The organism is Pantoea sp. NSTU24, assembly GCF_050157905.1.
Taxonomy (GTDB): Bacteria; Pseudomonadota; Gammaproteobacteria; order Enterobacterales; family Enterobacteriaceae; genus Pantoea.
Genome location: NZ_JBKIWZ010000001.1, coordinates 1 through 115,343, shown reverse-complemented (window position 1 = coordinate 115,343; position 115,343 = coordinate 1). Strand labels below are relative to the sequence as shown.

The 115,343-nt window shown below is 57.9% G+C and carries 91 protein-coding genes, 6 pseudogenes, 1 riboswitch and 1 other annotated feature (1 of these 99 running past the window's edge); of the genes and pseudogenes, 41 read left to right on the top strand and 56 right to left on the bottom strand.

Going from position 1 to position 115,343, the window contains the following annotated elements; translation table 11 throughout:
• The 3 genes from aroP to ACLHDD_RS00475 form a co-directional block, all read left to right on the top strand.
• Positions 1-620: the final stretch of an aromatic amino acid transporter AroP gene (aroP, locus tag ACLHDD_RS00485; RefSeq protein ID WP_427102497.1), read on the top strand. 736 nt of this gene lie to the left of the window's left edge; only the last 620 of its 1,356 coding nucleotides appear in the window; its start codon lies off the left edge, out of view; the stop codon is at positions 618-620.
• A 190-nt stretch (positions 621-810) separates the two neighbouring features.
• Entirely contained in the window at positions 811-2,223 is a 1,413-nt protein-coding gene (locus tag ACLHDD_RS00480; RefSeq protein WP_427102496.1) for a glycoside-pentoside-hexuronide (GPH):cation symporter, read from the top strand.
• Positions 2,220-3,179, top strand: coding sequence for a glycoside hydrolase family 43 protein (locus ACLHDD_RS00475; protein WP_427102495.1), 960 nt, complete (start codon positions 2,220-2,222; stop codon positions 3,177-3,179). Before ACLHDD_RS00480 ends, ACLHDD_RS00475 begins: the two co-directional genes overlap by 4 nt.
• Here the strand turns inward: ACLHDD_RS00475 and ampE are convergent.
• Both ampE and ampD read right to left on the bottom strand, forming a co-directional pair.
• Positions 3,161-4,015 (bottom strand): beta-lactamase regulator AmpE, encoded by an 855-nt coding sequence (gene ampE / locus ACLHDD_RS00470; protein ID WP_427102494.1) that lies wholly within the window; start codon positions 4,013-4,015, stop codon positions 3,161-3,163. The genes ACLHDD_RS00475 and ampE overlap by 19 nt on opposite strands.
• 16 nt (positions 4,016-4,031) lie before the next feature.
• Entirely contained in the window at positions 4,032-4,583 is a 552-nt protein-coding gene (gene ampD / locus ACLHDD_RS00465) for a 1,6-anhydro-N-acetylmuramyl-L-alanine amidase AmpD (protein WP_427102493.1), read from the bottom strand.
• 196 nt (positions 4,584-4,779) lie between these two features.
• On the opposite strand from ampD, the gene nadC reads away from it, so the two are divergent.
• From nadC to hofC, 4 genes are all read left to right on the top strand, one after another.
• Positions 4,780-5,676 carry a carboxylating nicotinate-nucleotide diphosphorylase gene (nadC, locus tag ACLHDD_RS00460; RefSeq protein ID WP_427102492.1) on the top strand — a complete coding sequence of 299 codons (897 nt, stop codon included), beginning with the start codon at positions 4,780-4,782 and terminating at the stop codon, positions 5,674-5,676.
• A gap of 174 nt (positions 5,677-5,850) precedes the next feature.
• Positions 5,851-6,306 carry a prepilin peptidase-dependent pilin gene (ppdD, locus tag ACLHDD_RS00455; protein ID WP_427102491.1) on the top strand — a complete coding sequence of 152 codons (456 nt, stop codon included), beginning with the start codon at positions 5,851-5,853 and terminating at the stop codon, positions 6,304-6,306.
• Entirely contained in the window at positions 6,293-7,678 is a 1,386-nt protein-coding gene (gene gspE, locus ACLHDD_RS00450; RefSeq protein ID WP_427102490.1) for a type II secretion system protein GspE, read from the top strand. Before ppdD ends, gspE begins: the two co-directional genes overlap by 14 nt.
• A complete protein-coding gene (gene hofC / locus ACLHDD_RS00445) occupies positions 7,671-8,870 on the top strand; it encodes a protein transport protein HofC (RefSeq protein WP_427102489.1) in 1,200 nt (399 codons plus the stop codon). The genes gspE and hofC overlap by 8 nt, the downstream gene beginning before the upstream one ends.
• 27 nt (positions 8,871-8,897) lie before the next feature.
• Here the strand turns inward: hofC and ACLHDD_RS00440 are convergent.
• Positions 8,898-9,937 (bottom strand): annotated as a pseudogene (locus ACLHDD_RS00440) (GMP reductase).
• A 234-nt stretch (positions 9,938-10,171) separates the two neighbouring features.
• Here ACLHDD_RS00440 and coaE point away from each other — a divergent pair.
• Genes coaE through yacG form a run of 3 tightly spaced genes read left to right on the top strand, consistent with a single transcriptional unit; the run spans position 10,172 to position 11,734 of the window.
• Positions 10,172-10,780, top strand: coding sequence for a dephospho-CoA kinase (gene coaE / locus ACLHDD_RS00435; RefSeq protein WP_427102488.1), 609 nt, complete (start codon positions 10,172-10,174; stop codon positions 10,778-10,780).
• Positions 10,781-10,784: 4 nt separating this feature from the next.
• Entirely contained in the window at positions 10,785-11,528 is a 744-nt protein-coding gene (gene zapD, locus ACLHDD_RS00430; protein ID WP_427102487.1) for a cell division protein ZapD, read from the top strand.
• Positions 11,529-11,536: 8 nt separating this feature from the next.
• On the top strand, positions 11,537-11,734 hold the full coding sequence (yacG, locus tag ACLHDD_RS00425) for a DNA gyrase inhibitor YacG (RefSeq protein ID WP_427102486.1): 198 nt from the start codon (positions 11,537-11,539) through the stop codon (positions 11,732-11,734).
• 30 nt (positions 11,735-11,764) lie between these two features.
• Here the strand turns inward: yacG and mutT are convergent, their stop codons facing one another.
• The 22 genes and pseudogenes from mutT to ilvI form a co-directional block, all read right to left on the bottom strand.
• Positions 11,765-12,160, bottom strand: coding sequence for an 8-oxo-dGTP diphosphatase MutT (gene mutT, locus ACLHDD_RS00420; protein ID WP_427102485.1), 396 nt, complete (start codon positions 12,158-12,160; stop codon positions 11,765-11,767).
• 169 nt (positions 12,161-12,329) lie between these two features.
• Positions 12,330-15,035 carry a preprotein translocase subunit SecA gene (gene secA, locus ACLHDD_RS00415; RefSeq protein ID WP_427102484.1) on the bottom strand — a complete coding sequence of 902 codons (2,706 nt, stop codon included), beginning with the start codon at positions 15,033-15,035 and terminating at the stop codon, positions 12,330-12,332.
• A 73-nt stretch (positions 15,036-15,108) separates the two neighbouring features.
• Entirely contained in the window at positions 15,109-15,615 is a 507-nt protein-coding gene (secM, locus tag ACLHDD_RS00410) for a secA translation cis-regulator SecM (RefSeq protein ID WP_242281335.1), read from the bottom strand.
• A 300-nt stretch (positions 15,616-15,915) separates the two neighbouring features.
• Complete coding sequence (gene lpxC / locus ACLHDD_RS00405) at positions 15,916-16,833, bottom strand: UDP-3-O-acyl-N-acetylglucosamine deacetylase (RefSeq protein WP_313653083.1); 918 nt, start codon at positions 16,831-16,833, stop codon at positions 15,916-15,918.
• A gap of 101 nt (positions 16,834-16,934) precedes the next feature.
• On the bottom strand, positions 16,935-18,089 hold the full coding sequence (gene ftsZ, locus ACLHDD_RS00400; protein ID WP_427102483.1) for a cell division protein FtsZ: 1,155 nt from the start codon (positions 18,087-18,089) through the stop codon (positions 16,935-16,937).
• A gap of 71 nt (positions 18,090-18,160) precedes the next feature.
• A complete protein-coding gene (ftsA, locus tag ACLHDD_RS00395; protein WP_313653081.1) occupies positions 18,161-19,417 on the bottom strand; it encodes a cell division protein FtsA in 1,257 nt (418 codons plus the stop codon).
• On the bottom strand, positions 19,414-20,253 hold the full coding sequence (gene ftsQ / locus ACLHDD_RS00390; protein ID WP_427102482.1) for a cell division protein FtsQ: 840 nt from the start codon (positions 20,251-20,253) through the stop codon (positions 19,414-19,416). The genes ftsA and ftsQ overlap by 4 nt, the downstream gene beginning before the upstream one ends.
• Before the next feature lies 1 nt (position 20,254).
• On the bottom strand, positions 20,255-21,175 hold the full coding sequence (locus ACLHDD_RS00385; RefSeq protein WP_427102481.1) for a D-alanine--D-alanine ligase: 921 nt from the start codon (positions 21,173-21,175) through the stop codon (positions 20,255-20,257).
• On the bottom strand, positions 21,168-22,643 hold the full coding sequence (gene murC / locus ACLHDD_RS00380) for a UDP-N-acetylmuramate--L-alanine ligase (RefSeq protein WP_427102480.1): 1,476 nt from the start codon (positions 22,641-22,643) through the stop codon (positions 21,168-21,170). The genes ACLHDD_RS00385 and murC overlap by 8 nt, the downstream gene beginning before the upstream one ends.
• A gap of 70 nt (positions 22,644-22,713) precedes the next feature.
• Positions 22,714-23,772: an undecaprenyldiphospho-muramoylpentapeptide beta-N-acetylglucosaminyltransferase gene (gene murG, locus ACLHDD_RS00375; protein WP_427102479.1), complete on the bottom strand. Its 1,059-nt coding sequence runs from the start codon at positions 23,770-23,772 to the stop codon at positions 22,714-22,716.
• Entirely contained in the window at positions 23,769-24,983 is a 1,215-nt protein-coding gene (gene ftsW / locus ACLHDD_RS00370) for a cell division protein FtsW (protein WP_313653075.1), read from the bottom strand. The genes murG and ftsW overlap by 4 nt, the downstream gene beginning before the upstream one ends.
• Positions 24,983-26,299: a UDP-N-acetylmuramoyl-L-alanine--D-glutamate ligase gene (gene murD, locus ACLHDD_RS00365; protein WP_427102478.1), complete on the bottom strand. Its 1,317-nt coding sequence runs from the start codon at positions 26,297-26,299 to the stop codon at positions 24,983-24,985. The genes ftsW and murD overlap by 1 nt, the downstream gene beginning before the upstream one ends.
• 2 nt (positions 26,300-26,301) lie before the next feature.
• Positions 26,302-27,382: pseudogene (gene mraY / locus ACLHDD_RS00360) on the bottom strand (phospho-N-acetylmuramoyl-pentapeptide-transferase).
• Positions 27,376-28,734, bottom strand: a complete 1,359-nt coding sequence (gene murF, locus ACLHDD_RS00355) for a UDP-N-acetylmuramoyl-tripeptide--D-alanyl-D-alanine ligase (RefSeq protein ID WP_427102477.1) — start codon at positions 28,732-28,734, stop codon at positions 27,376-27,378. Before murF ends, mraY begins: the two are co-directional and overlap by 7 nt.
• Complete coding sequence (gene murE, locus ACLHDD_RS00350; RefSeq protein ID WP_427102476.1) at positions 28,731-30,218, bottom strand: UDP-N-acetylmuramoyl-L-alanyl-D-glutamate--2,6-diaminopimelate ligase; 1,488 nt, start codon at positions 30,216-30,218, stop codon at positions 28,731-28,733. Before murE ends, murF begins: the two co-directional genes overlap by 4 nt.
• Positions 30,205-31,971 carry a peptidoglycan glycosyltransferase FtsI gene (locus ACLHDD_RS00345; RefSeq protein ID WP_427102475.1) on the bottom strand — a complete coding sequence of 589 codons (1,767 nt, stop codon included), beginning with the start codon at positions 31,969-31,971 and terminating at the stop codon, positions 30,205-30,207. Before ACLHDD_RS00345 ends, murE begins: the two co-directional genes overlap by 14 nt.
• Positions 31,972-31,987: 16 nt before the next feature.
• Positions 31,988-32,308 (bottom strand): cell division protein FtsL, encoded by a 321-nt coding sequence (gene ftsL, locus ACLHDD_RS00340; protein WP_003854764.1) that lies wholly within the window; start codon positions 32,306-32,308, stop codon positions 31,988-31,990.
• On the bottom strand, positions 32,305-33,246 hold the full coding sequence (gene rsmH / locus ACLHDD_RS00335) for a 16S rRNA (cytosine(1402)-N(4))-methyltransferase RsmH (RefSeq protein ID WP_427102474.1): 942 nt from the start codon (positions 33,244-33,246) through the stop codon (positions 32,305-32,307). The genes ftsL and rsmH overlap by 4 nt, the downstream gene beginning before the upstream one ends.
• A gap of 2 nt (positions 33,247-33,248) precedes the next feature.
• Positions 33,249-33,706, bottom strand: a pseudogene (gene mraZ, locus ACLHDD_RS00330) (division/cell wall cluster transcriptional repressor MraZ).
• Positions 33,707-34,194: 488 nt separating this feature from the next.
• Entirely contained in the window at positions 34,195-35,205 is a 1,011-nt protein-coding gene (gene cra / locus ACLHDD_RS00325; protein ID WP_427102473.1) for a catabolite repressor/activator, read from the bottom strand.
• 194 nt (positions 35,206-35,399) lie between these two features.
• Positions 35,400-35,891 carry an acetolactate synthase small subunit gene (ilvN, locus tag ACLHDD_RS00320; protein WP_427102472.1) on the bottom strand — a complete coding sequence of 164 codons (492 nt, stop codon included), beginning with the start codon at positions 35,889-35,891 and terminating at the stop codon, positions 35,400-35,402.
• A gap of 2 nt (positions 35,892-35,893) precedes the next feature.
• Complete coding sequence (ilvI, locus tag ACLHDD_RS00315) at positions 35,894-37,618, bottom strand: acetolactate synthase 3 large subunit (RefSeq protein ID WP_427102471.1); 1,725 nt, start codon at positions 37,616-37,618, stop codon at positions 35,894-35,896.
• A 728-nt stretch (positions 37,619-38,346) separates the two neighbouring features.
• Here ilvI and leuL point away from each other — a divergent pair.
• From leuL to leuD, 5 genes are all read left to right on the top strand, one after another.
• Positions 38,347-38,430, top strand: coding sequence for a leu operon leader peptide (gene leuL, locus ACLHDD_RS00310; protein ID WP_111139396.1), 84 nt, complete (start codon positions 38,347-38,349; stop codon positions 38,428-38,430).
• Between the two features lie 89 nt (positions 38,431-38,519).
• Positions 38,520-40,082, top strand: a complete 1,563-nt coding sequence (gene leuA / locus ACLHDD_RS00305) for a 2-isopropylmalate synthase (protein ID WP_427102470.1) — start codon at positions 38,520-38,522, stop codon at positions 40,080-40,082.
• Between the two features lie 2 nt (positions 40,083-40,084).
• Positions 40,085-41,176, top strand: coding sequence for a 3-isopropylmalate dehydrogenase (leuB, locus tag ACLHDD_RS00300; protein ID WP_427102469.1), 1,092 nt, complete (start codon positions 40,085-40,087; stop codon positions 41,174-41,176).
• A gap of 4 nt (positions 41,177-41,180) precedes the next feature.
• Positions 41,181-42,587, top strand: a complete 1,407-nt coding sequence (gene leuC / locus ACLHDD_RS00295) for a 3-isopropylmalate dehydratase large subunit (RefSeq protein WP_427102468.1) — start codon at positions 41,181-41,183, stop codon at positions 42,585-42,587.
• A 3-nt stretch (positions 42,588-42,590) separates the two neighbouring features.
• Positions 42,591-43,196 (top strand): 3-isopropylmalate dehydratase small subunit, encoded by a 606-nt coding sequence (gene leuD, locus ACLHDD_RS00290; protein WP_427102467.1) that lies wholly within the window; start codon positions 42,591-42,593, stop codon positions 43,194-43,196.
• A gap of 39 nt (positions 43,197-43,235) precedes the next feature.
• Here leuD and ACLHDD_RS00285 read toward each other — a convergent pair whose 3' ends face one another.
• Positions 43,236-44,414 carry an MFS transporter gene (locus ACLHDD_RS00285; RefSeq protein ID WP_427102466.1) on the bottom strand — a complete coding sequence of 393 codons (1,179 nt, stop codon included), beginning with the start codon at positions 44,412-44,414 and terminating at the stop codon, positions 43,236-43,238.
• 252 nt (positions 44,415-44,666) lie between these two features.
• Here ACLHDD_RS00285 and sgrR point away from each other — a divergent pair, with 252 nt between their 5' ends.
• The 4 genes from sgrR (at position 44,667) to thiQ (ending at position 49,776) form a co-directional block, all read left to right on the top strand.
• Entirely contained in the window at positions 44,667-46,334 is a 1,668-nt protein-coding gene (gene sgrR / locus ACLHDD_RS00280) for an HTH-type transcriptional regulator SgrR (protein ID WP_427102465.1), read from the top strand.
• A gap of 35 nt (positions 46,335-46,369) precedes the next feature.
• A riboswitch (TPP riboswitch) is annotated at positions 46,370-46,472 on the top strand.
• 46 nt (positions 46,473-46,518) lie between these two features.
• Complete coding sequence (gene thiB, locus ACLHDD_RS00275) at positions 46,519-47,505, top strand: thiamine ABC transporter substrate binding subunit (RefSeq protein ID WP_427102464.1); 987 nt, start codon at positions 46,519-46,521, stop codon at positions 47,503-47,505.
• A complete protein-coding gene (thiP, locus tag ACLHDD_RS00270; RefSeq protein WP_427102463.1) occupies positions 47,481-49,091 on the top strand; it encodes a thiamine/thiamine pyrophosphate ABC transporter permease ThiP in 1,611 nt (536 codons plus the stop codon). Before thiB ends, thiP begins: the two co-directional genes overlap by 25 nt.
• On the top strand, positions 49,075-49,776 hold the full coding sequence (thiQ, locus tag ACLHDD_RS00265) for a thiamine ABC transporter ATP-binding protein ThiQ (RefSeq protein WP_427102462.1): 702 nt from the start codon (positions 49,075-49,077) through the stop codon (positions 49,774-49,776). Before thiP ends, thiQ begins: the two co-directional genes overlap by 17 nt.
• Positions 49,777-49,781: 5 nt before the next feature.
• Here the strand turns inward: thiQ and ACLHDD_RS00260 are convergent, their stop codons facing one another.
• Positions 49,782-50,546, bottom strand: a complete 765-nt coding sequence (locus ACLHDD_RS00260) for a DedA family protein (protein ID WP_427102461.1) — start codon at positions 50,544-50,546, stop codon at positions 49,782-49,784.
• Between the two features lie 175 nt (positions 50,547-50,721).
• On the opposite strand from ACLHDD_RS00260, the gene polB reads away from it, so the two are divergent.
• From polB to rluA, 3 genes and pseudogenes are all read left to right on the top strand, one after another.
• Complete coding sequence (gene polB / locus ACLHDD_RS00255; protein WP_427105145.1) at positions 50,722-53,076, top strand: DNA polymerase II; 2,355 nt, start codon at positions 50,722-50,724, stop codon at positions 53,074-53,076.
• A gap of 153 nt (positions 53,077-53,229) precedes the next feature.
• A pseudogene (rapA, locus tag ACLHDD_RS00250) lies at positions 53,230-56,135 on the top strand (RNA polymerase-associated protein RapA).
• A gap of 40 nt (positions 56,136-56,175) precedes the next feature.
• Positions 56,176-56,829: a bifunctional tRNA pseudouridine(32) synthase/23S rRNA pseudouridine(746) synthase RluA gene (rluA, locus tag ACLHDD_RS00245; protein WP_427102460.1), complete on the top strand. Its 654-nt coding sequence runs from the start codon at positions 56,176-56,178 to the stop codon at positions 56,827-56,829.
• 63 nt (positions 56,830-56,892) lie between these two features.
• Here rluA and djlA read toward each other — a convergent pair whose 3' ends face one another.
• The gene (djlA, locus tag ACLHDD_RS00240; RefSeq protein ID WP_427102459.1) at positions 56,893-57,702 is read right to left on the bottom strand and encodes a co-chaperone DjlA; all 810 of its coding nucleotides are present in this window, start codon (positions 57,700-57,702) and stop codon (positions 56,893-56,895) included.
• A gap of 182 nt (positions 57,703-57,884) precedes the next feature.
• On the opposite strand from djlA, the gene lptD reads away from it, so the two are divergent.
• Genes lptD through apaH form a run of 6 tightly spaced genes read left to right on the top strand, consistent with a single transcriptional unit; the run spans position 57,885 to position 64,686 of the window.
• Positions 57,885-60,251, top strand: a complete 2,367-nt coding sequence (lptD, locus tag ACLHDD_RS00235; RefSeq protein WP_427102458.1) for an LPS assembly protein LptD — start codon at positions 57,885-57,887, stop codon at positions 60,249-60,251.
• A gap of 54 nt (positions 60,252-60,305) precedes the next feature.
• Positions 60,306-61,601, top strand: a complete 1,296-nt coding sequence (gene surA / locus ACLHDD_RS00230) for a peptidylprolyl isomerase SurA (RefSeq protein WP_427102457.1) — start codon at positions 60,306-60,308, stop codon at positions 61,599-61,601.
• A complete protein-coding gene (gene pdxA / locus ACLHDD_RS00225) occupies positions 61,591-62,580 on the top strand; it encodes a 4-hydroxythreonine-4-phosphate dehydrogenase PdxA (protein WP_427102456.1) in 990 nt (329 codons plus the stop codon). The genes surA and pdxA overlap by 11 nt, the downstream gene beginning before the upstream one ends.
• Positions 62,573-63,394, top strand: coding sequence for a 16S rRNA (adenine(1518)-N(6)/adenine(1519)-N(6))-dimethyltransferase RsmA (rsmA, locus tag ACLHDD_RS00220; RefSeq protein ID WP_111139379.1), 822 nt, complete (start codon positions 62,573-62,575; stop codon positions 63,392-63,394). The genes pdxA and rsmA overlap by 8 nt, the downstream gene beginning before the upstream one ends.
• Before the next feature lie 3 nt (positions 63,395-63,397).
• Positions 63,398-63,775, top strand: coding sequence for a Co2+/Mg2+ efflux protein ApaG (gene apaG / locus ACLHDD_RS00215; RefSeq protein WP_427102455.1), 378 nt, complete (start codon positions 63,398-63,400; stop codon positions 63,773-63,775).
• Between the two features lie 53 nt (positions 63,776-63,828).
• Entirely contained in the window at positions 63,829-64,686 is an 858-nt protein-coding gene (gene apaH / locus ACLHDD_RS00210) for a bis(5'-nucleosyl)-tetraphosphatase (symmetrical) ApaH (protein WP_427102454.1), read from the top strand.
• A 33-nt stretch (positions 64,687-64,719) separates the two neighbouring features.
• On the opposite strand, the gene ACLHDD_RS00205 is transcribed toward apaH, so the two are convergent.
• From ACLHDD_RS00205 to ribF, 11 genes are all read right to left on the bottom strand, one after another.
• Positions 64,720-66,603, bottom strand: coding sequence for a PhoX family protein (locus tag ACLHDD_RS00205; protein ID WP_427102453.1), 1,884 nt, complete (start codon positions 66,601-66,603; stop codon positions 64,720-64,722).
• Between the two features lie 90 nt (positions 66,604-66,693).
• Complete coding sequence (gene folA / locus ACLHDD_RS00200; protein ID WP_427102452.1) at positions 66,694-67,176, bottom strand: type 3 dihydrofolate reductase; 483 nt, start codon at positions 67,174-67,176, stop codon at positions 66,694-66,696.
• A gap of 235 nt (positions 67,177-67,411) precedes the next feature.
• On the bottom strand, positions 67,412-68,545 hold the full coding sequence (locus tag ACLHDD_RS00195; RefSeq protein WP_427102451.1) for a porin: 1,134 nt from the start codon (positions 68,543-68,545) through the stop codon (positions 67,412-67,414).
• A 248-nt stretch (positions 68,546-68,793) separates the two neighbouring features.
• A complete protein-coding gene (carB, locus tag ACLHDD_RS00190) occupies positions 68,794-72,021 on the bottom strand; it encodes a carbamoyl-phosphate synthase large subunit (RefSeq protein ID WP_427102450.1) in 3,228 nt (1,075 codons plus the stop codon).
• 14 nt (positions 72,022-72,035) lie between these two features.
• Positions 72,036-73,184 (bottom strand): glutamine-hydrolyzing carbamoyl-phosphate synthase small subunit, encoded by a 1,149-nt coding sequence (gene carA, locus ACLHDD_RS00185; RefSeq protein ID WP_427102449.1) that lies wholly within the window; start codon positions 73,182-73,184, stop codon positions 72,036-72,038.
• A gap of 475 nt (positions 73,185-73,659) precedes the next feature.
• Positions 73,660-74,466 carry a 4-hydroxy-tetrahydrodipicolinate reductase gene (gene dapB, locus ACLHDD_RS00180; protein WP_427102448.1) on the bottom strand — a complete coding sequence of 269 codons (807 nt, stop codon included), beginning with the start codon at positions 74,464-74,466 and terminating at the stop codon, positions 73,660-73,662.
• 223 nt (positions 74,467-74,689) lie between these two features.
• Positions 74,690-75,643, bottom strand: coding sequence for a 4-hydroxy-3-methylbut-2-enyl diphosphate reductase (ispH, locus tag ACLHDD_RS00175; protein WP_427102447.1), 954 nt, complete (start codon positions 75,641-75,643; stop codon positions 74,690-74,692).
• Entirely contained in the window at positions 75,624-76,094 is a 471-nt protein-coding gene (gene fkpB, locus ACLHDD_RS00170) for an FKBP-type peptidyl-prolyl cis-trans isomerase (protein ID WP_111139430.1), read from the bottom strand. The genes ispH and fkpB overlap by 20 nt, the downstream gene beginning before the upstream one ends.
• Positions 76,095-76,097: 3 nt before the next feature.
• A complete protein-coding gene (gene lspA, locus ACLHDD_RS00165) occupies positions 76,098-76,604 on the bottom strand; it encodes a signal peptidase II (protein ID WP_427102446.1) in 507 nt (168 codons plus the stop codon).
• The gene (gene ileS, locus ACLHDD_RS00160; protein WP_427102445.1) at positions 76,604-79,420 is read right to left on the bottom strand and encodes an isoleucine--tRNA ligase; all 2,817 of its coding nucleotides are present in this window, start codon (positions 79,418-79,420) and stop codon (positions 76,604-76,606) included. Before ileS ends, lspA begins: the two co-directional genes overlap by 1 nt.
• A 29-nt stretch (positions 79,421-79,449) precedes the next feature.
• Positions 79,450-80,379 carry a bifunctional riboflavin kinase/FAD synthetase gene (gene ribF, locus ACLHDD_RS00155; protein ID WP_427102444.1) on the bottom strand — a complete coding sequence of 310 codons (930 nt, stop codon included), beginning with the start codon at positions 80,377-80,379 and terminating at the stop codon, positions 79,450-79,452.
• 306 nt (positions 80,380-80,685) lie between these two features.
• Here ribF and rpsT point away from each other — a divergent pair, with 306 nt between their 5' ends.
• On the top strand, positions 80,686-80,949 hold the full coding sequence (gene rpsT, locus ACLHDD_RS00150; protein WP_006117633.1) for a 30S ribosomal protein S20: 264 nt from the start codon (positions 80,686-80,688) through the stop codon (positions 80,947-80,949).
• A 48-nt stretch (positions 80,950-80,997) separates the two neighbouring features.
• Here rpsT and nhaR read toward each other — a convergent pair.
• From nhaR to tal, 7 genes and pseudogenes are all read right to left on the bottom strand, one after another.
• A pseudogene (nhaR, locus tag ACLHDD_RS00145) lies at positions 80,998-81,894 on the bottom strand (transcriptional activator NhaR); the annotation flags it as partial.
• A 30-nt stretch (positions 81,895-81,924) separates the two neighbouring features.
• Complete coding sequence (gene nhaA / locus ACLHDD_RS00140; RefSeq protein WP_427102443.1) at positions 81,925-83,103, bottom strand: Na+/H+ antiporter NhaA; 1,179 nt, start codon at positions 83,101-83,103, stop codon at positions 81,925-81,927.
• A gap of 203 nt (positions 83,104-83,306) precedes the next feature.
• Complete coding sequence (dnaJ, locus tag ACLHDD_RS00135) at positions 83,307-84,449, bottom strand: molecular chaperone DnaJ (RefSeq protein WP_427102442.1); 1,143 nt, start codon at positions 84,447-84,449, stop codon at positions 83,307-83,309.
• Positions 84,450-84,553: 104 nt separating this feature from the next.
• The gene (dnaK, locus tag ACLHDD_RS00130; protein ID WP_140917031.1) at positions 84,554-86,464 is read right to left on the bottom strand and encodes a molecular chaperone DnaK; all 1,911 of its coding nucleotides are present in this window, start codon (positions 86,462-86,464) and stop codon (positions 84,554-84,556) included.
• A gap of 320 nt (positions 86,465-86,784) precedes the next feature.
• Positions 86,785-88,095 (bottom strand): MFS transporter, encoded by a 1,311-nt coding sequence (locus ACLHDD_RS00125; RefSeq protein WP_427102441.1) that lies wholly within the window; start codon positions 88,093-88,095, stop codon positions 86,785-86,787.
• A gap of 106 nt (positions 88,096-88,201) precedes the next feature.
• Positions 88,202-88,789, bottom strand: coding sequence for a molybdopterin adenylyltransferase (mog, locus tag ACLHDD_RS00120; protein WP_427102440.1), 588 nt, complete (start codon positions 88,787-88,789; stop codon positions 88,202-88,204).
• A 125-nt stretch (positions 88,790-88,914) separates the two neighbouring features.
• Positions 88,915-89,868: a transaldolase gene (gene tal / locus ACLHDD_RS00115; protein ID WP_111141363.1), complete on the bottom strand. Its 954-nt coding sequence runs from the start codon at positions 89,866-89,868 to the stop codon at positions 88,915-88,917.
• Between the two features lie 209 nt (positions 89,869-90,077).
• On the opposite strand from tal, the gene yaaA reads away from it, so the two are divergent.
• On the top strand, positions 90,078-90,851 hold the full coding sequence (gene yaaA / locus ACLHDD_RS00110; protein WP_427102439.1) for a peroxide stress protein YaaA: 774 nt from the start codon (positions 90,078-90,080) through the stop codon (positions 90,849-90,851).
• A 48-nt stretch (positions 90,852-90,899) separates the two neighbouring features.
• On the opposite strand, the gene thrC is transcribed toward yaaA, so the two are convergent.
• From thrC to ACLHDD_RS00085, 5 genes are all read right to left on the bottom strand, one after another.
• Positions 90,900-92,183, bottom strand: a complete 1,284-nt coding sequence (gene thrC / locus ACLHDD_RS00105; RefSeq protein ID WP_427102438.1) for a threonine synthase — start codon at positions 92,181-92,183, stop codon at positions 90,900-90,902.
• Positions 92,184-92,186: 3 nt separating this feature from the next.
• Entirely contained in the window at positions 92,187-93,116 is a 930-nt protein-coding gene (gene thrB, locus ACLHDD_RS00100; RefSeq protein WP_427102437.1) for a homoserine kinase, read from the bottom strand.
• Positions 93,117-93,118: 2 nt separating this feature from the next.
• On the bottom strand, positions 93,119-95,581 hold the full coding sequence (gene thrA, locus ACLHDD_RS00095) for a bifunctional aspartate kinase/homoserine dehydrogenase I (RefSeq protein WP_427102436.1): 2,463 nt from the start codon (positions 95,579-95,581) through the stop codon (positions 93,119-93,121).
• A gap of 26 nt (positions 95,582-95,607) precedes the next feature.
• Positions 95,608-95,726 (bottom strand) — a sequence feature (Thr leader region).
• On the bottom strand, positions 95,665-95,733 hold the full coding sequence (thrL, locus tag ACLHDD_RS00090) for a thr operon leader peptide (RefSeq protein ID WP_071591720.1): 69 nt from the start codon (positions 95,731-95,733) through the stop codon (positions 95,665-95,667). (Overlaps the previous feature by 62 nt.)
• 187 nt (positions 95,734-95,920) lie before the next feature.
• Entirely contained in the window at positions 95,921-96,625 is a 705-nt protein-coding gene (locus ACLHDD_RS00085; RefSeq protein ID WP_427102435.1) for a tRNA/rRNA methyltransferase, read from the bottom strand.
• A 610-nt stretch (positions 96,626-97,235) separates the two neighbouring features.
• Here ACLHDD_RS00085 and arcA point away from each other — a divergent pair.
• A complete protein-coding gene (gene arcA / locus ACLHDD_RS00080; protein WP_111141369.1) occupies positions 97,236-97,952 on the top strand; it encodes a two-component system response regulator ArcA in 717 nt (238 codons plus the stop codon).
• A 68-nt stretch (positions 97,953-98,020) separates the two neighbouring features.
• Here the strand turns inward: arcA and creA are convergent, their stop codons facing one another.
• Positions 98,021-98,494, bottom strand: coding sequence for a protein CreA (gene creA, locus ACLHDD_RS00075; RefSeq protein ID WP_427102434.1), 474 nt, complete (start codon positions 98,492-98,494; stop codon positions 98,021-98,023).
• A 190-nt stretch (positions 98,495-98,684) separates the two neighbouring features.
• Between creA and robA the strand changes: the two genes are divergently transcribed.
• Entirely contained in the window at positions 98,685-99,566 is an 882-nt protein-coding gene (gene robA / locus ACLHDD_RS00070; RefSeq protein WP_427102433.1) for an MDR efflux pump AcrAB transcriptional activator RobA, read from the top strand.
• A gap of 38 nt (positions 99,567-99,604) precedes the next feature.
• Here robA and gpmB read toward each other — a convergent pair whose 3' ends face one another.
• Positions 99,605-100,252 (bottom strand): 2,3-diphosphoglycerate-dependent phosphoglycerate mutase GpmB, encoded by a 648-nt coding sequence (gene gpmB / locus ACLHDD_RS00065; RefSeq protein WP_427102432.1) that lies wholly within the window; start codon positions 100,250-100,252, stop codon positions 99,605-99,607.
• 203 nt (positions 100,253-100,455) lie between these two features.
• Here gpmB and yjjX point away from each other — a divergent pair, with 203 nt between their 5' ends.
• Complete coding sequence (gene yjjX, locus ACLHDD_RS00060) at positions 100,456-100,974, top strand: inosine/xanthosine triphosphatase (RefSeq protein WP_427102431.1); 519 nt, start codon at positions 100,456-100,458, stop codon at positions 100,972-100,974.
• On the opposite strand, the gene trpR is transcribed toward yjjX, so the two are convergent.
• Positions 100,975-101,295: a trp operon repressor gene (trpR, locus tag ACLHDD_RS00055; protein WP_111141374.1), complete on the bottom strand. Its 321-nt coding sequence runs from the start codon at positions 101,293-101,295 to the stop codon at positions 100,975-100,977.
• Between the two features lie 45 nt (positions 101,296-101,340).
• A complete protein-coding gene (gene sltY / locus ACLHDD_RS00050) occupies positions 101,341-103,260 on the bottom strand; it encodes a murein transglycosylase (RefSeq protein WP_427102430.1) in 1,920 nt (639 codons plus the stop codon).
• Positions 103,261-103,529: 269 nt separating this feature from the next.
• On the opposite strand from sltY, the gene atzF reads away from it, so the two are divergent.
• From atzF to urtE, 8 genes are all read left to right on the top strand, one after another.
• On the top strand, positions 103,530-105,317 hold the full coding sequence (atzF, locus tag ACLHDD_RS00045) for an allophanate hydrolase (RefSeq protein ID WP_427102429.1): 1,788 nt from the start codon (positions 103,530-103,532) through the stop codon (positions 105,315-105,317).
• Between the two features lie 2 nt (positions 105,318-105,319).
• Positions 105,320-108,949 carry an urea carboxylase gene (uca, locus tag ACLHDD_RS00040; RefSeq protein ID WP_427102428.1) on the top strand — a complete coding sequence of 1,210 codons (3,630 nt, stop codon included), beginning with the start codon at positions 105,320-105,322 and terminating at the stop codon, positions 108,947-108,949.
• Complete coding sequence (locus ACLHDD_RS00035) at positions 108,946-109,641, top strand: GntR family transcriptional regulator (RefSeq protein ID WP_427102427.1); 696 nt, start codon at positions 108,946-108,948, stop codon at positions 109,639-109,641. Before uca ends, ACLHDD_RS00035 begins: the two co-directional genes overlap by 4 nt.
• Positions 109,642-109,668: 27 nt before the next feature.
• On the top strand, positions 109,669-110,937 hold the full coding sequence (gene urtA, locus ACLHDD_RS00030) for an urea ABC transporter substrate-binding protein (protein WP_427105144.1): 1,269 nt from the start codon (positions 109,669-109,671) through the stop codon (positions 110,935-110,937).
• A 91-nt stretch (positions 110,938-111,028) separates the two neighbouring features.
• Positions 111,029-112,594, top strand: coding sequence for an urea ABC transporter permease subunit UrtB (urtB, locus tag ACLHDD_RS00025; RefSeq protein ID WP_427102426.1), 1,566 nt, complete (start codon positions 111,029-111,031; stop codon positions 112,592-112,594).
• Positions 112,594-113,667: an urea ABC transporter permease subunit UrtC gene (urtC, locus tag ACLHDD_RS00020; protein WP_427102425.1), complete on the top strand. Its 1,074-nt coding sequence runs from the start codon at positions 112,594-112,596 to the stop codon at positions 113,665-113,667. The genes urtB and urtC overlap by 1 nt, the downstream gene beginning before the upstream one ends.
• The gene (gene urtD / locus ACLHDD_RS00015) at positions 113,664-114,455 is read left to right on the top strand and encodes an urea ABC transporter ATP-binding protein UrtD (RefSeq protein ID WP_427102424.1); all 792 of its coding nucleotides are present in this window, start codon (positions 113,664-113,666) and stop codon (positions 114,453-114,455) included. The genes urtC and urtD overlap by 4 nt, the downstream gene beginning before the upstream one ends.
• Position 114,456: 1 nt before the next feature.
• On the top strand, positions 114,457-115,155 hold the full coding sequence (gene urtE, locus ACLHDD_RS00010; protein ID WP_427102423.1) for an urea ABC transporter ATP-binding subunit UrtE: 699 nt from the start codon (positions 114,457-114,459) through the stop codon (positions 115,153-115,155).
• Positions 115,156-115,162: 7 nt separating this feature from the next.
• Here the strand turns inward: urtE and ACLHDD_RS00005 are convergent.
• Positions 115,163-115,343: pseudogene (locus ACLHDD_RS00005) on the bottom strand (DUF4432 domain-containing protein); the annotation flags it as partial.

Sequence of the window (115,343 nt, the reverse complement as noted above, 5' to 3'; positions counted from 1 at the left end):
TCTACATTGGTTCGCTGGCCGTGCTGCTCTCTCTGATGCCGTGGAATCGGGTCACCTCTGACGTCAGCCCGTTTGTCTTTATTTTCCATGAGCTGGGCGATGCGATGGTAGCGAATGCGCTGAACATCGTGATCCTGACGGCCGCCCTGTCGGTCTATAACAGCTGCGTCTACTGCAACAGCCGTATGCTGTTTGGTCTGGCTCAGCAGGGCAACGCGCCGAAATCGCTACTGAAGGTGGATCGTCGCGGCGTCCCGGTGTTAACGATTCTGGTTTCGGCCGTTGCCACTGCGCTCTGCGTGCTGATTAACTATCTGATGCCGGGTGAAGCCTTTGGCCTGCTGATGTCGCTGGTCGTTTCTGCGCTGGTGATTAACTGGGCGATGATCAGCCTGGCGCACCTGAAGTTCCGCCGTAAGAAAGATCAGCAGGGTGTGACCACCCGCTTTAAAGCCCTGCTCTATCCGGCAGGAAACTGGATTTGCCTGATCTTCATGGCAGCGATTCTGGTGCTGATGGCCACCACGCCAGGCATGGCGATCTCTGTCTGGCTGATTCCGGTCTGGCTGGTAATTCTGGCTGTGGGTTACTTCATTAAGAACAAAACACAGAAAGCCTGATGCGCTGTTCCGGGCGGTGATCTCCCTGAGAGGTTGCCGCCTGCCTCCCTGCCGTTCTTCTCTGGCCTGATCAGGTTCACATTTCTTTCTCCGCACCTGTTTAGTCCATCTTCATGACGAATTACTCCGGTTCGTTCTGCTGACTTAATGCCAATAATTCCTGTTCACACTGGATGCGCAGGAGAAAACCATGAAAGGTGCAGCCCTCTCGTTTCGGGAAAAGCTGGGATATGGCATGGGCGATGCCGGGTGCAACATGATTGGCGGCGCCATTATGCTGTTCCTGAACTACTTCTATACCGATGTGTTTGGCCTGGCCCCGGCGCTGGTGGGCACCCTGCTGCTGTCAGTCAGGGTACTGGATGCGGTGACCGACCCGATTATGGGCGCGATCGCCGACCGTACCCAGAGTCGCTGGGGACGTTTCCGCCCCTGGCTGCTGTGGGTTTCCGTGCCCTATGTGCTGTTCAGCATCCTGATGTTTACCACCCCCGACTGGACCTATCACAACAAGGTTATCTGGGCTTTCGTCACCTATTTCCTGATGTCACTGACCTATACCGCCATTAACATTCCCTACTGCTCTCTGGGGGGTGTGATTACCAACGATCCCGGCGAGCGCATCTCCTGTCAGTCGTACCGCTTTGTGATGGTCGGCATCGCCACGCTGATTCTCTCCATGTCACTGCTGCCGATGGCGGAGTGGTTTGGCGGCGCAGACAAAGCCCGCGGTTATCAGATGGCGATGACGGTCCTCGCCACTATCGGACTGGCGATGTTCCTGTTCTGCTTTGCGACTGTACGCGAACGTATCCATCCGGCCGTGCCGGGCAACGATGACCTGAAAAAAGATCTGCGCGACGTCTGGAAGAACGACCAGTGGGTTCGCATTCTGCTGCTGACCTTCTGCAACGTCTGCCCCGGCTTTATCCGTATGGCGGCCACCATGTATTACGTGACCTGGGTGATGGGCCAGTCAACGCACTTTGCCACGCTGTTTATCAGCCTGGGTGTGATTGGCATGATGATCGGCAGCACGCTAGCGAAGCTGCTCACCGACCGCTGGTGCAAACTTAAAGTCTTCTTCTGGACCAATATCGCGCTGGCACTCTTCTCCAGCGGTTTTTACTGGATCGATCCGCACGCCACGGTGATAGTGGTCGTCGCCTGGTTTGTACTGAATATCCTGCATCAGATCCCGTCACCACTGCACTGGTCACTGATGGCGGATGTGGACGACTACGGCGAATGGAAAACCGGCAAACGCATCACCGGCATCAGCTTCTCCGGCAACCTCTTCTTCCTCAAAGTCGGGCTGGCCGTGGCCGGTGCCATGGTCGGCTTTCTGCTGTCGTTCTATGGCTACAATGCCGGGGCTAAACAGCAATCGCCGGAGGCCATTAACGGTATCATGCTGCTGTTTACCGTCATTCCGGGAGTCGGCTATCTGATTACCGCTGGCGTGGTCAGACTGCTTAAGGTTGACCGCAAATTGATGCTCACCATTCAGCAGGATCTCGCCCTGCGTCGCCAGAACGTCCGTGAGTTACACCCTGTTCACCTGCGCGACGGGACGGCCACCCCAACCGGAGGGGTAAAATGATGACAGCCTGGCCAAATCCCTTTATTACGCAGCGGGCCGACCCCTTTATCCTGCAGCATGACCAGCATTACTATTTTGTCGCCTCAGTGCCGGAGTATGACCGGCTTGAGATCCGCCGCGCCACAACGCTGGCAGGCCTGCGCAGCGCCGCAGCGGTAGAGGTCTGGCACAAACCGGAGAGCGGCCCCTGCAGCGAATTAATCTGGGCGCCCGAGCTGCATTATATTGATGGTCAGTGGGTGATCTATTTCGCTGCAGCCCCGACACGCGATATTAAAGAGGGCCTGTTTCAGCACCGGATGTATGCGCTGGTCTGTGACGCGGACGATCCCCTGCTGGGGCCATGGCAGCCCTGCCGCCGGGTCTTCAGCCAGTTTGACAGCTTCTCGCTGGATGCCACGCACTTCGTTCATCAGGGCAAAAACTGGTATCTCTGGGCGCAGAAAGATCCGTCAATTCCCGGTAACTCAAACCTCTACCTGGCCGAATTACTCAACCCCTGGACGCTGAAAGGCACTCCGGTCATGCTGAGCCGGCCGGAATATGAGTGGGAGTGCGCAGGGTTTAGCGTCAACGAAGGACCGGCGGTCATTCGTCATGGGAATCGGCTATTTGTGACCTACTCCGCCAGCGCGACCGATGAGAATTACTGTCTGGGTATGCTGTCCATTGCCGCTGATGCAGACCTGCTGGATACGGCTGCCTGGCAGAAATCTGCCCGACCGGTCTTTGTCTCCAGCTGGGACAATCATCAGTATGGGCCGGGTCACAACAGCTTCACCCGCGATGAAGAAGGACGTGACGTGCTGGTTTACCACGCACGCAATTACACGGAAATTGAGGGCGATCCGCTCTGGGATCCGAACCGCCATACCCGTCTGAAATACTTCTGCTGGCGGGAGGATGGCACACCCGATTTTGGTGTACCACCCGCCGATTACACCAGCGTGCCGTAAATCGTCAGCAACGCGACGGCGACCACCAGCACCAGTGAGGTCCGCTTCGCTAACGCCACGGCAACCCGTGGCGTTTCAACTTTATCGGTATGCGGATCGCGAGACAGAGAGAATTGTGCCAGCGTCGTCAGCACCTGATACTGAGAGCGACGACGATCGGTCAGCGAAGCAAACCAGGCAGGCAGGGCTTTCTCGCCATGGCCCAGCAGCGCGTAGGCCACACCCGCCAGCCGCACCGGGATCCAGTCGAGCAGATGCAGAAGGGCATCCACGCCCGATTGCGCGCGTGCCATCGGCGTTTCCCGTTTTGCCAGCCAGCTTTGCCAGGCGCGCAGGAACGCGTAGCCCACCAGCAGCACCGGCCCCCAGGGGCCCCCCACCACCAGCCAGAACATCGGAGCCAGATAAAAGCGAAAGTTTATCCAGATCAGGGCGTTCTGTAGTTCGCGCAGAAATTCGCGCTCGCTGCACTCTACCGGTACACCGTGAATGAGCGTCAGCTCGGCCGCCATCGCCTGATGTGCCGCCTCGTCATCATGACTGGCCGCTTTCAGATAGTGATGATAGTGCTGACGCACTGAACCGGCACCGATGCAGAGCAGGCCGGTGACGATCCAGAACAGCAGCTGCAGCACGCCGAAAAGCAGCCCTTTCAGGCTCCAGATCACCAGCGCGGTCAGCGCCATCGCCAGCACGGTCATCAGTAACGTGCGCACCAGTGAGAAATGGCGGCGATGGCGAAAAACCGGCTCCAGCCGATGGTCGAGCTGCCAGTGCTCGCCCAGCTTAAACAGGCGCTCCCAGCCTAAAACCAATAACAAGGTAAACAACGTCATACTGACCCCGCAAAAATCAGGATGTGGGCTGCGTTAACAGCTGTCGGTAGTAGTCCCAGTCAAAAGCAGGCCCGGGATCGGTTTTGCGTACGGGTGCGATATCGCTATGCCCCGTGATACGCGAAGGTGTTAACGGATAGTGTTGCAGCAGCAACTGTGTCACCTGCTGCAAGGACCGATATTGCGCGCCGGTGTAAGGCTCGCTGTCTGTCCCTTCCAGCTCAATACCGATGGAGAAGTCGTTGCAGTTTTCCCGTCCTTCAAACTGTGAAACACCCGCATGCCAGGCGCGCCTGTCAAAAGAGACATACTGAACAATCTCCCCGTCGCGACGAATCAGGCAATGTGCCGCCACTTTCAGCGCGGCGATATCCGCAAAATAGGGATGAGCCTCAGGCGGCAGTGTGCCGGTAAAGAGTTTATCGATCCATGGCCCGCCAAATTCACCCGGTGGCAGGCTGATATTGTGGATCACCAGCAGCGAAGGCGCCTCATCGTCAGGGCGTTCGTTGCAATGTGTTGATGGCACGTGACGCACACCGGTCAGCCAGCCCTGTTCAATTTTCATACCGGACTCCTTGTTCTGCCAGGCTGAGAATAGCATGAATAATAAAGGATTCTTGCCTCTTAGTGTGTCCGGGGCGCAACGAAAAGTGTCAGCTGTTAAGGATACTAAACAAAATCATCATCAGCACTGGTACAGCGTAACGGTTCAGGCTATTGTGACCGCCTCTGTTGCGGCACTTTTATGAGGTAAAAAGAGTATGTCATCTCGAGGTTACGATCCGGACAGCCGCCGTCAGGCGCTGATTAAACGCGTTGAAAGTGACATCCCGGATGCCGTTGCGCTGGCATTGAAAGAGGATCTCGGCGGCGAGATCGACGCTGACCGTGACATTACCGCTCAGCTGTTGCCGGCCGACACGCAGGCCCATGCGCAGGTGATCACCCGTGAAGACGGTGTTTTCTGTGGTAAACGCTGGGTGGAAGAGGTCTTTATCCAGCTTGGGGGCCACGCGACCCTGAACTGGCATGCGGAAGATGGCGATAAGGTGAAAGCCGGTCAGCTGCTGTTTGAGATCGCCGGTCCGGCCCGGCTGCTGCTGACTGCCGAACGTACGGCGCTTAACTTCGTGCAGACGCTTTCAGGTGTGGCAACGGAAGTGAGCCGCTATGTGGCCCTGCTGGCAGGCAGCCAGACGCAGTTACTCGACACGCGTAAAACCCTGCCCGGCCTCCGTACTGCGCTGAAATATGCCGTACTGTGCGGCGGCGGGCAGAACCATCGGCTGGGCCTCTCCGATGCTTACCTCATCAAAGAAAATCATATTATTGCCAGTGGTTCGATCCAGCAGGCGGTAGAAAGAGCGCAATGGCTGCAGCCCGACGTGCCGGTCGAGGTCGAGGTGGAATCGCTGGAGGAGCTTGAGCAGGCGCTGGAGGCTGGCGCCGATATCGTTATGCTGGATAACTTCAGTCTGGACGACATGCGTGCCGCCGTTGCGCTCAATCAGGGGCGTACACTGCTGGAGGTTTCCGGCAACGTGACGGAAACGACCCTGCCGCAGATTGCCCTGACCGGCGTGGACTACGTGTCGGTTGGCGCACTGACCAAGCATGTGCGAGCGCTGGACCTCTCCATGCGTTTTAAACAGCAGTAACCCGCCCCGCCGTCACCCGTGACGGCAATTTTGCGACCCTGCTTCCGGCGCAGTTTCGGCTGCGCTGCAATGCTGAAATCTCTTTGCAGTCCGCTTTCCGGTTCGCTTCTCGCGGACTGTCTTTCATCACCCGTGATTTTTACCCTGTCGGCTTCTTAATCAGGAGACGATGCGATGGCGAATCAACGTGGATTTACACTGGTGGAACTGATGATTGTGGTGGGGATCGTGGCGATCTTAAGCGCCATCGGCCTGCCCGCTTATCAGAACTATCTGCAGCGCGCAGCCCTCACCGACATGCTTCAGACGATGGTGCCCTATAAAACAGCGGTAGAGCTCTGTGCAATGGAACGCGGCGGGCCTGCGCAGTGCCAGGCCGGGGAAGCGGGCATCCCTGCCGCCCGCGGCTCGCGCTATGTCTCCAGCCTCAGCGTCACTGCCGGCGTAATCACCCTGACCGGTCAGGAGAGTCTGAATGGCCTGCGTGTTGAAATGGTGCCCGTCTGGGACAGCAGCGAGGGTGGCATCAGCTGGCAACGCAGCTGCACCAGCAGCATCAGCAGCCTTCGTGACAATTGTCTGGCGCAGTTCCGCTTTGCGGATAAAGGAGGCAGTGATGGACAAGCCTGATGCAGCCATTGCGGCACTGTGTCAGCGTTATCGCGCCGTGATTCTGCACCATGATGCCACTCAGCTGCGCGTTGCCGTGGCGGAGAGCGCGCCGCCGGGCCTGGCTGAGGCGCTCCATTTTGCCAGCCAGTGCCAGATTGAGATCGAGTGCTGGCCGCAGGCCCGGCTTGATCAGCGTCAGCATGCTGATACCCCTCTGGTCGCGCGCGAAGCGTCCCCCGCTGAGTCAGCGGTTGAGGCGACGGAATTGATTCTGCGTCAGGCCCTGGAGCGTCGTGCCTCGGATGTCCACATCGAACCCGATCAGGGAGGCCTGCGGATACGACTGCGTATCGACGGCGTTCTGCATCCTCTCTCCGCCCTGCCCGCCACGCAGCCTGCGGCACTGCTGGCACGCCTGAAGATCCTCGGCGGCCTGGATATCGCCGAGCGCCGCCTGCCACAGGATGGTCAGTTCAGTCTGGAAATCGCCGGAAAACCCGCCTCTTTTCGCCTGGCCACTCTGCCTATCTATGGCGGCGAAAAAGCCGTGATAAGGCTGTTACATAGTGAAAGCGCAGCCCTGTCGCTGGATAAGCTTGGGCTCCCCGCGGCCCAGTTGCGGCTGCTCTGCGCCGCGCTGGCCCAGCCGCAGGGGCTGATACTGGTGACTGGCCCCACCGGCAGCGGCAAGACGTTTACGCTCTACAGCGGCCTCTGCGCCCTGAATACACCGGAAAGGAATCTGTGCAGCGTGGAGGACCCTATTGAGATTCCGTTAGCCGGGATTAACCAGACGCAGATTCATACCAAAAGCGGTCTCGATTTTAATCGCGTACTGCGGGCGCTGCTGAGACAGGACCCGGACGTGATCATGGTGGGCGAGATTCGGGATGCGGAAACGGCAGAGATTGCGGTCAAAGCCGCACAGACCGGCCATCTGGTGCTGTCGACGTTGCACACTAACTCCACTGCCGAAACCCTGACGCGACTGCGTCAGATGGGGATTCCCGGCTATCTTCTGGGCCCGGCACTGAAACTGATTGTGGCTCAGCGTCTGGTGCGGCGCCTCTGTCCGCACTGCCGCCAGCCTGCTCAGGCTGTGGCGCACTACCCTGCTGAACTCTGGCCTGGTACGCTGCAAACCTGGCGTGCCCCCGGCTGCGATCACTGTTTTTCCGGCTATTTTGGCCGGCTGGCGCTGTTTGAGCTGCTGCCCGTTAATGCCCGGCTGCAAAATGCAATTGCTGCCGACATGCCGCTGGACAGTCTGCTTACGCTGGCGAAACAGCAAGGCCTGCGTCCTCTGCTGGCTTCTGGCCTGGAAGCGGTGAGCCGGGGCGATACCTCGCTGGAAGAGATGCAGCGTGTAATAGGGCTGGACAATGGATAACACCTGTTTATTTCGCTGGCAGGCGGTCGATAGCCAGGGGCAGTTATGCAGTGGACAGCTGCTGGCAATCGACAGTGACAATCTGCTGCTGATGCTGGCACAGCGTGATCTTCTGCCGGTGAGCTGGAAGAGAGAGAAGATCTGGCCTCAGAAAGCGTGGAAATGGCAGCCCAGGATCGACCTGTTCAGGCAACTGGCCACTCTGCTTAAAGCCGGGCTGCCCCTGGCAGAAAGTCTCACGCTACTGGCCGAAGGCCATCCGCATCCTGGCTGGCGGGCGCTGATGCGCGCGCTGCATCATCGAGTGCTCAGCGGCGCGCCTTTTTCACAGGCGTTGCGCGAATGGCCGCAAATCTTCCCGGCGCTCTATCCGGCGCTGATGGAGATCGGCGAGCTGACCGGTCAGCTGGATGTCTGCTGCGGCGAACTGGCCCGGCAGCAGAGCCGGCAGCAACAGTTACGCCATCAGGTCAGGAAAGCGCTGCGCTATCCCCTGTTCATCCTGCTGGTGGCGCTGGCCGTCTCCTGTGGCATGCTGCTGTTTGTCCTGCCGGAGTTTGTTGCCGTCTATGACTCTTTCGATGCGCCGCTGCCTGCCTTTACGGCGGCTGTCATGCAGTTATCTGCGGGGCTTCAGGCGTGGGGTACGGTAGCAGCGTTCTTTATTCTGCTGTTGCTGACCGTCTGGCATCAGCTGAGACGACGCTCGGCGGGCTGGCAACGGCGTGAACAGGCTATCTTCCTGCGTATTCCGCTGCTGTCCGGTCTGTGGCGTGGCGCACAACTGACGCAAATCTACAGCCTCCTTAACCTGACGCAGCGCGCAGGCTTAACGCTGTTACAGGGCCTGACCGCCGTTGAAGTGACGCTCTCCTCACTGCTATGGCGGGAGGCGATCGCTCAATTGCAGCAGCATATTGCTCAGGGAAACCCGCTGCATCAGGCGCTGATTCAGCATCCCCTGTTTACGCCCCTGTGCAGTCAGCTGATACGGGTTGGCGAAGAGGCCGGTGCACTGGATCTGATGCTGGCCCGTCTGGCGGAGTGGCATGAGACGGAAACCCGTGAACGCGCGGATACACTGGCGGCTTCACTGGAACCAATGATGATGCTGATGATTGGCGGCATTGTCGGAACGCTGGTGATTGCGATGTACCTGCCGGTCTTTGGACTGGGCGATGTGATGCATTAAGGGGCGCCGCGTGCGCCCCCCTGCCTGCTATCGGTTAAAGACGCGGTTTTCCTGCTCGTTAACGCGGATAAAAGTAGTGCGCTTGGTCAGCTCTTTCAGACGTTCCGCACCGACATACGTGCAGGCGGAACGCAGCCCCCCAGAATGTCGCGGGCGGTGTCATCCACAGGCCCCCGCAACGGCAGCTTCACCGTTTTGCCTTCTGCTGCACGGTACTGTGCGACACCGCCAACGTGACGCTTCATTGCGGATTCAGAGCTCATGCCGTAAAAGAGCATAAAACGTTCGCCATTTTCTTCGACGATCTGCCCTTCACATTCATCATGCGCCGCCAGCATTCCACCCAGCATCACGAAGTCTGCTCCACCGCCAAACGCCTTGGCGATATCGCCAGGCACAGAACAGCCGCCATCGCTGACGATCTGTCCGCTTAAGCCATGCGCCGCATCAGCACACTCAATAACCGCCGAAAGCTGCGGATAACCGACGCCGGTTTTTACGCGGGTGGTGCAGACCGAGCCAGGTCCGATGCCAACCTTAACGATATCCGCGCCAGACAGAATCAGTTCCTCCACCATTTCGCCTGTGACTACGTTACCGGCACAGATCGTTTTAGTCGGGAACCGCTCACGCGCCCGCTGCAGAAAATCGACGAAATGTTGTGAATAGCCATTGGCAACATCAATGCAGATAAACTGCAAATCCTGCGACAGCGCCATAATCGCGACCAGCTTATTCAGGTCAGCGTCAGAGGTACCGGTTGACACCATGACCTGCTTCAGTACCGCTGCGGGCACGCGCTGAATAAAGGCGCGCCACGCATCGACGCTGTAATGTTTGTGAACTGCCGTGAGGAGATTGAAGCTGGCCAGTGCTTCGGCCATCGAAAAGGTGCCGACAGTATCCATGTTGGCGGCAATAACCGGCACGCCGCTCCAGCGCAGTCCCGAATGACGGAAGGTAAAGCTGCGTTCCAGTTCTACCTGCGAACGGCTTTTCAGCGTGGAGCGTTTGGGGCGAATTAACACATCTTTAAAGCCCAGTTTCAGATCTTCTTCGATACGCATAAACAGTGTCCTGGTAAGTGGCAATGAATCGTTCTTCACGAAATAAGCACAGCTCCAGTGACGTTATGATACGCGCCTCTGCCTTTGCGACAAGACTGCGAATTTCACTTTATTTACGCTACAATCCGTTAAATTTAGTTGTGTTTTATCGGTGTGATCTGACGCCCGTTTTTGCGTTTTTTTATCAGATCATTACCCTGAAACCCGGCCCGGATAAGAAATCAGGTGAAAAACATGCCCTATATCGTCGCGCTTACCGGGGGAATCGGCAGTGGGAAAAGTACGATTGCCCGGGCATTTGCCGCGTCTGGCGTGGACATTATTGATGCGGATTTGATTGCCCGTGAAGTGGTCGAGCCGGGCACGCCAGCTCTGCAGGCCATTCAGGCGCGCTATGGTTCATCGATCGTCACGCAACAGGGCGGGCTCGATCGCGCCCGGCTTCGCGACATTATTTTTCAGCAGCCTGACGAGAAAAACTGGTTAAACGCGCTACTCCACCCTCTCATCAACGCCCGGACGCGCGAGCTGATCGCGCAGGCCACCTCACCTTATGTGCTCTGGGTTGTTCCGCTACTGGTGGAAAACCAGTTGCAGCACCAGGCTGACAGAGTACTGGTGGTGGATATCGATGAGGCGACACAGTTAGCGCGCACGCAGCAGCGTGATGGTCTCTCCGCCGCCCAGGCACAACGAATTCTTGCCGCACAGGCCACGCGCCAGCAGCGCCTTGCCTGTGCCGACGACATTATTGATAACAGTGGCAAGCCCGATGACGCCTTGCCACAGGTTGCCGGACTTCATCAGCGCTACCTCAGGCTGGCGGCAGCGAAACAGGATTAATACCATGAGCACACCTGTTCTGTTCGAACACCCACTGAATGAAAAAATGCGTACCTGGTTACGGGTTGAGTTTCTGATTAATCAGTTAGATGAAACCACGCCGCTGGACAAGACCGTCAATGCGCTGACCTTTTTCCGTCTGATCGCCGAACTGCTCGACATCTTCGAGCGGGGGGACATGCGTACAGAGCTGCTGAAGGAACTGGAGCGCCAGCAGCAGAAGTTACGTGCCTGGGCGGATGTGCCCGGTGTCGATATGACGCTGGTTAACGCGCTCAGCGATAAACTCCGGATGCAGTCAACGCAGCTGATGAATGCGCCGAGGATGGGCCAGCAGCTGCGCGAGGATCGTCTTATTGCCCTTGTACGCCAGCGGCTCAGCATCCCCGGCGGCTGCTGCAGCTTTGATTTACCCGGCCTGCACATCTGGCTCCATCTGCCTCAGGAGACCCGCGATGCCCAGGTTGAAGCCTGGATGCAGACGCTGGTGCCATTGCATCATGCGCTGGCGATGGTTCTGGACCTGATTCGCCAGTCCGGTACTTTCCATCTGCAGACCAGCCTGAATGGCTTTTATCAGGATAATGCCGAAGGCGCCGATCTGCTGCGGCTGCAGCTGTCACTGGACGATGCGCTTTATCCACAGGTATCCGGTCACAAGAGCCGTTACGCCATCCGTTTTATGCCATTTGACAGTGAGCACGGTGAAGTTCCGGCCCGCCTTAATTTTCAACTGGCCTGTTGTTAGAGGTAACCATGCAGCAAGATGTAATGACCGTTTCCTGTCCGCAGTGCGGCAAAGATGTGATCTGGGATGAGCTGAGCCCGTGGCGTCCCTTCTGCAGTAAGCGCTGCCAGCTTATTGATTTAGGCGAATGGGCCGCAGAAGAGAAACGAATCCCCAGCAGCGATGACATGAATGACAGCGACAGCTGGAGCGAACAGGATCAGTGATCAAAGAATGGGGCGCACGGCCCCATTCCCTCAGAGTTCGCCCGCGACCAGACGTGCAATCAGCGGATGATTGGCTGGCGGAAACTCGTCTGCCACCAGCGCCTGCTGATCGACCCAACGCTGCGGCTGCCCCTCTTTACCCCACGGTTCGCCTTTCCACCCTTCAACCAGAAAGAAGTGCAGCGTCACACGCAGATCGTCATAGGTGTGGTCTGCATGCCCAATCGGACGCGCGTCGGTAACCTCAATGCCCGTCTCTTCGTGCAGCTCCCTGATCAATCCCTGTTCGGCACTTTCGCCCGCTTCAATTTTGCCGCCAGGAAACTCCCATTTGTTCGCCATATAAGAACTCGCCGCGCGCTGGGCAAGGAAAATCTGTTTATTGGCATTACGAATGATGCCAACTGCAACCTGCAGGTGCTTCATGAAGACTATCCGGTTGTAATCAATAGAGGAGTGCTGATTCTAGAACATGCCTTTGCGGAAGTTAACCGCTTTAGCCCGGCGTGGCTGCGCCCGCTCAGGCAGTGCCGGGTTCAGGTAGCAAGCATAAAAAAAGGAGCCACAGCGGCTCCTTTTTATTCAGCGTTTAGTCTCAGGCGATACGGCCATGACACTGCTTGTACTTTTTACCGGAACCGCATGGGCAGGGATCGTTGCGGCCCACTTTGCGTTCGCCGCTCTGCTGCTCCGCGACTGGCTCTGCCAGAAGATCTTCTTCGACATGGCTCAGCTGCTGCTGCTGTGCCAGACGCTCGGCTTCTTCGCGACGCTGCTGCTCCATCGCTTCCACTTCTTCCGGCATGCGCACCTGAACCTTGCTCAGCGTACTGATCACTTCATATTTCAGTGACTCCAGCATCGCCGCAAACATGGCGAAGGATTCACGCTTGTACTCCTGCTTCGGATCTTTCTGCGCATAGCCACGCAGATGGATACCCTGACGCAGATAGTCCATCGCGGCCAGATGCTCTTTCCACAGCGAATCCAGTGTCTGAAGCATCACGCCTTTTTCGAAGTTACGCATCATCTCTGCGCCCACGATCTGCTCTTTCTCGGCATAGCTCTCGGTCGCGCGGGCCATGATGCGTTCGCGCAGCACTTCCTCATGCAGATCCGGTTCTTTATCCAGCCACTCTGCAATCGGCAGGTCGAGATCGAAGTCCGCACGCAGACGCTCTTCCAGGCCAGGGACATCCCACATCTCCTCCAGAGACTGCGGCGGGATATAGGTGTCGATCGTGGCTTTATAAACATCGTGGCGAATGCTGTTGATGGTTTCGCTCACGTCGGAGACGTCCAGCAGCTCATTACGCTGACTGTAGATGGCACGACGCTGGTCGTTCGCCACATCATCATATTCCAGCAGCTGCTTACGAATATCGAAGTTACGGCTTTCAACTTTGCGCTGTGCGTTGGCAATCGCTTTGGTGACCCACGGATGCTCAATCGCTTCGCCCGGCTTCATGCCCAGTTTACGCATCATGTTGGAAACGCGATCCGAGGCAAAAATACGCATCAGCGCATCTTCCATCGACAGATAGAAGCGTGATGAACCGGCGTCACCCTGACGGCCTGCACGACCGCGCAGCTGGTTGTCGATACGACGCGATTCGTGACGCTCGGTGCCCACGATGTGCAGACCGCCTGACGCCAGAACCGCATCGTGGCGGATCTTCCACGCCGCTTTGATCTCTTCAATCTGCGCTTCGGTCGGCGCTTCCAGCTCGGCCACTTCCGCATGCCAGCTGCCGCCCAGCATGATATCAGTACCACGGCCAGCCATGTTGGTGGCAATGGTGACCGCACCCGGCTGACCCGCCTGCGCCACGATATCCGCTTCGCGGGCGTGGAATTTGGCGTTAAGCACGTTGTGTTTGATACCGGCGCGGGTCAGTTCGTTAGAAACCACCTCTGATTTCTCAATCGAGATGGTCCCCACCAGCACCGGCTGACCGTTAGCAGTACGCTCACGGATATCTTCGATGATCGCATCAATCTTCTCTTTCTCGGTCATGTAGACCAGGTCAGCCAGATCTTTACGCACCATCGGACGGTTAGTCGGCACCACGATGGTGTCGAGCTTATAGATGGAGCTGAATTCAAACGCTTCGGTATCAGCCGTACCGGTCATCCCGGCCAGTTTCTCGTAAATACGGAAGTAGTTCTGGAAGGTGATCGAGGCCAGAGTCTGGTTCTCGTTCTGGATCTCCACACCTTCTTTGGCTTCGATCGCCTGATGCAGACCATCGGACCAGCGACGTCCCTGCATGGTACGGCCGGTGTGTTCATCGACGATGACCACTTCGCCCTCTTTCACGATGTAATCCACATCGCGGGTAAAGAGCGCGTGCGCACGCAGTGCCGCCGTGACGTGGTGCATCAGCATGATGTTGGTCGGAGAGTAAAGTGACTCGCCCGCTTCCATAATGCCCTGGCTGACCAGCAGCTCTTCCACTTTCACCAGACCGCGCTCAGACATGTGCGCCTGACGTGCTTTCTCATCGACCCAGAAGTCACCCTCACCCTGATGGGTTTCGGAGTCCTCTTTATCCTGGCGAACCAGATGCGGGATGATTTTGTTCACTTTGGTGTAAAGCTCGGAGCTGTCTTCTGCCGGACCGGAGATGATCAGCGGCGTACGCGCTTCATCAATCAGGATGGAGTCAACCTCATCCACCAGCGCATAGTGCAGTTTACGCTGTACGCGCTCTTCCGGGCTGAACGCCATGTTGTCGCGCAGGTAGTCGAAGCCATATTCGTTGTTAGTACCGTAAGTGATGTCTGCCGCGTACGCTTCACGCTTCGCTACCGATGGCAGGCCCGACATGTTGATACCGATGCTCAGGCCCAGGAATTCGAACAGCGGACGGTTGTTTTCCGCATCACGCTGTGCCAGATAGTCGTTGACGGTCACGACATGGACGCCTTTACCCGACAGCGCATTCAGATAAGCTGGCAGCGTCGCGGTCAGGGTTTTACCTTCACCGGTACGCATCTCTGCGATGCAGCGATCGTTCAGCACCATGCCGCCAATCAGCTGCACATCGAAGTGGCGCATTCCGAACACACGTTTACTGGCTTCACGCACGGTGGCAAACGCTTCCGGGATCAGGCTTTCCAGAGACTCCCCTTTTTTCAGGCGCGCGCGGAACTCGTCGGTTTTGGCTTTCAGTTCATCATCAGAGAGCTTCTCAAAGTCAGGCTCCATTTTGTTGATGACATCCACCACTTTGCGCATACGGCGCAGAGTACGATCGTTACTGCTACCAAAAACCTTGGTTAATATTTTGCTTAACATAATAAATATATTCTCAATTCAGCCGGCACATTGCGGGCTGCGAAATCTGAACAGAGTGAATAAAACCAAAAGATTAGCAGAACAATCGGGCAGGTCCGGCGCGAATGCCATGCACGCTGGCATGCCACTCGACCCAGGAGCGGGTAACGGCCATAAAAAGCGGGGGAACAGCGAGCTGCTGTGGCGCAGTGTGCAGCGCAGAGTGAGAGGTCAGTAAATTATGCAGTGAGTCAATCAGCGCCAGCTTTTGTGCTGCCAGCGGTAACGGCTGCTGCTCCGCCTGCGCCTGTGGCGCCAGCGTGAAGGAGAGATGACGGATAACCGTGCGGATAGCGTGCTGGTGCCAGTAGTCGACGCTGAAGCTCGGACGCCGGGACGCTTCCTGAAGCCGGATCAGGTGGTCAAAACGTGTCGCGTTGCCCAGAAACAGGCTGCTGGCGGGCGATTCAGATGACGCGTTGAGTTCGGAGCTTTGCGCGCAGGCTGGCAGGCCAAAGCTGGCCGCAACCATCCCCAACAGGAGATGAGGCCAGAAGTAGCGTCTACCTAATTGTCGCCAGCGCTGAAGAATCCCGATCACAACTTTTCCATCGCGCAACCCGTGCTGCGCTCATATTTTTGTGTACCCGCCGCGAAGCGCAACGGATTTGAGCCTGTAAAAGTGCCACAGATAGTAACATTAATGTGGGGCATCCACACCTGAGATTAAAGTGGCGGTGTGAGAAAACACGCATGATTGCTCAGCAATTCAGCAGCGTAAATCGCGTTTTGCAGCCACGGTCGCAGCGTCTGAAAGTGAAAGGCGGGGCGAAAAAAAACGGCTGGTATCGCTGACCGGAGAGGGTGTCAGCATAACCAGCCGTTTCACGTTCCGGAGGCGTTAAGCCAGAACCAGATTCGGTGCTTTGAATGCCAGCGGCAGTTCCGCTTCGTCTTCGAAGGTTGCCCATTCCCAGGCTTCCTGCTTCGCCAGAACCGCCTGCAGCAGCTTGTTGTTCAGCGCGTGACCCGATTTGAACGCAGTAAATGCGCCAATGATGTTATGGCCACACATAAACAAGTCGCCGATAGCGTCCAGCATTTTGTGACGGACAAACTCGTCTTCAAAACGCAGGCCTTCTTCATTCAGTACGCGGAAATCATCCAGACCTATCGCACAATCTAAGCTACCGCCCAGGCACAGGCCTTTAGACTGCAGATATTCGATTTCACGCATAAAGCCAAATGTACGCGCCCGGCTGATTTGACGAACAAAGGCGTCAGCAGAGAAGTTCATCGCGTAGCGCTGAGAGCTGGAGTCGATAGCCGGGTGTTTGAAGTCGATGGTGAAATCGAGCGAGAAACCGTTGTACGGTTTGATCTCAGCCCATTTGTCACCCTCTTCCACACGCACGGCCTGCTTAACGCGCACAAATTTCTTCGCGCTGTTGAGCTGCTCGATACCCGCATCCATCAGCAGATAGATGAACGGTGCTGCGCTGCCATCCATGATCGGGATCTCTGGCGCATCGACTTCAACAATAATGTTGTCGATACCCAGACCCGCCAGGGCGGCATTGAGGTGCTCAACCGTTGAAATACGCACGCCATCATCGTTCACCAGGCAGGTGCTCAGCATGGTGTCGCGCACGTATTTTGCATCAGCCGGAAAATCTACCGGTGGATTCAAGTCGGTGCGACGATAGATGACCCCGGTGTTAGCCGACGCAGGGCGTAAGGTCAGGGTGACTTTCTTGCCGGTATGCAAACCGACACCCGTCGCCTGAACAATACGTTTTAATGTCCTTTGTTTGATCATCGCATTATCTCGCAGTATCACCTTTCCGACCGCCAGTATACTTTACCAGCGGGCAGACACTTTAGCACAAAGAGCGGAGAATCCCAATTATAGGGTTAATCCTAATCGGCCTGCTTACGTAAAAAGGCCGGGATATCAAGATAATCGGGCTCTTTATTCGACGGTGCTGGCTGATCGTTAACCACTTTAGCCGCCGGTTTCTGCTCCTGCGGCAACGGTGACATACCGTGCTGCTGATAGCGATGATCCATTACAGGCTGGCTGGCTGGCTTGTTAGTCACCAGCGTGATTTCAGGACGCTTGTCCATGCCGATACCGGTTGCCACGACGGTGACGCGCAGTTCGTCATTCATTTCCGGATCCAGTGAGGTACCAATCACGACGGTCGCGTTATCAGACGCGAAGGCGCGGATGGTGTTACCCACGGTTTCGAACTCATCCAGACGCAGGTCGAAGCCCGCGGTAATGTTGACCAGCACGCCGCGTGCGCCAGAGAGATCGATATCTTCCAGCAGTGGGCTTGAGATCGCCATTTCAGCCGCTTCTTCTGCACGATCTTCACCGCATGCAACGCCGGAACCCATCATCGCATAGCCCATTTCGGACATGACAGTGCGCACGTCAGCAAAGTCGACGTTCATCAGGCCCGGACGGGTGATCAGCTCGGCAATACCCTGAACAGCGCCTTTCAGCACGTCGTTCGCCGCGCCAAATGCATCCAGCAGAGAGATGCCACGACCCAGCACTTTCAGCAGCTTGTCGTTTGGAATGGTAATCAGTGAATCGACATGCTTAGAGAGTTCAGCAATCCCCTGCTCGGCAAACGCCATGCGTTTTTTGCCTTCGAAGTTGAACGGCTTGGTGACGACAGCCACCGTCAGGATACCCAGATCCTTAGCCACTTCAGCAACCACAGGCGCTGCACCGGTTCCGGTACCGCCGCCCATGCCGGCTGCGATGAACACCATGTCTGCCCCTTCCAGCGCAGAACGCAGTGCTTCGCGATCTTCTTCTGCAGAGTTACGGCCCACTTCCGGGTTCGCACCCGCACCCAGACCCTTGGTAATGTTGTTACCGATCTGGATAGTCTGGCCGACAGCTGTTTTACGCAGCGCTTGCGCGTCGGTATTCACAGCAAAGAATTCCACACCTTCGATACGCTCGCGTACCATGTGCTCTACGGCGTTACCGCCGCCGCCACCGACGCCGATGACTTTAATCACCGCGTCGTTGGTTAATTCCATAGGTTCAAACATGATTTCTCTCCGTTATGTGCCTGTCGCCTGGAGATCACAAAAGAAAACAGCATGATCCCCTTTCACAAAAATTAAAACTCTTTTTTTAGCCAACTGTTAATACGCTTGAACCAGTTGCCTACTGAGACACGTTTTTCGGTCTCTGCATCACCGTTCAGATGCGACTCTTTACCGTAGTGCAGCAGTCCCACCGCGGTGGAGTAGTACGATTCCTGCGCATAGTCAGTCAGGCCGGTAATATTCAGCGGCTGTCCGATACGCACCTGCGTATGGAATACGCGTTGCGCACAGGCCGCCAGTCCTTCGATTTGCGCGGCTCCCCCGGTCAGGACAATGCCTGCGGCCAGGTGATGCTTCACGCCCTGCTGACGCAGTTGTTCCTGTAACTGCAGAATCTCGTCGTTGACCAGATTCAAAAGTTCGGTGTAACGCGGCTCAATCACTTCGGCCAGCGTCTGGCGCTGCAGACTGCGCGGTGGACGTCCGCCCACGCTTGGCACTTCAACGTTCTCATCTTTACCGACAATCGAGCCCAGCGCGCAGCCATGGCGCACTTTGATCGCTTCAGCATCCGTCGGCGGTGTACCAAACGCATAGGCGATGTCGCTGGTCACGACGTTACCTGCATACGGAATCACCTTAGTGTGCCGCAAAGCGCCGCCGGTATATACGGCAATGTCCATTGTACCGCCACCAATGTCGACAACACACACGCCCAGCTCACGTTCATCTTCAGTCAGTACGGCAAAACTGGAGGCAAGACCGGCAAAAATCAGCTGGTCCACTTTCAGTCCGCAACGCTCAACGGCTTTAACGATGTTTTTCGCCATGTCGTTGTGACAGGTGATCAGATGCACTTTCGCCTGCATACGCACGCCAGACAGACCCACAGGGTTTTTGATCCCTTCCTGGTAGTCGATGGCGTACTCCTGAGGAATGACGTGCAGGATGCGATGTTCGTCGCGCACACGAACCGACTTCGCGGTATGGACAACGTTCTCCACATCATCCTGGGTCACTTCCTCTTCGGAAATCGGAACCATCCCGATTTCGTTCTGACAACTGATATGTTTGCCCGATAAAGCAAGGTAGACGGAGGAGATCTGGCAGTCCGCCATCAGCTCAGCCTGGTCGATGGCGCGCTGAACGCATTTCACCACCGACTCAAGGTCGTTTACGCCACCTTTATCCATACCACGGGACGGGCAGCTGCCCACCCCAATAATGTTGACCATACCATCGGGCAGAATTTCCCCAACCAGGGCGGCAACCTTCGCAGTGCCGATTTCGAGTCCAACTACCAGTTTTCTGTCCGTTGCCTTGATCATTGTTGTTTAGCCTGTGCCTGGTTCTGTTGCTGATTACTGTCCTGTGGCTCCATCACGACCGGTGTCCAGCCCACAGAAGCACCCGAGTCGTATCGCAAATCCACGTAGCTGATACGTTTGCTCTCGTTCTGACCCTGCTGCTGCAGCACCGGATAGAGCTCAATAAAGCGATTCAGTCGTTTCATCGTGTCGCTGCGTCCCAGTTCGATGCGGATATCATCGCTGGTAACCAGCTGCCATGAACGCCGGGCCGTCATCGACGCCACCTTCAGCGTAAATTTCCGGGCTTTCAGCACATCATCCATGCTGTGATAGCCCGCCAGGACCTCTTTCTCGCTCCCTTCCGGCCCATATAACATCGGCAGGACCTCTTTGCCGACATGACTGGCGGGCACGCTGAAGGAAACTCCGTCGGCATCCACCATGTGTAAATCGTTCCAGCGCGCCACTGGCGTGTACTCGACCAGATGGATTTTCAGCTCATCCGGCCACTGCTTACGTACGCTGACCTGCTTAATCCAGGGCAGCCGCTCAATCTGCTGCTGCAGAATGTCCACGTTCTGAGACATAAAGGTGCCAGGCGGGCCCAGCGATAAAATGGCCTGACGAATATCATCGTGCGTGGTGTAGTGCGTCTGCCCTGTCACCACCAGCTTTGACAGCGGCAGCCGGGACGCATCATTCATCCACTTCAGCACGGCCAGTCCGCCAGCCACCATAATCCCGATAACGGTCAGCAGAAAAATAATGCCGAACAGTCGGGCTCCGTTACTGCGGCCGGTGCGAATACGCTCCTGCGGTTCACGGTTTCGAACTCTCATTGCCGCCTGTGACATATCAGTCGGCCAGCTCCAGAATATGGGCAACCAGCTGCGGGAAACTCATGCCCGCCTGTTTTGCTGCCATCGGTACCAGGCTGTGACTGGTCATGCCCGGCGAGGTATTCGCCTCCAGAAGCTGGAAGTTTCCTGCCCCATCGGTCATCACATCTATACGACCCCAGCCGCTGCATCCCAGCGCACGCCAGGCAGAGAGCACCAGCTGCTGTAATTCCGCCTCACGCTCAGCGCTTAACGCCGCCGGACAGAGATACTGAGTATCGTCAGAAATGTATTTTGCTTCATAATCATAGAACTCGCTGGCGCTCTTTATTTCGATGGCCGGCAGGATGCGGTCGCCCACAATCGCCACGGTATATTCCGAACCGCTTAAAAACGCCTCAACCAGCACATCGTTGTCGTGCTTAAACGCCCGTTCCAGCGCCGCAGGCAGTGCGCTCAGATCATTGACCCGGCTGATGCCCACGCTGGACCCTTCACAGGCGGGCTTAACAAACAGCGGTAAGCCCAGCGCCGCAATGTCCGCATGACACGTAGCATCCAGTCCGGCATCATGCTGCTGACGCGTCAGCCAGACAAAACGACCTGAGGGTAAACCGCGTCCCTGCCACAGCAGTTTGGTCCGCAGCTTATCCATCGTTACCGCCGAAGCCATCACGCCGCTGCCGGTGTAGGGCAGTTGCAGAAACTCCAGTACGGCCTGCAGCGTGCCATCTTCGCCGCCCCGGCCATGCAGCGCGATAAAGACTTTGCTGAAACCCTGCTCTTTCAGCGTCAGCACAGAAACGTCGCGGGTATCGATGCCCTCGGCATCAATGCCCATTTCCCGCAGTCCGGCGACGACGGCCCGGCCTGAATTCAGCGAAACCTCGCGCTCTGCCGAGGTGCCGCCCATTAATACGGCAACTTTATCAGCCATGACGATCCTCCGCTTCCGGCGCCGGCTGGAGTTTGATCTCCGCCAGCTTACGCGCCACTTTGCCGACGTTACCGGCACCCTGTACCAGAATCAGATCGTTACCTGACAGCAGCGGCGCCAGCATCTCCGGCAGGGCGTCATGTTCGGTAACCAGAATCGGATCGACCTTGCCACGGTTGCGAATCGCGCGGCACAGCGAACGGCTGTCAGCGCCCGGAATGGCGGTTTCACCGGCAGAGTAAACATCCAGCATCAGCAGCACATCCACATGCGACAGCACGTTGGCAAAATCGTCAAACAAGTCGCGGGTCCGGCTGTAGCGGTGCGGCTGAAACACCATCACCAGCTTCTTGTCCGGCCAGCCTGCGCGCGCGGCTTTGATCGTCGCATCCACTTCGGTGGGATGGTGACCGTAATCATCCACCAGCATCGCGCTGCCTGGCTGACCATTGACCGGCTCTGTCGGGAACTCGCCCAGCAGATCAAAGCGACGACCGGTGCCCTGGAAACTCTCCAGCGCGGCCAGGATTGCATTGTCTTCGATGCCCTCTTCGCTGGCGACGGCAACAGCGGCGGCCGCGTTCAGGGCATTGTGACGGCCCGGCGCGTTCAGCGTAATCTTCAGCGGCGCTTTATCCTGACGAATCAGGGTGAAATGGCCCTGCGCACCCAGCTGCTCATAGTTCTCGATACGCAGATCCGCATCGTCGCTGAAACCATAAGTGGTGATATGGCGTCCCACGCGCGGGATCAGGTCACGGATCACTGCATCATCCACGCACATCACTGCGCGACCGTAAAACGGCAGGTTGTGCAGGAAGTTAATAAACGTCTGCTTCAGGTTCCCGAAGTCGCCCTGATAGGTGTCCATGTGGTCGGCTTCGATGTTGGTCACAATCGCCACCATCGGCTGCAGATGCAGGAACGACGCATCGCTCTCATCCGCTTCGGCAATCAGATAGCGGCTGTTACCCAGGCGGGCATGGGTGCCTGCGGCTTTCACCAGGCCGCCGTTGACGAAGGTCGGATCGAGACCCGCTTCTGCATAAATACTGGAAACCATCGCCGTGGTGGTGGTTTTGCCATGCGTTCCGGCAACGGCGATGCCGTGACGGAAGCGCATCAGCTCAGCCAGCATCTCTGCGCGACGGATCACCGGAATACGCTGTTCGCGCGCCGCCACCAGCTCAGGATTGTCCTGCGAAACGGCGCTGGAGACCACGACCACGCTGGCATCGGTCACGTTCTCAGGGCGATGGTTAAAATAAATGGTGGCGCCCAGCCCGGTCAGATGCTGTGTCACCGGATTCGGGGCCAGATCTGAACCGCTGATATGGTAGCCTTCATTTGCTAACACTTCGGCAATACCGCCCATGCCCGCACCACCGATGCCGACAAAGTGAATGTGCCGGACGCGACGCATCTCGGGCACAATAGAACGCAGTTTTGCCAATTGTTGTGTATTCATCGCTCTCAATTACCTGCTCTTTCAGTTTGTACCCGCTCCGGGTACAGGTCAGACACGCTGACCGGAATGATTACTTTGCGGCGCGAGCCACTTCCTGAGCGACCCGTTCGGTCGCATCGGGGATCGCCACCTGACGGGCCTGTTCAGCCATCGTCAGCAGTGTTGCGCGATCCCAGTGGCGGAGCTGATCCGCGACGGCCTCCGCAGTAAACTGCGGCTGCTCAAAAATTCTGGCGGCGCCCGCTTTCTCCAGCGGCAGCGCGTTCCAGTACTGCTGGCGGTCTTTATGCTGAAACGGCACAAAAATCGCCGGTAAACCTGCGGCAGCGACTTCGCTCACGGTTAACGCACCAGAGCGACACACCACCAGATCTGCCCAGGCGTAGGCGGCCGCCATATCATCGATAAACTCGGTCACCTTGTGCTGGGTCTGACCGGCCTGCTGATAGGCTTTCTCGGTTTCGGGCAGCGCACCTTTACCGGTCTGATGCCACAGGGTGATCTCATCACCCACCCGTGCCGCGACCTGCGGCAGGGTCTGATTCAGTATCCGTGCGCCCTGGCTGCCGCCAATCACCAGCACCCGCACGGGGCCATGACGATCGGCCATCCGCTGCGCAGGCAGTGGCAGCGCCAGGACATCGGTACGCACCGGGTTCCCGACCACGTCCGCGGCGGGGAAGGCGCCCGGAAAGGCCTGCAGCACTTTGGTGGCGATTTTCGACAGCCATTTGTTGGTCAGTCCGGCGATGCCATTCTGCTCATGCAGCACGACCGGAATACCGCAACTCCAGGCCGCCAGACCGCCCGGGCCAGAAACATACCCGCCCATGCCCAGCACCACATCCGGCTGCCAGGCTTTCATGATTCGGCGCGCCTGACGCCATGCATTGAAAATGCGCAGCGGTGCCTGCAGGAGGGCTTTCAGCCCTTTGCCGCGCAATCCGCTGATGCGGATAAAGTCGATGTCGATGCCATGCTTTGGCACCAGATCGGCTTCCATACGGTCGGCCGTACCCAGCCAGCGTACCTCCCAGCCCTGTTCCATCAGATGATGGGCGACAGCCAGACCGGGAAAGACATGCCCACCGGTTCCGCCTGCCATCACCATCAATCGCTTACCGCTCATCGACCACCTCGGGTAAACGCCTGCGCTTTCGCCAGGCGCGTTTCATAATCTATGCGTAATAAAAAGACGATGGCCGTCGACATGATGATCAGACTCGAACCACCGTAACTGATCAGCGGTAACGTCAGACCTTTAGTCGGCAACATGCCTGCGGCGGCCCCGACGTTAACCAGCGCCTGGAAGCTGAACCAGACACCGATCGAACAGGCCAGAAAGCCGGAAAAACGCTGATCCAGCTCCAGCGCACGGCGACCAATCGACATCGCACGAAAAGCGACGAAGAATACCATTAAAAGTGCCAATACCACACCGACGTAGCCGAGTTCTTCCCCTATGATGGCGAAAATAAAGTCGGTATGCGCTTCCGGCAGATATTCCAGCTTCTGGACAGAGTTACCCAGCCCCTGGCCCCAGAATTCTCCGCGACCAAACGCCATCAGAGACTGCGTCAGCTGATAGCCGCTGCCAAAGGGATCTTCCCACGGATTCCAGAACGAGGTCACACGACGCATACGGTAAGGTTCAGCGATAATCAGCAGGATCACCGCGAAAATACCAGAGCCGATGATGGCCATGAACTGCCACAGTTTAGCGCCCGCCAGAAACAGCATCGCCAGCGTCGTCACAAACAGCACGACGACCGTTCCGAGGTCGGGCTGCGCCAGCAGTAAGACTGCCAGCACCACCATCACACCCATGGGCTTACAGAAGCCCCAGAAATTGTTTCGCACCTCTTCCACTTTGCGGACCAGGTAGCTGGCGAGATAGCAGAACAGGGAGAGCTTCGACAGTTCAGCAGGCTGAATACGCAGTGGTCCCAGCGCGATCCAGCGCGAGGCCCCGTTAACGGAGCTTCCTACTACCAGCACAATCAGCAGCATCGCCACCGTCACCATCAGCATCACGTTGCTGTAGCGTTGCCAGAAATCCATCGGCACCCGCAGCGTCACCAGCGCCATACCAAAGGCCAGCGCGATATAGAACGCATCACGCTTGGCAAAGTAGAACAGGTCATCGTTGAGACGCTGACCGACCGGCATCGAGGCCGATGTCACCATCACAAAACCGATCACCGCCAGGCCCAGCGTCAGCCATAACAGCGTGCGGTCATAGAGCACCAGCGACGTGTCGTCGCTCTCGCGTGCGCCCATGACCCAGTCTTTCAGGCGTCCGGCAAAAAATTGCGCCACTCCGGCACCAGGAATACGCATCAGCTCAGCTCCTTCGCCAGTTGCGCAAACTGCTCACCGCGCTGCTCAAAGTTACGGAACTGGTCAAGGCTGGCGCAGGCGGGTGACAGCAGCACCATGTCGCCAGCGCGAACCTGCGGCGCAATCTGCTCCATCGCCTGACGCAGCGTCTCCGTGCGCACGGCAATCTCCGGACGCAGTGCCGCCAGCGCATCACCATCGCGGCCAAAGCAGTAGAGGCGGATATGGTCGCCCTGCAGCCAGGGGATTAACGGCGAGAAGTCAGCAGACTTTCCGTCCCCGCCCATCAGCAGCCATAAGGTTCCCTCCACCTGCAGGCCGTTCAGCGCCGCTTCGGTGCTGCCGACGTTGGTGGCTTTGGAGTCGTTAATCCAGCGCACGCCCTGATGTTCATGGACCAGCTGGAAACGGTGCGCCAGGCCGCCGAATTGCGTCAGGGCAGCCAGACTGGAAGCGCGAGGCAGACCGACCGCATCGGCCAGCGCCAGCGCCGCCAGCGCATTCGCATAGTTGTGCTGTCCCACCATCTTCATTTCGGCTGTGTTCAGCACTTTCTCGCCCTTCACCCGCAGCCAGATACTGCCCTGCTGCTTGTTAAGATGGTAGTCGCCGAAATCGATACCGAAGCTGATGCAGCGGTTATCTGCGCCGCGTACCGGCATCGTCAGCGCATCATCGGCGTTAACGACGCAGGTCCGCGCATGCTCATAGATGCGCAGTTTGGCCGCGCGATACTGCTGCATACCCAGCGGATAACGATCCATGTGATCTTCGCTGACGTTCAGCACGGTGGCCGCCGCGGCTTTGAGACTGTAAGTGGTTTCCAGCTGGAAACTGGAGAGTTCCAGCACATAGAGCTGTGCCGGAGACTGCAGCAGACTCAGCGCGGGCAGGCCAATGTTGCCACCGACACCCACCTGCCAGCCCGCGGCTTTCGCCATCTCGCCGACCAGCGTAGTCACGGTGCTTTTGCCGTTGGAGCCGGTAATGGCGATGATCGGCGCCTGCGCCTCGCGGCAGAACAGCTCGATGTCGCCAACGATTTCGATACCGGCGTCGACCGCTTCGCTGAGAATCGGGTGCGCCAGCGCGATGCCCGGGCTGGCCACGATCAGGTCGGCGGCCAGCAGCCAGTCGCCATTGATCCCGCCCAGATGGCGTTCAACCTGTCCGGGCAGTTTATCCAGCCCCGGCGGCGAGACACGGGTGTCCATCACGCGAGGCGTCACGCCCTGCGCTAAAAAGAAATCAACACAGGAGAGCCCGGTCAGGCCCAGCCCGATGATGACAACTTTTCTACCCCGATAGTCAGCCATGATTAACGCACCTTCAGCGTGGCCAGGCCAATCAGCACCAGCATTAGCGAAATGATCCAGAAGCGCACAATCACGCGCGGTTCCGGCCAGCCCTTGAGTTCATAGTGGTGATGGATCGGCGCCATGCGGAAAATACGCTGGCCGCGTAACTTGAACGATCCCACCTGCAGGATCACCGACAGCGTTTCAACTACAAACACGCCGCCCATGATTACCAGTAGAAATTCCTGACGCAGCAGGACGGCGATGGTGCCCAGCGCGCCGCCCAGTGCCAGTGAGCCCACATCACCCATAAAGACCTGAGCCGGATAGGTGTTAAACCAGAGGAAGCCCAGCCCTGCCCCGACGATGGCGGTGCAGACAATCACCAGTTCACCCGCGTGACGCAGATAAGGGATGTGCAGGTACTCCGCAAACTTGACGTTACCGGTGGCCCAGGCGACCAGCGCAAAGCCCGCCGCAACAAACACGGTTGGCATGATAGCCAGACCATCAAGGCCATCCGTCAGGTTTACCGCGTTACCCGTGCCGACAATCACAAAGTAGGCCAGCAGCACATAGAACAGACCCAGCTGCGGCATGATGTCTTTGAAGAATGGCACCACCAGCTGGGTCGCAGGCGTCTCTTTGCCCGCCGCATAGAGTCCGAAGGCAACGCCCAGCGAAATCACCGACATCCAGAAATATTTCCAGCGGGCGATCAGGCCTTTGGTGTCTTTGCGCACCACTTTGCGGTAATCATCGACAAAGCCGATGATGCCGAAGCCGATCAGGACGAACAGTACACACCAGACGTACGGATTTGAGGGATAGGCCCACATCAGCACGGAGACGGTGATGGAGGTCAGGATCATAATGCCGCCCATGGTCGGCGTGCCGCGCTTGCTGAAGTGCGACTCCGGGCCATCGTTACGGACGACCTGACCGATCTGTAATTTCTGCAGCCAGGCGATCAGGCGCGGTCCCATCCAGAGAGAGAAATAACGCGGTCAGCAGGCTGACAATGGCGCGAAACGTCAGGTACGAAAAGACGTTAAAGCCGGAATAAAAAGCGACCAGATGCTCGGCCAGCCAAACTAACATGTTCCTTTCTCCTTTAAGCTCTGTACTACCTGCTCCATGGCGGCACTACGTGAACCTTTTATCAAGACCGTAATTTCTGAGTGTTCGGACAACAACTGACGCAAACGTTCAGTCAGCGCTGTCTTATCGCTGAAATGTTCGCCAACTCCGCTGCTTTCGCCGATAAAATGGCTGAATCTGCCGGTGGTCAGCACGCGATCGATACCGGCATCACGCGCCGCTTCTCCGACTTCACGGTGACATTTTGCTGTTTCGTCACCCAGTTCCGCCATGTCACCGGCGACCAGCACCCGATAGCCGGGCATCTCTGAGAGCACCTGCGCGGCAGCGATCATCGACCCGACGTTGGCGTTGTAGCTGTCATCCAGCAGCAGCTGATTCGCAGAGAGGCGAACCGGGAACAGGCGGCCCGGCACCGACTGCAGGTTTCTGAGTCCCTGCTGAACGGCACTGAGCGGTGCGTCTACCGACAGCGCCAGCGCCGCTGCCGCTAAAGCGTTAGCGATGTTGTGACGGCCCGGCAGAGGCAGCACGATGTCGATCGTGCCGCGCGGCGTTTTCATCACGAAATGGGTGCCATCCTGCGCGATGCGGATGTCGTGGGCAGAAAAATCACACTCTGCGGCCTGCGGCGAGAAGCGCCATACCGTTTTATCCTGCAGTGTGCGCTGCCAGTTGGGCCAGTCATTGCTCTCGGCGTTCAGGATGGCGATCCCCTGAGCCGGTAAGCTCTGGAAAATCTCGCCTTTGGCTTTGGCAACACCTTCCAGTGAACCAAACCCTTCCAGATGGGCGGCGGCCAGGTTGTTCACCAGCGCGCTTTCCGGCTTCACCAGATCGGTGGTGTAGGCGATTTCGCCCTGATGATTGGCACCCAGTTCAATCACCGCATACTGATGCGCTGCGGTCAGACGCAGCAGCGTCATCGGCACGCCATAATCGTTGTTCAGGTTACCTGCCGTGTAGAGCGTTTCGCCACACTGACGCAGAATAGCGGCCGTCATCTCTTTAACCGAGGTCTTGCCGGAGGAGCCGGTCAGCGCCACCACGCGCGCGGTGGACTGCTGACGAACCCACGCGCCCAGTCTGCCAAAGGCGAGGCGGGTATCCGCCACCACCACCTGTGGCACAGCCACAGGTAAATGCTTACTCACCAACAAAGCCTGTGCGCCACTGGCAATCGCGTCAGCGGCAAAGTCATGAGCATCGAAGCGTTCGCCGACCAGCGCCACAAACAGGCTGCCTGCGGTCACGCGGCGGGTGTCGGTGGTCACATCGCTCAGGGTCAGATCGCTGCCGTGCAGCGTGCCGCCGGTGATTTGCGCCAGGGTCTGTAATGAAATCGGGATCATGCTACGCCTCCCAGCAGTGCCGCCACGGTGGCACGGTCGGAGTAGTCGAGACGGTGATTACCGATAATCTGATAATCTTCATGGCCTTTGCCGGCCACCAGCACAATATCGTCGGCCTGCGCCTGCATAATGGTATTTGTCACTGCCTGCGCACGGCCGGCGACCACGCGGGCGCGGCCCGGGTCGAGCAGGCCGGTCAGAATGTCATTCACAATCGCCTGAGGATCTTCGCTGCGCGGGTTGTCATCCGTAATGACCACGACATCCGCATACTGCTCGGCAATTGCGCCCATCAGCGGACGCTTGCCTTTGTCACGATCGCCGCCACAGCCAAACAGGCACCAGAGTTTGCCTTTGCAGTGCAGGCGGGCCGCTTCCAGCGCCTTTTCCAGCGCATCCGGTGTATGGGCATAATCCACCACCACCGTGGGTTTTCCTTCGACGCTGAAGACTTCCATGCGCCCGTTGACCGGCTGCAGCTGCGGCGCCACGCTGACCAGCGTGGCCAGCGGATAATCCAGCGACAGCAGCGTTGCCAGCGCCAGCATAAGGTTGCTGACGTTAAAGGCGCCCATGAGCGGGCTGTCGATCTCGCCATCGCCCCAGCTGGAGCTGAAACGAATGTGCGCACCGTTATCGTGATAGGTCACCGCATCGGCTTTAAGCCAGCGGCCCCGGCAGCCCGGCTGAAGGTTATCTTCCAGCGTCACGGCGACGGCATCAGGCAGGCGCGCCAGCCAGCGACGGCCGACCTCATCATCCGCGTTCAGGATCGCCTGGCCGACCTGGTGTTCAGAAAACAGCAGCCACTTGGCTGACTCATAGCCCTGCATATCGCCGTGATAATCGAGATGATCGCGGCTGAGATTGGTAAAGACCGCGGCGGCAAACGGCAGCGCCGCTACGCGATGCTGCACCAGGCCGTGCGACGAGACTTCCATCGCGGTCAGGGTCGCCCCTTTTTCGGTCAGATCGTGCAGCAGATGCTGAACATCGACCGCCGAACCGGTGGTATTTTCCGCCGCCGATAAGTGACCGACCAGCCCATTGCCGACGGTGCCCATGACCGCGCTGGTTTCGCCCAGCAACGTCGCCCACTGCGCCAGCAGCTGCGTGGTCGTGGTTTTACCGTTGGTGCCGGTGACGCCAATCAGCGTCTGCTTTTCGCCCGGCTGCTGATAAAAGCGGCCTGCCAGCGCCGACAGACGCTGAGGCAGCTGCGCCAGATAGATTACCGGCACCCCGTGCATTTCACGGATTTCGCCGTCAGCTGCTTCACCCTCGGCTTCCGCCACCACCGCCGCCACGCCCTGCGCGATCGCCTGTGGAATGAAACGGCGTCCGTCGACCTGGTGGCCTGCAACCGCGACAAACAGATCGCCAGAAGCCGCCAGGCGGCTGTCCAGGGTCATGTCGCGCAAAGGGCGCGCCGGCGCGCCTGGCACCCAGGGGCCGAGTAAGTCGCGCAGGTTACGATCTGTCACTTGTTTCCTCACTTCTGTTAGTCACCAGCTCGTTCTTGTCATTCGTCGGTAACGCATCCGGCTCAATGTTCATGGTGCGCAGTACGCCGCCCATGATGGCACCAAACACCGGTGCGGAGACCGCACCACCGTAATACTTGCCAGCCTGGGGATCGTTGATCACCACCACCAGCGCGAATCGTGGATGACTGGCAGGCGCCACGCCTGCGGTATAAGCAATGTATTTATTGACGTAGCGTCCGTCGGGACCGACCTTTTTCGCCGTACCGGTTTTTATCGCAATCCGGTAGCCCTTGATGGCCGCTTTAACACCACCACCGCCGGGCAGCGCCACGCTTTCCATCATGTGCATCACGGTCTTAACCAGTGATTCATCGAAAACGCGCTGACCCGCGACGGGGGGATCGACCCTGGTGATCGACAGCGGACGGTTAATGCCATAGCTGCCAATCGTTGCGTAGACCCGCGCTAACTGTAACGGCGTTACCATTAGCCCGTAGCCGAAAGAGAAGGTGGCCCTCTCTATGTCAGACCACCGTTGTTTTTTAGGGTATAAGCCACTGCTTTCCCCGACCAGCCCCAAATTGGTCGGTTTACCCAGTCCAAAGCGCGCGTAAGTGTCTACCAGCGCTGAGGAGGGCATCGCTAACGCCAGACGTGAAACACCGACGTTACTCGACTTCTGTAAAACCCCTGTCAGGGTCAGTTCGTTATAGCGCGCGACATCCTTGATCTCATGACCACTGACGCGATACGGCACGGTATTCAGGACGCTGTTCTCTTTAACCACGCCGCGCTGCAGCGCCGTCATCACCACCATCGGCTTCACGGTTGAGCCGGGCTCAAAGATGTCGGTGATCGCACGGTTGCGCATCAGATCTTTTGACGTATTGCTGAGATTGTTCGGGTTGTAAGCCGGGCTGTTAGCCATTGCCAGCACTTCGCCCGTGTTCACATCCACCAGCACCGCCGTGCCCGACTCCGCTTTGTTGAAGGCCACGGCATTGTTCAGCTCACGGTAAACCAGCGCCTGGAGGCGCTCATCGATACTGAGCGTGAGGTTATGGGCCGCCCGACTGTCCACGGAAGAGATATCTTCGATGACCCGGCCATAGCGATCTTTACGCACCGTTCTTTCGCCCGGCGCCCCGGTCAGCCACTTATCAAAGCTCTTTTCGATGCCTTCGATGCCCTGACCGTCGATGTTGGTGAAGCCAATCAGGTGGGAAGTCACCTGCCCGGCAGGATAGTAACGACGCGACTCTTCACGCAGATGAATCCCCGGCAATTTGAGTTTTTTGACGTAGTCGCCGATGGCCGGATTGACCTGGCGCGCCAGATAAACAAAGCGGCCTTTGGGGTTGGCATTCACGCGGGCCGCCAGCTGGTCGAGCGGAATCGAGAGCGCATCGGACAGCGCCTTCCAGCGGCTGTCCAGCGTCACGCCGCCCCCGGCGTGCAGCTCTTTGGGATCGGCCCAGATCGCATTCACCGGCACACTTACCGCCAGCGGGCGTCCGGCGCGGTCGCTGATCATCCCGCGTGAGGTCGGCACGGCCTGAACGCGCAGCGAACGCAGATCGCCCTCTTTAACCAGCTTGTCCGGATTGATCACCTGCAGCCAGGCCACCCGCGACAGCAGGCCGCCCAGCGCCAGCAGAATACAGCCGCACAGCAACGCAAAACGCCAGCTAACAAAGCTGGCCTTATCTTCCGGTTTCTTTAACTTCAGCGTTCTGCCTGTACTGCTCATTCGCTATCTGAAATCCTTATTTCTGCACCACGATATTTTCTTGTGAAGGATCAACGTGCTGCAGTTGCAGCTTTTCGGTGGCAATGCGTTCAACGCGACTGTGGTCGCCCAGCGCATTCTCTTCCAGAATCAGGTTGCGCCACTCAATGTCCAGTGCGTCACGTTCCAGCACCAGCTGCTCACGCTGCGCAGTGAGCAGACGTGTTTTGTGGGTGGTTGTTACCACCAGCACAGCCGACACCACCACCGCGATCAGCAGTAGCACCGGAATCTTGCCCTTTCGCAGCAGATCCCCGCCAATGACGGCAGGCAGACTGTGACGCTCGTTGCCGATCATGCGTCGGTTTTCTCCGCGATACGTAATACCGAGCTGCGGGCGCGTGGGTTTTCGGCCACTTCCGCATCACCCGGCGACATCTTGCCGAGCAGTTTCAGTTCGCGTCCGCCCAGGGCGCGCAGCTGATGTTCGGTCATCGGCAATCCGGCAGGCACCTGTGGCCCGCGACTCTGGTCGCGCATAAAGCGTTTAACCAGCCGGTCTTCCAGCGAATGGAAGCTGATAACAGAGAGACGGCCCTGGGGAGCCAGCACCTCAACCGCGCCTTTAAGGGCGATATCAATCTCTTCCAGCTCGCTGTTTATCCAGATACGGATGGCCTGGAAACTGCGCGTGGCCGGATGCTTGAACTTATCTTTCACCGGTGTGGCAACGGCAATGACTTCAGCCAGTTCCCGGGTACGGGTCATCGGCTGTTCACGATTGCGTTCAACAATGGCGCGGGCGATACGCTTAGCGAATCGCTCTTCCCCGTAAGTCTTCAGGACGAAAGCAATGTCGGCCTCTTCCGCATTCAGCAACCACTCTGCAGCAGACTGACCACGAGAGGGATCCATGCGCATATCCAGCGGTCCGTCACGCATAAATGAGAAGCCGCGTTCTGCGTCATCCAGCTGCGGCGATGAGACACCCAGATCCAGCAGAATGCCGTCAATTTTTCCGACCAGATCCCGTTCAGCGACATACTCTGCGAGGGCGGAAAAAGGACCATGAATAATGGAAAAGCGCGGGTCAGTGATTTCAGCGGCGGCGGCAATCGCCTGCGGATCCCGATCGATAGCGATCAGCCTGCCCTTCTCTCCCAGTTGGGAAAGAATCAGGCGTGAATGACCACCGCGACCGAAGGTGCCGTCAATGTAAATACCGTCTTCCCTGATATTGAGGCCGTTAACCGCCTCATCCAACAGTACGGTGGTATGTTTAAAATTTTCCTGCATAGCTATAGCGACAAGTCCTGCAACCGCTCAGATAAAGGCTCCTGAGCCGACTGTTCTGCGTCAATATCGTCCCTGACTTGTTGATACCAGGTCTGTTCATCCCACAGTTCAAACTTGTTGAACTGTCCAACCAGCATCACTTCTTTGGTTAATTTTGCATGCTGACGAAGCGTATTCGCCAGCAGCAGGCGGCCCGCGCTGTCCATCTGACATTCACTGGCATGGCCCAGCAGCAAACGCTGCACACGACGCTCAAGTGGATTCATACTGGAAAGGCGTGCCAGCTTTTTTCAATGATTTCCCATTCGGGCAGGGTATAAAGCAACAGGCATGGCTGATGAAGGTCGATGGTACAGACCATCTGCCCCTGAGATTCCCCAATCAGCAAATCGCGATAACGCGTGGGTACGGCAAGCCGCCCTTTGCTGTCGAGATTGACTAACGTTGCTCCGCGGAACATGCCAGTCTCTTCTCCTTGTCACCCGTTTACACCACTTTATCCCACTTTTTACCACGAAACGAGTTTAAGGACCCGGGGAAATCGTTGTCAAGCCGGAGCGGTAGCTGAATATCACTCTTTACAGAGTGCAAAATTAATCGCTGGCGACGATATAATCGAATGAAAAAGAAAAGTAAAAAATTAAGCTAATGAATAACTGAATAAAAAAAATGCCCGTAAAAAAACGCTTAAAAATGAAACAATGTGACCGACTTAATATTTATTGCAGTCCGGCTGAACACGATAACATTTTAGGGGATTTCCGAAAGGAATTCTGGCGGCTTCAGGCGCGACGGGGACGAGGCGTTTGCAGAAGTTGTAAGCAAATAATAAAATCCGTCCTTTCTGTTTTGTCAGATTTGATGAGAAGAATTTACGCTTTTTTACGCCTACCTGTTTATTTAATCAGTTAAATAAAATGGGCGGGTAAGGTAATACCCGCCAGGCATTCATTTCACTCTTCGGCTTAATTGTCCGCGACGGTATAAATTACGGCGAATGCGGGTTAAACCCGGTTTGGGTTTTCTGGGTTCATCCAGTGAAGCTAAAACTAATTCCAGCACACGCTCAGCCACATCCCGATGACGCTGCCCGACAGCCAGCACCGGACACTCAAGAAAATCGAGCAATTCGTGGTCACCAAAGGTAGCAATGGCCAGTTCGGTTGGCAGACGCCCGTCTCGTTTCAGCGTCACATCCATTACCCCCTGCAGCAAGCCAAAGGAGGTGGTAAACAGCGCCTCCGGCATCGGGTGATCGTCAAGATAACGTTCGAACAGTGCAGCGGCGGCTGTCCGCTCGAAACTGTTGCAGTAGATGTAGTCGATAGGACGGGGATCGCCTTTCCAGGCGTCGCGGAAGCCCATTTCGCGCAGGAAACTTACAGACAGCTCAGGTAACGCCCCCAAAAAGAGCACATTTTTGATATCCAGCTGACGCAATTCAGCCGCCAGTGTCTGTGCATCGTCCTGATCGGCCCCGACGACGCTGGTGAAGTGTTCACGATCCAGCGCCCGATCTAACGCAATGATCGGCAGCGAATGGTTAATCCAGCGCTGATAAAAAGGATGCTCTGGCGGTAACGAGGTCGAGACAATAATCGCATCAACCTGCCGCTGTAGCAGATGCTCAATGCAGCGCATCTCGTTATCAGGCTGATCTTCAGAGCAGGCAATCAGGAGCTGGTAACCGCGCTGACGCGCCTGGCGCTCAAGATAGTTTGCAATACGGGTGTAACTGGTGTTTTCCAGATCGGGAATGACTAATCCAATCGACCGCGTGCGCCCGGCGCGCAATCCGGCGGCCACCGCATTGGGGTGATAATTATGCTCACGTACCACCGCCATCACTTTCTCAACAGTTTTATCGCTGACACGATACTGCCGCGCCTTACCATTGATCACATAACTGGCCGTAGTGCGCGATACGCCTGCTAAACGCGCGATTTCATCCAGCTTCACGATAATCCCACCCTCAACTCCGCGTTGCGGCAAAATAGCCGCAGTTACGCTATGGATAACCTATGACTCTCATCTAACAGCAGAAAAGTGCGCGGAGCAACCGCTTTTCTGACGGTAATCCACCTGACGCATAAAAAATAAAAAAACCCGGCATTTCGCCGGGTTAGGTCAGGACAGATGATGACGCTGCGTGATTAACGCATAATGCGCTCGCCGCGAGAAACGCCTACAATTCCGGAGCGTGCGACCTCAACAATTTCGGCGACTTCACGCACGGAGTTCAGGAAGGCGTCCAGTTTATCGCTGGTGCCTGCCAGCTGAACCGTATACAGCGTCGGCGTCACGTCGATAATCTGGCCGCGGAAGATCTCGGCATTCCGCTTTACCTCCTCACGGCCATAACCGCTGGCCTGAATCTTCACCAGCATGATTTCGCGCTCAACGTAGGCGCCCTGCCCCAGTTCCGTAACGCGCAGGACATCGACCAGCTTGTGCAGCTGCTTCTCGATCTGCTCCAGCACCTTCTGATCGCCTACGGTCTGAATCGTCATCCGCGACAGGGTCGGATCATCGGTCGGTGCCACGGTCAGGCTTTCAATGTTGTAGCCGCGCTGCGAAAACAGGCCGACGACACGGGATAATGCGCCGGATTCATTCTCCAGCAGAACAGATAAAATACGACGCATAATTATGTCCTCTCCGTTTTGCTTAACCACATCTCATCCATGCTGCCACCGCGAATCTGCATCGGGTAGACGTGCTCGCTACCGTCAACGGTGACATCCACAAAGACCAGACGCCCCTTCGCCAGGGTCTCCAGCGCCAGCGTCAGCTTCTCTTCCAGCTCCGCCGGATGCTCAATGGCGATCCCGACGTGGCCGTAGGCTTCCGCCAGGCGGACGAAATCAGGCAGCGACTCCATATAAGACTGGGAGTGACGACCCGAGTAGATCATATCCTGCCACTGCTTCACCATGCCCAGCACCCGGTTATTCAGATTTAGGACCAGTACCGGCAGATCGTACTGCAACGCAGTCGACAGCTCCTGAATATTCATCTGGATACTGCCGTCGCCTGTCACGCAGATGACCGTCTCTTCCGGCAGCGCCATCTTCACGCCCAGCGCGGCAGGCAGGCCAAAGCCCATCGTGCCGAGACCGCCGGAGTTGATCCAGCGACGCGGTTTATCGAACGGATAATAGAGTGCAGCAAACATCTGGTGCTGGCCCACATCCGACGTTACATAGGCGTCGCCTTTGGTCAGGCGGCTGATGGTTTCAATCACGGCCTGCGGCTTGATTTTGTCGCTGGTGCGATCAAACTCCAGGCAGTGACGGCTGCGCCAGCCTTCAATCGCCTGCCACCAGTCGTGCAGGCTCTCGCTGCCCGCTGGGCTGTCGCTCTGCGCCTGTAATTCCAGCATCTGCTGCAGGACCTGTTTCGCATCGCCGACGATCGGAATATCGGCCGCTACCGTCTTGGAGATCGACGTCGGGTCAATGTCGATATGCATTATCGTGGCGTTAGGACAATATTTCGCCAGATTGTTGGTGGTGCGGTCATCAAAACGAACGCCGACGCCAAAAATCAGATCGGCGTTGTGCATCGTCATGTTGGCTTCGTATGTGCCGTGCATGCCCAGCATACCGACGCACTGATGATGGGTGCCCGGAAATGCCCCCAGTCCCATCAGCGAGGTTGTGACCGGCACGTTCAGGCTTTCAGCCAGCTGCAGCAGTTCCGCTTCACAGCCTGCGGTAATGGCGCCACCCCCGGCATAAATCACCGGTTTTTTTGCGGCCAGCAGGGTGGTCAGGGCACGTTTAATCTGCCCTTTATGCCCCTGAATGGTCGGGTTGTAAGAGCGCATGCTGACCGTATCCGGCCAGTGATAAGGCAGCTTGTTTGCCGGATTCAGAATATCTTTTGGCAGATCGATCACCACCGGACCTGGACGTCCGCTGGCGGCCAGCCAGAACGCCTTTTTCAGGACGCCAGGGATCTCTTCGGTGCTTTTCACCAGGAAGCTGTGCTTCACCACCGGGCGGGAGATGCCGACCATGTCACACTCCTGAAAGGCGTCATAGCCAATCAGAGACGAAGGAACCTGGCCCGACAGAATCACCAGCGGGATCGAATCCATGTAAGCGGTGGCGATACCGGTAATCGCATTGGTCGCGCCAGGGCCGGAAGTGACCAGCACCACACCCACTTCACCGGTTGCGCGCGCCAGGCCATCCGCCATGTGCACTGCACCCTGCTCGTGGCGCACCAGAATGTGATCGATACCGCCGACGGTCTGTAGCGCATCATAGATATCCAGCACTGCGCCACCGGGATAACCGAATACCTGCTTAACGCCCTGATCGATTAACGAACGGACGACCATTTCGGCTCCTGACAACATCTCCATCTTCTGCCTCCAGGCTGCAGAACCTGACGCTGCTGATATGCCCGCCGGGCATATCGCACCGCGCCGGTGCCTGCTTTGCCAATCTAAAACGTATGTTTATTCACGACAGCGACACAACGGTCGCGGTCCGGTTACAGAGAAATCTGCTGCGTTCATTGTTCTGAGAGTAGGTCGATTACCATAACCGCACTTAACCGGGCAGGCAAACCACAAACCCGCGTAAATTAAACGGCGGGGGCGTAAAGGCTCTGCCCGAAAAGAATGGGTTGCGCGGATTAAACTAATTTCGCCGCAGAACCGCAGCGGAAAATGCTGAGTAAGAAATTATTTTCAGCGTGATATAAGAAATAACGAAAACTTATTACGCCTGGCTTCAGCCCACAATCGTCTGACAATTTTCTTTTCTGGCGTAATTAACCACTAAATCAGTCAGACACATGCGATTATGCTAACCCCAGGGTGATAAATTCTGTGAGACCCAGGAGTCGGCGTACAATAAAACATTTAAATTTCAGTCATATAGGAAAGAATTACGGCCAGGCCGCACGGTGAACACGCTGGGGTCACTACTGTCGTCGCTATCGTGTTGTTTAATCCGCTGTCTGACCGTTAAATAACAGAATATCTTCCTTCAGCGCCGCAGAGAATAACCCTGCATTGATGGTTGACATCCCCCGGTGATTCCAGTACCAATATGTGCAGCACAAAATTTTATAAGGTTTGAATCCATGTTTCGTTTTGCTCGCCTTCTCGGTCTACTACTAAACGCACACAGCTTGCGCGGTAGACTTGTGGGCGGAATCAGACACTGATTCAAACCTGCTGAAAGTTAAAAACCCGCGCCTGTCGCGGGTTTTTTTATGCTCGTAGCCAGGCCAGAAAACGCATAAGGATGATTACGATGAGTCAGCAAGTCATTATTTTCGATACCACTCTGCGCGACGGTGAGCAGGCCTTACAGGCCAGCCTGAGTGTGAAAGAAAAGTTGCAGATCGCGTTAGCGCTGGAGCGCATGGGCGTGGATGTAATGGAAGTCGGTTTCCCGGTTTCCTCACCTGGCGACTTTGAATCCGTACAGACCATTGCGCGCACGATTAAAAACAGCCGGGTCTGCGGTCTGGCACGCTGCGTAGAGAAAGATATTGATGCCGCTTACGAATCCCTGCGCGTGGCCGAAGCTTTCCGCATTCATACCTTTATCGCCACCTCACCAATGCACATCGCGACCAAACTGCGCAGCACACTGCCTGAAGTCATTGAGCGTGCGGTGAAGATGGTAAAGCGAGCGCGTAACTACACCAGCGACGTGGAGTTTTCCTGCGAAGATGGCGGCCGTACCCCGATTGATGACCTGTGCCGCATGGTGGAAGCCACGATTAACGCTGGTGCCACCACCATTAACATTCCGGACACGGTCGGCTATACCCTGCCGGGCGAATATGCCCATATCATCAGCGAGCTGATGAACCGCGTGCCAAACATCGACAAAGCGATCATCTCTGTGCATACCCACGACGATCTGGGGATGGCGACCGGCAACGCCCTGGCGGCAGTGCAGGCTGGCGCGCGTCAGGTTGAGGGCACAATGAACGGCCTGGGTGAACGTGCCGGTAACTGTGCGCTGGAAGAGGTGATCATGGCGATTAAAACCCGCCAGCAGATCATGAATGTCCACACCAACATCCATCATCAGGAAATCTACCGTACCAGCCAGATGGTCAGCCAGATCTGCAATATGCCGATCCCGGCCAATAAAGCGGTGGTCGGTTCCAACGCCTTTGCTCACTCCTCCGGTATCCATCAGGATGGTGTGCTGAAAAATCGCGAAAACTACGAGATCCTGACGCCGGAGTCGATTGGCTTACACAAAATTCAGCTGAACCTGACGTCCCGTTCCGGTCGTGCGGCGGTAAAACATCGCATGGAAGAGATGGGCTATGCCGAGCAGGATTACAACCTGGATACCCTGTATGACGCCTTCCTGAAGCTGGCCGATAAAAAAGGCCAGGTCTTCGACTACGACCTGGAAGCGCTGGCTTTTATTAACAAACAGAACGAAGAACCGGAGCATTTCCAGCTGCGCGAATTCAACGTCCAGACCGGCTCCGGTATCACGGCTACCGCCTCCGTCCATCTGGGCTGCGGTGATGAGGCCAAATCCGATGCGGCAACCGGTAACGGTCCGGTGGATGCGGTCTATCAGGCGATTAACCGGATCACGCAGTTTGACGCCGAGCTGGTTGACTACAAACTGACCGCCAAAGGCCACGGCGAGAATGCCCTGGGCCAGGTCGATATCGTGGTCGCCTATAACGGCCGCAAGTTCCACGGCGTAGGTCTGGCGACCGATATCGTCGAATCCTCCGCCAAAGCGATGGTCAACGCCCTGAACAACATCTGGCGTGCCCGTCAGGTTGAACAAGAATTGCAGCGCAAATTTAAAGATCAGAAGGAAACCGTATAACCATGTCCAGCTCCTCTCATATCGCAGTTTTACCCGGTGACGGCATCGGCCCGGAAGTGATGGCGCAGGCGATGAAAGTACTGGAGGCTATCCGTCAGCGCTTTGATATGCAGATCACCACGCAGGAATATGCGGTCGGCGGCATCGCTATCGATCAGTATGGCGAACCTCTGCCACCCGCAACCGTGGCTGGCTGCGAGCAGGCCGATGCGATCCTGTTTGGCTCCGTTGGCGGCCCGAAATGGGAACACCTGCCGCCCGCCGCACAGCCGGAGCGCGGTGCCCTGCTGCCGCTGCGTAAGCACTTTAAGCTGTTCAGTAACCTGCGTCCGGCGGCGCTCTACAGCGGCCTGGAGGCATTCTGCCCGCTGCGCAGCGACATCGCCGCGAAGGGCTTCGATATTCTGTGCGTGCGTGAGCTGACGGGCGGCATCTACTTTGGTCAGCCGAAAGGACGCGAAGGCAACGGCCCGGAAGAGCGCGCCTTCGATACCGAGGTCTATCACCGGTTTGAGATCGAGCGCATCGCCCGCATCGCTTTCGAGTCCGCCCGCAAGCGTCGCAACAAGGTCACGTCGGTCGATAAAGCGAACGTGCTGCAGACCTCGGTCATGTGGCGCGAGATCGTCAACGAGGTGGCTAAAGATTACCCGGACGTGCAGCTGAGCCACATCTATATCGACAACGCCACCATGCAGCTGATCAAGGATCCTTCGCAGTTTGATGTGCTGCTCTGCTCCAACCTGTTTGGTGACATTCTCTCTGACGAATGCGCCATGATTACCGGCTCGATGGGAATGCTGCCTTCTGCCAGCCTGAACGAAGCGGGCTTTGGCCTGTTCGAACCGGCAGGTGGCTCTGCGCCGGACATCGCGGGTCAGAATATTGCTAACCCGATTGCTCAGATCCTGTCGCTGTCGCTGCTGCTGCGTTACAGCCTGAATGCCGATGCGGCTGCCGACAGTATCGAACGCGCCATCAGCCGTGCGCTGGAACAGGGCTACCGCACTAAAGATTTAGCCGGTGATGGCCCAGCGGTCAGCACAGATGAGATGGGCAGCATCATTGCCCGCTTTATCGCCGAGGAAAAATAAAACGATGAAAACCTTATACCAGAAGTTATTTGATGCACATGTCGTTCACGAAGCGCCAGATGAAACGCCGTTACTCTACATCGATCGCCACCTGATCCATGAAGTGACTTCGCCGCAGGCTTTCGATGGGTTGCGCGCGCATGGGCGTAAAGTCCGTCAGCCGGGCAAAACTTTTGCCACCATGGACCACAACGTCTCGACGCAGACTAAAGACATCAATGCCTCCGGCGAGATGGCGCGTATTCAGATGCAGGAGCTGATGAAGAACTGCGCGGAGTTTGGCGTCCAGCTGTATGATCTGAATCACCCTTTCCAGGGCATCGTCCACGTTATTGGCCCTGAGCAGGGCATGACGCTGCCAGGCATGACAATCGTCTGCGGCGATTCACACACAGCGACGCACGGGGCCTTCGGCTCGCTGGCCTTTGGTATCGGTACCTCTGAAGTTGAGCATGTGTTTGCCACCCAGACGCTGAAACAGGGTCGGGCTAAAACCATGAAGATCGAAGTGCTGGGCCAGGCTTCAACCGGCATTACCGCAAAAGATATTGTGCTGGCGATCATCGGCAAAACCGGCAGCGCAGGCGGCACCGGCTATGTGGTTGAATTCTGTGGTCCGGCAATCCAGGCGCTGAGCATGGAAGGCCGTATGACCCTGTGCAACATGGCGATCGAAATGGGCGCGAAAGCGGGCCTGGTCGCTCCGGATGAAACGACCTTCAGCTACCTGAAAGGTCGTCAGTTCTCGCCGCAGGGTGAGAAATGGGAACAGGCCGTAGAGTACTGGCGCACCCTGAAATCTGACGAGGGCGCGCAGTATGATGCGGTGGTCACGCTGCAGGCAGAAGAGATTGCGCCGCAGGTGACCTGGGGCACCAATCCGGGCCAGGTGATTGCGGTGGATCAGGCAATCCCGAATCCGGCCTCGTTTGCCGATCCGGTTGAGCGCGCCTCAGCGGAAAAAGCACTGGCTTACATGAACCTGCAGCCGGGCATCCGACTGACCGACGTCACGATTGATAAAGTGTTCATCGGCTCCTGCACCAATTCCCGTATTGAAGATCTGCGTGCCGCTGCCGCCATCGCAAAAGGCCGCAAAGTTGCGCCGGGCGTGATTGCGATGGTGGTGCCAGGTTCCGGTCCGGTGAAGGCGCAGGCTGAAGCGGAAGGTCTGGATAAAATCTTCCTGGAAGCGGGCTTTGAATGGCGTCTGCCGGGCTGCTCAATGTGCCTGGCGATGAACAATGACCGCCTGAACCCAGGCGAACGCTGTGCATCCACCAGCAACCGTAACTTTGAGGGCCGTCAGGGCCGTGGCGGCCGGACGCACCTGGTCAGCCCGGCGATGGCCGCGGCGGCTGCCGTGACCGGCCATTTTGCCGACATCCGTGAACTGACGACAGGAGCTTAAGTCATGGCGAAAAAATTTACTCAGCACACCGGCATTGTTGCGCCACTGGATGCCGCGAACGTGGATACCGACGCGATCATCCCTAAGCAGTTTTTGCAGAAGGTCACCCGCACCGGCTTTGGCCAGCACCTGTTTCATGACTGGCGCTTCGAAGATGATGCCGGTACGGTGCCGACGCCCGGCTTTGTGCTGAACAAGCCCGAATTCAAAGGCACCAGCATCCTGCTGGCGCGCGAGAACTTTGGCTGCGGCTCCTCACGCGAGCATGCGCCCTGGGCGCTGACCGACTTCGGTTTTCACGTCGTCATCGCGCCGAGCTTTGCGGATATTTTTTACGGCAACAGCTTCAACAACCAGCTGCTGCCAGTGAAATTAAATGAAGAGCAGGTGGATGAGCTGTTCAGACTGGTTGCGGCCCAGCCCGGCATCCGCTTCACCGTTGATCTGGAAGCACAGACGGTCACTGCGGGCGATAAAGTCTATCCGTTTGAGCTGGACGGCTTCCGCCGTCACTGCATGATCAACGGCCTTGACAGCATCGGCCTGACGTTGCAGCACGAAGCCGCGATTTCGCAGTATGAGCAGAATCAGCCCGCCTTCCTGCGCTGATTGCATTAAACAGGGGCGACACCCGGTCGCCCTTCTTCTTTATACGTCCCGCACCCGCGCCGACATCACCAGCGCCACCACCGCCAGCCCGAACGCAAGCCAGTAAACCGCCTCATGTCCCAGCCGCTCACTGAGCGTGCCCTGAATCACACCCGCCAGGATCATGCCGGTCGAGATGGCGTTGGTGAACAGCGTAGTCGCGGCACCTGGCCGTCCCGGCATCAGATCCTGGAACCACAACATCCCGATACCCGCAATAATTCCGACAAACACGGCGTTAAACAGCTGCAGCACCATCAGTGAGGCACGGGAGTTAAACAGCACCAGCCCCAGATAGAACAGCACGCCTGCCGCTACCGCAATGAGCATTAACCGCCGCTTGCCGATACGTCGTGCATAATGTCCGGCCAGCAGCATGACCGGAATCTCCAGCCCTGCCGCCGTGCCCATCAGCAGACCGGCCAGCTTCTCCGGCAGGCCCAGCGTGGTGCTGATATAGAGCGGCATATCAATGATATACATGGTATTGCAGGTCCACATTACTACGGAGGCGAGGAACAGCAGGCGCACATCCCGGTCGCGCCAGCCGCTTACTGGCAGCCCACCACTCTGCATCTGCGGCTGGCTGCGCGGCACCGACGGCAGGGTAAACCAGACCAGCAGGATGCAGAGCAGAAACAGCGCAGCGGCCACGATAAACAGCGTGACAAAGCCGTAGTTCAGCGCGAGGGCAAAGGAGAGCGGCGGGCCGATCACCCACGCCAGCGAGAGCTGCGCACGCATTACCGAACTGAACATCACCGCTTCGCGCGCCGACTGGTCGGCGTACTCGCGCGCCAGCGCAAACAACTGAGGCATGGAGACGCTGGCCAGCGCCGACAGCAGTACGCCCAGGGTGAGCAGCGTCAGATAGTGTCGGGTAAAGGCGAACAGCAGCGCATTGGCCAGCGCCATCAGGCAGCAGAAGAGAATGATATGACGCCGGTCGCCTACGCTGTCTGAGCGCTTTGCCACCAGCATACTCACCACGATCCCGGCCACCGCATTGATGGTAAAGAACAGGCCGACCCAGAAGGGGCGCGCCTGCACCTCGCGCGTCAGAAACAGGCTGAGGGTCGGTGCCTGCAATGCACCGGCCACGCCCAGCATGAAAGAGGCGACCATAAAAGCGAGGTAAACCGGATTGATGCGGCGCTGCCGCGTTAACAGCGATTTCATAGCGAAATCCCTTTCAGGACAAACGGGGGAAAAAAGAAGGGTAGACGATACCGTGCAACATGAAAAAAGCCAGCAGAGATCCTCTGCCGGCGGTGAAAATGCACCCTACTCAGAAAAGCACGTCGCTGAAGCGCGGCGTGAGGGTCGAACGCCATTCCCTGCGGAATGCCTCCCGCTCTTCCCATTGCACAAAGTTTGCTCTTAAAATAGGGCAGGAAAAACAGAGCGCTTTTCAGCGGGAGTTCCCCTTTTATGTCCTCATCACGTCTGAAACAGCAGTTCATCCGCCTGTGGCAGAGCTGTCAGGGGCAGACGCAGGCGATCACCCTCAGCGAACTGGCCGACAGGCTGCATTGCTCACGCCGCCACATGCGTAACCTGCTTAACCGGATGCAGGCTGCGGGCTGGCTAATCTGGCAGGCTGAGGCCGGTCGCGGCAAACGCTCGGTGCTCACCTTCTGCTACACCGGGCTGGCTTTACAGCAGCAGCGCGCCGAGGATCTGCTGGATCAGGATCGTATCGATCAACTGGTTCAGCTGGTCGGGGACAAGAATCAGGTGCGCCAGATGATCGGCGCGCATCTGGGCCGCAGCTTCCGCCAGGGCAAGCATATCCTGCGGGTGCTCTACTATCGGCCACTGCTCAACCTGCTGCCTGGCTCACCGCTGCGGCGCTCGGAAACCCATATTGCGCGCCAGATCTTCAATGGCCTGACGCGAATAAATGAGGAAAACGGGGAAGCCGAGCCGGACATTGCCCATCACTGGCAGCAGACCTCGCCGCTTCACTGGCGTTTCTTTCTGCGCCCGGCAATTCGTTTCCATCACGGCAGAGAGCTGGAGATGGAGGATGTGCTGGCCACGCTGGCGCGTCAGCGCCCGCACCCGCTCTTCGCCCATATTGCAGAGATCGCCTCGCCCGCTCCCTGGACGCTCGACATCCACTTAAGCCAGCCCGACGCGTGGCTGCCCTGGCTGCTCGGCAGCGTGAGTGCAATGATCCTGCCACGCGAATGGCCCACCCTGCCCGACTTTGCCCGCCAGCCGGTGGGCACCGGCCCCTACCGGGTGATCCGCAATCAGGCGAGTCAGCTGAAGATTGAAGCTTTTGATGACTACTTTGGTTTTCGCGCCCTGATTGATGATGTCTCTATCTGGGTGCTGCCCGACATCAGCGATGAGCTGGTCTACGCCGGTGTCCGTCTGCAGGGCGACAGGGGGAGCACTGATGAGGTTCAGGAAGAGAGCCGTCTGGAGGAAGGGTGCTACTACCTGCTGTTCGACCAGCGTTCCGCGCTGGGCCGTAATGCGGCGGTCCGGCGCTGGGTGAGCTATCTGTTTAACCCCATCGCCCTGCTCAACCACGCGGGCGTCGGGTATCAGCGCTACTGGTTCCCGGCCTACGGCCTGCTGCCGCGCTGGCATCACCGCCGCGACCTGAAGCCGGTCGAAAAACCGTCCGGCCTGACCCACCTGACGCTGACCTGGTACAGCCAGCACGTCGAGCATGAGGGTATCGCCAATGCACTGCGGCCGCTGCTGGCTCAGCATGGCGTGACACTGGTGACCCGCGAGATCGACTACGAAAGCTGGTATCAGGGCCAGGCGGAAAGTGACATCTGGCTCGGCAGCGTGAACTTCACCCTGCCACTGAACTATTCGCTGTTTGCACAGCTGTATGAGGTCCCGCTGCTGCACCACTGCCTGCCCATCGACTGGCATGGGGAAGCCGCGCGCTGGCGCGAAAAAACGCTGCCACTGGCCGAATGGAGCAAGCAGTTAGTCGAGGAAGCAGGTCTGCATCCGTTGTTTCACCACTGGCTGCTGCTGGAAGGCCAGCGCAGTATGCGTGGCGTCCGGATGAATACGCTGGGCTGGTTCGATTTTAAATCGGCCTGGTTCGCGCCACCGGCGCTGTAACGCTTTCGCCACGCCGCTGAAATGACTAGAATGTGGCGTTCTCAACGGGGTGCCGCCTGCCACCAGCAAGCAGCTGAGAGAGACCCGTCGAACCTGATTCGGTTAATACCGACGTAGGGATTTGAGAGGCCTCAGTGCTCAGATCCTTTGCGACTCATCCCCTATTCTCCTGAAGGAGCGCAAAGTGTTAAACAAAGTTCTGCCGGTCCTGTTGTTACTCTCCGCCCCCGTTCTGGCGGCTAAGCCGGTGCTCACGGTCTATACCTATGACTCTTTCTCGGCCGACTGGGGCCCTGGCCCGGCAGTAAAAAAAGCCTTTGAAGCCCGCTGCAACTGCGAACTGAAATTTGTCACGCTGGAAGATGGCGTCTCGCTGCTGAACCGCGTGCGGATGGAAGGTAAAAACAGCAAGGCGGATGTGGTGCTGGGACTGGACAACAATCTGGTCCAGGCGGCGCAGAAAACCGGCCTGTTCGCCAGAAGTCAGGTCGACACCGCCAGATTAACCCTGCCTGGTGGCTGGCATGACACGACCTTCATTCCCTTCGACTATGGCTACTTCGCTTTTGTCTATGACAAAACCCGGCTGAAAAACCCGCCGAAAAGCCTGAAAGAGCTGGTCGACAGCCCGCAGAAGTGGCGGGTTATCTACGAAGATCCCCGCACCAGCACACCGGGTTTAGGTCTGCTGCTCTGGATGCAGAAAGTCTATGGTGATCAGGCACCGCAGGCGTGGCAGAAGCTGGCGCAGAAAACCGTGACGGTGACTAAAGGCTGGAGTGAAGCCTATGGCCTGTTCCTGAAAGGGGAAAGCGATCTGGTGCTGAGCTACACCACGTCACCGGCTTATCACATTATCGAAGAGAAGAAAGAGAATTATGCGGCCGCCCCGTTTGCCGAAGGCCACTATCTGCAGGTCGAAGTCGCCGCGCAGTTAGCCAGCAGCAAACAGCCCGAGCTGGCGCAGCAGTTCATGACGTTTATGGTCTCCCCCGACTTCCAGCACACCATTCCAACCGGCAACTGGATGTACCCGGTGACCGCCACACCGCTGCCAGCCGGTTTTAACGCCCTGACGGTGCCCGCCACTGCGCTGCAGTTCTCGCCGGAAGAGGTCGCCAGCCAGCGCGCCAGCTGGATTAGCCAGTGGCAACGCGCAGTCAGTCGCTGATGCCGCGCTGGCTGCTACCCGGCTCATTCGCCACGCTGCTGTTAACCCTGGTGGCGTTTCTGGCCTTCGGCGCGCTCTGGCGCGCCGCACCGGAAACCGACCTGCGCAGCGTGCTGCAGGATGATTACCTGCGCCATGTCATCGCGTTCTCATTCGGTCAGGCACTGCTCTCTGCGCTGCTGTCACTGCTGCCCGCCCTGCCGCTGGCACGGGCGCTCTATCGTCGCCGCTTTCCGGGCCGTCAGCTGTTGCTGCGCCTGTGCGCCATGACCCTGGTGCTGCCGGTGCTGGTGGCGATATTTGGTCTGCTGACGGTTTACGGACGTACCGGCTGGCTGGCGCAGCTCTGCCAGTGGGCCGGGATTGGCTATCACTTCTCGCCTTATGGGCTGTCAGGCATTCTGCTGGCGCACGTCTTCTTTAACCTGCCGCTGGCGACGCGTCTGCTGCTGCAGGCGCTGGAGCAGATCCCGGCGGAGCAGCGTCAGCTGACGGCTCAGCTCGGCCTGCGCGGCTGGCATCAGTTTCGTCTGCTGGAGTGGCCGTGGCTGCGGCGTCAGCTGCTGCCTGCCGGGGCGCTGATTTTTATGCTCTGTTTTGCCAGCTTTGCCACCGTGCTGTCGCTGGGCGGCGGTCCGCAGGCGACCACCATCGAACTGGCCATCTTCCAGGCTCTGAGTTATGACTATGATCCCGGCCGCGCCGCCCTGCTGGCAATGATCCAGCTCGGCTGCTGCCTGACGCTGGTGCTGCTCAGTCAGCGCTTCAGCAAGGCGATTCCCGCCGGAAGCAGCCAGCTCAGCGGCTGGCGCGATCCGCAGGATTCGCGTGCGGCACAGCTGATTGATGCGCTGCTGATCCTGCTGGCGCTGCTCCTGCTGCTGCCCCCGCTGGCGGCGGTGGTCGTCGAGGGTCTGCACGGCGGCATACGGGGTGCGCTGGCGCAGCCAGCACTCTGGCAGGCGACCTTCACCTCGCTGCGAATCGCCACGGGCGCGGGGCTGCTCTGCGTGGTGCTGACGATGATGCTGCTGTGGAGCAGCCGCGAGCTGCGGCTGCGTCAGCGTCCGATGGCCGCACAGCTGATCGACACCAGCGGCATGCTGATCCTGGCGATGCCCGGCATTGTCCTCGCCACCGGCTTTTTCCTGCTGTTCAACACCACGATCGGCCTGCCCGACTCGGCAGAGGGGCTGGTGATCTTTACCAATGCGCTGATTGCCATTCCTTATGCCATGAAAGTGCTGGAAAACCCGATGCGGGATGTCGCGGAGCGTTATGGCAGACTCTGTGATTCGCTGGCTATCCACGGCTGGAACCGGCTGCGGCTGATTGAGCTGCGGGCGCTGAAGCGTCCGCTGGCGCAGGCGCTGGCCTTTGCCTGCGTCCTGTCGGTGGGCGATTTTGGCGTGGTGGCGCTATTTGGTAGTGCCGACTTCCACACGCTGCCGTTTTACCTTTATCAGCAGATAGGGGCCTATCGCGGCGCGGATGGTGCAGTCACTGCCCTGTTGCTGCTGCTGCTCTGCCTGTTGCTGTTCACGCTAATGGAAAAATTGCCAGGTCGCCATGCTGACTCTCGATAACCTTACCTACCTCTATCAGCATCTGCCGATGCGCTTCAGCCTTCATGCCGCACGCGGCGAGCGCATCGCCATTCTCGGCCCCAGCGGCGCGGGTAAAAGCACCCTGCTGAGCCTGATCGCCGGTTTCCTGTCGGTGAACCAGGGCTCCCTGATTATCGAGGGCCAGGATCATACGCACAGCGTCCCGGCCAGACGACCGGTGTCGATGCTGTTTCAGGAAAATAACCTCTTTCCGCACCTCAGCGTGCAGCAGAATATGGGGCTGGGGCTGCATCCGGGATTGAAGCTTACGGCACAGCAGCGTCAGGAACTGGTCACGCTGGCCGCGCAGGTGGGCCTGGGCGATCTGCTGACGCGTCTGCCAGGCGAACTGTCGGGCGGCCAGCGACAGCGGGTCGCGCTGGCCCGCTGCCTGCTGCGGAATCGGCCAGTGCTGCTGCTGGATGAGCCTTTCTCGGCGCTCGATCCGGCATTGCGTGGAGAGATGCTCCAGCTGGTGCGTTCGGTATGCGACGCGCGTGGCATCACCCTGCTGATGGTGTCGCACAGTCTGGAAGATGCACAGCAGATTGCCGCACGCAGCGTGGTGATCGTGGATGGCCGGGTTTACTGGGATGGCGAAACCCGACAGCTGCTGTCGGGCGAGACGCGGGAAGCCGATGTCCTCGGTATCCCGCGTCGTTAAGCCGGTCAGGCGATAAAGACCTGCCACAGCAGATGGCGGAAAACCGGCATCATCGGATGGAACTGGATGCCGACGAACGCTGCTACGGCGACGATCAGCCCCAGCGGGCCTGCCCAGCGCAGACGTTCCGGCGGCAGCCAGGCGGTAGCCCAGTCGCGGCTTTTGCCGCTGCGCCACCAGCGCCAGCATAACCAGCCGCCCAGCCAGATCAGCAGTGCAGCCCCCAGCAACAGCCACTTAAAGCTGCCGCCCTGCGCGGCCTTTGGCACATCAATCGCCACGCCCGCCAGAATGCCGGGCAGCAGATAGAGCGGTGGCCAGAGGATGCAGCCGATGATGTTCGGCGGCAGGAACTTACGTACCGGCAGCTCCAGCATGCCAGCTGCCAGTGGGATCAGCGGCCGCGTCGGCCCCACAAAGCGCCCGACCAGGATGGTAAACATGCTGTGCTGATGCAGGGCGTGCTCGGTTTTATCCAGCAGCCCCGTGTACTTCTGCAGATATTTCCAGCGGTGCAGCGGCCCCTGGAATTTCCAGCCGATACCGTAGGACACCCAGTCACCAATCAGACAGCCCGCAAAGCCCGCAGCCCAGGCCGGATAGAGGCCAAGCTCGCCGCTGCCGACCAGCGCGCCCAGGCTGGCCATCATTACCGTGCCTGGCAGCAACAGCCCGACCAGCGCCAGCGACTCCAGAAACGTCACCAGCGCAACGGCAAACAGCGCCCATTCCAGGGACTGTGTAATCAGTTGTTGAATCCAGGCTTCCATAATCATCCTTAGCAAAAGCAGAAGGCTGGATTGTCCTGAGCCAGCCACACAGCGTCAAGGCAAGAATTGTAGGGCAATGTTGACAAAAGCCAGCTGCGGGAACTGTATAAATATCCATGGTATACTTAACGGGTTTTCTCATCCCTGAAATGCTGAGTCCGGAGAACTGCTGATGATGCCCCGCGCAGGTTTTGTGCTCACCCGCCACTGGCGCGACAGCCCGCATGGCACGGAAATTATCCTCTGGCTCGCCACCGATGCGGGCCCGCAGCGCGTAGTGCTGCCGGTGCAGGAGTCCGTGGCCTTTATTCCTGAGGTGTTTCAGGTGCAGGTGCGCGCGTTACTCCAGGATGAACGTCAGTTTCGGATTCAGTCGCTGGCGCTGAAAGATTTCCGTCGCCGCCCGGTTTTCGGCCTCTACTGCCCGCAGAACCGGCAGCTTCAGCGCATTGAAAAACGGCTGCGCGAACAGGGCATTCCGGTCTATGAGGCGGACATCCGCCCACCGGATCGCTATCTGATGGAACGTTTTATCACCGCGCCCGTCTGGTTTGATGGCGAACAGCAGGGTGACAGCGTGGTGAATGCGCGGCTCAAGCCGCATCCCGACTATCGCCCGCCCCTGAAGTGGGTGTCACTGGATATCGAAACCACCCAGCATGGTGAACTGTACTGCATCGGGCTGGAAGGCTGCGGTCAGCGTCAGGTCTACATGCTCGGCCCGGCCAACGGCGACGCCAGCGCCCTCGATTTTGACCTGATCTATCTCGACAGCCGTCCTCAGCTGATTGAGGCGCTGAATCAGTGGTTTGCCGAGCACGATCCGGATGTGCTGATTGGCTGGAATGTGGTGCAGTTTGACCTGCGCGTGCTGCAGAAACATGCCGACCGCTACGGCATTCCGCTGCGTCTGGGCCGCCAGCAGGCCGCGCTGGAGTGGCGTGAACATGGCTTCAAGCCTGGGGTTTTCTTCGCCCTTGCCAGCGGCCGCCTGATTATTGATGGCATCGAGGCCCTTAAATCGGCGTTCTGGGATTTCCCCTCCTTCAGCCTGGAGTCGGTGTCGCAGCAGCTGCTGGGCGAAGGGAAAGCGATCGATAATCCCTGGCAGCGCATGGAGGAGATCAACTGGCGCTTCGCCAACGATAAACCGGCGCTGGCGCGCTATAACCTGAAAGATTGCGAGCTGGTCACGCGCATTTTCCACAAGACGGCGATTATGCCGTTTCTGCTGGAGCGCGCGGCGGTCAACGGCCTGGCGGTGGATCGTCATGGCGGATCGGTGGCGGCTTTCAGTCATCTCTATATTCCCCGGATGCACCGCGCCGGGTTTGTCGCGCCCAACCGGGGAGATGTCGCGCCGGAAGCGAGTCCGGGCGGCTATGTGATGGATTCGCGCCCCGGCCTCTATGATTCCGTGCTGGTGCTGGACTATAAGAGCCTCTACCCCTCTATTATCCGCACCTTCCTGATCGACCCGGTCGGACTGGTGGAAGGCCTGGCCCATCCCGATGATGCCGATTCGGTCGCGGGGTTCCGCGAAGCGCGCTTCTCGCGACACACCCACTGCCTGCCGGCGATGGTTGAGCAGATCTGGCTGGGCCGAGACGCGGCGAAAAAGCAGAACAACCAGCCGCTGTCGCAGGCGCTGAAAATCATTATGAACGCCTTTTACGGCGTGCTGGGCACCAGCGCCTGTCGCTTCTTCGATCCGCGTCTCGCCTCCTCGATTACGCTGCGCGGTCACGCCATCATGCAGCAGACCCGCGCGCTGATTGAGGCGGAAGGTTACGATGTGATCTATGGCGACACCGACTCCACCTTTGTCTGGCTGAAGTCGGCTCACGACGAAGAAGAAGCAGCGGCGATTGGTCAGCAGCTGGTGCAGAAGGTGAATGCCTGGTGGCATGACCATCTGCAGCAGACCCAGGGACTGACCAGCGCGCTGGAGCTGGAGTATGAAAGCCACTTCTGCCGTTTTCTGATGCCGACCATTCGCGGCGCGGAACAGGGCAGCAAAAAACGCTACGCGGGCCTGATCCGTGACGCAGACGGCGAACGCATGGTCTTCAGGGGGCTGGAGTCGGTGCGGACCGACTGGACGCCGCTGGCCAAAACCTTTCAGCAGCAGCTCTATCATCGCATCTTCCACCGGGAACCCTGGCAGGATTACATTCGGGAGACGGTGGCGCAGCTGCTGGCGGGGGAACTCGACGATCAGCTGATCTACAAAAAGCGTCTGCGCCGTCCGCTAAAAGAGTATGAACGAAACGTGCCGCCCCACGTTCGCGCGGCGCGGTTGGCCGACGAGCAGAATCGCAAATTAAACCGCCCGCTGCAGTATCAGAACGGTGGCCGGATCCGTTACGTCATGGCGACGGCGGGGCCCGAGCCACTGGAGGCGCGCAGCACGCCACTGGACTATGATCACTACGTGACCCGGCAACTTCAGCCGGTTGCTGAAGGGATCCTGCCCTTTGTGGACGGGGACTTTGCTACACTGATTACCGGGCAGCTGGGTCTTTTTTGACAGGTGACGAACGCCCTGCCATCCAGTACCATAGCGCCCTTCCTGAAACTCACCGCTCTTAAGTACGCTCCAGACCCTGCTGTCTGGCGGTAACGCTATTGTCTGAGTTTTGGGAAACACCTCTAAAAACGTTAAAATTCGAGCAAAAAATATATGGTTTTTACATTAGGTCAGCGCTGGATTAGTGATACGGAAAGTGAACTGGGACTGGGCACCGTGGTGGCGATCGATACCCGCATGATCACCCTGCTCTTCCCGGCCACGGGGAAAACCGCCTCTACGCCCGCAACGATTCGCCGGTTACCCGCGTCATCTTTAACCCGGGTGACACCATCACCAGCCACGAAGGCTGGCAGATGCGCGTCGATGACGTCCGCAACGAAAATGACCTGATGACCTACATCGGTACCCGTCTGGATACCGACGAGAGCGACGTGATGCTGCGCGAAGTGATGCTCGACAGCAAACTGGTGTTCAGCAAACCCCAGGATCGCCTGTTTGCCGGCCAGCTCGACCGGATGGATCGCTTTGCCCTGCGCTTTCGCGCCCGTAAATACCAGAGTGAGCAGTACCGTCTGCCGATCAGTGGCTTACGCGGTATGCGCACCAACCTGATCCCGCACCAGCTGCACATTGCCCACGATGTGGGCCGCCGCCATGCGCCGCGCGTGCTGCTGGCCGATGAAGTGGGTCTGGGAAAAACCATTGAAGCCGGCATGATCATCCAGCAGCAGCTGCTGGCGGGCCGGGCCGAACGTGTCCTGATTGTGGTGCCTGAAACCTTACAGCACCAGTGGCTGGTCGAGATGCTGCGTCGCTTCAACCTGCGCTTTGCGCTGTTTGATGATGACCGCTACACCGAAGCGCAGCACGACAGCGATAACCCGTTTGAAACCGAGCAGCTGATTATCTGTTCGCTCGACTTTGTGCGCCGCAACCGTCAGCGCCTTGAGAAACTGGCGGATGCCGAATGGGATCTGCTGGTGGTCGATGAAGCGCACCATCTTGCCTGGTCAGAAGGCGAGCCGAGCCGTGAATATCAGGTCATCGAACAGCTGGCAGAGAAAATCGCCGGCGTTCTCCTGCTGACCGCGACGCCGGAGCAGCTGGGTATGGAGAGCCATTTCGCCCGTCTGCGTCTGCTTGACCCGGATCGCTTCCACGATTTTGATGCCTTTGTTGAAGAGCAGCAGCATTTTCGCCCGATTGCCGACGCCGTGACGGCGCTGCTGGCAGACAAGGCGATCTCTCAGGCGGAGATGAACCGGATCAACGACCTGGTCGGCGAACAGGACATCGAGCCGCTGCTGCAGGTCGCTAACAGCGATCGCGATGGCAAGCAGGAGGCGCGCCAGGAGCTGATCTCCATGCTGATGGATCGTCACGGCACCAGCCGCGTGCTGTTCCGCAACACCCGAAATGGGGTTAAAGGCTTTCCGAAACGCGAGCTGCACCAGATCCGTCTGCCCCTGCCCGCGCAGTATCAGACTGCGATTAAAGTTTCCGGCATTATGGGCGCGCGCAAAAGTGCCGAAGAACGTGCGCGTGACCTGCTCTATCCGGAACAGATTTATCAGGAATTTGAAGGCGACAGCGGCACCTGGTGGAACTTTGACCCACGCGTTGAGTGGCTGATGGGCTATCTCACCAGCAACCGCAAAGAGAAAGTGCTGGTGATCTGCGCCAAAGCCGCCACGGCACTGCAGCTGGAGCAGGTACTGCGCGAACGTGAAGGTATCCGGGCCGCCGTGTTCCATGAAGGTCTGTCGATCATTGAACGTGACCGTGCTGCGGCCTGGTTCGCCTCCGAAGAGAATGGCGCGCAGGTACTGTTGTGCTCTGAAATCGGCTCCGAAGGGCGTAACTTCCAGTTCGCCAGCCGTCTGGTGATGTTTGATCTGCCGTTTAATCCGGACCTGCTGGAGCAGCGTATCGGCCGTCTGGATCGTATCGGTCAGGCGCATGATATTCAGATTCTGGTGCCGTGGCTGGAGCAGACCGCTCAGGCTGTGCTGCTGCGCTGGTATCACGAGGGGCTGGATGCGTTTGAACACACCTGCCCGACCGGCCGCACCATTTATGACAGCGTGCATTCAGAGCTGATTGGCTATCTGGCCGCGCCGGAAAACAGCGAAGGTTTCGATACGTTTATCAGCGAGTGCCGCAAACAGCATGAAGCACTGAAAGCGCAGCTGGAACAGGGCCGCGATCGTCTGCTGGAGCTGAACTCCAACGGCGGCGAATCGGCCCAGCTGCTGGCCAATGCCATCAGCGAGCAGGATAACGACACCGGTCTGGTTAACTTCGCACTCAACCTGTTTGATATCGTCGGTATCAATCAGGAAGATCGCAGCGATAACCTGATCGTCCTGACGCCGTCCGACCACATGCTGGTGCCCGATTTCCCTGGTCTGCCGGAAGATGGCTGCACCATCACCTTTAACCGCGACCAGGCGCTGTCCCGCGAGGATACCCAGTTCATTACCTGGGAGCACCCGCTGATCCGCAACGGTCTGGACCTGATTCTCTCGGGCGATACGGGCAGCAGCGCGCTGTCGCTGCTGAAAAACAAGGCGCTGCCGGTCGGCACGCTGCTGGTCGAGCTGATCTATGTCGTAGAGGCGCAGGCGCCGAAGCATCTGCAACTGACGCGCTTCCTGCCGCCAACGCCGATCCGTCTGCTGATGGATACCAAAGGCACCAATCTGGCGGATAAAGTGGAGTTCGAGAGCTTCAACCGTCAGCTCAACGCGGTGAACCGTCATACCGCCAGCAAACTGGTGAATGCGGTCCAGCAGGATGTGCATGCGATTCTGCTGCAGGGTGAAGAGAGCGTCGTCAGCGAAGCGCGTGCGTTGATTGACGCTGCGCGCGCCGAGGCGAACGAGAAGCTGGGCGCTGAGCTCTCGCGTCTCAACGCGCTGAAGGCCGTGAACCCGAACATCCGTGAAGATGAAATCGAGGCGCTGGAAAGCAACCGCGAACAGGTGCTGGAAAGTCTCGATCAGGCTAACTGGCGTCTCGACGCGCTGCGCCTGATTGTCGTGACCCACCAGTAAGCTCAGGGGCCGCATGGCCCCTCTTTTTTTGGAAAGCCCCATGGAACCTTACAATCCGCCGCGCGACCCCTGGCTGCACATTCTTTATCAGGATGCGCATATCATGGTGGTTAATAAACCCAGCGGTCTGCTCTCGGTACCCGGCCGGTTACCTGAAAACAAAGACAGCGTGATGACGCGGATTCAGCGGGACTTCCCGCAGGCGGAGTCGGTCCATCGGCTGGATATGGCGACCAGCGGCGTGCTGGTCGTCGCCCTGACCAAGGACGCCGAGCGTGAACTGAAACGTCAGTTCCGCGAGCGCGAGCCAGCCAAAACCTACGTGGCCTGCATCTGGGGACATCCGGAAAAGGAGGAGGGTCTGGTTGATCTGCCGCTGATCTGCGACTGGCCGAATCGTCCGAAGCAGATGGTCTGTTTTGAGAACGGTAAAGCCGCGCAGACGGCGTATCAGGTGCTGGAATACCGTGACGATAACAGCGCGCGCGTGTCGCTGAAGCCGATCACCGGTCGCTCGCACCAGCTGCGGGTCCACATGCTGGCGCTGGGTCATCCGATTCTGGGTGATAACTTCTATGCTCATCCGGACGCCAGGGCGATGGCCTCACGCCTGCTGCTGCATGCGGAGTCGCTGACCATCACACATCCGGCGTTTGGCAATGCGATGACGTTCCGCCAGCCTGCCGACTTCTGAGAACCCCACGCTGCCGGTGCCTGCAAGCCTCCTCTGTAGCAGAAGAGGCCATGCAGCCGGAAATTACTTAAAGCCTTTCTCTTTACGAATCAGATCGTACGCCGCCTGAATCTCCTGCGCTTTCTGCTTCGCCATCTCCATCATCTCAGGCGGCAGACCTTTCGCCACCAGCTTGTCAGGGTGATGCTCACTCATCAGCTTGCGGTAGGCACGCTTAATCGTGGTGGCGTCATCACCCGGCTTCACGCCCAGCACGCTGCAGGCGTCGTCCAGCGTCGGTCCGCGTTGCGCCTGCTGGAAACCGCCAGATCCACGCTGGCCGCCGCCAAACTGCTGCCCGCCCTCCATCATGCGCAGAAACTGATCGAACTGCACGCGTGAGATACCCAGCTCCTCGGCAATCACATAAAGCACCTGGCGCTCGTTGGGGTGCAGCGACCCATCGGCAAAAGCGGCCTGAATCTGAATCTCCAGAAACATCCGGATCAGATCGAAGCGGCCAAAGCAGGCGCTGCGCAGTTCACGCAGTTTACTGCGTAACGGGTAATCCGCCTGCTTGCCTTCGCGGAAGGCGCGCTGGGCCGCCGTGCGTGAGTCACCGTGCAGCTGCATCCGCTCCATTAACAGCGATGCAATCTGAATATCGGCTTCGGTGACACGCCCTTTTGACTTGGTCAGATGGCCCATCACCTGAAAGGTAGTGCTGAAAAACAGCGTCTGTCGGGTCTGATTGTTTGAGAAGTAAGCCTTGCCTTGCGCACCGCGTACTTTGTCAATCATGTGGCCAATGATCAAACCGATCACAATACCCCAGAAGCCTGCGCCGGAAAGTAATCCCACTGCCAGACCCACAACTTTTCCCCAGTAGCGCATAAACTCCTCAATTCGCCATGCTTGCGGCTGAAAATTGCATTATCATACCTGTCATTTACCTCAGCGCCTAACAGCAACGCTGACAGACCAGGATTAACACTGGCGCAACGCCGGGCAGTAAGTTAGTCTCTGACCCGATTGTCGGCATGATGCCAGTTTTCATGGAATTCTCGATACCGCGTATGAAAAAACATATACCTACCCTGCTGGCCACACTGATCGGCGCAGCCATTAGCCAGCAAGCCTTTGCCGACGATTTGATGTCGCAGTGTATGTTAGGCGTGCCGAGTTACAATCGCCCGCTGGTCAATGGCGATGCGAATCAGCTGCCTGTCACCATCAATTCTGACGCCGCCAAAGGGAACTATCCCGACGATGCGGTATTTACCGGCAACGTCAATATTGAGCAGGGTAACAGCCGCATGCAGGCCGATGAAGTTCAGCTTCATCAGCGCCAGCAGAACGGCCAGACCGCCCCGGTTCGCACCGTCGATGCGCTGGGTAATGTGCACTACGATGACAATCAGGTCATCCTGAAAGGTCCGAAAGCCTGGTCAAATCTCAACACCAAAGATACTAACGTCTGGAACGGTGATTACCAGATGGTGGATCGTCAGGGACGCGGGACTGCCGATCAGATGAAGTTGCGCGGCGACAACCGCTACACCATCCTGGAAAACGGCACCTTTACCTCCTGCCTGCCGGGCTCAAACAGCTGGAGTGTGGTGGGATCTGAAGTGATCCAGGATCGCGAAGAGGAAGTGGCCGAGATCTGGAATGCCCGCTTTAAGATCGGTTCCGTGCCGGTCTTTTACAGCCCCTATCTGCAGTTACCGATTGGCGATCGTCGTCGCTCCGGTTTCCTTATTCCCAATGCAAAATATGGCAGCAACAACGGCTTTGAGTTCATGCTGCCCTATTACTGGAACATCGCGCCGCAGGCCGATGCCACCATTACGCCGCACTACATCAGCAAGCGCGGCATGAAGTTTGAAAATGAATTCCGCTATCTGACAGAGCTGGGCGCTGGTCTGATGGAGTTCGATTATCTCGGTTCAGACAAGCAGTACGACAAAGATAAAGCGTTGCGCGGTATCGCCGAAGATGACAGTTCTAATCGCTGGTTATTCTACTGGCGTCATGCTGGCGTCTATGACAAAAACTGGCGTTTCAATGCGGACTACACCAAGGTCAGTGATAGCTACTACTTCAACGATCTCGACTCGAAGTACTACAGCTCGACCGATAACTACGCCACGCAAAAATTCAGTATTGGCTACGCAGATACCAACTGGGATGCCACGCTTTCCACCAAAGATTTCCAGGTATTTGGTAACACCAGTAACAGCAACGTCTACCGCGCCATGCCGCAGCTGGACGTCAATCTCTATCAGAATGATATCGGTCCGTTTGATGGCCGGATCTATGCCCAGGCGGTGAAGTTTACCAACGTCAGCGATCGCTACCCTGAAGCGACCCGCCTGCATATTGAGCCGACCCTGAACCTGCCGCTGTCCAACGGCTGGGCCAGCCTGGATACCGAAGCCAAATTACTGGCGACGCACTATCAGCAGGATGATGTTGAGTATTACAACAACAACATCGACACCGATCGTAACAACCAGCTTAAAGAGTCCGTTAACCGTACGCTGCCGCAGTTTAAGGTCGATGGCCGGCTGGTCTTTGACCGCGACATGAACTCGGCGGTGGGTTACACCCAGACGCTGGAGCCACGGGTGCAGTACCTCTATATCCCGTACCGCAATCAGAGCAACATCTATCCATACGACTCCACGCTGCTGCAAACTGACTATACCGGCCTGTTCCGCGATCGTACTTACAGCGGCCTGGATCGCATCGCTTCTGCGAATGAAGTGGCGACCGGCGTCACCTCCCGTATTTATGATACCGATCTGGTCGAACGTTTTAACGTTTCTGTGGGTCAAATCTACTCGTTTACCCCTTCTCGTACTGGTGTGAATCAAACCAGTAAAGAAGATGATACCGGCAGCCTGATCTGGGCTGGCGATACATACTGGAAAATCAGCGATCGCTGGGGCGTCCGGGGTGGTCTGCAGTATGACACCAAACTCGACAACGTCTCTCAGGGCAATACCGTCCTGGAATATCGCCGCGATGCCGACCGCATGGTGCAGCTGAGCTACCGTTATAGCAGCCCGGAATATGTTGCGGCTGCGCTGAACGACAGCAACCTGGTTAACAACCGTATTTACAAAAACGGGATTTCACAGGTGGGCACCACGGCCAGCTGGCCGATTGCCGATGCATGGTCTGTGGTAGGCGCTTACTACTACGATACCCGCAACTCGCGTCCGGCATCGCAGTTGGTTGGCGTGCAGTACAGCTCATGCTGTTATGCGATCCGGGTCGGTTACGAACGCAAAATTAACGGTTGGGAAAACAACGACAGTAAATATGACAACCAAATCTCATTCAACATTGAGCTGCGTGGTCTGAGTCCTAACTACGGTTTAGGTACCAACGATATGCTGCGTCAGGGCATTATTCCTTACCAGCCCGCTTTCTGATGTTGTGATGTTTGACAGGCAATCCCGCAGTGCGGAACCAACAATGGATAAAGTATGAAGAACTGGAGAATGCTGATTCTTGGTGTGGCACTCAGTGCCAACACTGCGTTCGCAGCACCACAAGTCGTTGATAAAGTTGCTGCCGTAGTCAATAACGGCGTGGTTCTTGAGAGTGACGTTGACGGCATGATGAGTACGGTTAAATCTCAGGCCCGGCAGGCAAATCAGCAGCTGCCCGATGATAAAACATTGCGCCATCAGATCCTGGAACGTCAGATCATGGACAACATCATCCTGCAGATGGGCGAGAAAGCGGGCGTTCAGATCAGCGACGAACAGCTGGACCAGGCTATTCAGAACATCGCAGCCCAGAACCGTATGAGCCTCGATCAGCTGCGTAGCCGTCTGGCTTATGACGGCATGAACTACAGCGTCTACCGTGCTCAGATCCGCAAAGAGATGATGATTGCCGAAGTCCGCAACAACGAAGTACGTCGTCGCGTCACCATCCTGCCGCAGGAAGTCGATACGCTGGCTGCCCAGATTGGCTCTCAGAACAGCCAGGGCACCGAGCTGAACGTCAGTCATATTCTGCTGCCGCTGCCGGAAAACCCGACGCAGCAGCAGGTCGATGAGCAGGAGACGCTGGCAAAACAGCTGGTTGGCGAACTGAAAAATGGCGCTGACTTCGGCAAGATGGCTGTCACCTATTCCGCCGACTCTCAGGCGCTGAAAGGCGGCAACATGGGCTGGGGCAAAATCGAAGAGCTGCCGACCCTGTTTGCTCAGGCGTTGGCAACGGCTAAAAAAGGCGATATCGTCGGGCCGATCCGTTCCGGTGTGGGCTTCCACATCCTGAAAGTGAACGACCTGCGCGGCGAGAGCAAAAATGTCTCCGTCACCGAAGTGCATTCACGTCACATCCTGCTGAAGCCATCACCGATCCTGACTGACAGTCAGGCGCGCGCGCAGCTGGAGCAGATCGCTGCCGACATCCGCAGTGGAAAAACTACCTTCGCTGCCGCGGCCAAGCAGTACTCTGACGATCCGGGTTCGGCTAACCAGGGCGGCGATCTCGGCTGGACGTCACCGGAAGTTTTCGATCCGGCGTTCCGCGACGCGCTGCTGCGTCTGCAGAAAGGTCAGCTCAGTCAGCCGGTCCACTCCTCTTTCGGCTGGCATCTGATTCAGCTGCTGGATACCCGTCAGGTCGATAAGACCGATGCGGCTCAGAAAGAGCGCGCATACCGTATGCTGTTCAACCGTAAGTTTGCGGAAGAAGCGCAGACCTGGATGCAGGAACAGCGCGCCAGCGCCTATGTGAAGATTCTGGATGGCAATGCGCAGTAATCGTGTGGTGATCACGCCCGGCGAACCCGCCGGGATTGGTCCCGATCTCACCGTTCAGCTGGCTCAGCAGGCGTGGCCGGTTGAGCTGGTGGTGTGCGCCTCACCGGCTCTGCTAAAGCAGCGTGCGGCGCAGCTCGGCCTGCCACTGACCCTGCGACCTTATCAGCCTGGCGTGGCTGCCGAGCCACAACAGGCGGGGACACTGACTATCCTGCCCGTTGAAACCGCTGAACCGGTAACGCCTGGCGAGCTCTGCGTTGCGAATAGCGATTATGTGCTGGCCACGCTGACGCGCGCCTGTGACGGTTGTCTGTCCGGTGAGTTTGCCGCGCTGATCACCGGTCCGGTGCATAAAGGCGTGATCAACGATGCCGGTATCGCCTTCACCGGCCATACTGAGTTCTTCGCCGACCGCGCAGGCGGTCATCGCGTCGTGATGATGCTGGCGACTGAAGCGCTGCGCGTTGCGCTGGCGACAACCCATCTGCCACTGAAGGATGTCGCCGCGGCGGTAACGCGCGAATGCCTGCATGAGGTGATCACGATTCTGCATCGCGATCTGCAGCAGAAGTTTGCGATCGCCGAGCCACACATCTACGTCTGCGGTCTTAACCCCCACGCGGGCGAAGGTGGCCATCTGGGCCGCGAAGAGATCGAAACGATTACGCCGGCACTGGATGAGTTGCGTCAGCAGGGTATCAGGCTGACCGGCCCGCTGCCTGCAGATACGCTGTTCCAGCCTAAGTATCTGCAACATGCCGATGCGGTTCTGGCGATGTATCACGACCAGGGCCTGCCGGTCCTTAAATTTCAGGGGTTTGGCCGGGCAGTAAATATTACCCTGGGCCTGCCCTTTATCCGGACCTCCGTTGACCACGGCACCGCGCTTGAACTCGCCGGGCTGGGTCAGGCGGAACCGGGCAGCTTCATCACGGCGCTTAACCTCGCCATCACTATGATCAAGAGCAGTAATGAATAATCGCGTCCATCAGGGGCACTACGCCCGTAAACGTTTCGGGCAGAACTTCCTGAACGATCAGTACATTATCGACAGCATTGTCTCCGCTATTCATCCACAGCGCGATGAAGCGCTGGTCGAGATCGGTCCTGGCCTGGGTGCCCTGACCGAGCCGGTAGGCGAACGCCTTGATAGCTTAACGGTGGTCGAGCTGGACCGCGATCTCGCCGCGCGTCTGCAGACCCACCCGTTCCTTGGCCCGAAACTGACTATCTTCCAGCAGGATGCCATGACCTTCGACTTCGCCGCCCTGGCGCAGGAGCGAGGCCAGCCGCTGCGGGTATTTGGTAACCTGCCGTATAACATTTCGACCCCGCTGATGTTCCACCTTTTCAGCTATACTGGTTCGATCAAAGATATGCACTTCATGCTGCAGAAAGAGGTGGTTAACCGTCTGGTTGCCGGTCCGGGCAGTAAAGCTTATGGCCGCCTGACGGTGATGGCGCAATATTACTGCCAGGTGATCCCGGTGCTGGAAGTGCCGCCGCACGCCTTTACGCCGCCACCGAAAGTGGACTCTGCAGTGGTGCGTCTGGTGCCTTTTGCCGAGCCGCCCCATCCGGTCAGCGACGTGCGTATTCTGAGCCGCATTACGACCGAAGCCTTTGGCCAGCGCCGCAAAACGTTGCGAAACAGCCTGAACCACATGGTCACGGCGGGTGCACTGGAAGAGTTGTCCATCGATCCCGGCCTGCGCGCTGAAAACGTTTCGGTCGCGCAATACTGTCAGCTGGCCAACTGGCTGGCGAATCATCAGGGAAAATCGCAGGAGTAAGTCATGAGTGAAACGGCCCGCGTCTCCGTCCATGTACAGAGCCAGTACGTCGCCTCTCAATCCTCGCCGGATGAGGATCGCTACGTCTTCGCCTATACCATTACGATACGCAACCTGGGTCGTTCCGCTGTGCAACTGCTGGGGCGCTACTGGCTGATTACCAACGGTAATGGTCGCGAAACGGAAGTTCAGGGTGAAGGCGTGGTGGGTGAACAGCCCCACATCGCTCCCGGCAATGAGTTTCAGTACACCAGCGGTGCCGTGATCGAAACCCCAATGGGCACCATGCAGGGGCACTATGTGATGGTCGATGAGCAGGGTGAAACCTTTCACGTCGATATCCCGGTGTTCCGCCTCGCCGTTCAGACCCATATTCACTGATTCACACGCTTTTTGCCCGCGGAGCCGGGCACCTTCCTGATGGATAAAACGTTATGAGCACATACCTGATTGGCGACGTTCATGGTTGCTACGACGAATTACGGGCATTGCTGCAACAGGTCGATTTCAACCCTGAACAGGACACCCTGTGGCTGACCGGCGACCTGGTGGCGCGCGGCCCCGGCTCGCTTGAGGTTCTGCGCTACGTAAAATCGCTGGGCGACGCGGTGCGTCTGGTGCTGGGTAATCACGATTTGCATCTGCTGGCGGTCTACGCCGGGATCAGCCGCAACAAGCCCAAAGATCGTCTGACGCCGCTGCTGGAAGCAGAGGATGCGGACGAGCTGATTAACTGGCTGCGTCGCCAGCCCCTGCTGCAGGTGGATGAAGAGAAGAAGCTGGTGATGGGCCATGCCGGTGTTACGCCGCAGTGGGATATTGAGACCGCAAAAAAGTGTGCGCGTGAAGTTGAAGCGGTGCTTGCCAGCGACAGCTATCCGCTGTTCCTGGATGCCATGTATGGCGACATGCCAAACAACTGGAGTGAAGACCTGACCGGTCTGGCCCGTCTGCGCTTCAGCACCAACGCCCTGACCCGCATGCGTTACTGCTTCCCGAATGGTCAGCTGGATATGATCTGCAAAGATGCGCCGGAGTCGGCGCTTCCCCCGCTGAAACCCTGGTTTACCCTTGAGGGGCCGGTCGCACGCGATTACACCATTATCTTTGGTCACTGGGCGGCGCTGGAAGGTAAAGGCACGCCTGAAGGGATAATCGGTCTGGACACCGGCTGCTGCTGGGGCGGAACGCTGACCCTGCTGCACTGGGAGACACAGCGCTATGTGGTGCAGCCCTCCAACCGTGAAAAAGCGCTGGCTGCCAGCGACAGCCTGGCCCCGCCTGCGCTGTAACGATCATGCTGGCCGTCAGGCCAGCATGTTGTCTCAGGCCCCGATAACGCCGCCATCTTCGCGGGTGATCATGATCACCGATGAGCGCGGACGCGGGCTGTTGTGCGGGAAATGGGAGTCCCCCTCTTCGCCGGGATGCTGCACATTGACGAACAGCGTTCTGTAATCGGGCGTGAAGGTAATGCCGGTCAGCTCGCACGATTTCGGGCCGACCATAAAGCGGCGGATCTCGCCGCTGTCGGGATCGCCCACCAGCATCTGATTATTCCCCTGCCCCTGATAATCCTCTTTGTTACTGTATTTGCCATCGGTCAGGATCCACAGGCGTCCTGCGGCATCAAATCCCAGACCATCCGGGCTGTTGAAGGTATTCTCTGCGGTGATGTTGGGCGTGCCGCGATAGATCCCCTCAGGGTGGGCGATCGGATTACCGCACAGCGCATAAATATCCCACTCAAACGACAGCGCGGTGGCATCGCCCTTCTCATCCCAGCGGATAATCTGGCCATAGATATTTTTGGGCCGCGGGTTGGCCGCATTAACGGGCATCCCCTCGTTACCGCGCTTGTTGTTGTTGGTCAGCGTGCAGTAGGCGCGGCCATCATGCGGATTCACGGCGATCCATTCCGGCCGGTCCATGCGGGTGGCGTTCACCACATCGGCCGCCGCGCGCGCGTTGATCAGGACATCAGCCTGGCTGCTGAAGCCCCTTTCTGCGGTGAGGCCATTTTCGCCCCACTTCAGTGCCAGCCAGCGCCCGGTGCCTTTAAGCGGCGTGCCCTGCGCATCGCCATTGAACTGCGCCACATAGAGCGTGCCCTTGTCCAGCAGCCCCCGATTGGCTTTCGCGTCATCCGGGATAACCCGATCGTCGGAAACATATTTATAGATATACTCGCCGCGCTCATCATCCCCCATGTACACCACCAGCTGACCGGTTTTAGCGACCGTGACCGCCGCATTCTCATGTTTGAAGCGGCCCAGCGCGGTGCGTTTGATCGGCACGGAGTGGGGATCAAAGGGATCGATTTCCACTATCCAGCCGTGGCGGTTAAATTCGTTGGGGTTTTTCGCGACATCAAATCGGGGATCGAAATCGGCCCAGTTCCGCTCCGGCTCGGCGGCATTCAGGGTATAGCGCTTCTGCTGCGGGCTCGGCGTGAAGTCCGCCTGCTGAGTGCCGAAATAGGTGTCATAGTTTTCTTCGCAGGTCAGATAGGTGCCCCAGGGCGTTTTGCCGTTGGCGCAGTTACCAAAGGTGCCGAGGACATTCATGCCCTGCGGATCGGCTGCGGTCTGCAGTGCCTTGTCACCCGCGGCGGGGCCTGAAAAGCGCATCGGGGTATTCGCGGTAATACGGCGGTTGTAGTCAGACGGACGCACCACCTGCCAGCGATTATCCTCGCCCCGCTTCACTTCCACCACGGAAATACCGTGCGCCGCCTGTGACTTTTTCACATCCTCCAGGCTGGTCGCTTTGCTGCCACCGTGGGCAAACAGCGTGGGTTCGTTGACATATTCATTGTTGATCGCCATTACACCGCGATGATCGTCGATGGCAAAGAAGCTCATTCCGTCATTATTGTCACCAAACTGCTTTTCCTGATCCTCCGCGCTGTTGTTGCCGTGCGGATCGAACGCGGCGGCCCCGTTTACCAGCGGATCGCCCCATGAGATCAGCACCTCGGCGCGGTAGCCGGGCGCCACCACCACGTCGTCGGCGGTCGAGGCGGCAATCGCCTGAAAGCCCAGCAGCGCGCTCCCCGCCGGTTTCTCTGCGGCCCGCGCGCCGGATGAAAGCGTCAGGCCGCCGCTGAGAAAGCCGGTCAGGCCAAGAGCACCGGAACCGGCAAGAAATTTACGACGCAGTGGATCAGGCAGGCGGTCAGTGCTTAATGCGGATAATTCGATTTTCATTGGTGATTGCTTCCTTTGTCACGATCCCAGAAAAGAAGCAATGCTAATGAATAATGATGACAGCCAGGTTACAGCCGGATGGGGGCGGGATTAGCGACGACGGTCAAGGATCTCGAAGCAGTAGCTGTGGGAGTTCTGCTCATCAGCATCGTGAAATTCGCTGAACGTCGATTGCCACTCGTCCGGCTCGTAATCCGGGAACTGGGTATCGCCTTCAACTTCTGCATCGATATGGGTCAGGTAAAGACGATCAGCACGCTTCAGCATCTGCTCATAGATGCGCCCACCGCCAATCACCATGATCTCTTCTGCATCACCGGCGGCCTGAAGTGCGTCATCCAGCGACGTGACCCAGGTGACCCCTTCTGCGCTGCCGGGCTGACGGCTCACCACAATATTCAGGCGGCCAGGCAGAGGACGACCAATTGATTCAAACGTCAGCCGGCCCATAATCACTGGTTTCTTCAGCGTATTGCGTTTGAACCACGCCAGATCGGCAGGCAGGTCCCACGGCATGGCGTTTTCCATTCCAATAATGCGATCTGCTGCTAATGCCGCGATAAGACTAATCATGTTAACCACTCACTGAAAAAAAATTGGCGCCATGATACGTAAAGGTGAAAGTTTCGTCGATAGGGGGATCGGTCTATTTGCGTAAAGCTTTTTATGACGCCGTTTTTCACAGCCTGTGTAGCGTTTTTCACCGCGTAATCGCGTTAGTTTGCTGCAGCTCGCCAGTCAGCGGTTTCAGTCTGGCATAAACTGGGGCCGCATAAGAAGACGGCTCCCGCAGGAGCCGTCAGGATGATCAGAAGTCGTAGCGCAGACGCACCAGGTTCATGTCACCCAGGTTATCGGTGCTGGAGGTAAAGACATGTTCGTAATCAACACGGAAACCGTAGTCGAGGAACAGCGTCACACCCAGACCGTTATCGATGCGCTGGTAGTCGCGGCCGTTCGCGTACTCGATACGATCGCCCATCACGTAAGGCTGAACCGCTTTCAGGCCATACTGTGCGACCGGAATTTTGTAGCCAGCGAAATATTCCAGGCCCCACGCATCGCCCGCAAAGTAGTCATGCACATCTTTGCGTTTGGTGGTCATGAAGTTCTGATACCAGCCACCGCCAGCGGAGAGCGTCCAGTTACCCGGTGTCCAGCTCAGCGCAGTACCGAAGATGTTCTGGTCGTAGGTTTTGCTGTCGCCGTTGTTCGGGTTACGCATCGCCGCACGGGTGTAGTTCCACGCGGTGCCCCAGCTCAGATCGTCGGTGATGTGGTAGTCCACACCCAGTGAACCGCCGCCTTTACGCTTGTAGCGCAGGCCATTGCCCGGCAGGAACTCATTGTCGTCGAACAGGTAAGAGGCGAAGAGATCCACATCGCCGAAGCTGTTTTTATATTTCAGCTGCTTGCGTGAACGGTAAGAGCCGTCGTAGTCGCCGTTGATCCCGTTGCCCGGTGCCTGGCCGATCATATCGTAATCCCAGATATCGGTCTTGGCGCCTACGGTGTCGTAGTAAACGCTGTTCTGCTGACCAAAGGTCAGCTGACCCCAGGTTTTGCTTTTCAGACCGGTGTAAAGCTGGCGGCGGGTAGTGTTATTCGCCCCGTCGGCATAGTGACCGTCCCAGCTGAACAGGGCCGGGACGTTAACGCCCAGCTCATAGTAGCTGACCCAGCTGACGTCATCGAACAGGTAGTAGTCCGCGCCAAAGCGGAAACGGGTGCCGCCGTCAAAACCGTCGCGCTTATAGGATTTGTCATTCACGCCGGTCTGATGGTTGACCTGAGCACGAATGCTGCCGCCAAACGTAAAGGTCAGCCGGCTGAGCGGATCGCCTGCCTGCGGATCCTGCTTCAGCAGGGTGATTTCCGCCTGGCTGGCGAAAGGAAGAACAGCCATCAGTGCAGCCACTGCACTCAGAGAAAAAGTACGCATTTTCATTTTTTTATTCGTGTCCTGATACGCTCTGGTGATGAGCGGCAGGCATAGTACTGGCGAGAAATGCGTTCAGGAAGCGTTTCGTTTTATAGATTTGTGCGAACTGCTCCATTTCGCACCTATAGCTAAAAAGATAAGTCAAATCAGTAACTTTAACGCAAACTCTTTGCTTTTTCCGGACCTGATTTTAAGATTATCGCCAGAATCAAGGCAAAAAAACGGCCCCCGCAGGAGCCGTTTTTACATTACATCGCCTTTATCTGGGCATGCATCTCCTGAACGGAGATAACCTGCTCCGTCGGATCCGCATTCAGCGCCATCGCGGTGGCAAAGCCACCATTCAGCGTGGTGTCGTAATGGACTTTGTACTGCAGCGCGCTGCGGCGGATAAGCTTCGAATCTTCAATCGCCTGGCGGCCTGCCGTGGTATTGACGATGTAGCTGTATTCGCCATTCTTCAGACGATCCTGGATGTGCGGACGGCCTTCGTGCACCTTGTTGACCAGGCGCGGGTTGATGCCTGCTTCGCCCAGTACCACCGCCGTGCCGTGTGTCGCATCCAGCTCAAAACCAAACTTCTGCAGCTTAGCGGCCAGGTCAACGATCCGCTTCTTGTCGCCTTCGCGCACCGAGAGCAGCGCACGGCCCGACTTCTTCATGTTGCTCTGCGCGCCCAGCATCGCTTTGGAGAATGCCTCCGCGAAGGTGCGGCCCACGCCCATGACTTCACCGGTCGAACGCATTTCCGGGCCAAGGATCGGGTCAACACCCGGAAACTTGTTAAACGGCAGCACCACTTCTTTAACAGAGTAGTACGGCGGAATCACCTCTTCGGTGACGCCCTGCGCGGCCAGGGTTTTACCCGCCATCACGCGTGCGGCCACTTTCGCCAGCGGCACACCGGTTGCTTTAGAGACGAACGGTACGGTACGCGCTGCGCGTGGGTTCACCTCAATCAGATAGACTTCGTTATCTTTCACCGCAAACTGCACGTTCATCAGACCGCGTACATTCAGCTCAAACGCCAGTCTTTCCACCTGCTGACGCATCACATTCTGAATCTCCTGACTCAGGGTGTAGGCCGGCAGTGAACAGGCGGAGTCACCGGAGTGAACACCAGCCTGCTCGATATGTTCCATGATGCCGCCAATCAGCACCCGCTCACCGTCGCAGATCGCATCCACGTCCACTTCCACCGCATCATCCAGGAAGCGATCCAGCAGAACCGGCGCATCGTTGGATACCGACACCGCCGTCTGGAAATAGCGCTTGAGGTCGAGTTCGTCGTAGACGATTTCCATAGCGCGGCCGCCCAGGACATAAGAAGGACGCACCACCAGCGGATAGCCCAGACCTGCAGCCTTCTCAACGGCCTGTTCCAGCGTAGTCACCGTGGCGTTAGCGGGCTGCTTCAGGCTCAGACGATCGACCGCCTGCTGGAAACGCTCACGGTCTTCCGCGCGGTCAATCGAGTCCGGACTGGTGCCGATAACGGGTACCCCTGCCGCTTCCAGCGCACGCGCCAGTTTCAGCGGTGTCTGACCGCCATACTGCACGATCACGCCTTTCGGCTGCTCGATGCGCACAATTTCCAGCACATCTTCCAGCGTGACCGGCTCGAAGTAGAGACGATCGGAGGTGTCGTAATCAGTCGAAACCGTTTCCGGGTTACAGTTGACCATGATGGTCTGATAACCATCTTCACGCAGCGCCAGGGCGGCGTGAACGCAGCAGTAGTCAAATTCAATGCCCTGGCCGATACGGTTCGGTCCGCCGCCCAGAATCATGATTTTTTCGCGATCCGGGCTCGGATTGGCCTCGCACTCCTCTTCATACGTGGAGTACATGTAGGCCGTGTCTGTCGCGAACTCGGCGGCACAGGTGTCCACGCGCTTGTAGACCGGGTGCAGGTTAAATTGCTGACGCAGTTTGCGGATTTCGCTTTCAGCCACGCCGGCCAGCGTGGCCAGACGCGCATCAGCAAAGCCTTTACGCTTCAGTACGCGCAGGAAGGTCGCATCCAGGCTGTTAACGCCTTCACGCGCCACCTGGTCTTCCAGCCGTACCAGCTCTTCGATTTGTACCAGGAACCAGCGGTCGATATTGGTCAGGTTGAAGACACCATCCACTGACATGCCCGCACGGAATGCATCTGCGATATACCAGATGCGATCAGCACCGGCGTCTTTCAGCTCGCGGCGGATACGGGTTAACGCTTCCGGATCGTCGAGGTGAACTTTCGGGTCAAAGCCGTTAGCCCCGACTTCCAGGCCGCGCAGCGCTTTCTGCATGGACTCCTGGAACGTGCGGCCAATTGCCATGACTTCACCGACCGACTTCATCTGGGTGGTCAGGCGGTCGTTAGCACCGGCGAATTTTTCAAAGTTAAAACGGGGAATCTTGGTGACGACGTAGTCGATGGACGGTTCGAACGACGCCGGGGTTAATCCACCGGTGATATCGTTCATCAGCTCATCGAGGGTGTAACCCACCGCCAGCTTGGCCGCGACTTTCGCAATCGGGAAGCCAGTTGCTTTTGACGCCAGCGCCGAGGAGCGTGAAACACGCGGGTTCATCTCGATGACAATCAGACGGCCATCTTTCGGGTTCACCGAGAACTGGACGTTGGAGCCACCGGTTTCCACACCGATTTCACGCAGTACCGCCAGCGAGGCGTTACGCATGATCTGATACTCTTTGTCGGTGAGCGTCTGCGCAGGCGCGACCGTAATGGAGTCACCGGTATGGATCCCCATCGCGTCGAAGTTTTCAATCGAGCAGACGATGATGCAGTTGTCGTTTTTATCACGCACCACTTCCATCTCATACTCTTTCCAGCCAATCAGCGACTCATCGATCAGCAGCTCATTAGTCGGGGAGAGGTCGAGGCCGCGTTCGCAGATCTCTTCGAACTCTTCACGGTTATAGGCGATACCGCCCCCCGTGCCGCCCATGGTAAAGGAGGGACGGATAATGCAGGGGAAGCCCACATCGTCGGCGACGGCCAGCGCCTCTTCCATGGTGTGCGCAATACCGGAACGCGCGGTGTCCAGACCGATGCTCTTCATCGCCACGTCGAAGCGGCGACGATCTTCCGCTTTATCGATCGCATCGGCGGTCGCGCCGATCATGGTGACGCCGAACTCTTCCAGCACGCCGTGACGTTCCAGCTCCAGCGCACAGTTCAGCGCGGTCTGGCCGCCCATGGTCGGCAGAACGGCATCCGGGCGCTCTTTTTCGATGATCTTACGCACCACTTCCCAGTTGATCGGCTCGATATAGGTCGCATCGGCCATTTCCGGGTCGGTCATGATGGTCGCCGGGTTGGAGTTGACCAGAATGACGCGGTAACCCTCTTCACGCAGCGCCTTACACGCCTGCGCGCCGGAGTAGTCGAATTCGCAGGCCTGTCCGATCACAATCGGACCGGCCCCAAGAATCAGGATGGATTTCAGGTCTGTACGTTTTGGCATGAATTAGCTCCTGATTACTTCGCTTGCAGACGGAATGCGTCAATCAATTCGATAAAGTGGTCAAACAGCGGCGCTGCGTCACCCGGTCCCGGGCTGGCTTCCGGGTGTCCCTGGAAGCTGAAGGCAGGCTTGTCGGTGCGATGAATGCCCTGCACGGTCTTATCAAACAACGAAATGTGGGTCACACGCAGATTCGCGGGCAGATCATTCTCGTCGACCGCAAAACCGTGGTTCTGCGCGGTGATCATCACGCGGTTGCTGTCGAGATCTTTTACCGGATGGTTGCCGCCGTGATGGCCAAGCTTCATCTTCACGGTTTTTGCACCGCTGGCCAGCGCCAGCAGCTGATGACCCAGGCAGATACCGAACACTGGAATCTCTGTTTTCAGGAACGACTGAATGGCGCTGATCGCGTAGTCACACGGCTCCGGGTCGCCCGGACCGTTGGAGAGGAAAATGCCATCCGGGTTCAGCTTCAGCACCTCTTCCGCTGGCGTCTGGGCCGGTACGACCGTCAGACGACAGCCGCGATCAACCAGCATACGCAGAATATTGCGTTTGGCACCGTAATCATACGCCACAACATGATAAGGCAGCGACTCTGCCGATGACTGCTCTGGCAGCCCCGCGTTCAGCGTCCAGCTGCCCTGCTGCCAGCTGTAAGTCTCGGTGGTGCAGACCTCTTTCGCCAGATCCATCCCTTTCAGGCCGGGGAACGCCTGGGCTTTCTGCAGCGCCAGTGCCGCATCCGGCGCGTCGCCAGCGATAATGCAACCGTTCTGCGCCCCTTTCTCACGCAGCAGACGTGTCAGCTTGCGGGTATCAATATCGGCGATGGCCACGATGTTATTGCGCTGCAGGTAGGCAGATAAGCCCTCTTCACTACGGAAGTTGCTGGTAATCAGCGGCAGGTCACGGATGACCAGGCCCTGCGCATGAATCTGGCTGGATTCTTCATCGGCGGCGTTGGCACCGACATTGCCGATATGGGGATAAGTGAGAGTAACGATTTGGCGGGAATAGGAAGGATCAGTGAGGATTTCTTGATAACCGGTCATTGAGGTGTTGAAAACGACTTCCCCCACTGCCGACCCCGTTGCCCCGATGGCCCGACCGTGGAATTGGGTTCCGTCTTCCAGAACCAGGATTGCTGACTTAATCAAAACATCCTCCAGGGAATAAACAGTCATAATATCTGCATATTAATTCAAAATAGCCGGTTGAATCAATGCAAAAACCGCCTGAATTGTCGATTTTTGGCAAATTGCGCGCATTCTAATGATCCCCCTGGTCATTGTCTACCCTGATGCCACTTTTTTTCATCTTTATCCGCCTTCTGAAGAAAATACGCGACATAAAGGGTAAAAAGAGGAGGAAACCTGCTGAAATAATCGTTTGCCATGCTGCATAAACGCGAAACCAGCGAGAGCCAGCCTGTTTTTTTGACCAAATGGTCAAAATTAGCATTCTGAGCAGTAAAAAATTAAGTGAGAATAGAAAAAAAAGGGATTAAGGTAGAATTTTAAAGGACAAGCCAGATAAAAGACAAAATTAAGGGCAACGAGAACATTGCCCTTTTTCAATCAACGAATTAACGATTGAAATAACCACATCACGATGGTTAACAGCACATCACACTCATAAATCCAGCACATCCCGCATGTCAAAAAGACCTGCTTTACGGCCTTTAAGCCATAAAGCCGACTTAACCGCACCTTTCGCAAAGGTCATGCGGCTTGAAGCCTTGTGGGTTATCTCTACCCGCTCGCCAGTGTCAGCAAACAATGCGGTATGTTCACCGACGATATCGCCCGCACGAATGGTGGCAAAGCCGATAGTCTGCGGCTGGCGTTCGCCGGTATGGCCTTCGCGGGCATAGACCGCATGCTCATCCAGTTTCCACGCCATCGCATCGGCGATCGCTTCACCCATCGCCAGCGCGGTGCCTGACGGCGCATCCACTTTGTGGCGATGATGCGCTTCGACGATCTCAATATCCGCATACTCACCCATGACCTTTGCAGCCTGCTCAAGCAGCTTCAGCACCAGGTTAACCCCGACGCTGAAGTTTGCGGCGAACACAATGGCGATCTCTTCAGCGGCTGCACGAATCGCGGCTTTGCCGGCTTCATCGAAACCGGTGGTGCCAATGACCATCGCTTTGCCGTGCTCACGGCAGATCGCCATATATTCCAGCGTGCCTTCCGGGCGGGTAAAATCGATCAGCACATCAAAGTCGTTGATTACTGCGCGTAAATCGTCGGCAATCAGAATACCGTTTCTGCCGATACCGGCGACTTCACCGGCGTCGCTGCCGATCAGAGATGAGCCGGCACGGACCAGGGCTGCTCCCAGCGCCACGCCTTCTGCCTGCTGCGTCGCCTCGATCAGATTACGGCCCATACGGCCCGGCGCGCCCACCACAGCAATGCGGATAGTGTTCATATTTATTCATTCCTAAGACAAAACTATGCATCCAAAGCGTCATCAGGTTAACGATGCGTTAACCGTCACGCCACTATTAATCCGTGATAATAAGAATTTTATGCCAGCCGCCGCTGATTATCAGTAAAAGCAATCACACCGGCAAACTCCGGCCCGGTGGCCAGGCTGAAAAAACAAAAAAGGCCGAACAAAGTCGGCCTTTTTTGTCAGCGATATCCTGGCGTTACTGAACGTTGCGCACCTCGACGCGCAGCTCTTTCGGCACTTCGAAGACAATGTTCTCTTCGCGGCCAATCAGCTCAATCGCGGCTTCGCCGCCCAGCTCACGCAGCCGCTGGATGACCTGCTGCACCAGAATATCCGGTGCGGATGCGCCCGCCGTCACGCCGATGCAGCCGACGCCTTTGACCCACTCTTCCTGAATATCATCCGCAGAGTCGATCAGCTTCGCCAGTTTACCGGCACGCTGCGCCAGCTCCGCCAGACGGTTAGAGTTAGAGGAGTTCTTCGACCCTACCACCAGTACCACGTCGGCATCCTGCGCCAGTGTCCGCACCGCTTCCTGACGATTAGTGGTGGCGTAACAGATATCATCTTTGCGCGGCCCGATAATCGCCGGGAAGCGCTGACGCAGGGCATCGATAATGTCTGAGGTATCGTCTACAGACAGCGTCGTCTGCGTCATGAAGCTCAGATTATTTTCATCTTTAACGGTCAGTCTGAAGACATCTTCCGGTGACTCCACCAGATACATGCCGCCGTTGGGGTTGTTGTACTGCCCCATGGTGCCTTCGACTTCCGGATGACCCGCATGGCCGATCAGGATCGCCTCAACGCCCTTACGGCTGGCACGGGCGACTTCCATGTGTACTTTGGTCACCAGCGGGCAGGTGGCGTCAAACAGCATCGTCAGGTTGCGTGCTTTCGCTTCCGCACGCACCGCCTGAGACACACCGTGCGCAGAGAAGATCAGGATCGCCTCATCCGGTACTTCGCTGATCTCTTCGATAAAGATGGCACCGCGTTCGCGCAGGCTGTTCACCACGTAGCGGTTGTGCACCACTTCGTGACGGACATAGATCGGCGCGCCGTACATCTCCAGCGCGCGCTCAACAATGCTGATGGCGCGATCGACGCCCGCGCAGAAACCGCGCGGATTAGCTAACAGGATTTGCATCGTTGGCCTCCAGGACCGGATCGATTTCCAGCACCTCTACATCAAACTGAATACGATGACCTGCCAGCGGATGGTTGAAGTCCACGGTAATCGAATCACCGGAGACTTCGCGGATCACGCCAGGCATTTCACTGCCGCCCATGCCGCTGAACAGCATGATGGCACCCACTTCCGGCTCCCCTGCGTCGATAAAGTCACGACGCGAGAAATACTGGATCAGGTCAGGACTGACGCCACCAAACGCCTCTTCCGGCGCCAGGGTGAACTGCTTTGTATCACCCGCTTTCAGCCCCAGCAGTGCCTGCTCAAGTGCTGCAGAGAGGCTGCCATCACCGAGACGGAACAGCGCGGGCTTACCGTTTGCACGGGTCGATTCCGCCGTCGAGCCATCTTCCAGCTTCAGCGTAAAATGCACCAACACCGCGCTTTCGCGCTGTACGCACTCCGTCATCACTTACCCTTTCTGTTTAGCCTGTTTGCTGCCGGGGCTTAAAAACCCCTCCAGCACCACCAGTGCCGCACCAATACAGATGCCGCAGTCGGCGATATTAAATGTAGCGAAGTGCCAGTTACCGACGTAGAAATCGATAAAGTCGACCACAAAGCCATGATATGAACGATCAAACAGATTGCCTATCGCGCCGCCGATGATCAGGGCATACGCGATGTTGGCAATCTTCTGGCTGGCGCGATTGCGGTACATCATCACCATCAGTGAGACCACAATGGCCAGCGCAATCCCGGCAAAGAACCAGCGCTGCCAGCCGCCCTTGTCGGCCAGGAAGCTGAACGCCGCGCCGTAGTTGTGCGCGTAGAACAGGTTCAGGAACGGAATCAGCGGCTGGGTTTCGTGCAGCATCATGTTGTTCATCACCCACTGCTTACTGGCGAAGTCGACAACAATCACCACCAGCACCAGCCAGAGCCAGCGCAATCCGGTTGATAAAATAGGTTTACGCATCAGGCAAATTCACGCTGTTCACCGTCACCGGCTACGTTAGTATAACAACGACCACACACCTCAGCGTGCTCCGGATTCTGTCCGACGTCAGTAGTGTAATGCCAGCAGCGCTGACATTTCTCGCCTTCCGCCTTGTGCAGGGCGATTTTCAGACCTTTCAGCCCTTCACTCTGCTGCGCTTCATCACTGGCCAGCGCGTAATCCGCCACCTGTGCGCCCGAGGTCAGCAGCACAAAGCGCAGTTCATTGCCCAGCGCCTGCAGCTTAGCGGCCAGCTCCGGATCGGCATACAGCGTGACGGTCGCTTCCAGTGCGCCACCGATACGTTTGTCTGCACGCGCCTGCTCGATCACCTTATTCACTTCGCCGCGCACTTTCAGCAGTTCAGCCCAGTAGGCGTCATTCAGCGCTTCGTTTTCGGCCAGGCCGAACAGTCCCTGATACCACTCTTCTGTAAAGACATACTGCGCACGCTCGCCCGGCAGATAGCCCCAGATCTCGTCCGCCGTAAAGGACATGATCGGTGCCATCCAGCGAACCAGCGCTTCAACGATATGCCACAGCGCGGTCTGGCAGCTGCGACGCGCCAGACTATCGCCTTTGGCGGTGTACTGACGATCCTTAATGATGTCCAGATAGAAGCTGCCCATCTCGATGGAGCAGAACTGCATCAGACGCTGGATCACTTCATGGAAGTCATAGTTTTCGTAGGAGGCGACGATATCGGCCTGCGCCGCCTGCGCACGGCCTACTGCCCAGCGATCTACCACCACCATCTCTTCCGGTTTCACCAGATCGGTGGCCGGATTGAAGCCGCTGAGGTTCGCCAGCAGGAAACGTGCGGTGTTGCGGATACGACGGTAGGCGTCGGCAGAGCGCTTGAGGATCTCGTCTGACACCGCCATCTCACCTGAGTAGTCGGTTGAGGCGACCCACAGACGCAGAATATCGGCACCCAGCTTGTTCATCACATCCTGCGGTGACACCGTGTTACCGATTGATTTCGACATCTTGCGGCCCTGGCCGTCAACGGTGAAACCGTGCGTCAGAACCTGGCGATAAGGCGCTTTGCCTTTCATCGCCGTGGAGATCATCAGTGAGGACATAAACCAGCCGCGATGCTGGTCGGAGCCTTCCAGATAGAGATCCGGCGAATGGCCGTCGAACTCAGGACGCGCATCGACCACTGAATAGCTGGTTGAACCGGAGTCAAACCAGACATCCAGAGTATCCGGCACTTTCACATAGTGGTCGGCGTCATCGCCCATCAGCTCACGCGGGTCAAGATCCCACCAGGCCTGAATCCCGTCCTGCTCGACGCGCTGCGCGACTTTCTCCATCAGCGCCAGGGTATCCGGGTGCAGCTCTTCGCTCTCTTTATGGACGAACAGCGCCATCGGCACGCCCCAGGTACGCTGACGGGAAATGCACCAGTCAGGACGGTTTGCAACCATTGATTCGATGCGCGCCTGGCCCCAGTCCGGGATCCACTGCACGCCTTTGATCTCTTTCAGCGACTGCGCACGCAGACCTTTCTGGTCCATGCTGATGAACCACTGCGGGGTTGCACGGAAGATGATCGGTGTTTTATGACGCCAGCAGTGCGGATAGCTGTGCAGCAGTTTCTCAACGTGCAGCAGCGCGCCCTTCTCTTTCAGCAGCTCAACGATCATGTCATTGGCTTTAAAGACGTTCACGCCATCCAGCGTCGGATAGGTGCCTGGCAGGTAGGTGCCATCCGGGCCGACCGGATTGGCGGTTTCGATGCCATATTTCTGACCAATGACATAGTCATCCGGGCCGTGGCCGGGGGCGGTGTGCACTGCACCGGTACCGGCGTCCAGCGTGACGTGCTCGCCCAGCACCACCAGCGATGCGATCGCCAGGAACGGATGCTGGAATTTCTGCAGCTCCAGCGCCGCGCCTTTGCATTCGCCCAGCACCTGCCATTCGCTGATACCGGCGCGCTTCATGACGCTGTCCACCAGCTCTTTAGCCAGGATCAGGGCACGGCCCTCGATCTGGATCAGCTGATACTCAAATTCCGGGTGCAGAGAGATAGCGCGGTTAGCCGGCAGCGTCCACGGCGTGGTGGTCCAGATCACCAGCGAAATCGGGCCGCTGACGTCTGCCACACCAAATGCCTGACGCACCGCATCCGTATCCAGGGCGTTGAACATCACGTCAATCGATGGTGACGTTTTGTCGTAATATTCGACTTCGGCTTCGGCTAAGGCTGAACGGCAGTCCAGACACCAGTGCACCGGCTTCGCGCCTTTGTGCAGATGGCCATTGCCGATGATTTTGCCCAGCGCGCGAATGATGTTGGCTTCGGTGCCGAAGTCCATGGTCAGGTAAGGACGATCCCAGTCACCCAGCACGCCCAGACGGATAAAGTCCGCTTTCTGGCCTTCTACCTGTTCAGCGGCATAGTTGCGGCACGCTTCGCGGAATTCGGCTGCGGTAACCTTTTCGCCTGGCTTGCCGATCATCTGCTCCACTTTGTGCTCGATAGGCAGACCGTGGCAGTCCCAGCCCGGCACATAAGGCGCGTCATAACCCGCCATGCCTTTCGACTTAACGATAACGTCTTTCAGAATCTTGTTAACGGAGTGACCAATATGAATGCTGCCGTTCGCATAGGGAGGGCCATCATGCAGGATAAAGGTTTTTTTCCCTTTTTTGGCTTCGCGGATGACGTTGTAGAGGTTGTCGGCATACCAGCGTTGCAACATTCCCGGTTCGCGTTTGGCCAGATCGCCACGCATCGGGAATCCCGTTTCCGGCAAATTCAGGGTAGATTTATAGTCACTCATCAGATTCTCGATTCCGTTTTTCGCTCAGGTTAAAGCAGCCCGAAATAACGTCGGGCCGTTACCACATCGTCTGCAATTTGTTCTTTCAACGCCTCCAGTGAGGCAAAGCGCTGCTCGTTTCGTATTTTCTGTTTCAGCACCACATCAATGTGACGACCATAGAGATCCATATTGATGTCAAGCAGGTGAACTTCAAGCTGCTGGCGCAAACCTTTTACCGTCGGGCGGGTGCCGATGTTGGCGACGCCCGGCAGCGGCTCGGACGTGAGGCCCCGCACTTCGACGGCGTAGACCCCTTTCACCGGCGAAACACTGCGGCGCAGAGGCAGGTTCGCCGTCGGGAAACCCAACGTGCGTCCCAGGGCATCGCCGTGTACCACGCGGCCGGAAATTGTAAAAGGATGACCCAGTAGCGACTGCGCCAGCGCCAGATCGTCTGCGGCCAGCGCCTGACGGACGGCGGTGCTACTGATGCGCTTGCCGCCGTCGCAGAAGGTTTCCGTGCTGACGACCTCAAAACCATATTCCGCACCGGCTTTCTGCAGCAGCGGGAAGTCGCCCTGGCGCCCCGCACCAAAGCGGAAGTCATCGCCCACCGCAAGGTATTTAACGTCCAGTTTTTCCACTAGCAGGTCGCTGATAAAACGCTGGGCGGACAACGCCGCAAAGCGACGGTCAAACCGCACACACAGCACGTTATCGACACCCGCTTCCGCCATGTAGCGCAGTTTTTCGCGCAGACGGGTCAGCCGGGCCGGGGCTTTATCACCGGCGAACAGCTCCAGCGGCTGTGGCTCAAAAACCATCACCACCACGGGCAGTTTCAGCCTGCGCCCCTCTTCACAGAGGCGGGAAATCAGCGCCTGATGCCCACGGTGAACGCCATCGAAATTACCAATAGTCAGAACGCAGCCGCGATGCTGCTCGTTAAGATTATGAATACCGCGGATAAACTTCATGGCTGGCCCAAACCGGTGGAAATCGGCGGATTATACCCTTGAAAGTGACTCAGGTTAACCCGTCAGCACGCCTTTCATGCTTTACAGGCTGCATTTCCTGTTACAGAGGCGCATGTTAAGAATTTTGTCGCTAAATACTGTATTCAGGGAGGGGAAGCTGGTAGAATCTTGCGCCATCAAATACGTAACCGAGTGCTGCTCACAGAGCGACGCTTATTTGCACAAATCCATTGACAAAATCGGGTTAGAAGGGCATAGTCCTCGGCCTTTGATTTGTCTCTATAGAACACATTTGGGAGTTGGACCTTGGCTAATATCAAATCAGCTAAGAAACGCGCCGTAACATCTGAGAAACGCCGTAAGCATAACGCTAGCCGCCGCTCTATGATGCGTACCTTCGTTAAGAAAGTATACGCGGCGATCGCTTCAGGCGACAAAGCTGCTGCGCAGAACGCATTCAATGAAATGCAACCAATCGTGGATCGTCAGGCTGCTAAAGGTCTGATCCACAAAAACAAAGCTGCACGTTATAAAGCAAACCTGACTGCACAGATCAACAAACTGGCTTAATCGCCGTTGTTTATCGCTTTGTTGAAAGAACCGGCGCCTACGCCGGTTTTTTTCGTCCTGATTCGGGTGGGGGAAAAGCGCACTGAAGTCTTCGCGGCAGATCCGCTGTACCGCCGGATGCTGAATCATCCTCTCCGCAAAGATAATGTGATACTCCTCTGACACTGCACTGAGCTGTCCGGCTTCGTAAATTTCCTCCCGCTGACTGATATCCAGCAAAGGCGCGACAAAAATGGCTTTCTGTCGGGCGCCAAACGCTTTCATCAGTGCCGCATCATCAAACTCCCCCAGAATCTCCACCTGCAGCCCCTGCGTGCTGATCCAGTTAAGGATCTTCCGTCCCAGCATGGAACGACGGCCCGGAATCAGCAGCGGGCGCGCCTCCAGACAGGCCGGAAAAGCGAGGCCGCAAAGCGGCTCAGTTGACCAGAAGCTGACGGGACACTCGCCCAGCCTGACTGAAAACAGCCCCTCCTGGCGGGTAGAGTCGATGGCGCAGTCAGAGATAATCATATCCAGCTTGTGCTGACTGAGCTGCTCCAGCAGCATTTCATGGGTCGATTCAAAGCAGCGCAGATGGATTTTCTCCTCTGCGACCACCGCCGTCTCCAGCACCTTGCTGACCAGCTGTTTGGAGAGCGCATCCGCCACACCCACATCCAGCAGCAGATGTGACTCTTTGCGGTAGTTAACAATATCCAGCATCTCCTGACCCAGCATGAACATGCGATCGGCATAGCGAAAGACCAGCTGCCCCAGTTCGGTCGGCACCAGCCCCCTGCCCTGACGCCGGAACAGCTTGCCCTGCAGCCGCTCCTCCAGCGTTTTGATCTGCCCGGTAATGGTCTGCGGCGTCAGGGAGAGCGCCTCTGCGGCGCCTGCTATCGACCCCGCGCGACAGGTGTGCCAGAAGTAGTAGAGATGGTTGTAGTTGATATGATTCATCGAAAAAAGGAGGCTTCCGCCTCCTCTCCATTAACGCAGTTTGACCCGCAACAGGCAGTATCCAATCACGGCAGAAAGCAGAGAGCCGGTGAGAATCCCCAGTTTAGAGAAGGTCACCAGCTGCTCGTGGGCCGCGTCAAAGGCCAGTGAACTGATGAATATCGACATCGTAAAGCCGATGCCACACAGTACCCCAATCGCCATGATATCACGCAGGGTTGTACCATCCGGCAGAACGGCCAGACGCAGCCGGACGGCCAGCCAGCAGAACAGCGTAATGCCCAGTGGCTTACCGATTAACAGGCCAAAGATAATGCCTGAAGGTTCCGGCGAGAAAATGTCACCCATCGTAATGCCCGCCAGTGAAATACCGGCATTGGCAAAGGCGAACAGCGGCAGGATCAGCCAGTTTACCCACGGCATCAGTCCATGCGCCAGATGCTCCGCAGGCGAGTGCCCCTCTCTTTTCTCCAGTGGCACAAAGAAGCCCACGATAACGCCCGCCAGCGTGGCGTGAACCCCCGACTTCAGCACGGCGGTCCAGAGCACAATCCCCACCAGAATGTAGATCGAGATCTTACGGACGTTAAAGTAGTTCAGCAGCGCCAGCACCACGATCGCCCCGGCCGCCACACCCAGAGAGAGAACCGAGAGGCCGCTGGTGTAGAACAGGGCGATAATCACAATCGCCCCCAGGTCGTCGATGATCGCCAGCGCCATCAGGAACACTTTCAGCGCCGCGGGAACACGGCTGCCCAGCAGGGCCAGCACGCCCAGCGCAAAAGCGATATCGGTCGCCGTAGGAATCGCCCAGCCATTGCGGGCAATCTCATCACCGTGGTTGAAACCGAGAAAGATCAGTGCGGGCAGCGCCATACCGCCCAGAGCGGCGATAACCGGGAAGATCGCCTTATCGCGGCTGGCCAGTTCGCCCACCATCAGCTCGCGTTTGACTTCCAGGCCAATCAGCAGGAAGAACAGCGCCATCATCGCATCGTTAATCCACAACAGCAGATTTTTGCTGATATCAAGCGCGCCAAAGCGGATCTGAACAGGTTCATTGAGAAACGCCTGATAGCTTCCGGCGGTCGACGCCGTGTTGGCCAGAATCATGGCCGCCACGGCCGCCAGAATTAATACCATGCCATTGCTGGCGTCACTCTCAATGAAGCTTTTTAGGAGGTTTTTGAGTCTGCGAGGCTTATTCAACGTTTATCTTCCTGATCAGCGATAGAAAGAGTATGAGTGTAACGACTCATATAATTCGTTAAAAGCAGCTTATACCACGCTGTTAGCTCGGTTTAACTGAGTCGGAAAAAGCCGGCCTGAAAAGAGGCGAGGTTTAATGCGGCAGGATGGAGCTGGAAAGGGAAAAAAAACGGAGCCCGGGGCTCCGTTTTCTCTGTTACCGCTTAGCGGGTCAGATCGTCAAAAAACTTCTTCACGCCGTCGAAAAAGCTCTTTGAACGCGGACTGTTATGTTCTCCGCTCGGGCCGCCAAAACTCTCTTCCAGTTCACGCAGCAGCGTTTTCTGCTTCTCGTTCAGGCTGACCGGGGTTTCCACCACCACACGGCATAACAGGTCACCAACCGCGCCACCGCGGACCGACTTCACGCCGCGTCCGCGCATGCGGAACAGCTTGCCGGTCTGGGTTTCTGACGGCACTTTCAGCTTCACGCGACCATCCAGCGTCGGCACTTCGATCTCGCCGCCCAGTGCCGCCATCGCAAAGTTGATCGGCACTTCACAGTAGAGGTTGTTCTCTTCGCGTTCGAAGATAGGGTGTTTCTTCACAGAAACCTGAACATAGAGATCACCAGCCGGTGCCCCCTGCTCGCCCGCTTCGCCTTCGCCACTCAGACGAATGCGATCGCCGTTATCCACCCCTGCCGGGATTTTCACAGACAGCGTCTTCGACTTCTCAACGCGGCCATGACCATGGCAGGCGTTGCACGGATCTTTAATCACCGAGCCGCGCCCGTGACAGGTCGGGCAGGCCTGCTGAACGGTAAAGAAGCCCTGGCGCATCTGCACCTGGCCTGCACCGTGACAGGTTGAACAGGTTTGTGGCTTGGTACCCGCTTTCGCGCCGCTGCCGTGGCAGACGTCACACTCTTCCAGCGTTGGAATGCGGATCTCTTTGGTCACGCCGCGTACCGCTTCTTCCAGCGACAGCTCCATGTTGTAGCGTAAATCGGCGCCACGGGCGGCGCGCTGACGGCGTCCACCACCAAAGATGTCACCAAATACGTCGCCAAAGATATCGCTGAAATCTGCACCGCCGCCGCCGAAGCCGCCGCCGAATCCACCGCCACCCATGCCGCCCTGTTCAAAGGCTGCATGACCATACTGATCGTAGGCCGCGCGCTTCTGCGCATCGGTCAGGATTTCATAGGCTTCCTTGGCCTCTTTGAATTTCGCTTCGGCCTCTTTATCACCAGGATTACGATCCGGGTGATATTTCATCGCCAGGCGTTTGTAAGCCTTTTTGATTTCACGCTCGTCCGCGGATTTGGCGACGCCTAAAATCTCGTAGTAATCACTCTTCGCCATGTTTATTTAGCCCTTAACATGATCGCACGGGCGTGGAGAGATCTCCTACGCCCGTGCTGGTTTCAACGGCTGTCAGGCCAGCCGTCGCGCCCGGTCAGGGGCAATTATTTCTTGTTGTCTTTCACTTCTTCGAATTCAGCATCGACAACGTCGTCGTCTTTCTTCGCTGACGCATCGCCGGCATCCGCCGCACCTGCCTGAGACTGCTGTGCTGCTTCCATCAGCTTGCCAGAAACTTCCATCAGCGCCTGCATTTTCGCGTCGATTTCCGCTTTATCTTCGCCTTTCAGCGCAGTTTCCAGCGCGGCCAGTGCCGCTTCGATTGGCGCTTTGTCATCAGCAGACAGTTTGTCGCCTGCTTCTTCCAGCTGCTTACGGGTGCTGTGGGCAATCTGGTCACCCTGGTTGCGCGTCTGTACCAGCTCTTCGAACTTACGGTCAGATTCCGCATTCGCTTCTGCATCACGCACCATTTTTTCGATCTCTTCATCGTTCAGACCTGAAGAGGCTTTGATGGTGATTTTCTGCTCTTTACCGCTGTTCTTATCTTTCGCTGACACATGCAGGATACCGTCCGCATCGATGTCGAAGGTCACTTCGATCTGCGGCATACCGCGTGGCGCAGCCTGGATACCGTCGAGGTTGAACTGGCCCAGTGACTTGTTGTCATTGGCGCGCTTACGCTCACCCTGCAGCACGTGAATGGTCACGGCTGACTGGTTGTCTTCAGCTGTTGAGAAGACCTGGCTGTGCTTGGTCGGGATGGTGGTGTTCTTGCTGATCAGCGACGTCATCACGCCACCCATGGTTTCGATACCCAGTGACAGCGGGGTAACGTCCAGCAGCAGTACGTCTTTCACGTCGCCGCCCAGTACACCACCCTGAACTGCCGCACCGACCGCAACCGCTTCGTCCGGGTTCACGTCTTTACGTGGTTCTTTGCCGAAGAACTCAGTCACTTTCGCCTGAACCAGTGGCATACGGGTCTGACCACCCACCAGGATAACGTCGTTGATGTCTGAAACAGACAGGCCCGCATCCTGCAGCGCAACTTTCAGTGGCGCGATTGAGCGTGCAACCAGATCTTCAACCAGTGACTCCAGTTTAGAGCGGGTCACTTTGATGTTCAGGTGCTTAGGACCGGTCGCATCTGCCGTGATGTAAGGCAGGTTAACGTCGGTCTGCTGCGCAGAAGAGAGTTCGATTTTCGCTTTCTCTGCCGCTTCTTTCAGACGCTGCATTGCCAGTGGATCGTTGTGCAGATCGATGCCCTGGTCTTTCTTGAATTCTGCAACCAGATAGTTGATCAGGCGGCTGTCAAAATCTTCACCACCCAGATGGGTGTCACCGTTGGTCGCCAGAACTTCAAAGGTTTTTTCGCCGTCAACTTCGTCGATCTCGATGATGGAGATATCGAAAGTACCGCCGCCCAGGTCATAAACCGCGATAGTGCGGTTGCCCTGGCCTTTGTCCAGGCCGTACGCCAGCGCAGCCGCTGTCGGTTCGTTAATGATACGTTTGACTTCCAGACCTGCGATGCGGCCGGCATCTTTAGTCGCCTGACGCTGCGCATCGTTGAAGTAGGCCGGAACGGTAATAACCGCTTCAGTTACTGGCTCACCGAGGTAATCTTCGGCGGTCTTCTTCATTTTTTTCAGCACTTCAGCAGAGATCTGCGGCGGTGCCATTTTCTGACCTTTCACTTCCAGCCAGGCGTCACCGTTGTCGGCACTGGCGATTTTGTAAGGCATGATTTTAATATCACGCTGTACTTCTTCGTCCTGGAAGCGACGACCGATCAGACGCTTAATCGCGAACAGAGTATTCTGCGGGTTAGTCACTGCCTGACGTTTAGCCGGTTGACCGACCAGAATTTCGCCATCCTGTGTGTACGCAATGATTGAAGGCGTGGTGCGATCGCCCTCGGCATTTTCCAGCACGCGTGCTTTGGTGCCATCCATGATCGCAACACAAGAGTTGGTTGTACCCAGGTCAATACCAATAATCTTACCCATCTAAACATCTCCCACTTAAATTCGTTGCCAAGTTTGGGTTGTGAACCTTTTATGTGGGCAGGTTGTTTGCATTCAACCTGCCAGCACATGCTTTTTTTCCAGCGTTCACAACGCTCGATGAGAAGTAAATGGGGCCGCTTCGAAGCGCATCAAGGGTTAAACCAAAAAAAATTTTTTATCGATGGTCCTGCCAGGCCAAACACCACAGCGTCATGCTGACCGCGAGAACGAAATCCTCGTCACGCTGACGCGTTGTCAACGCGGCAGGCGCGACAGCCGAAACACCCTAATCGCACGACGCAGCGCCAGGTTTCGCCTGCTCAGGAGAGTGGCTTAACCTCCTGCACCTGCCCGCGTTCGTGGCTGATATCGCGTCGCAGCCAGATCCCGGTTACCAGTCCCACCAGCGCCAGCGCCATCACATACCAGCACGGTGCCATGGCCGAAACCCCCATCAGCAGCGCGACAAAAACAGGCGTCAGCCCGCCGAAGATCGCATAGGCGACGTTGTAGGAAAAGGAGAGTCCGGTGAAACGCACCTCTGCCGGGAAAGCGCGCACCATCACGAACGGCACGACGCCGACGACACCGACACTCAGCCCCGCCAGTCCATAGAGCAGGAAAAGCTGTTGCGGATAGAAGGCGGTCAGGTGATAAAACTGCCAGCTGCAGATCGCCAGCAGCAGGCTGCCGACACACAGGGTACGGCTGGCACCAAAGCGGTCGGCAGCCAGTCCGGCAACGATACAGCCCACACAGAGCATCAGAGTCGCGATGCTGTTAGCCTGCAGAGTCAGCGCGGGCGCAATGCCCTGCTGCTTCTGTAGCCAGACGGGTGACATCAGGATCACCACCACGATGCAGGCGGAGAGCAGCCAGGTGAGCAGCATAGAGATGACCACGGATTTTTTATGCTCCGCCAGCACCGTTTTCAGCGGCAGCGTTTCTGCCAGCGCTTTACGCTGCTGCATCTCCACAAAGACCGGCGTCTCGTGCAGCCAACGGCGCAGATACATGGCGACCAGCCCAAACAGCCCACCTAAGAAGAACGGGATGCGCCAGCCGCCATCATGGATCGCCTGCTGGGACATCGACGTATTGATCAGCGTCGCCACCAGCGAGCCCAGTAGAATGCCGATGGTCAGCCCGGCGGTCAGCGTGCCGCAGGCGATGCCGATGCGCTTATAAGGCACATGCTCCGCGACAAACACCCAGGCTCCCGGCACTTCACCGCCGATCGCGGCTCCCTGCAGCATCCGCATCAGCAGCATCAGTAGTGGCGCCGCAATCCCGATCGTCTGCCAGGTGGGTAACGCGCCCATCATCAGGGTCGGCAGCGCCATCAGCAGAATGCTCAGGCTGAACATCTTTTTGCGACCGAGCTTGTCGCCGAAATGCGCCATCACGATCCCGCCCAGCGGACGGGCCAGATAGCCCGCAGCAAAAATGGCAAACGTCTGTACCTGACGCAGCCATTCCGGAATATCCGCAGGAAAGAAAAGCTCGCCGATAACGGTGGCGAAGAAAACAAAAATGATGAAGTCGTAAAATTCGAGGGCGCCGCCCAGGGCGGCCAGTGCCAGCGTACGGTAATCGTTGCCGGACAGGCGCTGAACAGGAGTCGGATTCATAATATTCCAGAGGCAAAAGAGATAGGGTTGTAACGATATGCTTACTATACCGTCAATCTTTTGCCACACCAGCAGCGCTATAGCTTATGCCTGAAATGAGGAATATTTAGTTATTTATCTCACGGATGGCACTTTTAGGCCGAAAAGCTGCTACGACTTCCGGATGCGTTTCGACATAGGGCCCTTCCAGCAGCTGTAAACAATAAGGTACAGCGGCGAAAATCCCGTGTACCTGGACCTTGCCCTGCGCATCTTTCACGCCCTCCAGTGTCTCTTTGATCGACTTCGGCTGGCCCGGCAGGTTCAGGATCAGTGACTGTTTACGGATCACCCCCACCTGGCGCGACAGAATCGCGGTCGGCACAAACTGCAGGCTGATCTGGCGCATCTGTTCACCAAACCCTGGCATCTCGCGGTCAGCAATCGCCAGGGTCGCATCAGGGGTGACATCGCGGCGGGCCGGACCGGTACCGCCAGTGGTCAGCACCAGATGGCAGAAGCGTTCATCGACCAGTTCACAAATCGCCTGTTCAATCATCACCTGTTCATCCGGCACCAGGCGGGACTCAATCTCAAACGGGCTGCTGAGGGCGCTGCTGAGCCAGCTTTCCAGCGCGGGGATCCCCTGATCCTGATAGATGCCGTTGGCGGCGCGATCGGAGACCGAGATCAGGCCAATGCGTAATGTATTCATGATGGTTTTCGCTGTGCTTTACCGCGGTGCGGTGGAGTAAAAGGGGAATAGCAGAGAGGATAATATAAAGTGAAAGGGTCGCAAAAGGGAAAACCGTGACGGCCTGCGCCGTCACGGTCAGCAGATTACAGCAGCTCCGCCAGCATCTTCTCAAGTTTGCCCTGGTCGATGGCAAAGTTGCGGATACCTTCAGCCAGCTTCGCCACGGCCATTGGATCCTGGTTGTGCTGCCACAGGAACTCAGACTCGGTCATGCGGGCCGGACGCGCTTTCACTTCACCGCTGTAGCTCAGTTTGCGTTCCAGCGTGCCTTCGCTTTCTGCCAGCTCTTTCAGCAGCGCAGGCGAGATGGTCAGACGGTCGCAGCCTGCCAGCTCGATGATTTCGCCCACGTTACGGAAGCTGGCGCCCATGACCACAGTTTCATAGCCATGCTGCTTGTAGTAATTGTAGATTTCAGAGACGGAAATCACGCCTGGATCTTCGTGCGCGGCATACTCTTTTTTGTCAGTGTTGGCTTTGTACCAGTCAAGGATACGGCCAACAAACGGCGAAATCAGGAACACGCCTGCTTCGGCACAGGCACGCGCCTGAGCAAAGGAGAACAGCAGCGTCAGGTTACAGTTGATGCCCTCTTTTTCCAGCTGCTCCGCCGCACGGATACCCTGCCAGGTAGAGGCCAGTTTGATCAGGATGCGGTCATTGCTGATACCGGCATCATTATAGAGCTTGATCAGGCTGCGGGCTTTCGCGATGCTGCCTTCCGTATCGTAAGAGAGACGTGCATCGACTTCTGTCGAGATGCGGCCCGGCACCAGTTTAAGAATTTCCAGACCAATGTTTACGGCCAGCTTGTCAGAAACCAGCTGCAGCTGCTCTTCTTTATTGCTGCTCTGCTCACGCGCCCAGCCGATCGCTTCATCGATCAGTTTACGGTATTCAGGGATTTGTGCGGCATTGAGAATCAGAGAAGGGTTGGTGGTCGCATCCTGAGGCTGGTACAGCTTCATGGCTGCGATATCACCGGTGTCGGCAACGACAGTGGTGAGCTGACGCAGGGAGGTAAGTTTGTCCGTCATGTTCTTTTCTCTTAGTTAACTGTCAGTGTGAAAAAAGGCTGTGGCGATAATATCACGCAGCAACGGTGGCGCAAGGTCAGGGAATGCCGTTTGCGATAGTGCGGACAAATAGATGTGATTCGTCATTCTTTACCGCTTTTTTGCTACACTGCCAGCCCTGATAAGCAGCCAATGCTCTGTTAAACCAGCTATTAATCGAGGAAACGACTATGTTGATGGTGATCTCTCCGGCCAAGACGCTGGATTATGAAAGCCCGCTGGCGACGACGCGCTACACCCAGCCTGCGCTGTTAGAAAAATCACAACAGCTGATTGAGATTGCCCGCGATCTGTCCCCGGCCAGCATCGCCTCGTTAATGAGCATCAGCGACAAACTGGCGCACCTGAATGCCGAGCGGTTTAACAGCTGGCAGCCCGATTTCTCACCTCAGAACGCCCGTCAGGCGATTCTGGCGTTCAAAGGCGATGTCTACACCGGCCTGCAGGCTGAAACCTTCAGCGATCGCGATTTCGATTTTGCTCAGCAGCATCTGCGCATGCTGTCTGGCCTCTATGGCGTACTGCGCCCGCTTGATTTAATGCAGCCTTATCGTCTGGAGATGGGGATTCGGCTGGCGAACCCGGCCGGCAAAGATCTCTATACTTTCTGGGGCGACATCATTACTGAAACGCTGAATGCCGCGCTGGCGGAACAGGGCGATGAGGTGCTGATCAATCTTGCCTCGGATGAATATTTCAGGGCGGTGAAGCCGAAGAAACTGCAGGCGCAGATGATTAAGCCGGTGTTCCTCGATGAGAAGAACGGCAGCTACAAAGTCATCAGTTTCTATGCCAAAAAAGCGCGCGGATTAATGAGTCGCTTTGTGATTCAGCAGCAGCTGACCAGGCCGGAGCAGCTCAAAGCGTTTGATCTGGAAGGATATCGTTTTGATGCCGCCAGCAGCAGCGACAGTGAACTGGTGTTTAAGCGCGCGGAGCAGTAACGCCGCCGCGCACCAGGCTTCCCTTCAGCGGGGAAGCCTTTTTTACCATTACTTCAGCAGGAATGCCCGCAGCGCAGCGAAATCCGCCGTCATCTGATGCGACAGCAGCGGCAGATCGGCGCGCTCCGCTAATTCCGGCGGCAGCGTCAGTGTCTGCTCCAGAATCGCTTCCACGCTCTCGCGGAACTTAGCCGGATGGGCCGTTCCCAGGAACAGACCATACTCCCCTTCCTGCAGCTGATCGCGCAGCAGACGCCAGGCGATGGCGGCATGCGGCTCAGACACATAGCCTATTTCAGCCAGTTCACGCATCGCGGCGCGCGTCGTCTCATCGGAGACGGCACCACAGGCCAGGTCGGTCAGGCGCCAGGTTTTACGGCGGAACAGCTCTTCCACACGCGGCCAGTTGTTCGGCTGGCTGACATCCATCGCATTCGACAGCGTTGAGACCGTCTGATTAGGCTGCCACTCGCCGTTGCCCAGGAAGCGCGGCACCGTGTCGTTGGCGTTGGTGGCGGCGATAAAACGCTTGATCGGCAGACCCAGCGATTTAGCCAGCAGACCAGCGGTCAGATCGCCAAAGTTGCCGCTTGGCACCGAGACCACCAGCTGATTGCGTTTTTCCTGCGGAAGCTGGGCAACCGCTTCAAAGTAGTAGCAGATCTGCGCCAGCAGGCGGCTGATGTTGATGGAGTTCGCTGAGTTCAGGCCAATCGCCTGCTTCAGCGCTTCATCATCAAATGCCTGTTTCACCAGTGCCTGGCAGGCATCAAAATCGCCGTCGATCGCGATGGTTTCGATATTGCCGCCCAGGGTGCAGAAGAGTTTCTCCTGCAGCGGACTGATTTTGCCCTGCGGATAGAGGATGACGACGCGCACGTTTTTCATGCCGTAGAAGGCGTGCGCCACGGCGGCACCGGTATCGCCGGAGGTGGCGGTCAGAATCGTGATCTGCTCATCGGAGCCAGAGACGTATGACAGCATCTGCGCCATAAAACGGCCGCCGAAATCCTTAAACGCCAGCGTCGGGCCATGGAACAGCTCCAGACAGGCGATATCCTCGCTGACCGCTTTTACCGGTGCCGGAAAGGCAAACGCAGCTTTCACACGCTCATGCAGCTGCTGGGCCGGGATCTCGTCACAAATAAACGCCGAGAGGATTTTGCTGCTGCGGCTGACAAAATCCATCTCCAGCATCGCGTCGATGTCGGTCAGTTCAAACTCTGGCAGTTCCAGCGGAAAGAACAGACCCTGCTGTGAGCCCAGACCCTGTTTCACCGCCTGGGCGAAGCTGACCTGCTCGTTGTGATCCTTAAGATTGTAGAGTTTCATGCGTTATCCCAATTGTCGTGCGCCAGCCGTGTCAAGACGGCAGATATGGACGAAGCCTTCATCGTTCTGCAGATAGTGCTGGCTCAGCCAGTCAGCCATCCGCTGTGCCGTTTCCATCTGGTTGCAAACGGCGAAAAGTGTCGGACCGGAGCCTGAAATCCCGCATGCCAGCGCGCCAGTCTCTTTAGCGGCCTGGCGCGCTGCGGCAAAGCCGGGCAGCAGCCGGGTGCGGTACGGTTCGGCAATCACATCCTGCATCAGTTTAGCGGCCAGCGCAGGCTGACGCGTATGGCAGGCGTGAATGAAGCCCGCCAGCAGGCGGCCATGCTTAATGCAATCCTCTTTGCGATACTGCGCAGGTAAAATGGCGCGCGCTTCGGCGGTCGAAACCTTAATGCCCGGATAAGCCATCACCCACAGCCAGTCGTCGAAGCCCGGCACCGCCTGACTGATAATGTCATTCTCTTCCAGCATCAGCTGAATGCCCCCCAGGAAGCACGGAGCCACATTATCGTAATGCACGCTGCCGGAGATTCGCCCTTCCAGCTCGCCCATCAGCGTCAGCAGGGCGCTGTCGCTGAGCGGCTTTCCGCAGAATTCATTCATCGCCATTAAACCGGCCACCACCGAGCAGGCGCTGGAGCCCAGCCCGGAGCCGATAGGCATATTCTTTTCGAGCGTCATCGCTACCGGGATCTCTTTGCCCACCGCCTCGCAAAAACGCTGCCAGCACTGGTAGACGATATTCTCGCGGGGATCGGCGGGCAGCTTACTGACAAAGCGGCCAGCGTTGGTCAGTGAAAACTGATCGGCCGCTTCAACCGAAACGCAGTCACCCAGCAGGGAGCCATCAACCGGCGAAACCGCCGCGCCCAGCACATCGAAGCCGACGCTGACGTTACCAATCGAGGCCGGTGCGTAAATTTTTACCATGATTAAACTCCCAACTTCCATGACAGCGTACGCAGCAGGTCGGCAAAGACACCAGCCGCTGTGACATCATTTCCTGCACCGTATCCGCGCAGTACCAGCGGAATCGGTTGATAGTAGCGGCTGTAAAACGCCAGCGCGTTCTCGCCGTTTTTCACTTTATAGAGCGGATCGTTGCCGTCAACAGCCTCGATCTTCACTTTGCAGATGCCACCTTCTTCGATCACGCCCACATAGCGCAGGACTTTGCCCGTCTCCTGCGCCTGCGCTACCCGGCTGGCAAACGCGTTATCCAGTTCGGGCAGACGCTGCATAAACTCCTCAACATCCTGAATGTCGGTCAGGCTGGCGGGCAGCAGCGGCTCGATCTCAATATCACTCATCTCCAGCTGATGTCCCGCCTCACGTGCCAGAATCAGCAGCTTGCGCGCCACATCGGTTCCGGCGAGATCGTCACGCGGATCCGGCTCGGTGAAGCCCATCTCACGCGCCAGATGAGTCGCCTGCGACAGCGACATCCCTTCATCCAGCTTGCCGAAGATAAAGGAGAGCGAACCGGAGAGAATACCGGAGAAGCGCAGCAGCTCATCGCCAGCGTTCATCAGGTTCTGCAGGTTCTCAATCACCGGCAGCCCCGCTCCCACGTTAGTGTCATAGAGAAATTTACGCCGTGATTTAGCGGCGGCGGCGCGCATCTGCTGATAGTAATGCCAGGATGAGGTATTAGCCTTTTTGTTCGGCGTCACCACATGGAAGCCTTCGCCGAGAAAATCGGCATACTGATCGGCAACTGCCTGACTGGAGGTACAATCCACAATCACCGGATTGAGCAGATGGTACTCTTTTACCAGGCGCGCCATGCGGCCCAGATTGAAGGGTTCTCTGGCTTCGGCTAATGCCGCCTGCCAGTTGCTCAGATCGATGCCGTGGACGTTCGTTAACAGCGCACGTGAGTTGGCGATGCCGCAGACCCGCAGATCAATATGCTTCTGCTTCAGCCACGCCTGCTGGCGATGCAACTGATCCAGCAGTGCGCCGCCCACGCCGCCCACACCGACCACGAACACCTCGATCACCTGATCGGTGGCAAACAGCATCTGGTGCACCACGCGAACGCCAGTGATCACCTCATCATTGTTGACCACGACGGAGATAGAGCGTTCGGAGGAGCCCTGAGCAATCGCCACAATGTTGATATTGGCGCGTGCCAGCGCCGAGAAGAATTTGGCTGAGATGCCGCGCAGAGTCCGCATACCATCGCCCACCACTGAAATCACCGCCAGGTTTTCGATGATATCCAGCGGGTCCAGCAGCCCATCTTTCAGCTCCAGGTGGAACTCCTCCTCCAGCACCTGACGCGCCCGCGCCAGCTCGCTCTGCGGGACGCAGAAACTGATGCTGTATTCAGAAGAGGATTGCGTGATCAGTACGACAGAGATACCGGTGCGGGACATCGCAGCAAAGACTCTGGCCGCCATGCCCACCATTCCTTTCATACCCGGGCCGGAGACATTGACCATCGCCATGTTGTTCAGGTTGGTGATGCCTTTCACCGGGAGCTCATCCTGGCCGCCCTCTGCGCCAATTAAGGTGCCGGGTGCCTGCGGATTGGCGGTATTTTTGATCAGACAAGGGATCTGGAACTGTGCAATTGGCGCAATGGTACGGGGATGTAAGACTTTCGCGCCGAAATAGGAGAGCTCCATCGCCTCCTGATAGGACATCGACTTCAGCAGGCGCGCATCCGGCACCTGACGCGGATCGCAGGTGTAGACGCCATCCACATCCGTCCAGATTTCACAGCAGTCGGCGCGCAGACAGGCTGCCAGCACCGCTGCAGAGTAGTCAGAGCCATTGCGGCCCAGCACGACCAGCTCACCGCGTTCGTTACCGGCCGTAAAGCCCGCCATCAGGATCATGTTCTGCGGTGGAATCTGGCTCGCCTCAATGCGACGGGTTGATTCAGCAATATCGACGGTAGATTCAAGATAGTGGCCAACCGCCAGCAGTTTTTCCACCGGATCGATCACGCTGACGCCATAGCCGCGCGCCTGCAGCAGAGCCTCCATGATCGCAATCGACAGCTTTTCGCCGCGACAGATAATCGCCGCGTTCACGCTGTCCGGACACTGACCCAGCAGGCTGATGCCGTGCAGCACCTGCTTCAGCTGGGCAAACTCCAGATCGACGCGGGTTTTCAGCTGATCGTATTCAAAGCCAGGCTGGGCTTCAGCCAGGCCCTGCAGCAGCTCGCTGAAAATGCGTTCGGCGTCGCTGATGTTCGGCAAGGCATCCTGACCACTGATGGTTTTTTCAATCATCGCCACCAGATGGTTAGTGATCTTTGCTGGCGCAGAGAGCACGGTTGCAACCTGTCCTTGTTGCGCATTGCTTTCCAGAATGTCAGCAACGCGAAGAAACCGCTCCGCATTCGCTACCGAGGTTCCGCCGAATTTCAGCACTCGCATGATATTCACTCTCCTGAATTTAAGCCGAAAAAAAAGCCCGCACTGTTCAGGTGCGGGCTTTTTTTCTGTTTTTCCTGTATGCGTCAGCCCGCACCGTTACCTGTGGTAATGGTGGTGGTAATAATTGTGGTGTTCAGGCTGATTTTACGCATTAAGATTTATTTTCTGTCTGTCTTTTCTGTCCGTCTGGCTCCCAGAAGTAAAGCAAAGCGCACATTAAGTCAACCCGATTTGTCCGCCGGACAGATCTTCGCCACTGCGCACAGCCTCCGGTGAAAGCCGGAAACGGTGTTTGATCGTTTGCCATCAGGAAATCAGGTACGATCTGGTGCTATAAAATCAGCTTTTTGCCGAGGATTTATCTGCCAGTTTTTTTTCAATATCGTGCAGCAGACGATGCAGCATCGCACTGTCGCGCTGTTCCAGCAGCCCTGCCCGCTGATCGATCCAGTCTGCCAGTTTTTCATCATCGCTGACCCCAAGTTGTGCCAGTAGCTGATGGAAACGCTGACGCAGCGCCTGCAGTTGCTGTCCGTCGGCGACTTCGACGGCCGGAGCCCCGACCTGATTGAGTTTCGACAGTTGATAGCAGTAGACCATCACCGCCTGGCCAAGATTGAGTGACGGATAGTCATTCGCCATCGGGATGCCGGTCAGCAGATCGACCTGCTCCAGCTCTTCATTGGTCAGCCCGCTATCCTCACGGCCAAACACCAGCGCCATGCTGTTTACCCACTGCCGTTTCTCCTGCAGTTGCGTTTCAACCTGTTGCGGTGTGGCGTAGTAGCGAAACTTTGCCCGGCTGCGCGCCGTGGTGGCGACGGAAAAGTCGATATCCGCTAATGCGTCAGCCAGGGTGTCGAAGGTCTGCACATTATCGAGGATGTCACCCGCGCCGTGGGCGACCCGGCGCGCAGCGGGATCCTGCCAGGCATCACTGGCCACGATACGCAGTTGGGTGAATCCCATTGTTTTCATGGCACGCGCTGCAGCGCCGATATTTTCTGGCCGCGCAGGCGAGACGAGAATCAGGGGAAAAAGCATATTTATTCCATTGGTCCATTTACATAACGTCATATTAACATGGCTGTGAATGATTCCGTTGCCAGAAGCTAATAAGAAAACAGAGTGTTAATGATGTTAAAAATCATTAAAAAATCGCGGCCGGAATCTTTTTATCGCTGAAGAGGTGATTATTAAAGAAAACATTATTAATTTGTTTAACTTCAACAGGATGGAATGTGATTACCTTCGGGTTTCATTTTGGCATCCGCGCACAGAAAATGTAATGAAAATGATGCTTTTTGTGAGCTAAACAGGCAATATGAGAGAAGTTTTTCACAAAAGTGTTAACGTGCTACAATTGCATTTGATATAAGTCAACGAAGCGTTTTTTTTATGCTTATCGGTTGTAGTTGGTGCTGTTAGGTTGCTGTTAATACAGTTAGGATATGCGCCATTATCATTAACGCCCGGGGCATGCAATTTTCATCCTGACTGGCTGAGCTAATACTGTTGTTGACGCTGATAGATGGTTTATCAAAAGATGATTTCGTACAACGGTTCTGCGCAGCCCGCCGCTCTCGATGATGGAGAACGCCATACCGCTGTACGCCCTGTTTTCAATTTGTTGGCAAATTTTAGGTAGCTAAACATGCAGACCCCGCACATTCTTATCGTTGAAGACGAACTGGTCACGCGTAATACCCTCAAAAGCATCTTTGAGGCGGAAGGTTATGTGGTGTATGAGGCGACAGACGGTGCTGAAATGCATCAGGTGCTGACCGATAATGACGTTAACCTGGTGATTATGGACATCAACCTGCCCGGTAAAAACGGCCTGTTGCTGGCCCGAGAACTGCGCGAGCAGGCCAACGTCGCACTGATGTTCCTGACCGGCCGTGACAACGAAGTCGATAAAATTCTTGGTCTGGAAATTGGCGCTGATGACTATATCACCAAACCGTTTAACCCGCGTGAGCTGACGATCCGCGCCCGCAACCTGCTGTCGCGCACCATGAATCTGGCGATGCCGGGTGAAGAGCGTCGCCAGGTTGAAAGTTATAAATTCAATGGCTGGGAGCTGGATATCAACAGCCGCTCACTCATCAACCCGAACGGCGAGCACTACAAGCTGCCGCGCAGTGAATTCCGCGCCATGCTGCACTTCTGCGAAAATCCGGGCAAGATCCAGACCCGCGCCGATCTGCTGAAGAAAATGACCGGACGCGATCTTAAGCCGCACGACCGCACCGTCGATGTCACCATCCGCCGTATCCGTAAGCATTTTGAATCGACGCCGGACACGCCAGAGATCATCGCCACCATTCATGGTGAAGGCTATCGCTTCTGTGGCGACCTGCAGGAGTAACCGGCCGTCAGAGTCCGTCAGTAAAAAACGCCCCTGCGGGCGTTTTTTTTAACCTGAATATGACCCGCTTAGTGCCACGGCATAATCGGTACGGCGCTGAGCGCATTTTTCGGTGAGCCATCGACCACCTTATCGGAGTAGGTCAGATAGACCAGCGCGTTACGCTTCTGGTCGAAAAAGCGCACAACCTGCAGCTTTTTGAAAATCAGCGAGGTACGCTGGCGGAAGACGACTTCCCCCTGCGCTTTGCCCTGTGCAATTTTCTCGCTCAGCTCGACCGGCCCAATCTGCTGACAGGAAATTGCGGCATCAGACGTATCTTCTGCCAGCCCCAGCCCGCCTTTGATCCCGCCGGTTTTTGCCCGACTGATATAACAGGTTACATTTTTCACGTCTGGATCATCGAATGCTTCGACAACAATCTTATGATCAGGCCCGAAAATCTTGAACACGGTATCCACCGACCCGATTTGCTCGGCAAACAGCGGGCTGGAAACGCTCAGCGTGGTGAGTGCAGCAATTATAAGACGCGATATTGACATGGAGTTACCATTGCAAATGGAATAGATGAAAATGTAATGTACGGGTAATCGATATAATGACCAAACCAAAACGGGTTTTACCCGCTATGTTTTAGCACAACCTTCCCCGGAAAACGGCCCAGGTCTTTTGAACAACGAGTGCTAATTTTCGAGTGCGTTTAGCTGCCCCACCAGAGTATGAGGATGTTTTATGGACCAAGCCGGTATCATTCGCGATTTGCTTGTCTGGCTGGAGAGCCATCTGGATCAACCCCTTTCACTGGATAACGTTGCCCAGAAAGCGGGTTACTCTAAGTGGCATCTGCAGAGGATGTTCAAAGACGTGACCGGGCATGCCATCGGTGCCTATATCCGTGCCCGTCGTCTGTCAAAAGCTGCCGTGGCGCTTCGCCTCACCAGTCGCCCGATCCTGGATATCGCGCTTCAGTATCGTTTTGATTCACAACAGACTTTTACTCGCGCCTTCAAAAAGCAGTTTGCTCAGACCCCGGCCTGGTATCGTCGCGCGTCTGACTGGAACTCCTTCGGTATTCGCCCCCCTATTCGTCTGGATAATGAGGTGCAGCCGGAATCGTCGTTTGTCACGCTGCCGGAAACGGTGCTGGTGGGACAGACCCAGAGCTACACCTGTACGCTGGAGCAGATTTCCAGCTACCGCGACGAGATGCGTATTCACTTCTGGAAGCAGTTCCTGCTGGAAACCGACACGGTGCCACCCGTGCTGTATGGTCTGCATCAGGTGCGTGCCAGCCAGGAGAAAGATGACGAGCAGGAGATTCTCTATACGACGGCAGTGCCGACTGACAACGCAGCCAGCCTCTTCTCCGGCCAGAATGTCATTCTGGAAGCCGGGGATTATGTGCAGTTCAGCTACAGCGGCCCCCGCGCCAGCCTGCAGGAGTTTATCCTGTTGCTTTACGGCACCTGCATGCCAACGCTGGGACTCACCCGCCGTCAGGGGCAGGACATCGAACGCTTTTATACCCACGGCGGTAAAAAGCGTGCCGAGCCACCAACGGAGATCCGCTGCGACTATCTGATCCCTATCCGCCGCCAGACGGCCAACAGCTAAGATCGGGGCTGCCGTTAGTGTAACGGCAGCCTGCAGGATCAGCGCTGCAGTTCGTCGAGCGCGGGAGCATCCAGATGAGACACATCCCCCGCCGTCTCCACAATCCATCCTTCCGCCAGCCAGGCGCTCTGCTGATAATCCACCCGTGACAGTGAGCAGTTGCGCAGGCGCAGACGACGCTCCGCATAGGCGGGCAGCCCCAGAATCGTACTGACCAGCGACCCCAGCGCCATCCCGTGGCTGACCAGCAGCGGACGGCTGCCGGCAGGCAGATCGAGACAGGCATTGAGCGCGGCGTGCATGCGCGTCGCCATCTCCGTCATTGACTCACCCTCCGGAATGCGGCCGCCTTCGGTGCCGTTGACCAGCGTGGCGCGCCACTGCTCCTCTTCAGCGGTCAGACCATCCAGCGGACGTTTCTCCAGCACACCCATATTCAGTTCACGCAGCCGCGCATCCAGCGTCACGCCGCAGCCGCAGGCATCCGCAATAATTTCTGCGGTGCGGCGCGTCCGCCCCAGATCGCTGGCGATCACATGGGTAATTCCCAGCTGTTTTACGCGCTCACCCACCTGCCGGGCTTGCTGCTCACCTTTTTCCGTCAATGGACTGTCAGACTGGCCCTGAATGCGGCGTTCCGCATTCCATACCGTTTCACCGTGACGAACAAGATAGACCTGTAGCATGTTAGTTTCCGTTATACTGCGACAAAATCGCTTCAGAGCCTGTCCCGGCAGGCGTCATTGTTGCAATCAGTCCGGGTGCAGACAATGCGCAACAGCCCGGCGTACAGCAGGTACGTGGGGCGCGTGAGCACTGCCAGGATTCAGACTGACAGATAAAATGGCCTGAGGGCCAGGCGCTTAATCACCTGAGGGTTCAATCAATTATGTACCATGTTGTCGCAGCCACAACCAACCCAGCGAAGATTCACGCGATTGCGCAGGCATTCAGCGACGTTTTCGGCGAAGGATCCTGCCATATTGAAGGGGTCGAGGTCGAGAGTGGCGTTGCCGCACAGCCGTTAACCCATCTTGAAACGCGAACCGGCGCACGCCAGCGCGTCATGAATGCCCGGCAGGTTCGCCCTGAAGCGGCGTTCTGGGTCGCGATTGAAGCGGGGATTGAAGAGGATTGTGCGTTTGCCTGGATGGTGGTGGAAAATCAGAAGCAGCGCGGCGAATCGCGTTCCGCCAGTTTCACTCTGCCACCAGCCGTCCTGGCGGGTCTGCGTGAAGGCCGTGAGCTGGGCGAAGAGATGGCACGCTTAACCGGCATCGAAAATATTAAACACAAGGGCGGTGCGATAGGCGCGTTTACGCATGGTCTGCTCAGCCGCTCCAGCGTCTATCATCAGGCCCTGATTCTGGCGCTCTGCCCGTTCGTCCATCCGCTTTATCAGCAGTAATCAGGCGCGGCCCAGACGCGCTTCCAGCCAGCGTTTCAGCTCCGGCGGCGCCTCTTTCAGGCTGTTGGATCCCCGCGTAATGGTCGCGATGCCGACGCCGAGCTCATTTTTCAGCTCGCGCTGACTCATTTCGCCATTCATTAACTCTTCGATGATCCGCAGACGGGTGCCAAACGCTTCACGCTCGTCGGGCGTCATCATCAGCTGCAGCAGAGGCAGCGCATGGCCATCCGCAAAGGCCTGCTGCATCAGCAGGACAACGCGCTGCCAGCTATCGTCTGTCGGATGCGCATCGGCAGAAGGGGAATCAGAATGGGTCATGAAGAGGCTTCCGTACTCGCTAAAGAGTACGGAAGCTTAACACAGCTAGTAACGGCGATTCCACTCAGCATCTGACAGGATGCTGTCCGGCTTGCCCATGAAGTGACGATAGTAGGCGTCATAGGCCAGCACGTTCTTGACGTAACCACGCGTTTCTGAGAAGGGAATCGTCTCGATAAACGCCACGGCATCCAGATTGCCGGCACTGGCTTTCTGCCAGCTGCGTACCCTGCCCGGTCCGGCATTATACGCTGCGGAGGCGAAAATCCGGTTCTGGCTGAACTGCTGATAGACATACTCCAGATACTGGGTGCCAATCTGGATATTGGTTTCCGGATCAAGTAGCTGGCTGACGTTGCTGTAGCCCGGAATGTTATACATCTTCACCGTGTGTGCAGCCGTGGCGGGCATGATCTGCATCAGTCCGCTGGCGCCGACCGGCGAACGGGCTTTGGGATTCCACGCGCTCTCCTGACGCGAGATCGCCATCGCATAGCTTGGCGGGATCTGCTTCACGTCGGTATTGCGCTCATAGACGCTCTGCCACGCCAGCGGGAAACGCTCCTTCAGGCTGTCCCACATTTTGGCCGTGATGGTCGCCTGCACACTGAGATCCCACCAGTCCTGTTCGTTGGCGTAACGCGCCAGCATCTGCTGCTGGATGTGCGTGCGGCTGCCGATCAGATTGCTCCACTCGCTGCGTGCAAGGTTATCCAGACCCCAGTACATCAGCTCACGAACACGGGCCAGTTCGGGGCCCTGCACCGTGGCACTGTCTGGCTTCGGCGCTTCATCCACCTGCAGCGGATAATCTACGCCCAGACGCTGGGCGGCCACCATCGGATAGAAGCCGCGCGCCTGCATCAGTTTGCGCAGAATCTCTTCCGCTTCCTCTTTACGCCCTTTCTCAAACAGCAGATCGGCCTGCCAGTATTGCCACTCATCTTTTTCTTTGGCTTCCAGCGGCAGACGGGCGATCCAGGTGTTCAGGCCACGCCGGTCGTGCTGCGTGAGCGCCAGGCGAATCCGGCGTTCCAGCAGCGCGGTCGACTCGCTGTTCATCACCACCGCATCACGCCAGCGCGCCTGCTCAGAAGTGAGATCGCTGCCCATCATGCGCCAGACAACAATCTCCTTCAGCGCCTGCTCATCTTCCGGTCCCATCTTCTGCGCCCGGACCAGAATCGGAATCAGGCTGCGGGCATTTTCCATGTCCTGCCGCGCCACGCGGCTAAAGGCGTAAATCGTCGCCTGGCGGGTGAAGTCGGTCGGTCCGACGCTGCTGGCGAAAGTACTGACCGTCAGCGGATCCTGCTGCAGCGCCTGCACCGCGTCAGACATGGTCTGATAGTCGGCCGGCAGCGTTTTCGCCAGATAGCTTACCAGGCTGTCGTTACCGGCTTTCATCGCCAGCCGGATGCGTTCCAGGATGGTAATCGGCGAGAGCTGGCCGGAGGACTGCCAGACCGAGAAGAGCTTATCGCAGTCCGCAGGCAGCGCTGTACCGCGCAGCCAGATCTGCTTCGCGCCGTCAAACGCGGCCTGCTGCTGCCCGGTAGCCCATTTTGCGTAGTACCAGTTGCAGCGCGCCTGCACTGGCTTAGGTTCGGTGGGGCTGAAGTTCAGCACGCCCTGCCAGTCCTGACGGTAAGCCAGCACGTTGATAAAGCGGGTACTGAGCGACCGTGCAGGTGGCAGCGTCGGATACTGGCGAATAAAGTTCTGCACGGCCAGCGCCGTCTCCTGATCGAGATCCTGCGCCAGCAGGCGATACTGCAGATAAGGATAAAGCGGATAATCCTGCAGCGTTGGCAGGAGCTGCTCCACGGTGGCCATCTGGTTACTGTCCCAGGCCTGTTTAATTTGTTGATAACGTTGCCGCTGTTGATCAAGCGAATCGGCCCATGCGCTGCTGGCCGTTCCGGCCAGACAGATCCCTATCATCCAGTTACGCCACTTCACCACGTAAATCTCCTCTGTTGCTGGGCCCGGCGAGTTGCCAGACAGTCTTCATGCTAACCAGGCAACCGGACTCTTGCCATGTTCTTCACAAAATTTACGCACCGCGCCCCCCGGCGCACCGCTATCGCTCAGCCTGCGCGCTGCGGTTGTGCAAATTATCATCAGAAAATCTTATCACCACCGCCAATAACCCGTTGAATCAGCGCGTTAAAAAACTGGCATACCCTTTGCTCTGTTGAATGCCATCTTGTATACCAGCTGGAATTCTTGTTATGACATCAACGATTGGCCTGACGCTTCACGCCTGGCAGCAGCGCATTCAGCAGGCTCCCCATCAGATTAGCGCTCTGCTCAACGCACATCTGGCGGAGATCGATCCGCAGGATAACGCCTGGATCACCCTGGCGACACCCGCGCAGTTAGCGGCACAGATCGCCCCGCTGCTGACACACTATCAGCGCGATCCCGCGGCACTGCCGCTGTTTGGTATTCCCTTCGCGGTTAAGGACAATATTGATGTGGCGGGCTGGCCCACCAGCGCCGCCTGCCCTGCCTTTACCTATACCGCGCAGGAGGATGCGGTTGCCGTCGCCCGGCTGAAAGCCGCTGGTGCGGTCGTCATCGGCAAAACCAACCTCGATCAGTTCGCGACCGGCCTGGTGGGCACCCGCTCGCCTTACGGGGCGGTCTGCAACACTTTCGATGCTGACTATGTCAGCGGCGGCTCGAGTTCTGGCTCGGCGTCGGTGCTGGCACGGGGACTGGTCGCCTTTTCACTCGGCACCGATACCGCCGGATCGGGACGCGTCCCGGCAGGCTTTAACAACATCGTCGGCCTGAAACCGACCAAGGGCTGGTTCCCTGCGCGCGGCGTGGTGCCTGCCTGTCGGCTTAACGACACGATCTCGGTCTTTGCGCTGACAACCGGGGATGCCTTTACCGTCGCCACCGTGATGGGCGGGTATGACAGCGGTGATGCCTATTCGCGCATCAATCCGCGCACCGCGCCAGCTAACCTGCCCGCCCGTCCTCACTTTGCTATTCCGGCCGATCCGGCATTTTTTGATGATGCTGCCGCAGAAGCCGCCTGGGATCGGGCACTGGAGGCCCTGCAGGCGGGCGGCGCGACTCTGCACCCCATCGATTTCACTCCGTTTCGCCAGCTGGCTGAACAGCTCTATTACGGCGCCTGGGTCGCTGAACGCACGGCGGCGGTGGGCGACATGCTAGACCAGATGGAGCCGGTCGTGCAGAACATCATCGCCAGCGGGCTGAACTACAGCGCGGTGGAGGCGTATAAAGCGGAGTATCTGCGGGCCGACCTGACGCGCCAGATCCAGCAGGCAATGGCTCCCTTTGATGCGCTGGTGGTGCCGACCTCACCCACTATCCATACCCTGGAAGAGATGAAGCAGGAGCCCGTCCACTACAACTCGCAGTTTGGCACCTACACCAACTTTACCAACCTTGCCGACCTCGCCGCGCTGGCCCTGCCCGCCCCGTTCCGCAACGACGACCTGCCAGCCGGCATCACGCTGATCGCACCGGCCTGGCACGATCGGGCGCTGGCTGAGTTTGGCCTGCGCTGGCAGCAGCAACTGGCGCTGCCGCTGGGCGCCACCGGTCAACCCTTCCCCGCCGGACGCGCCACGCTGCCCGCCTCAGCTGATCACGTCCGCCTGGCGGTGGTGGGTGCCCATCTCACCGGTATGCCGCTCAATTTCCAGCTTACTGAACGTCAGGCGGTATGGGTTGAGGAGACGCAGACCGCGCCCCACTACCGCCTGTTTGCCCTGCTGGAGGGGGCGATCAAAAAGCCGGGCCTGATGCGTGATGAACAGGGCGCCGCGATCGCTGTGGAACTGTGGGACATCCCGCTGGCGCGCTTCGGCGAGTTTGTGGCCGAGATACCTGCTCCGCTGGGGATCGGCAACCTGACGCTGGCCGACGGCCGGGTCGTCAAAGGCTTTATCTGCGAAGGGGCGGCCCTGCGCGGCGCGCTGGAGATTACTGAAACGGGCGGCTGGCGTAACTGGCTGGCATCACAGGGGAGTCACTGATCATGTTTACCACCGTACTGATTGCCAACCGCGGCGAGATAGCCTGTCGCGCCATCCGTACTCTGAAGCGCCTTGGGGTGAAAAGCGTTGCGGTTTACTCTGACGCTGACCGCAACGCGCAGCACGTTAAGCAGGCGGATGTGGCTATCGCTCTGGGCGGCGACAAAGCCAGCGACAGCTATCTGCGCATCGACAAAATTCTGGCGGCGGCGCAGCAGAGTGGCGCGCAGGCGATCTGGCCAGGCTACGGTTTTCTCTCCGAGAGCCAGCCGTTTGCCGAAGCCTGCGAAGCGGCAGGTATCGCCTTTGTCGGCCCCACCGCGCAGCAGATTGGCGAGTTCGGACTCAAGCACCGCGCGCGCGAACTGGCTGCCCGTGCGGGTGTGCCGATGACGCCCGGCACGCCGCTGCTGGACTCGCTTGAGGCGGCGCTGCAGGCCGCCGATGAGATTGGCTATCCGGTGATGCTGAAAAGCACCGCAGGTGGCGGCGGCATAGGTCTGACACGCTGCGCCGATGCGCAGGCCCTCACCAGCGCCTGGGAGAGCGTGCGCCGTCTCGGCGAGCAGTTTTTCAGTGATGCCGGGGTGTTTCTGGAACGCTGTATCGATCGTGCCCGTCACATCGAGGTGCAGATTTTTGGCGACGGCAACGGCACCGTGGTGGCGCTGGGCGAACGCGACTGCTCGCTGCAGCGCCGTAATCAGAAAGTGGTGGAGGAGACACCAGCGCCGGGCCTGTCATCTGCCACGCGTGATGCCCTGCTCGCGTCCGCGGTGCGGCTCGGCGAGCTGGTGAACTACCGCAGCGCGGGCACCGTGGAGTATATCTACGACGTCAGCCAGCAGACGTTTTACTTCCTTGAGGTTAATACCCGCCTGCAGGTGGAACATCCGGTTACAGAGTGCGTCACCGGCCTGGACCTGGTGGCGTGCATGTTACAGGTAGCGGCGGGCGATACGGTTGACTGGGCACGTCTGCAGCAGGCGCCGCAGGGGGCGGCGATTGAAGTCCGTCTCTACGCCGAAGATCCCCTGAAAAACTTTCAGCCCAGCCCCGGCCTGTTAACGGGCGTGGTCTTTCCCGAGGGCGTGCGGGTCGACAGCGGTGTCGAAACCGGCAGCGAGGTTTCCAGCTTCTACGATCCGATGATCGCCAAGCTGATTGTGCACGCTGACAACCGCGCTGCAGCACTGGAAAAACTGCAGCAGGCGCTGGATGCCACCCAGCTGCACGGCATCGCCACCAACCTGGATTACCTGCGGCAGATCACCACCGGCGACACGTTTCGCAGCGGCAGTGTCTGGACGCGCTATCTCGACAGTGTGGTGCCCGCCGCTCCGGTGGTGGAGGTGCTGCAGCCTGGCACCTTCAGTTCCGTTCAGGACTACCCCGGCCGCCTCGGCTACTGGGACATCGGCGTGCCGCCTTCCGGCCCGATGGATGATTTCGCCTTCCGGCTGGCTAACCGCATCGTCGGGAACCATCCGTCAGCGGCGGGCCTGGAGTTTACGCTGCAGGGGCCGACCCTGCGCTTCCACTGCGATGTCACGCTGGCGCTGACCGGCGCGGCGTGTGACGCCACGCTGGATGGCGAGCCGGTGAGTTACTGGCAGCCGCTGAGGGTAAAAGCGGGACAGACCCTGGCGCTGGGTCGCGCCCGGCAGGGCTGCCGCAGTTATCTGGCGGTGCGTAACGGCTTCGACGTGCCGGTCTATCTCGGCAGCCGCAGCACCTTCTCGCTGGGCCAGTTCGGCGGTCACGCCGGGCGCACCCTGCGCGTGGCCGATATGCTGCCGATCTCCCGGCCTGAACAGGCGGCCTGCACCACCCCTGCCCCGGTCAGCGCGCCGCAGCCGCTCGATGCGGCGCTGATCCCGCACTACGGCAGCGAATGGCGCATCGGCGTGCTCTACGGCCCGCACGGCGCGCCGGACTTTTTCACTCAGGCCGCGATTGATGAGTTCTTTGCCAGCGACTGGCAGGTGCACTACAACTCCAACCGCCTCGGCGTGCGGCTGGTCGGCCCGAAACCCACCTGGACCCGCGCCAACGGCGGTGAAGCGGGCCTGCACCCCTCTAATGTACATGACTGCGAATATGCCATCGGCGCAGTCAACTTTACCGGCGATTTTCCGGTGATCCTGACGCACGACGGCCCGAGCCTCGGCGGCTTTGTCTGTCCGGTGACCATCGCCAGAGCGGAGCTGTGGAAGGTGGGCCAGGTCAAACCTGGCGACACCATTCGCTTCCACCCGATTACCGCAGACGATGCGCTGGCACGGGAAAAAGCGCAGAAGCATCTGATCGACACCCTGCGGCCGGAGCATCCGCCCGCCTTTGCTGTGCCGTCGCTGGCCGAAACCGCTCACGGCTCCGCCACGATCCTGGCCGCGCGGGACGCGACCGGCAGCACGCCGACCGTGGTCTACCGCCAGGCGGGCGACAAGTATGTCCTGATTGAGTATGGCGATAACGTGCTGGACCTGGCGCTGCGCCTGCGCGTGCATCTGCTGATGAATGCGCTGAAAGCAGAGGCTGAACCGGGCATTGAGGAGCTGTCGCCAGGTGTGCGGTCGCTGCAGGTGCGCTATGACAGCCTCGTCATCAGCCAGGCGAAGCTGATGGCGCTGCTGCTGGCGCTGGAAGCTACGCTGGGCGATGTCAGCACCCTTAAAGTGCCGTCACGCGTGGTGTGGATGCCGATGGCGTTTGAAGACAGCGCCACGCTGGGCGCCGTCAGCCGCTATCAGGAAACGGTGCGCGCCAGTGCGCCCTGGCTGCCGAATAACGTGGATTTTATTCAGCGCATTAATGGCCTGAGCAGCCGCGAACAGGTGCGCGACACCCTGTTCAACGCCAGCTATCTGGTGCTGGGGCTGGGCGACGTCTACCTCGGCGCACCCTGCGCCGTGCCGATCGACCCGCGTCATCGCCTGCTGAGTTCCAAATACAGTCCGGCGCGCACCTTTACCGCCGAAGGCACCGTCGGCATCGGCGGCATGTACATGTGCATCTACGGCATGGACTCGCCCGGCGGCTATCAGCTGGTGGGCCGCACGCTGCCGATCTGGAACACCTTCCTGAAAAATCCGCAGTTTGCGGCCGATGCGCCGTGGCTGCTGCGTTTCTTCGACCAGGTGCGTTTCTATCCGGTGAGTGAAAGCGAACTGAATCAGCTGCGCGAAGATTTTCGTGAGGGCCGCGCCAGCCTGCGGATTGAAGAAACTGAATTTGATTTCGCCGCTCATCAGCAGTTCCTCGCCGATCACGCCGCTGAGATTGCCGACTTTCGCCAGCGCCAGGCCGCCGCGTTTGAACAGGAAGTGCAGCACTGGGCGCGGGAAGAGGAGAACGCCCCGTCTGTGCAGGATACCGCCACCAGCCTCAGTGACGAGGATCAAAGCGGGCTGGCCGTGCAGGCTGATCTCAATGGCAACATCTGGAAAGTGCTGGTGCAGCCGGGCGAGGCGGTCAGCGCCGGTCAGACGCTGATCATCGTGGAGGCGATGAAGATGGAGCTGGCGATTGTCGCGCCTCAGGCGGGCCGCGTGACGCGGATCCTCTGTCAGGCGGGGCGTCCGGTCACGCCCGGCGACACCCTGCTATGGCTTGAGCCGGAGGTGGAATGAGCGCACATCCCCCGAAAGCGCGTCCCGAAGCGCTGGCCGAACGGGTCTATCAGGCCCTGAAGGACGATATTTTTGCCTTTCGCCTGATGCCGGGCGATCGCTTCAGCGAAAGCGAAGTCGCCACGCGCATGGCGGTCAGCCGTACCCCCGTGCGGCAGGCCCTGTTCCGGCTGGAGCGTGAAGGCTTTGTGGATGTCTGGTTTCGCAGCGGCTGGCAGATTAAAACCTTCGATTTTGCCTGGTTTGAATCACTCTATGACCTGCGCACCGTACTGGAGTGCGAGGCGGTAAAACGCCTCTGCGCCCTGCCCGCGCCGCAGTGTGCCGCACTGCTCGACGCACTCAGCCAGTTCTGGTGTGCGTCAGCTCCGCTCGCTGACGGCCTGGTGGTGTCACAACATGATGAGGCGTTTCATATCACGCTGGTCGCCGCCGCCGGTAATCCGGAGATGACGCGCATTCACGCCGAACTGACGGAGAAGATCCGCATCATCCGTCGCCTCGACTTTACCCGCGACGATCGCATCAGCGCCACGTATCGGGAACATGCACAAATTTTACAGGCGATTTTTCAGCAGGATCGTGCCACGGCACAACAGATCCTGACCGATCACATCGCCGTCAGTAAGGCAGAGGTACGGAAGATCACGCTGCACCGCCTCCAGCAGGCCCGGCTCCAGCTCACCGAATAATACAACGACCACTCAGGGGTTCAGATGATGAAAAGACGTTCGTTAATTAAAGCTTTTGCGCTTTCCGCCACTGTTGTCAGTCTGGGTTTCACCTGGAGTGCGCAGGCGGCGGACACCATCAAAGTGGGGATCATGCATTCTCTCTCCGGCACCATGGCGATTTCTGAAACGCCGCTGAAAGATGTGGCGCTGATGACGATTGATGAGATCAACGCCAAAGGTGGCGTGCTGGGGAAAAAGCTGGAGCCGGTGGTAGTCGATCCCGCCTCCAACTGGCCGCTGTTTGCCGAGAAAGCGCGTCAGCTGCTGACGCAGGATAAGGCGGCGGTGGTATTTGGCTGCTGGACCTCGGTTTCACGCAAGTCAGTGCTGCCGGTGTTTGAAGAGCTGAACGGCCTGCTTTTCTACCCGGTGCAGTATGAAGGGGAAGAGATGTCGCCCAACGTCTTCTACACCGGTGCTGCGCCGAATCAGCAGGCGATCCCGGCAGTGGAGTATCTGATGAGCGAAGATGGCGGCAGTGCGAAACGCTTCTTCCTGCTGGGCACCGACTACGTCTATCCGCGTACCACTAACAAGATCCTGCGCGCCTTCCTGCGCAGCAAAGGCGTGGCGGACAGCGATATCAAAGAGGTCTATACGCCTTTCGGTTACAGCGATTACCAGACCATTGTCTCGGACATTAAAAAGTTTGCGGCGGGCGGTAAAACGGCCGTGGTTTCCACTATCAATGGCGACTCCAACGTGCCGTTCTACAAAGAGCTGGCGAACCAGGGAATTAAGGCCACAGACATTCCGGTGGTCGCTTTCTCGGTGGGCGAAGAGGAGCTGCGCGGCATCGACACCAAACCGCTGGTGGGTCAGTTAGCGGCCTGGAACTACTTCGAGTCGATCGACAATCCGGTCAATGCGAAATTCGTCGCCGATTATCGCGCTTACGCTAAAGCACACAACCTGCCGAACGCCGCCACCGTCGTCACCAACGATCCGATGGAGGCCACCTATGTGGGAATCCACCTATGGGCGCAGGCGGTGGAAAAAGCGGGCACCACGGATGTCGACAAAGTACGGGCAGCCATGGCCGGTCAGACTTTTAAAGCCCCGGATGGCTTTACTCTGACCATGGATCAGACCAACCACCACCTGCATAAGCCCGTTATGATCGGTGAAGTGGAGGAGAACGGCCAGTTCAGCGTGGTGTGGCAGACCGATCAGCCGGTCCGTGCGCAGCCGTGGAGCCCCTACATCGCCGGGAACGACAAAAAGCCCGACCACCCGGTAAAAACCGCACAGTAATCGTGCGCGGCGGATAACCCGGCCGCGTCACGCGCCGTGACGCGGCCGCATGGCTTTCCGCCGTGATGCTCTTCCTGACGAGGCTCTCTTTATGAATCTATGTCGCTGCTTTCTCAGCCTGCTGCTGCTGGTGCCACTGATGGCCAGTGCCGGACCGGCTGCGGACTTTGCGGCCGCCAGCCGCAGCCAGCAGGCGGCGCTGCTGCAGCAGTGGGCTGCGGCGCCCGACAGTCAGCGCCTGCCACTGCTGGAGGCGCTGCATGCCGAAACCGTGGTTACCGACCAGAACAGGCAACCGTTCAGCCAGCAGGGGACGACGCTGCAGCCGCTGGACAGGGTGGCGCAGCCTGCCGGCAACCTGAAAAAGCTGTTTATGAACAACCGGCTGCGGGTGCTGGTCAACACTGCACTGGCCGCTCACCAGCTGGTCAGCCCCGACGCGGCCCTGCGCCTGCGCGCGGCGCAGCAGTTGCAAAATGAGGGGATGGCGGACCAGCTGCCCCTGCTGGAACAGCGGCTAGCTGCCGAGCCGGACAGCCGGGTGCACGCCGCGTTAGCGCTGGCGCTGGCGAATCTGCAGCTGGCCGATCGCGAGCCGATAGTGCGTCTGCGGGCGGTGCAGCAGCTGGGGGAATCCGGCGATCCTGATACGCAGGCCAGCCTGCAGCGCCTGACCCAGGCCGCGAACGAGCCGGACGCCACGGTGCGGGCGGCAGCGGCGCAGAGCCTGCAACAGATCCAGAAGCGGCTGATGTGGGGCGATCTGCTGGGGCAGGCCTTCAGCGGCCTGTCGCTCGGTTCGATTCTGCTGCTGGCCGCACTGGGCCTGGCGATCACCTACGGTCTGCTCGGGGTGATTAATATGGCGCACGGTGAAATGCTGATGCTCGGCGCGTACGCTACCTGGTGGGTACAGGGGCTGTTTCAGCAGTTCGCGCCGCACTATTTAGCCTGGTATCCGCTGCTGGCGCTGCCGGTCGCCTTTCTGGTGACCGCCGCCATCGGCATGGCGCTGGAGCGCACGGTAATCCGTCATCTCTATGGCCGTCCGCTGGAGACGCTGCTTGCGACCTGGGGGATCAGCCTGATGCTGATTCAGCTGGTCCGGGTGCTGTTCGGCGCGCAGAACCTGGAGGTAGCAAATCCGGCGTGGCTCTCAGGCGGTCTGACGTTGCTGCCCAATCTGGTGCTGCCATGGAATCGCATCGCGGTGATCCTGTTTGTGGTGTTTGTGCTGGCGCTGACCTGGCTGCTGCTGAACCGCACCCGCCTGGGCATGAACGTGCGTGCCGTGACTCAGAACCGCGCGATGGCGGAGTGCTGCGGCGTGCCGACCGGCCGCGTCGATATGCTGGCGTTTGGCCTCGGCTCCGGTATCGCCGGGCTGGGTGGCGTAGCGCTGTCGCAACTTGGCAATGTCGGGCCGGAGCTGGGTCAGGGCTACATCATCGACTCGTTTCTGGTGGTGGTACTGGGTGGCGTCGGCCAGCTGGCAGGCACCGTGGTTGCGGCGTTCAGCCTGGGTATTCTCAATAAAGTGCTGGAGCCGCAGATGGGCGCCGTACTGGGCAAAATCCTTATTTTGATGCTGATCGTACTGTTTATCCAGAAACGCCCGCAGGGCCTGTTTGCGGTTAAAGGAAGGGTGACTGACTGATGACGCAACCCATGACGCTTCGCGTGGCGCGGACGGCGCCGCGCCTGACACTCAGCCTCGGCCTGGTGATTGCGCTGGCACTGCTGCTGATGCCGTTTCTGGCGCTGCTGCCCGCCACGCATCCGCTGGCCCTGTCGACCTATACCCTGACGCTGGTTGGCAAAATCCTCTGCTATGCGGTGGTCGCGGTGGCGCTGGACCTGGTGTGGGGATATGCCGGACTGCTGTCGCTGGGGCATGGCCTGTTTTTTGCCCTGGGCGGCTATGCCATGGGCATGTACCTGATGCGCCAGGCCGCAGGCGAGGGCTTACCCGCTTTTATGTCCTTTCTCTCCTGGCATGAGCTGCCCTGGTTCTGGGCCGGCAGCCAATATTTCGCCTGGGCGCTCTGTCTGAGCATGCTGGTGCCGGGCCTGCTGGCCTGTCTGTTTGGCTTCTTCGCTTTCCGGTCAAAAATCAAAGGCGTTTACTTCTCCATCATCACCCAGGCACTGACCTATGCCGGTATGCTGCTGTTCTTCCGCAACGAAACCGGTTTTGGCGGTAACAACGGTTTTACCGGCTTTACCACCCTGCTCGGCTTTTCTGTCACGGCGACAGGCACCCGTATCGGGCTGTTCATTGCCACGGTGCTGCTGCTGCTGCTGAGCCTGGCGATCGGCTTTGCGCTGGCGCGCAGCAAGTTTGGCCGGGTACTGACTGCAGTCAGGGACGCGGAGAACCGCCTGATGTTCTGCGGGTATGATCCCCGCGGCTTTAAACTGTTTGTCTGGACGCTCTCCGCCGTACTGTGCGGCCTTGCCGGGGCGCTCTATGTGCCGCAGGTCGGCATTATCAATCCGGGTGAGATGTCACCGGCCAACTCAATAGAAGCCGCCATCTGGGTAGCGCTGGGCGGACGCGGCACGCTGATTGGCCCGCTGCTGGGCGCAGCGATTGTCAACGGCGCACGCAGCTTCTTCACCGTTGCCTTTCCGGAGTACTGGCTGTTCTTTCTGGGTCTGATGTTCATTCTGGTGACGCTGTTTCTGCCTTGTGGCGTCATTGGCCTGCTGCGCCGGAGGAAACCATGAGTGATACCCTGTTTACCCAGCCCCAGCGGGCGGATCGTCACCGGTTGCAGCGCGATCCGGTACTGCAGCTGGAGAAGATCAACGTCTCGTTTGAGGGCTTTCGTGCGCTCACCGATCTGTCGCTGCAGATCGGCGTCGGTGAACTCCGCTGCGTGATCGGCCCCAACGGCGCGGGCAAAACCACGCTGATGGATGTCATCACCGGCAAAACCCGTCCCGATGCGGGCCGGGTGATCTATGACCAGGACAGCGATCTGACCCGCCTTTCACCGGTAGAGATTGCCCGCGCCGGTATTGGTCGTAAGTTTCAGAAGCCTACGGTGTTTGAGGCATTAACGGTCGCTGAAAATCTGGAGATCGCGCTTAAAACCGATAAATCGGTCTGGGCTAGCTTGCGTGCCCGTATCAACAGCGAACAGCGCGATCGCATCGATGAGGTACTGAAGCTGCTGCGGCTGGGCGGTGAACGCCAGCGCCGGGCGGGTCTGCTGTCGCACGGTCAGAAGCAGTTTCTGGAGATCGGGATGCTGCTGGTGCAGGAGCCGCACCTGCTGCTGCTGGACGAACCCGCTGCGGGCATGACCGACGCCGAAACGGACTACACCGCCGAGCTGTTTCGCAGCCTGGCAGGCAGACACTCGCTGATGGTGGTGGAGCATGACATGGGCTTTGTGGAAACCATCGCCGACCATGTCACAGTGCTGCATCAGGGGCAGGTGCTGGCCGAGGGGTCGTTGCGCGAGGTGCAGGCCAACGAGCAGGTTATCGACGTTTATCTGGGGCGCTGAGATGTTACAGGTTACTGAACTGAATCAATATTATGGCGGCAGTCATATCCTGCGCGGCCTGTCGTTTGAGGTAAAGATTGGTGAGATCACCTGCCTGCTGGGGCGCAACGGCGTGGGGAAAACCACGCTGCTGAAATGCCTGATGGGGCTGATCCCGGCGAAGTCAGGCGATATCTACTGGCAGCAGCAGCGGATCAATGGCCGTAAACCGCATCAGCGGGTGCAGGCGGGCATCGCGTATGTGCCGCAGGGACGTGACATTTTTCCGCGTCTGACGGTGGAGGAGAATCTGCTGATGGGCCTCTCCCGTTTTCCGGCGGCGCAGGCGCGAGAGGTGCCGGAAGAGATCTATCAGCTCTTTCCGGTGCTGCTGGCAATGAAGTCACGCCGCGGCGGCGATCTTTCAGGCGGTCAGCAGCAGCAGCTGGCGATCGGCCGGGCCCTGGCCTGTCGTCCTCAGCTGCTGATCCTGGATGAACCGACAGAGGGGATCCAGCCCTCTGTAATCAAAGAGATCGGCGCCGTGATCCGTCAGCTGGCGCAGCGCGGGGATATGGCGATCCTGCTGGTCGAGCAGTTTTACGATTTCGCCGCTGAGCTGGCGGACAGCTATCTGGTGATGTCACGCGGGGAGATCGTGCAGCGTGGCCGCGGCGACACCATGGAAGCAGAAGGTGTGCGCGGCCTCGTGGCAATTTAACCGGCGATCAGAGCAGGCCTGTTTCGACGGAGAAGTGGCGCTGTTCACCCGGTTTCAGAGTGATCAGCGTACCGGCCTGCTGTGCCGCCAGAAAGCCTTCCGGCCGGCAGGTGGCGGGCAGGATATAGGCCGCCACCTGCTGGTCGGGATTATGCAACAGCCAGCGGGTGGCGTGCGGGAACTGTGCA

What these genes read in the sequence shown, in the direction of transcription:
- atzF (WP_427102429.1), top strand. Translation starts at nt 103,530, where the DNA reads ATGACATCAACGATTGGCCTGACGCTTCACGCCTGGCAGCAGCGCATT.
- ampD (WP_427102493.1), bottom strand. Translation starts at nt 4,583, where the DNA reads ATGAAAATTGAACAGGGCTGGCTGACCGGTGTGCGTCACGTGCCATCA.
- ppdD (WP_427102491.1), top strand. Translation starts at nt 5,851, where the DNA reads ATGGCGAATCAACGTGGATTTACACTGGTGGAACTGATGATTGTGGTG.
- rluA (WP_427102460.1), top strand. Translation starts at nt 56,176, where the DNA reads ATGGAACCTTACAATCCGCCGCGCGACCCCTGGCTGCACATTCTTTAT.
- ACLHDD_RS00385 (WP_427102481.1), bottom strand. Translation starts at nt 21,175, where the DNA reads ATGGCTGATAAAGTTGCCGTATTAATGGGCGGCACCTCGGCAGAGCGC.
- sgrR (WP_427102465.1), top strand. Translation starts at nt 44,667, where the DNA reads ATGTCCTCATCACGTCTGAAACAGCAGTTCATCCGCCTGTGGCAGAGC.
- apaG (WP_427102455.1), top strand. Translation starts at nt 63,398, where the DNA reads ATGAGTGAAACGGCCCGCGTCTCCGTCCATGTACAGAGCCAGTACGTC.
- ACLHDD_RS00345 (WP_427102475.1), bottom strand. Translation starts at nt 31,971, where the DNA reads ATGAGCAGTACAGGCAGAACGCTGAAGTTAAAGAAACCGGAAGATAAG.
- leuC (WP_427102468.1), top strand. Translation starts at nt 41,181, where the DNA reads ATGAAAACCTTATACCAGAAGTTATTTGATGCACATGTCGTTCACGAA.
- fkpB (WP_111139430.1), bottom strand. Translation starts at nt 76,094, where the DNA reads ATGACGGAGTGCGTACAGCGCGAAAGCGCGGTGTTGGTGCATTTTACG.
- ACLHDD_RS00195 (WP_427102451.1), bottom strand. Translation starts at nt 68,545, where the DNA reads ATGCGTACTTTTTCTCTGAGTGCAGTGGCTGCACTGATGGCTGTTCTT.
- rsmH (WP_427102474.1), bottom strand. Translation starts at nt 33,246, where the DNA reads ATGCAGGAAAATTTTAAACATACCACCGTACTGTTGGATGAGGCGGTT.
- ACLHDD_RS00475 (WP_427102495.1), top strand. Translation starts at nt 2,220, where the DNA reads ATGATGACAGCCTGGCCAAATCCCTTTATTACGCAGCGGGCCGACCCC.
- ilvI (WP_427102471.1), bottom strand. Translation starts at nt 37,618, where the DNA reads ATGGAGATGTTGTCAGGAGCCGAAATGGTCGTCCGTTCGTTAATCGAT.
- murF (WP_427102477.1), bottom strand. Translation starts at nt 28,734, where the DNA reads ATGATCCCGATTTCATTACAGACCCTGGCGCAAATCACCGGCGGCACG.
- ftsW (WP_313653075.1), bottom strand. Translation starts at nt 24,983, where the DNA reads ATGCGTATTCCTGGTGCCGGAGTGGCGCAATTTTTTGCCGGACGCCTG.
- uca (WP_427102428.1), top strand. Translation starts at nt 105,320, where the DNA reads ATGTTTACCACCGTACTGATTGCCAACCGCGGCGAGATAGCCTGTCGC.
- thrC (WP_427102438.1), bottom strand. Translation starts at nt 92,183, where the DNA reads ATGAAACTCTACAATCTTAAGGATCACAACGAGCAGGTCAGCTTCGCC.
- ACLHDD_RS00205 (WP_427102453.1), bottom strand. Translation starts at nt 66,603, where the DNA reads ATGAAAATCGAATTATCCGCATTAAGCACTGACCGCCTGCCTGATCCA.
- ftsL (WP_003854764.1), bottom strand. Translation starts at nt 32,308, where the DNA reads ATGATCGGCAACGAGCGTCACAGTCTGCCTGCCGTCATTGGCGGGGAT.
- ampE (WP_427102494.1), bottom strand. Translation starts at nt 4,015, where the DNA reads ATGACGTTGTTTACCTTGTTATTGGTTTTAGGCTGGGAGCGCCTGTTT.
- lpxC (WP_313653083.1), bottom strand. Translation starts at nt 16,833, where the DNA reads ATGATCAAACAAAGGACATTAAAACGTATTGTTCAGGCGACGGGTGTC.
- ACLHDD_RS00085 (WP_427102435.1), bottom strand. Translation starts at nt 96,625, where the DNA reads ATGCTTTTTCCCCTGATTCTCGTCTCGCCTGCGCGGCCAGAAAATATC.
- thrB (WP_427102437.1), bottom strand. Translation starts at nt 93,116, where the DNA reads ATGGTAAAAATTTACGCACCGGCCTCGATTGGTAACGTCAGCGTCGGC.
- apaH (WP_427102454.1), top strand. Translation starts at nt 63,829, where the DNA reads ATGAGCACATACCTGATTGGCGACGTTCATGGTTGCTACGACGAATTA.
- yaaA (WP_427102439.1), top strand. Translation starts at nt 90,078, where the DNA reads ATGTTGATGGTGATCTCTCCGGCCAAGACGCTGGATTATGAAAGCCCG.
- dapB (WP_427102448.1), bottom strand. Translation starts at nt 74,466, where the DNA reads ATGAACACTATCCGCATTGCTGTGGTGGGCGCGCCGGGCCGTATGGGC.
- tal (WP_111141363.1), bottom strand. Translation starts at nt 89,868, where the DNA reads ATGACGGACAAACTTACCTCCCTGCGTCAGCTCACCACTGTCGTTGCC.
- zapD (WP_427102487.1), top strand. Translation starts at nt 10,785, where the DNA reads ATGAGCACACCTGTTCTGTTCGAACACCCACTGAATGAAAAAATGCGT.
- hofC (WP_427102489.1), top strand. Translation starts at nt 7,671, where the DNA reads ATGGATAACACCTGTTTATTTCGCTGGCAGGCGGTCGATAGCCAGGGG.
- nadC (WP_427102492.1), top strand. Translation starts at nt 4,780, where the DNA reads ATGTCATCTCGAGGTTACGATCCGGACAGCCGCCGTCAGGCGCTGATT.
- ileS (WP_427102445.1), bottom strand. Translation starts at nt 79,420, where the DNA reads ATGAGTGACTATAAATCTACCCTGAATTTGCCGGAAACGGGATTCCCG.
- pdxA (WP_427102456.1), top strand. Translation starts at nt 61,591, where the DNA reads ATGCGCAGTAATCGTGTGGTGATCACGCCCGGCGAACCCGCCGGGATT.
- polB (WP_427105145.1), top strand. Translation starts at nt 50,722, where the DNA reads ATGCCCCGCGCAGGTTTTGTGCTCACCCGCCACTGGCGCGACAGCCCG.
- leuL (WP_111139396.1), top strand. Translation starts at nt 38,347, where the DNA reads ATGTTTCGTTTTGCTCGCCTTCTCGGTCTACTACTAAACGCACACAGC.
- gspE (WP_427102490.1), top strand. Translation starts at nt 6,293, where the DNA reads ATGGACAAGCCTGATGCAGCCATTGCGGCACTGTGTCAGCGTTATCGC.
- creA (WP_427102434.1), bottom strand. Translation starts at nt 98,494, where the DNA reads ATGTCAATATCGCGTCTTATAATTGCTGCACTCACCACGCTGAGCGTT.
- rsmA (WP_111139379.1), top strand. Translation starts at nt 62,573, where the DNA reads ATGAATAATCGCGTCCATCAGGGGCACTACGCCCGTAAACGTTTCGGG.
- ilvN (WP_427102472.1), bottom strand. Translation starts at nt 35,891, where the DNA reads ATGCGTCGTATTTTATCTGTTCTGCTGGAGAATGAATCCGGCGCATTA.
- ftsZ (WP_427102483.1), bottom strand. Translation starts at nt 18,089, where the DNA reads ATGTTTGAACCTATGGAATTAACCAACGACGCGGTGATTAAAGTCATC.
- trpR (WP_111141374.1), bottom strand. Translation starts at nt 101,295, where the DNA reads ATGACCCATTCTGATTCCCCTTCTGCCGATGCGCATCCGACAGACGAT.
- yacG (WP_427102486.1), top strand. Translation starts at nt 11,537, where the DNA reads ATGCAGCAAGATGTAATGACCGTTTCCTGTCCGCAGTGCGGCAAAGAT.
- carB (WP_427102450.1), bottom strand. Translation starts at nt 72,021, where the DNA reads ATGCCAAAACGTACAGACCTGAAATCCATCCTGATTCTTGGGGCCGGT.
- thrA (WP_427102436.1), bottom strand. Translation starts at nt 95,581, where the DNA reads ATGCGAGTGCTGAAATTCGGCGGAACCTCGGTAGCGAATGCGGAGCGG.
- leuA (WP_427102470.1), top strand. Translation starts at nt 38,520, where the DNA reads ATGAGTCAGCAAGTCATTATTTTCGATACCACTCTGCGCGACGGTGAG.
- ispH (WP_427102447.1), bottom strand. Translation starts at nt 75,643, where the DNA reads ATGCAAATCCTGTTAGCTAATCCGCGCGGTTTCTGCGCGGGCGTCGAT.
- robA (WP_427102433.1), top strand. Translation starts at nt 98,685, where the DNA reads ATGGACCAAGCCGGTATCATTCGCGATTTGCTTGTCTGGCTGGAGAGC.
- mog (WP_427102440.1), bottom strand. Translation starts at nt 88,789, where the DNA reads ATGAATACATTACGCATTGGCCTGATCTCGGTCTCCGATCGCGCCGCC.
- ftsA (WP_313653081.1), bottom strand. Translation starts at nt 19,417, where the DNA reads ATGATCAAGGCAACGGACAGAAAACTGGTAGTTGGACTCGAAATCGGC.
- folA (WP_427102452.1), bottom strand. Translation starts at nt 67,176, where the DNA reads ATGATTAGTCTTATCGCGGCATTAGCAGCAGATCGCATTATTGGAATG.
- dnaK (WP_140917031.1), bottom strand. Translation starts at nt 86,464, where the DNA reads ATGGGTAAGATTATTGGTATTGACCTGGGTACAACCAACTCTTGTGTT.
- thiQ (WP_427102462.1), top strand. Translation starts at nt 49,075, where the DNA reads ATGCTGACTCTCGATAACCTTACCTACCTCTATCAGCATCTGCCGATG.
- gpmB (WP_427102432.1), bottom strand. Translation starts at nt 100,252, where the DNA reads ATGCTACAGGTCTATCTTGTTCGTCACGGTGAAACGGTATGGAATGCG.
- urtD (WP_427102424.1), top strand. Translation starts at nt 113,664, where the DNA reads ATGAGTGATACCCTGTTTACCCAGCCCCAGCGGGCGGATCGTCACCGG.
- ACLHDD_RS00035 (WP_427102427.1), top strand. Translation starts at nt 108,946, where the DNA reads ATGAGCGCACATCCCCCGAAAGCGCGTCCCGAAGCGCTGGCCGAACGG.
- yjjX (WP_427102431.1), top strand. Translation starts at nt 100,456, where the DNA reads ATGTACCATGTTGTCGCAGCCACAACCAACCCAGCGAAGATTCACGCG.
- coaE (WP_427102488.1), top strand. Translation starts at nt 10,172, where the DNA reads ATGCCCTATATCGTCGCGCTTACCGGGGGAATCGGCAGTGGGAAAAGT.
- urtC (WP_427102425.1), top strand. Translation starts at nt 112,594, where the DNA reads ATGACGCAACCCATGACGCTTCGCGTGGCGCGGACGGCGCCGCGCCTG.
- murC (WP_427102480.1), bottom strand. Translation starts at nt 22,643, where the DNA reads ATGAATACACAACAATTGGCAAAACTGCGTTCTATTGTGCCCGAGATG.
- ftsQ (WP_427102482.1), bottom strand. Translation starts at nt 20,253, where the DNA reads ATGTCACAGGCGGCAATGAGAGTTCGAAACCGTGAACCGCAGGAGCGT.
- djlA (WP_427102459.1), bottom strand. Translation starts at nt 57,702, where the DNA reads ATGCGCTACTGGGGAAAAGTTGTGGGTCTGGCAGTGGGATTACTTTCC.
- murD (WP_427102478.1), bottom strand. Translation starts at nt 26,299, where the DNA reads ATGGCTGACTATCGGGGTAGAAAAGTTGTCATCATCGGGCTGGGCCTG.
- leuD (WP_427102467.1), top strand. Translation starts at nt 42,591, where the DNA reads ATGGCGAAAAAATTTACTCAGCACACCGGCATTGTTGCGCCACTGGAT.
- dnaJ (WP_427102442.1), bottom strand. Translation starts at nt 84,449, where the DNA reads ATGGCGAAGAGTGATTACTACGAGATTTTAGGCGTCGCCAAATCCGCG.
- mutT (WP_427102485.1), bottom strand. Translation starts at nt 12,160, where the DNA reads ATGAAGCACCTGCAGGTTGCAGTTGGCATCATTCGTAATGCCAATAAA.
- urtE (WP_427102423.1), top strand. Translation starts at nt 114,457, where the DNA reads ATGTTACAGGTTACTGAACTGAATCAATATTATGGCGGCAGTCATATC.
- lptD (WP_427102458.1), top strand. Translation starts at nt 57,885, where the DNA reads ATGAAAAAACATATACCTACCCTGCTGGCCACACTGATCGGCGCAGCC.
- ACLHDD_RS00260 (WP_427102461.1), bottom strand. Translation starts at nt 50,546, where the DNA reads ATGGAAGCCTGGATTCAACAACTGATTACACAGTCCCTGGAATGGGCG.
- secA (WP_427102484.1), bottom strand. Translation starts at nt 15,035, where the DNA reads ATGTTAAGCAAAATATTAACCAAGGTTTTTGGTAGCAGTAACGATCGT.
- ACLHDD_RS00480 (WP_427102496.1), top strand. Translation starts at nt 811, where the DNA reads ATGAAAGGTGCAGCCCTCTCGTTTCGGGAAAAGCTGGGATATGGCATG.
- ACLHDD_RS00125 (WP_427102441.1), bottom strand. Translation starts at nt 88,095, where the DNA reads ATGAATCCGACTCCTGTTCAGCGCCTGTCCGGCAACGATTACCGTACG.
- surA (WP_427102457.1), top strand. Translation starts at nt 60,306, where the DNA reads ATGAAGAACTGGAGAATGCTGATTCTTGGTGTGGCACTCAGTGCCAAC.
- leuB (WP_427102469.1), top strand. Translation starts at nt 40,085, where the DNA reads ATGTCCAGCTCCTCTCATATCGCAGTTTTACCCGGTGACGGCATCGGC.
- ACLHDD_RS00285 (WP_427102466.1), bottom strand. Translation starts at nt 44,414, where the DNA reads ATGAAATCGCTGTTAACGCGGCAGCGCCGCATCAATCCGGTTTACCTC.
- arcA (WP_111141369.1), top strand. Translation starts at nt 97,236, where the DNA reads ATGCAGACCCCGCACATTCTTATCGTTGAAGACGAACTGGTCACGCGT.
- urtA (WP_427105144.1), top strand. Translation starts at nt 109,669, where the DNA reads ATGAAAAGACGTTCGTTAATTAAAGCTTTTGCGCTTTCCGCCACTGTT.
- lspA (WP_427102446.1), bottom strand. Translation starts at nt 76,604, where the DNA reads ATGCGTAAACCTATTTTATCAACCGGATTGCGCTGGCTCTGGCTGGTG.
- urtB (WP_427102426.1), top strand. Translation starts at nt 111,029, where the DNA reads ATGAATCTATGTCGCTGCTTTCTCAGCCTGCTGCTGCTGGTGCCACTG.
- murG (WP_427102479.1), bottom strand. Translation starts at nt 23,772, where the DNA reads ATGAGCGGTAAGCGATTGATGGTGATGGCAGGCGGAACCGGTGGGCAT.
- ribF (WP_427102444.1), bottom strand. Translation starts at nt 80,379, where the DNA reads ATGAAGTTTATCCGCGGTATTCATAATCTTAACGAGCAGCATCGCGGC.